This is a genomic window from Butyrivibrio sp. VCB2006 (assembly GCF_000420945.1).
GTDB lineage: Bacteria > Bacillota > Clostridia > Lachnospirales > Lachnospiraceae > Butyrivibrio.
Genome location: NZ_ATVX01000006.1, coordinates 1 through 115,343, shown reverse-complemented (window position 1 = coordinate 115,343; position 115,343 = coordinate 1). Strand labels below are relative to the sequence as shown.

At 40.7% G+C, this 115,343-nt stretch carries 100 protein-coding genes and 1 tRNA gene (1 of these 101 running past the window's edge); 8 read left to right on the top strand and 93 right to left on the bottom strand.

The genetic code is table 11. The features are described 5' to 3' along the window. The 31 genes from minE to G613_RS19045 all read right to left on the bottom strand — a co-directional run. Positions 1-39, bottom strand: partial view of a cell division topological specificity factor MinE gene (gene minE, locus G613_RS0107740; RefSeq protein WP_029232122.1) — the beginning only. Its footprint begins 240 nt before the window's first position; 39 of the gene's 279 nt are visible here — the first part of the coding sequence; the start codon lies at positions 37-39; its stop codon lies off the left edge, out of view. A 15-nt stretch (positions 40-54) separates the two neighbouring features. Continuing rightward, positions 55-834, bottom strand: coding sequence for a septum site-determining protein MinD (gene minD, locus G613_RS0107735; protein ID WP_029232121.1), 780 nt, complete (start codon positions 832-834; stop codon positions 55-57). Between the two features lie 16 nt (positions 835-850). Further along, a complete protein-coding gene (locus G613_RS0107730) occupies positions 851-1,594 on the bottom strand; it encodes a septum site-determining protein MinC (protein WP_029232120.1) in 744 nt (247 codons plus the stop codon). A 124-nt stretch (positions 1,595-1,718) separates the two neighbouring features. After that, entirely contained in the window at positions 1,719-2,672 is a 954-nt protein-coding gene (gene tsf / locus G613_RS0107725) for a translation elongation factor Ts (RefSeq protein ID WP_029232119.1), read from the bottom strand. Positions 2,673-2,841: 169 nt separating this feature from the next. Beyond that, on the bottom strand, positions 2,842-3,597 hold the full coding sequence (rpsB, locus tag G613_RS0107720; RefSeq protein ID WP_029232118.1) for a 30S ribosomal protein S2: 756 nt from the start codon (positions 3,595-3,597) through the stop codon (positions 2,842-2,844). Positions 3,598-3,891: 294 nt separating this feature from the next. Beyond that, positions 3,892-4,656, bottom strand: coding sequence for a hypothetical protein (locus tag G613_RS0107715; protein ID WP_029232117.1), 765 nt, complete (start codon positions 4,654-4,656; stop codon positions 3,892-3,894). A 24-nt stretch (positions 4,657-4,680) separates the two neighbouring features. Then, positions 4,681-5,733, bottom strand: a complete 1,053-nt coding sequence (locus tag G613_RS0107710) for a DUF6115 domain-containing protein (protein WP_155828049.1) — start codon at positions 5,731-5,733, stop codon at positions 4,681-4,683. A gap of 52 nt (positions 5,734-5,785) precedes the next feature. After that, the gene (locus G613_RS0107705; protein ID WP_029232115.1) at positions 5,786-6,178 is read right to left on the bottom strand and encodes a hypothetical protein; all 393 of its coding nucleotides are present in this window, start codon (positions 6,176-6,178) and stop codon (positions 5,786-5,788) included. A 91-nt stretch (positions 6,179-6,269) separates the two neighbouring features. Next, positions 6,270-7,847 (bottom strand): DUF342 domain-containing protein, encoded by a 1,578-nt coding sequence (locus tag G613_RS0107700; protein ID WP_029232114.1) that lies wholly within the window; start codon positions 7,845-7,847, stop codon positions 6,270-6,272. A gap of 20 nt (positions 7,848-7,867) precedes the next feature. Further along, complete coding sequence (locus tag G613_RS0107695; RefSeq protein WP_029232113.1) at positions 7,868-8,641, bottom strand: FliA/WhiG family RNA polymerase sigma factor; 774 nt, start codon at positions 8,639-8,641, stop codon at positions 7,868-7,870. Between the two features lie 26 nt (positions 8,642-8,667). Next, a complete protein-coding gene (locus G613_RS0107690; RefSeq protein WP_029232112.1) occupies positions 8,668-9,057 on the bottom strand; it encodes a hypothetical protein in 390 nt (129 codons plus the stop codon). Next, entirely contained in the window at positions 9,054-9,539 is a 486-nt protein-coding gene (locus G613_RS0107685; protein WP_029232111.1) for a chemotaxis protein CheD, read from the bottom strand. The genes G613_RS0107690 and G613_RS0107685 overlap by 4 nt, the downstream gene beginning before the upstream one ends. A 15-nt stretch (positions 9,540-9,554) precedes the next feature. Next, complete coding sequence (locus G613_RS0107680) at positions 9,555-10,187, bottom strand: chemotaxis protein CheC (protein WP_029232110.1); 633 nt, start codon at positions 10,185-10,187, stop codon at positions 9,555-9,557. Positions 10,188-10,201: 14 nt separating this feature from the next. Beyond that, the gene (locus tag G613_RS0107675; protein ID WP_029232109.1) at positions 10,202-10,690 is read right to left on the bottom strand and encodes a chemotaxis protein CheW; all 489 of its coding nucleotides are present in this window, start codon (positions 10,688-10,690) and stop codon (positions 10,202-10,204) included. A 44-nt stretch (positions 10,691-10,734) separates the two neighbouring features. Next, entirely contained in the window at positions 10,735-12,858 is a 2,124-nt protein-coding gene (locus G613_RS0107670; protein ID WP_029232108.1) for a chemotaxis protein CheA, read from the bottom strand. Between the two features lie 140 nt (positions 12,859-12,998). Beyond that, positions 12,999-14,069, bottom strand: a complete 1,071-nt coding sequence (locus G613_RS0107665; protein ID WP_029232107.1) for a protein-glutamate methylesterase/protein-glutamine glutaminase — start codon at positions 14,067-14,069, stop codon at positions 12,999-13,001. After that, positions 14,070-14,792, bottom strand: a complete 723-nt coding sequence (locus G613_RS0107660; protein ID WP_029232106.1) for a flagellar brake protein — start codon at positions 14,790-14,792, stop codon at positions 14,070-14,072. A 38-nt stretch (positions 14,793-14,830) separates the two neighbouring features. Next, positions 14,831-15,760, bottom strand: coding sequence for a MinD/ParA family protein (locus G613_RS0107655; protein WP_029232105.1), 930 nt, complete (start codon positions 15,758-15,760; stop codon positions 14,831-14,833). An 11-nt stretch (positions 15,761-15,771) separates the two neighbouring features. Beyond that, entirely contained in the window at positions 15,772-17,037 is a 1,266-nt protein-coding gene (gene flhF / locus G613_RS0107650) for a flagellar biosynthesis protein FlhF (protein WP_029232104.1), read from the bottom strand. Position 17,038: 1 nt separating this feature from the next. Beyond that, on the bottom strand, positions 17,039-19,096 hold the full coding sequence (flhA, locus tag G613_RS0107645) for a flagellar biosynthesis protein FlhA (RefSeq protein ID WP_029674671.1): 2,058 nt from the start codon (positions 19,094-19,096) through the stop codon (positions 17,039-17,041). 62 nt (positions 19,097-19,158) lie between these two features. Next, positions 19,159-20,310: a flagellar biosynthesis protein FlhB gene (flhB, locus tag G613_RS0107640; RefSeq protein ID WP_029232102.1), complete on the bottom strand. Its 1,152-nt coding sequence runs from the start codon at positions 20,308-20,310 to the stop codon at positions 19,159-19,161. Continuing rightward, positions 20,285-21,070, bottom strand: coding sequence for a flagellar biosynthetic protein FliR (locus G613_RS0107635; protein WP_029232101.1), 786 nt, complete (start codon positions 21,068-21,070; stop codon positions 20,285-20,287). Before G613_RS0107635 ends, flhB begins: the two co-directional genes overlap by 26 nt. Before the next feature lie 17 nt (positions 21,071-21,087). After that, positions 21,088-21,360, bottom strand: a complete 273-nt coding sequence (gene fliQ / locus G613_RS0107630) for a flagellar biosynthesis protein FliQ (protein WP_029232100.1) — start codon at positions 21,358-21,360, stop codon at positions 21,088-21,090. Between the two features lie 21 nt (positions 21,361-21,381). Beyond that, on the bottom strand, positions 21,382-22,296 hold the full coding sequence (fliP, locus tag G613_RS0107625; protein ID WP_029232099.1) for a flagellar type III secretion system pore protein FliP: 915 nt from the start codon (positions 22,294-22,296) through the stop codon (positions 21,382-21,384). Further along, positions 22,286-22,633: a flagellar biosynthetic protein FliO gene (locus G613_RS0107620; protein WP_029232098.1), complete on the bottom strand. Its 348-nt coding sequence runs from the start codon at positions 22,631-22,633 to the stop codon at positions 22,286-22,288. The genes fliP and G613_RS0107620 overlap by 11 nt, the downstream gene beginning before the upstream one ends. 15 nt (positions 22,634-22,648) lie before the next feature. Beyond that, positions 22,649-23,884 (bottom strand): flagellar motor switch phosphatase FliY, encoded by a 1,236-nt coding sequence (gene fliY / locus G613_RS0107615; RefSeq protein ID WP_029232097.1) that lies wholly within the window; start codon positions 23,882-23,884, stop codon positions 22,649-22,651. A gap of 4 nt (positions 23,885-23,888) precedes the next feature. Beyond that, positions 23,889-24,872: a flagellar motor switch protein FliM gene (fliM, locus tag G613_RS0107610; RefSeq protein WP_029232096.1), complete on the bottom strand. Its 984-nt coding sequence runs from the start codon at positions 24,870-24,872 to the stop codon at positions 23,889-23,891. An 89-nt stretch (positions 24,873-24,961) separates the two neighbouring features. Next, positions 24,962-25,501 (bottom strand): flagellar basal body-associated FliL family protein, encoded by a 540-nt coding sequence (locus G613_RS0107605; protein WP_029232095.1) that lies wholly within the window; start codon positions 25,499-25,501, stop codon positions 24,962-24,964. Positions 25,502-25,523: 22 nt separating this feature from the next. Continuing rightward, entirely contained in the window at positions 25,524-26,357 is an 834-nt protein-coding gene (locus G613_RS0107600) for an OmpA/MotB family protein (RefSeq protein ID WP_029232094.1), read from the bottom strand. Further along, a complete protein-coding gene (locus G613_RS0107595) occupies positions 26,357-27,160 on the bottom strand; it encodes a motility protein A (RefSeq protein ID WP_029232093.1) in 804 nt (267 codons plus the stop codon). Before G613_RS0107595 ends, G613_RS0107600 begins: the two co-directional genes overlap by 1 nt. Before the next feature lie 111 nt (positions 27,161-27,271). Next, positions 27,272-27,430, bottom strand: coding sequence for a flagellar FlbD family protein (locus G613_RS19045; RefSeq protein WP_196805045.1), 159 nt, complete (start codon positions 27,428-27,430; stop codon positions 27,272-27,274). A gap of 662 nt (positions 27,431-28,092) precedes the next feature. On the opposite strand from G613_RS19045, the gene G613_RS0107585 reads away from it, so the two are divergent. Further along, positions 28,093-28,944: an alpha/beta hydrolase gene (locus G613_RS0107585; protein WP_029232092.1), complete on the top strand. Its 852-nt coding sequence runs from the start codon at positions 28,093-28,095 to the stop codon at positions 28,942-28,944. A 92-nt stretch (positions 28,945-29,036) separates the two neighbouring features. On the opposite strand, the gene G613_RS19845 is transcribed toward G613_RS0107585, so the two are convergent. From G613_RS19845 to G613_RS18575, 36 genes are all read right to left on the bottom strand, one after another. Then, the gene (locus G613_RS19845; RefSeq protein ID WP_029232091.1) at positions 29,037-32,276 is read right to left on the bottom strand and encodes a flagellar hook-basal body complex protein; all 3,240 of its coding nucleotides are present in this window, start codon (positions 32,274-32,276) and stop codon (positions 29,037-29,039) included. Between the two features lie 217 nt (positions 32,277-32,493). Beyond that, positions 32,494-32,919 (bottom strand): TIGR02530 family flagellar biosynthesis protein, encoded by a 426-nt coding sequence (locus G613_RS0107575; RefSeq protein ID WP_029232090.1) that lies wholly within the window; start codon positions 32,917-32,919, stop codon positions 32,494-32,496. Between the two features lie 79 nt (positions 32,920-32,998). Then, positions 32,999-33,703, bottom strand: coding sequence for a flagellar hook assembly protein FlgD (locus G613_RS0107570; protein ID WP_029232089.1), 705 nt, complete (start codon positions 33,701-33,703; stop codon positions 32,999-33,001). 74 nt (positions 33,704-33,777) lie between these two features. Beyond that, a complete protein-coding gene (locus G613_RS0107565) occupies positions 33,778-35,310 on the bottom strand; it encodes a flagellar hook-length control protein FliK (RefSeq protein ID WP_029232088.1) in 1,533 nt (510 codons plus the stop codon). A 161-nt stretch (positions 35,311-35,471) separates the two neighbouring features. After that, positions 35,472-36,410: a hypothetical protein gene (locus G613_RS0107560; protein ID WP_029232087.1), complete on the bottom strand. Its 939-nt coding sequence runs from the start codon at positions 36,408-36,410 to the stop codon at positions 35,472-35,474. 21 nt (positions 36,411-36,431) lie between these two features. Then, positions 36,432-36,887 (bottom strand): flagellar export protein FliJ, encoded by a 456-nt coding sequence (locus G613_RS0107555; RefSeq protein WP_029232086.1) that lies wholly within the window; start codon positions 36,885-36,887, stop codon positions 36,432-36,434. A 17-nt stretch (positions 36,888-36,904) separates the two neighbouring features. Then, the gene (gene fliI / locus G613_RS0107550) at positions 36,905-38,263 is read right to left on the bottom strand and encodes a flagellar protein export ATPase FliI (RefSeq protein ID WP_029674663.1); all 1,359 of its coding nucleotides are present in this window, start codon (positions 38,261-38,263) and stop codon (positions 36,905-36,907) included. A 9-nt stretch (positions 38,264-38,272) separates the two neighbouring features. Beyond that, complete coding sequence (locus tag G613_RS0107545; RefSeq protein ID WP_029232084.1) at positions 38,273-39,148, bottom strand: FliH/SctL family protein; 876 nt, start codon at positions 39,146-39,148, stop codon at positions 38,273-38,275. Next, complete coding sequence (gene fliG / locus G613_RS0107540; protein WP_029232083.1) at positions 39,141-40,175, bottom strand: flagellar motor switch protein FliG; 1,035 nt, start codon at positions 40,173-40,175, stop codon at positions 39,141-39,143. Before fliG ends, G613_RS0107545 begins: the two co-directional genes overlap by 8 nt. Before the next feature lie 57 nt (positions 40,176-40,232). Continuing rightward, complete coding sequence (locus tag G613_RS0107535) at positions 40,233-41,852, bottom strand: flagellar M-ring protein FliF C-terminal domain-containing protein (RefSeq protein WP_029232082.1); 1,620 nt, start codon at positions 41,850-41,852, stop codon at positions 40,233-40,235. Positions 41,853-41,898: 46 nt separating this feature from the next. Further along, positions 41,899-42,237, bottom strand: a complete 339-nt coding sequence (fliE, locus tag G613_RS0107530) for a flagellar hook-basal body complex protein FliE (RefSeq protein WP_029232081.1) — start codon at positions 42,235-42,237, stop codon at positions 41,899-41,901. 80 nt (positions 42,238-42,317) lie between these two features. Next, a complete protein-coding gene (flgC, locus tag G613_RS0107525) occupies positions 42,318-42,767 on the bottom strand; it encodes a flagellar basal body rod protein FlgC (protein WP_029232080.1) in 450 nt (149 codons plus the stop codon). A 49-nt stretch (positions 42,768-42,816) separates the two neighbouring features. Then, on the bottom strand, positions 42,817-43,212 hold the full coding sequence (gene flgB / locus G613_RS0107520) for a flagellar basal body rod protein FlgB (protein WP_029232079.1): 396 nt from the start codon (positions 43,210-43,212) through the stop codon (positions 42,817-42,819). 206 nt (positions 43,213-43,418) lie between these two features. Next, entirely contained in the window at positions 43,419-44,198 is a 780-nt protein-coding gene (gene codY, locus G613_RS0107515; RefSeq protein ID WP_029232078.1) for a GTP-sensing pleiotropic transcriptional regulator CodY, read from the bottom strand. Between the two features lie 212 nt (positions 44,199-44,410). Continuing rightward, a complete protein-coding gene (gene topA / locus G613_RS0107510) occupies positions 44,411-46,513 on the bottom strand; it encodes a type I DNA topoisomerase (RefSeq protein ID WP_029232077.1) in 2,103 nt (700 codons plus the stop codon). Positions 46,514-46,654: 141 nt separating this feature from the next. Then, positions 46,655-49,411, bottom strand: a complete 2,757-nt coding sequence (locus G613_RS0107505; protein WP_051151047.1) for an FAD-dependent oxidoreductase — start codon at positions 49,409-49,411, stop codon at positions 46,655-46,657. Between the two features lie 137 nt (positions 49,412-49,548). Continuing rightward, entirely contained in the window at positions 49,549-49,893 is a 345-nt protein-coding gene (locus G613_RS0107500) for a hydrogenase maturation nickel metallochaperone HypA (protein WP_029232075.1), read from the bottom strand. A gap of 116 nt (positions 49,894-50,009) precedes the next feature. After that, entirely contained in the window at positions 50,010-50,678 is a 669-nt protein-coding gene (gene hypB, locus G613_RS0107495; RefSeq protein ID WP_029232074.1) for a hydrogenase nickel incorporation protein HypB, read from the bottom strand. Positions 50,679-50,721: 43 nt separating this feature from the next. Then, positions 50,722-51,843, bottom strand: a complete 1,122-nt coding sequence (locus G613_RS0107490; RefSeq protein WP_029232073.1) for a DUF5692 family protein — start codon at positions 51,841-51,843, stop codon at positions 50,722-50,724. 262 nt (positions 51,844-52,105) lie between these two features. Continuing rightward, complete coding sequence (gene hemZ, locus G613_RS0107485; RefSeq protein WP_029232072.1) at positions 52,106-53,647, bottom strand: coproporphyrinogen dehydrogenase HemZ; 1,542 nt, start codon at positions 53,645-53,647, stop codon at positions 52,106-52,108. Between the two features lie 38 nt (positions 53,648-53,685). Continuing rightward, entirely contained in the window at positions 53,686-54,348 is a 663-nt protein-coding gene (locus tag G613_RS0107480; RefSeq protein ID WP_029232071.1) for an MBL fold metallo-hydrolase, read from the bottom strand. Between the two features lie 58 nt (positions 54,349-54,406). Next, complete coding sequence (locus G613_RS0107475) at positions 54,407-56,689, bottom strand: RelA/SpoT family protein (protein ID WP_029232070.1); 2,283 nt, start codon at positions 56,687-56,689, stop codon at positions 54,407-54,409. Between the two features lie 5 nt (positions 56,690-56,694). Continuing rightward, positions 56,695-57,219 (bottom strand): adenine phosphoribosyltransferase, encoded by a 525-nt coding sequence (locus G613_RS0107470; protein WP_029232069.1) that lies wholly within the window; start codon positions 57,217-57,219, stop codon positions 56,695-56,697. A 144-nt stretch (positions 57,220-57,363) separates the two neighbouring features. Then, a tRNA-Thr gene (locus G613_RS0107465) sits at positions 57,364-57,436 on the bottom strand. An 81-nt stretch (positions 57,437-57,517) separates the two neighbouring features. After that, positions 57,518-60,019 carry a 1,4-alpha-glucan branching protein GlgB gene (gene glgB, locus G613_RS0107460; protein ID WP_029232068.1) on the bottom strand — a complete coding sequence of 834 codons (2,502 nt, stop codon included), beginning with the start codon at positions 60,017-60,019 and terminating at the stop codon, positions 57,518-57,520. Positions 60,020-60,102: 83 nt separating this feature from the next. Continuing rightward, entirely contained in the window at positions 60,103-61,347 is a 1,245-nt protein-coding gene (locus G613_RS0107455; protein ID WP_029232067.1) for a DUF1015 domain-containing protein, read from the bottom strand. Between the two features lie 83 nt (positions 61,348-61,430). Continuing rightward, positions 61,431-62,600, bottom strand: a complete 1,170-nt coding sequence (locus G613_RS0107450) for a phosphoglycerate dehydrogenase (RefSeq protein WP_029232066.1) — start codon at positions 62,598-62,600, stop codon at positions 61,431-61,433. Between the two features lie 26 nt (positions 62,601-62,626). After that, positions 62,627-63,706: a 3-phosphoserine/phosphohydroxythreonine transaminase gene (serC, locus tag G613_RS0107445; protein ID WP_029232065.1), complete on the bottom strand. Its 1,080-nt coding sequence runs from the start codon at positions 63,704-63,706 to the stop codon at positions 62,627-62,629. A 266-nt stretch (positions 63,707-63,972) separates the two neighbouring features. After that, entirely contained in the window at positions 63,973-65,571 is a 1,599-nt protein-coding gene (locus G613_RS0107440) for a L,D-transpeptidase (RefSeq protein WP_029232064.1), read from the bottom strand. Between the two features lie 43 nt (positions 65,572-65,614). Beyond that, the gene (gene ilvB / locus G613_RS0107435) at positions 65,615-67,297 is read right to left on the bottom strand and encodes a biosynthetic-type acetolactate synthase large subunit (protein ID WP_029232063.1); all 1,683 of its coding nucleotides are present in this window, start codon (positions 67,295-67,297) and stop codon (positions 65,615-65,617) included. Between the two features lie 24 nt (positions 67,298-67,321). Continuing rightward, the gene (gene ilvD, locus G613_RS0107430; protein WP_029232062.1) at positions 67,322-68,995 is read right to left on the bottom strand and encodes a dihydroxy-acid dehydratase; all 1,674 of its coding nucleotides are present in this window, start codon (positions 68,993-68,995) and stop codon (positions 67,322-67,324) included. A gap of 14 nt (positions 68,996-69,009) precedes the next feature. Continuing rightward, positions 69,010-70,704: a glycosyltransferase family 39 protein gene (locus G613_RS0107425; RefSeq protein WP_029232061.1), complete on the bottom strand. Its 1,695-nt coding sequence runs from the start codon at positions 70,702-70,704 to the stop codon at positions 69,010-69,012. After that, on the bottom strand, positions 70,679-71,782 hold the full coding sequence (leuB, locus tag G613_RS0107420; RefSeq protein ID WP_029232060.1) for a 3-isopropylmalate dehydrogenase: 1,104 nt from the start codon (positions 71,780-71,782) through the stop codon (positions 70,679-70,681). Before leuB ends, G613_RS0107425 begins: the two co-directional genes overlap by 26 nt. 116 nt (positions 71,783-71,898) lie before the next feature. Then, positions 71,899-72,252: a preprotein translocase subunit YajC gene (gene yajC, locus G613_RS0107415; protein WP_029232059.1), complete on the bottom strand. Its 354-nt coding sequence runs from the start codon at positions 72,250-72,252 to the stop codon at positions 71,899-71,901. Positions 72,253-72,322: 70 nt separating this feature from the next. Beyond that, positions 72,323-73,504 carry a tRNA guanosine(34) transglycosylase Tgt gene (gene tgt, locus G613_RS0107410; RefSeq protein ID WP_029232058.1) on the bottom strand — a complete coding sequence of 394 codons (1,182 nt, stop codon included), beginning with the start codon at positions 73,502-73,504 and terminating at the stop codon, positions 72,323-72,325. Positions 73,505-73,556: 52 nt separating this feature from the next. Then, positions 73,557-74,678, bottom strand: a complete 1,122-nt coding sequence (locus tag G613_RS18575) for a M15 family metallopeptidase (protein WP_029232057.1) — start codon at positions 74,676-74,678, stop codon at positions 73,557-73,559. Between the two features lie 231 nt (positions 74,679-74,909). Here G613_RS18575 and aroC point away from each other — a divergent pair, with 231 nt between their 5' ends. Continuing rightward, positions 74,910-76,010: a chorismate synthase gene (gene aroC / locus G613_RS0107400; RefSeq protein WP_029232056.1), complete on the top strand. Its 1,101-nt coding sequence runs from the start codon at positions 74,910-74,912 to the stop codon at positions 76,008-76,010. Positions 76,011-76,061: 51 nt separating this feature from the next. Here the strand turns inward: aroC and G613_RS0107395 are convergent, their stop codons facing one another. Then, positions 76,062-77,126, bottom strand: coding sequence for a lactonase family protein (locus G613_RS0107395; protein ID WP_029232055.1), 1,065 nt, complete (start codon positions 77,124-77,126; stop codon positions 76,062-76,064). Between the two features lie 164 nt (positions 77,127-77,290). Here G613_RS0107395 and G613_RS0107390 point away from each other — a divergent pair, with 164 nt between their 5' ends. Genes G613_RS0107390 through G613_RS20205 form a run of 4 tightly spaced genes read left to right on the top strand, consistent with a single transcriptional unit; the run spans position 77,291 to position 81,025 of the window. Beyond that, on the top strand, positions 77,291-78,364 hold the full coding sequence (locus tag G613_RS0107390) for an ABC transporter ATP-binding protein (protein ID WP_029232054.1): 1,074 nt from the start codon (positions 77,291-77,293) through the stop codon (positions 78,362-78,364). 22 nt (positions 78,365-78,386) lie between these two features. Continuing rightward, a complete protein-coding gene (locus G613_RS0107385) occupies positions 78,387-79,175 on the top strand; it encodes an ABC transporter permease (RefSeq protein WP_029674656.1) in 789 nt (262 codons plus the stop codon). Between the two features lies 1 nt (position 79,176). Further along, positions 79,177-79,953 carry an ABC transporter permease gene (locus G613_RS20210; RefSeq protein ID WP_029674655.1) on the top strand — a complete coding sequence of 259 codons (777 nt, stop codon included), beginning with the start codon at positions 79,177-79,179 and terminating at the stop codon, positions 79,951-79,953. Between the two features lies 1 nt (position 79,954). After that, positions 79,955-81,025, top strand: a complete 1,071-nt coding sequence (locus tag G613_RS20205; protein WP_029674654.1) for an ABC transporter substrate-binding protein — start codon at positions 79,955-79,957, stop codon at positions 81,023-81,025. A 723-nt stretch (positions 81,026-81,748) separates the two neighbouring features. On the opposite strand, the gene G613_RS18570 is transcribed toward G613_RS20205, so the two are convergent. The 25 genes from G613_RS18570 to G613_RS0107250 form a co-directional block, all read right to left on the bottom strand. After that, positions 81,749-83,218: a glycoside hydrolase family 25 protein gene (locus tag G613_RS18570; RefSeq protein ID WP_029232052.1), complete on the bottom strand. Its 1,470-nt coding sequence runs from the start codon at positions 83,216-83,218 to the stop codon at positions 81,749-81,751. A gap of 3 nt (positions 83,219-83,221) precedes the next feature. Next, a complete protein-coding gene (locus G613_RS18565) occupies positions 83,222-84,328 on the bottom strand; it encodes a class II aldolase/adducin family protein (RefSeq protein WP_029232051.1) in 1,107 nt (368 codons plus the stop codon). A 97-nt stretch (positions 84,329-84,425) separates the two neighbouring features. Next, on the bottom strand, positions 84,426-85,670 hold the full coding sequence (locus tag G613_RS0107360; protein ID WP_029232050.1) for a glutamate-5-semialdehyde dehydrogenase: 1,245 nt from the start codon (positions 85,668-85,670) through the stop codon (positions 84,426-84,428). An 87-nt stretch (positions 85,671-85,757) separates the two neighbouring features. Next, positions 85,758-86,648 carry a ParB/RepB/Spo0J family partition protein gene (locus G613_RS0107355; RefSeq protein WP_029232049.1) on the bottom strand — a complete coding sequence of 297 codons (891 nt, stop codon included), beginning with the start codon at positions 86,646-86,648 and terminating at the stop codon, positions 85,758-85,760. A gap of 32 nt (positions 86,649-86,680) precedes the next feature. Beyond that, positions 86,681-88,258: a response regulator transcription factor gene (locus G613_RS0107350; RefSeq protein ID WP_155828047.1), complete on the bottom strand. Its 1,578-nt coding sequence runs from the start codon at positions 88,256-88,258 to the stop codon at positions 86,681-86,683. A gap of 15 nt (positions 88,259-88,273) precedes the next feature. Continuing rightward, complete coding sequence (locus G613_RS0107345) at positions 88,274-90,145, bottom strand: sensor histidine kinase (RefSeq protein WP_081647816.1); 1,872 nt, start codon at positions 90,143-90,145, stop codon at positions 88,274-88,276. 31 nt (positions 90,146-90,176) lie between these two features. Further along, complete coding sequence (locus G613_RS0107340; RefSeq protein ID WP_029232046.1) at positions 90,177-90,836, bottom strand: YczE/YyaS/YitT family protein; 660 nt, start codon at positions 90,834-90,836, stop codon at positions 90,177-90,179. Between the two features lie 93 nt (positions 90,837-90,929). Continuing rightward, the gene (locus tag G613_RS0107335; protein ID WP_029232045.1) at positions 90,930-91,775 is read right to left on the bottom strand and encodes a carbohydrate ABC transporter permease; all 846 of its coding nucleotides are present in this window, start codon (positions 91,773-91,775) and stop codon (positions 90,930-90,932) included. After that, a complete protein-coding gene (locus G613_RS0107330) occupies positions 91,768-92,679 on the bottom strand; it encodes a carbohydrate ABC transporter permease (RefSeq protein ID WP_029232044.1) in 912 nt (303 codons plus the stop codon). The genes G613_RS0107335 and G613_RS0107330 overlap by 8 nt, the downstream gene beginning before the upstream one ends. Positions 92,680-92,826: 147 nt before the next feature. After that, positions 92,827-94,188 (bottom strand): ABC transporter substrate-binding protein, encoded by a 1,362-nt coding sequence (locus tag G613_RS0107325; RefSeq protein ID WP_029232043.1) that lies wholly within the window; start codon positions 94,186-94,188, stop codon positions 92,827-92,829. Between the two features lie 162 nt (positions 94,189-94,350). Beyond that, positions 94,351-95,637 (bottom strand): nucleoside/nucleotide kinase family protein, encoded by a 1,287-nt coding sequence (locus G613_RS19660; protein ID WP_029232042.1) that lies wholly within the window; start codon positions 95,635-95,637, stop codon positions 94,351-94,353. 16 nt (positions 95,638-95,653) lie between these two features. Then, entirely contained in the window at positions 95,654-97,354 is a 1,701-nt protein-coding gene (locus tag G613_RS0107315) for an NAD(P)/FAD-dependent oxidoreductase (protein ID WP_029232041.1), read from the bottom strand. Between the two features lie 57 nt (positions 97,355-97,411). After that, on the bottom strand, positions 97,412-98,713 hold the full coding sequence (locus G613_RS0107310) for an aminoacetone oxidase family FAD-binding enzyme (RefSeq protein ID WP_029232040.1): 1,302 nt from the start codon (positions 98,711-98,713) through the stop codon (positions 97,412-97,414). 2 nt (positions 98,714-98,715) lie between these two features. Further along, a complete protein-coding gene (locus tag G613_RS0107305; protein ID WP_029232039.1) occupies positions 98,716-100,356 on the bottom strand; it encodes a polysaccharide biosynthesis C-terminal domain-containing protein in 1,641 nt (546 codons plus the stop codon). 20 nt (positions 100,357-100,376) lie between these two features. Further along, on the bottom strand, positions 100,377-100,880 hold the full coding sequence (gene ybeY / locus G613_RS0107300) for an rRNA maturation RNase YbeY (RefSeq protein ID WP_029232038.1): 504 nt from the start codon (positions 100,878-100,880) through the stop codon (positions 100,377-100,379). Further along, complete coding sequence (locus G613_RS0107295; protein WP_029232037.1) at positions 100,864-102,075, bottom strand: hypothetical protein; 1,212 nt, start codon at positions 102,073-102,075, stop codon at positions 100,864-100,866. Before G613_RS0107295 ends, ybeY begins: the two co-directional genes overlap by 17 nt. 4 nt (positions 102,076-102,079) lie before the next feature. After that, the gene (locus tag G613_RS0107290; protein WP_029232036.1) at positions 102,080-103,108 is read right to left on the bottom strand and encodes a PhoH family protein; all 1,029 of its coding nucleotides are present in this window, start codon (positions 103,106-103,108) and stop codon (positions 102,080-102,082) included. A 14-nt stretch (positions 103,109-103,122) separates the two neighbouring features. Further along, complete coding sequence (rlmH, locus tag G613_RS0107285; protein ID WP_029232035.1) at positions 103,123-103,605, bottom strand: 23S rRNA (pseudouridine(1915)-N(3))-methyltransferase RlmH; 483 nt, start codon at positions 103,603-103,605, stop codon at positions 103,123-103,125. Next, positions 103,602-104,612 carry a hypothetical protein gene (locus G613_RS0107280; protein ID WP_029232034.1) on the bottom strand — a complete coding sequence of 337 codons (1,011 nt, stop codon included), beginning with the start codon at positions 104,610-104,612 and terminating at the stop codon, positions 103,602-103,604. The genes rlmH and G613_RS0107280 overlap by 4 nt, the downstream gene beginning before the upstream one ends. A 196-nt stretch (positions 104,613-104,808) precedes the next feature. Continuing rightward, complete coding sequence (gene gltA / locus G613_RS0107275) at positions 104,809-106,194, bottom strand: NADPH-dependent glutamate synthase (protein WP_029232033.1); 1,386 nt, start codon at positions 106,192-106,194, stop codon at positions 104,809-104,811. A gap of 43 nt (positions 106,195-106,237) precedes the next feature. After that, positions 106,238-107,113 carry a sulfide/dihydroorotate dehydrogenase-like FAD/NAD-binding protein gene (locus G613_RS0107270; protein WP_029232032.1) on the bottom strand — a complete coding sequence of 292 codons (876 nt, stop codon included), beginning with the start codon at positions 107,111-107,113 and terminating at the stop codon, positions 106,238-106,240. 118 nt (positions 107,114-107,231) lie between these two features. After that, positions 107,232-108,683 (bottom strand): chitobiase/beta-hexosaminidase C-terminal domain-containing protein, encoded by a 1,452-nt coding sequence (locus G613_RS0107265; protein ID WP_155828046.1) that lies wholly within the window; start codon positions 108,681-108,683, stop codon positions 107,232-107,234. A gap of 35 nt (positions 108,684-108,718) precedes the next feature. Next, a complete protein-coding gene (folD, locus tag G613_RS0107260) occupies positions 108,719-109,594 on the bottom strand; it encodes a bifunctional methylenetetrahydrofolate dehydrogenase/methenyltetrahydrofolate cyclohydrolase FolD (protein WP_029232030.1) in 876 nt (291 codons plus the stop codon). A gap of 62 nt (positions 109,595-109,656) precedes the next feature. Further along, the gene (locus tag G613_RS0107255; RefSeq protein WP_029232029.1) at positions 109,657-111,333 is read right to left on the bottom strand and encodes a formate--tetrahydrofolate ligase; all 1,677 of its coding nucleotides are present in this window, start codon (positions 111,331-111,333) and stop codon (positions 109,657-109,659) included. Positions 111,334-111,429: 96 nt separating this feature from the next. Then, the gene (locus G613_RS0107250) at positions 111,430-114,324 is read right to left on the bottom strand and encodes an FtsK/SpoIIIE family DNA translocase (RefSeq protein WP_029232028.1); all 2,895 of its coding nucleotides are present in this window, start codon (positions 114,322-114,324) and stop codon (positions 111,430-111,432) included. Positions 114,325-114,440: 116 nt separating this feature from the next. On the opposite strand from G613_RS0107250, the gene G613_RS0107245 reads away from it, so the two are divergent. Together G613_RS0107245 and G613_RS0107240 are read left to right on the top strand one after the other, a co-directional pair. Then, a complete protein-coding gene (locus G613_RS0107245) occupies positions 114,441-115,010 on the top strand; it encodes a hypothetical protein (RefSeq protein ID WP_029232027.1) in 570 nt (189 codons plus the stop codon). Positions 115,011-115,098: 88 nt separating this feature from the next. After that, positions 115,099-115,343, top strand: a 245-nt coding sequence (locus G613_RS0107240) for a helix-turn-helix domain-containing protein (RefSeq protein ID WP_029232026.1), incomplete at its 3' end; no start/stop codon positions are given.

Genomic DNA, 115,343 nt, shown 5'->3' with positions numbered 1-115,343 from the left:
ACTTGAAGATTTCTTTTTAAAAAAATCTGATAGTTTCATAGTTCCTCCCCCTTATTACTTTTTCTTAAACCAAGAAAAGATACCTTTCTTGGCTTCAAGGTCTAAGAAAGGAACCTGTTCACCGGTTACTCTTCTGCAGATATTCATATATGCCTGGCCTGCAAGAGAATTATCGCCTACAAGAGGCTCACCGTTATTGGTTGCTATAACGATATTCTCATCATCAGGAACCTGTCCGATAAGTTCAACAGCAAGAATATCGATAACATCGTCTGCAGACATCATATCTCCGCGTTTAACCATATCAGGACGAAGTCTGTTTACAATAAGATGTGTCTTGCCAATCTCATTAGCCTCAAGAAGACCAATGATTCTATCTGCATCACGAACAGCTGAAACCTCAGGAGTTGTAACAACAAGTGCTCTGTCAGCTCCTGCTATAGCATTCTTGAAGCCCTGTTCGATACCTGCAGGACAATCAAGAATAATATAGTCATATTCCTGCTTGAGTTCTTCTGTAAGTTTCTTCATCTGCTCAGGAGTTACACTTGTCTTGTCCTTGGTCTGAGCAGCAGGTAAAAGAAATAATGATTCATATTTCTTGTCACGAATAAGCGCCTGCTTAAGTTTGCAGTTGCCTTCAATTACATCTACAAGGTTATAGACGATTCTATTCTCAAGTCCCATTACTACATCAAGGTTACGAAGACCTATATCTGTATCAATAAGAACTACTTTTTTATTGAGCTTGGCAAGTCCTGTACCAAGATTGGCAGTAGTGGTTGTCTTACCAACACCACCCTTACCGGATGTTACTACTATAACTTCTCCCATACTATCCTCCAAATTATTATTTTCCAAATTGTCTTAAGAATGATGGTCCATACATAGTCTTTACAATATGACCGTTTTCTATGTATGCCACCTCCGGCTCATTTTCACTTGCCATAATTTTCTTTTTCTTGAGCTTAAGCTTAGGGCCTTTTTCTGCATCAGGTGAAATAGCAATTGCATCTGCAATTCTGACCTGAAGTGGGTTAAGCTTAAGAGCCATTACTATAGCATTTTGGTCACCACCTGCTCCCGCAAACGCATTTCCTCTTAGTTCTCCCAAGATAAAAATACTTCCATAGGAAGTAACGCTTGCACCAGGCTTAACATCACCAAGTATTACTACATTTTGTTCACAGGAAACATCTTGTCCGGAACGAAGATTTCCAACCAGAATCTGCGCATTATTATCACATACATCTGCCGGAACGTTCTGTGTGATAATCTCAGACTGTTCAGGAATAGGCTTTTCTTCATGCCTTACTGGCTCTTTAAAAAGTCTCTCTGTCTCTGACTCCTCGTCGATTGCACAAGTTATACTCAATTTAGTATTAGCTTCGATAATACTAATAACTTCCTTTTCCTCAGACTCCGAGAGCTTTCTCCCCCTGATGATAAGCCCCATATTATTCTTGCCAAGGAATGAAGCTGCTTCAAGAAAGTTTTCTTTTATTCCATCTCGAAGCTGAGTAAACGGCACGCTAGGATCAAGTACAAGGATTATTCCTGATTTTGTACCTTTGATAGTTACTGACTGATTCAAAATTACTCACTCCCAACATTGCATAAAAATCATACCCTACTAGTATACAACAAAATCAAAATAAATAAAGGATAAAAAAAGAGCTCCGGAATAAATTCCGAAGCTCAAAAATATCTGTAAACGATTAGTTAAGACCAGCTGCCTGCTTAGCAACTTCCTCAGCAAAGTTCTCGTTCTTCTTCTCGATACCTTCGCCAGTCTCGAAACGTACAAATCTCTTGATCTTGAGGTTAGCTGAATTTGCCTTACCAACCTGTGCAAGATACTGGCTAACTGACTGCTTGCCATCCTCAGCCTTTACATAAACCTGCTCGTTAAGGCAGATTTCCTTGAACTCCTTGTTAAGACGTCCAACAAGCATCTTCTCGATGATCTCCTGAGGCTTTCTCTTGCCTTCTGGAAGCTCCTCGTTCTCCTTCATAGCCTGAGCAAGAAGAATCTCCTTCTCATGGTTTCTGTATTCCTCTGAGATATCCTCAGAAGAAACGAACTTAGGATTAAGAGCTGCAACCTGCATAGCTACGTTCTTGATAGCATCCTTAATCTCGTCGTTAACAACATCTGTCTCAGCCTCAACGATAACTGAAATTCTTCCGCCACCGTGTGTGTAAGGAACAACAATACCGTTAGAAGCAACAACCTTCTCAAACCTTCTGATAGAAAGTTTCTCTGAGATAACTGCTGTGATAGCTACAAGTGCATCATTAACAGTCTGTGACTCATCAAGGTTCCACTTCTCAGCCATGAATGACTCAAGATCCTTAGCATCTGAATTAACAGCCTGCTGTGCAACTGCCTCAACGAAAGCCTTGAACTGGTCGTTCTGAGCAACGAAGTCAGTCTCTGAGTTAACCTCTACAACTGCTGCTGTCTTGTCATCCTTAAGAGCAACTCTTGTAAGACCCTCAGCTGCAATTCTGCTAGCCTTCTTCTCAGCCTTCATAATACCATTTTTTCTAAGATACTCAACGGCTGCATCCATATCTCCGTTAGTTTCTGTAAGAGCCTTCTTGCACTCCATCATACCTGCGCCAGTTGACTCACGTAACTCTTTAACCTGTGCTGCTGTGATAGCCATTTATTTATCCTCCGTATTTATATAATTATATAAAATTATGAGACAAGACTCGGAATTGTAAACAATTCCTCGTTTTGGCTATTCGCCAAATGAAATCAATAATAAATACAATTGTATATGCAAACATAAAATTGTATTTATTATTGTTTCGCTTGTCTCATTAAAAAAATTACTCGTTAACTTCCTCAGCCTCAGCTGCCTCTGCCTCATCTGCTACATAGTTAGCTGCAGCATCTGACTCAGCGCCCTGGTTAGCTTCGATAACAGCATCTGCCATCTTGCCAACGATAAGCTTTACAGCTCTGATAGCATCATCGTTACCAGGAATGATGAAATCAAGCTCTTCAGGATCACAGTTTGTATCGCCGATACCAATAAGTGTGATTCCAAGAGACTCAGCTTCCTGAATGCAGATTCTTTCCTTCTTAGGATCTACTACGAAGATAGCGTCAGGGATTCTCTTCATATCTCTGATTCCGCCAAGGTTAGCCTGAAGCTTTGTGAGCTCCTTCTTGAGCTGAGCAACTTCCTTCTTAGGAAGAACATCGAATGTTCCGTCTTCCTGCATCTTCTCGATAGCTTTCATTCTAGCAATTCTGCTCTGGATTGTCTTGAAGTTTGTGAGCATACCACCAAGCCATCTCTCGTTTACATAGTACATACCGCAACGCTCTGCCTCAGTCTTAACTGCGTCCTGAGCCTGCTTCTTAGTTCCAACGAAAAGGATTGTTCCACCCTGCTGTGCGATCTCGAATACTGCCTTGTAAGCCTCGTCAACCTTTACAACTGACTTCTGAAGATCGATGATGTGGATTCCGTTTCTCTCTGTGAAGATGTAAGGAGCCATTTTAGGGTTCCATCTTCTTGTCTGGTGTCCGAAATGTACACCTGCCTCAAGTAACTGCTTCATTGATACAACGCTCATTTTATTACCTCCATTTGGTTAAATCTTCCGTATATCCCTGGCCCGATATTGCAAAGAAAAAGCGTCATCCTCTCTGCCGGACTCTCATACTGATCAGCCTCGCTGACACCGGAATGAGAATTAGATATACGTGCATATTTGTGTTACTGCCAGTGGCAGCCTGTCATTCAGGGCATAAATATCCCATAAATCAACAGCTCTCTAATATTAGCACAGCATTATTCATATTTCAACACTTTTTATATAAAAATAAGCAAAAAAGAGACAACCATGATAAAAATCATGTATCGTCTCTTATCCCTGGCAAATAATTCTTGCTATATCTTCATATGTAGAGCCTGCAGGAAAGGTCTTAACGCCTGATCTGATTATCCTGTCCATCTTTCTCTCTACAAGATAATTATTAAAGGTGGCAGCGTTATCAATAATACCTTCGTTATAAAGAACTCTCGCTACTCCTTCGGAACCAAGCCCGCCCGGTATAGTAATTGTTTTGGTTACGCTGGTCTTGCCGCCAAGAGCTGCAATTTCCTCCACAACAGCCGTCTCATCATCTTGTATCTCCTGATGACTATCTTCAGAACTTGCTTTATTATTAGAATCTGTTTTTGTTTCTGTTTTATTATCTGTACCAGTTCCTACATCTGATCCTGAGGAAGTTGCGACTTGTGTATCTTCGGAAATTGTATATTCCGAAGACTGCTCTGAAGATTCTCCAGTTTCTGTTTCCTCACCTTGGCCTTCCTGCGCATCGACACCCATTTCCGAAATGTATTCACCTGCCGAAGCGAATTCCTGGTTGATTTCTTCAGATACTTCTTCTCCTGTTTGATCCAGTGCCGGATCGGATGTATATGTATCACTGTTTAATCCCACCTCACTATCTACAGTTCCGGAATCAAGAACGCCTTTTCCATCAATCATCCCCAAGGATTTGGCTCTCTCAATAACTTCAGCGTCACTGATGGTGGCTTTTCTGCCCCCAAGAGCAAAGCCCATAACTATCGCAGTAAGGATAATTCCTATTCCCATTCCACGAAGATAATACTTAAGTTTCATACCTATTATTTATCCTTAAATTTATTATTTTACCTTTCTATGCTTGTTGGAAAGATCAATAACAAGCTTAACCTCTCCAATTCCAAGTCCAAGCTCTCTTGCAATTACCATGTTGGACTTACCGGCCTTATGCATTTCAATAATGCGCCTATTCTGAGATATAGGGTCGTTTGCTGTAAGTTCCTGCATATTCCTGTCAGGATTTGCAGCCCTGGCCTCAGCAATTGGAACAACTTTGGCTGATGTAGATTCAGATTTGTTACCGATAACATGAAGTCCGCTTGCCTGGTCCTTGGTAATTACCTGTGCAGCAATATCCTTAAGCTCCATAAGGTCTTTCTCGGAAACATATCCGGTTTCAGGCTGAGCAGGTTCTTCAGGCTTAACATGAACAGCAACACTATTAATCTTTTTCTCCAAAAGAGATTCACGGGTAGTCATTTCATTTCTGACTGCCTGACCAAGATCCTCTTCCTTCTCAGTCTCATCAGCTTTAGAAAGCTTCTCTGAATAAGGAATTCTGATGCCGCTTAATCTGTCCTCATCTTCGTCAAGAAGAATAGCTCTGACATTCTCTTTTTTGGTAGTGATGCTATTCAGGTTAGAGGTAGCAACCTGAGCTTCTCTTGCTGTAGCCTCTGCATCTCTTACTGTAGCTTCTGCATCACGAACAGCCTGCTTGGCTTCATCAGTCTTCTTGGTAACCTCAGAAACTACGCTGGTAAGATTTTTATGCTTGTCATTGAGCATGTCATACATGAACATAACTTCATCATGATTTTTGTGAATATCATTGATGACAGTGTCCGAATATTCATTTATTGCAGAGAGTTTTTCGTTAGAGATGCGCTCCATGGCGCGTTCTGTACGATCTAAAGAATTGTCCACGGTGTCATCCACCATGTTCTCGATGGTTTCCTTCTGATCCTCAACCTCACGTCGAACAAGCTCACGGATTTCCCTCTCCATGAGCAATTTGTCCTCCTCATCCATATCCTTACCGGCTGGTAGAAGGTACCCTAATATGATAGCTGCAAAGCCTGCAACTATTAGAATAACCTCAGTAATGCTTATCATATCTCCGCCCAATATCCCCTAAAAAACTACCATTAATTATACACTATTTCGGTCATATCTTCAAATCAAAACCCGAAGAAATGCTAAAATCAACCGGCTTTCCATTTCTGTCCAGTACGTGACCTGCAATTTTTTCCATTTTCTCAGCCGATAACTGCTTTTCTAAAATTGCGCTTTTTCCCTGACCGCCATGGTTCCCACGCCTATTGCGGCCGCCATCACCCATATACTCATTGCTCCCCTTTTCCTGAGCGTCAGAATTCAGTTCCCCCGAACCTACATCTTCCTTCTGAGTTACCTGGCTTCGCTGATTATCTACTTCCTGATTAAACTGAGCCTGGAAATTGCGTTGATCCATTAAAGGCCTTGCATCTTCTGCGGCCTTAATTGTACCGATCTCGCTGCTGGCAGCCATCACGCCAAAATCAATTCTGTTTATTGACATGGTAGACCCCTCCTTCCGGGCTTAATTATATCACGTAGCTCCTGAAATTTCTTCTCTATATTCTATTTATCGGCAAAATATTAGTAAAAAATTAGATTGGGGCCAATCTTACATCTCCTTCTTTTACAACAAATTTGCTATATTGAACGGGTTTTTTTACAATCATAGAAAGTTCACCGATATTTACGGTAGTTCCCGGGTATGCTGTACCCTCAACTATTACTTCTGCCTCCTTTTGCTCTGCAAGCTTTTCCATGAGAGCCGCATATTCCTCTGAATTATCCTGAATCTGTTGTGTAAGTGCCTTATTCATAGCAATCAGCTTTTGAACATTTGCTACCTGATCAGGCGAAAACTTTGCTCCGGCTTTGAGCATCTTAGAAAAGCCTTCAATAGTAGGCTTTATGCTTTCTAAATTTTTCTGGGCAGTCCCCATATTTTTTTGCAGCTCTTTTAGCCTAAGCTTAACCTGAGGATCAGCGCCTACCTCAATAATGGTATTTGCTCCCATTTCCGAGCCCAGGATCTTAGCTTGTATTTTGTCCGCAGCTATTACTTTTCCGCCGGCAATGAAACCTCTTTTACCGGTAACATTAATCTCAGTTCCTGATGTCACATTAGAATGAAGGATACATTCGCTGGTTATACCACCTGAAGCACTTAAAGTGGCATTTTCTATGAATTTAGCAATAATATTGCCACCGGCCTTTATAGTTCCGCCGGCTTTTGCTCCACATTCAAGAATAACATCCGCTCCGGCTTCAAGAGTAGCGCCTTCAACAATGCCTTTTACAACAATGTTACTTCCGGCCTTTACGCTAAAACCTGTTGCAATAACACCTTTTACAACAACGCTTCCTTCATAATCGATATTTCCGGTGGAAACATCAACATTCTCCACGGTCAGCACATCTGATACTGTAATCTTTCCCTCCTTAATGGTTACATGTCCTGACTTTTCCGCAGTTAATGTCATCTTATCTTCAGAAATAATAGTATTTTTGCCATATTTGATATAAGTGGACTTAACGGCCGCAGCTTTTATATTCTCGCCAAGAGTATTTATTCCCGGTTCGCCCGGAACTTCCGGATGAAGTGTCGCCAGTAGATCACCGGCATTAACATTATTTATGAGATTTAAGTTGTGATAATCTACACTTCCGTCTTCCCTAAGAGCCGGCTTTGGTCGAAGATTTGCATTGAAATGAAGCTCTACTTTGGCATTTTGTCCCTGTTTTACAGGCTTGCCCTGAGCTACCACAATTTCAGTACAGTATTGTCTATGCTGAAAGAACTCATGAATGGCCTCGTTCTGAATGCCGTACACTATTTTTCTGTAGGCAAGGGAATCCAGGACCTCTTTTTCCGTCATCAGCTCAGCACCTTCGGTTGGAGGGTAAAAAACAGCTGTGACAGTCATACGGTCTTTTGAGGATTCAAATTTACAGTATTCGCGCTCAGGCAAAATCTGAGCTTCTGTAAAAATAACCACCTCTTCGTCCTGATTGGTCACAGCTTCACTAATTTTCACAACATCATATTCTATTTTTTTGTCGTCAAGATAATCCCTGACTGTGTTTACCTCAAGCGGCAAACCTTCTCCAGTAGGCTTAAAGATTTTAATACCAGTACCGTGATCAGTTATAACCAGCTGAAAATAACCATTCATCTCATTATCCTCGATGTAAATTATCTTGAATATGTGAGTATTCCCAAATAATCACCCAGCTTATCTCTCATTTTCTGAAGAGCTTTGGTATGAAGCTGAGATACTCGTGATTCTGAAACCTCCAATACTTCGCTTATTTCCTTAAGTGTAAGTTCTTCATAGTAGTAAAGGAGAATAACCTTCTTTTCTTTGTCTGTCAGAGATTCCAAAGACTCTGCCAGCATCTTTTTAAGTTCTTCTTTTTCTATTGCTTCCTCAGGCTTAATAAAACCTGAGCTTCTGTTATTTGCATCTTCGGGGATATCAGATCCCTGATCCATAAATTCATTGAGAGAAACAACGCCGGTAACCTTCATCTGGTTCTGCCAGTTTGCGTATTCATCTTCTGAAATCTGCATTTTGGCTGCTATTTCAGCATCAGTTGCCACGTGGCCGCCATCTCTTTCAATCTCTCTGATCGCAGCTTCAATCTTTTTCTGTCTCTGCCTGATAGTTCTGGGTATCCAGTCCATTTTTCTGATCTGGTCAAGAATGGCACCACGAATACGAAGGCTTGCATAAGTTTCAAACTTAACATCCTTCATAAGGTCAAACTTATCAATTGCGTCGATCAGACCAAAAATACCATAGCCTACAAGATCATCGTACTCAACATTAAAGCCAAGGTACATACTAAGTCTGCCTGCAACAAGCTTAACCAGCGGAGCATACTCTAAGATCAGCTTTTCACGAACATCAGCTGACTTCGTATTATGATATTCTTCCCATAATTTACTTCTTGCTGCTTCATCCATGATCTAGTCCCCAAACATTTAGTATTTTAGAATAAAGGGGGATTTTCTTCCTCTTCAGGAACAACATTAAGGCCATCCCCAACCTCTGCACCTTCTGCTTCCATAGCTGCCCTGGCTTCTTCCTCAAGGCGTTTTGCCTCTTCAATTTCTGCCACGGCTTTTTCGTAGTTTATATCTACGAATTTGGTGATCATTTTTTCAACAATAAGACCGATTATAAGAAAAACCACTACAGAAGCACAAACAATAACAAACCAATCCCCCACTGGATAGCGCTGAAAGTACGTGAAAATCGCTATGATTGCAGTACTGCTTAGCACTATCAGTGGTGTGATCAGTTTAGTATTACATTTTTTTAATTCATCCACTGCAGTTGACTTTTTTTCTTCAACTACATTTTCGGTATCGGTACTCATATAATCTTCTCTGGCTTTCCAACCGCTCTGATTACAAAATTACCATTCTCGGGATAAAAAATAACTGTTCTTCCATAGGAATCGCCTGTATCCTGGGCCAAAACAGGAATGTTCATTTCTTTCAGCTTCTTGAGAGAAGCCTGAACATTTCTGTCTCCAACTCGCATAGTATTGTTATTTGTCTGAAAAGCAAACATCTGGGCTCCGCCTGCTATCTTGGCAACCAGCCTCGACCTGCTGGCTCCTTTTGCCACAATCTGTTTTATCAGCTCTTCTATGCCGGTATCTGCGAATTTAGGGATATTCGTATTATTTTTTATCTCAGTTGAGTCAGGCAACATTACATGTGCAAGTCCTCCGATCTTAGTGACCGGATCGCGAACGGCGATTCCAACACAGGACCCAAGTCCAAGTGTGGTGATGCCGTCGGGGCTAACACATATATTCAGATCAGCCATACCAACCTTTATAATTTGACTCATATGTCGCCCCTTCGCTTATACACCTATATCACTAATTCCCAGTGAAGAAAGAATCTTAGCATAACCATCAACATCAGGTAGCAGGATAAAGTACCCATTTAGCTTAAGTTCATCGAAAAACTGAGTCTCAATAAGAAGAATATTGTCTCCCATCATTCCGAACTGAATAGCAGGAACGCTTAAGATAGCGCCGGCCATATCAATAGCAACGAAAGGAATTGAAGGAACAAGCTTTAAATTGGTCATCATTGAAAGAGAATTAAGATAAGATCCAGTGATGATATTTCCAACTTCTTTCAGGGCTGAAAGCTCAACCTCATCAAAATCAGCATCTTCCGGCTTTGCCCCTGTTCCCATAAGCTTATCTACAAGATGTCTGGCTGCAGTTTTATTAAGCAGAAACATGATTGCACCATCGATATCTCCCTCTACTGCAAGATATATACCAGCCATTATCTGCTCAGCTCCGCCCATCATGTCCCCGACATCTTTGAAATCCAGAAGTCGAACCTGAGGAACAGCCATGTCTACCTTGGTTCCGATCATCTGAGCAAGAGCAGTCGTAGCATTCCCTGCACCAATGTTGCCCAGCTCTTTAAGTACGTCAAAGTACTGACTGGACAAATTGTCCAAACTCATATCACCCATTTTTTATCCTCCGATTAGCTAGCATTTGAAGCTTTTTCTTCCTTTTCAGAAACAACTGCTTCAAGATCAAGTATGGAAACAAGACCGCCATCGTAGTGTCCTACACCACTTACGAAAGAAGCATTTGTTTTTTGCTTCTTATCGTCATAACGCATCTTCTCGATATTGTTGGAATCCAGTGTCAATACTTGATTAACCTGGTCAACAATAATTCCCACAAGATCTCCGCCTTCGGTTTTAAGGATAATAATTCTGGATTTATTTGTGATCTCATCCTCAGTGAGTCCCATCTTCATTCTGACACTCATAACCGGAACGATCTCACCACGGATATTGATAACCCCTTTAAGATAATCATCTACCTTGGGAACACGTGTGATCTGCTGCATTCTAACGATATTGTCGATGAATTTGATATTAATTCCATATTCTTCGTCATCGATCTTGATAACAATATACTGAATAAGTTCGCCTACATCAGTAGTATCTCTAAGTTCATTCATTTCGCTCTTCTTCCTTTCTAAAAGTTAACGGACTATAGTAACTATCAGAAAATTGAGTTAGTATCAAGGATAAGTGCTATCTCACCATCGCCAAGAATTGTAGCACCGCTGATAAGTTTGCACTTGTTTGTATACTTGCCCAAAGGCTTAATAACGATTTCCTGCTGTCCCATAAGTTCATCAATTACAAGACCTGCAAGCTGATCACCCTTTCTGGCAATAACAACAACCATATCCTCATCGGGCTCTCTGGTTGATGTTGTATCAAGAACTTCGTTAAGTCTTACGAGAGGAAGTACGCTTCCACGAAGATTGATAACTTCCTTGTTCTCAACGAACTTTATGTCCTTAGGTGATACATCCTCGATACTCTGAATAGAATCAAGAGGAATAGCGTATTTTTCCTGACCGATGATTACCATCAAAGCCTGAATAATAGCAAGTGTAAGAGGAAGTCTGATTACCCATGTAGATCCTTCACCGAGCTTGGTCTTAACAGTAACTTCACCGGAAAGAGATTCTACTTTTGACTTAACTACGTCAAGACCAACACCTCTACCTGAAATTTCCGATACAACCTTGGCTGTAGAGAATCCCGGATGGAATAAGAGCTCTACACACTGCTTTTCTGTCAAAAGAGCTGCCTGCTCAGGAGTAACAACTCCCTTTTCGATAGCTTTATTCTTGACCGCTTCTGCATCGATACCATTACCATCATCGCCTACCTCGATAACAACGCTGTTACCATCCTGAAAAGCATGAAGGAAAATCTGTCCAACTTCCGGCTTGCCGCGCTGTGCACGAAGATCAGCATTCTCAATACCATGATCGGCACTGTTTCTGATAAGGTGCATCAAAGGATCGCCGATTTCATCAACAACGGTACGGTCCATTTCGGTATCTTCACCAGTCATCGTAAGTTCCATTTTCTTATTAAGAGTCTTATTAAGATCACGGATCATACGAGGGAATTTCTGAAGTACGCTCTCGATAGGAACCATTCGAACTTTCATAACTGACTCATGAAGGTTAGTGGTTACACTCTCAAGATATTCAATCTGCTCATTAACGTTGCCGTTACTTACGCCAGAAGTGTTTGCTGCAGAAATAAGCGAGTTCTTGGCAATGATAAGCTCAGATACAAGGTTCATGAGAACATCCAGCTTTTCAATATCAACACGAACTGTTCTGTTTACAACTGGCTTACCAACAGCTTTCTTGCCGCCTGCTGCTCCGGCATCTTTAGCTGCTGCAGGTGCAGGAGTATTAGCTGCAGGAGCTGCCGCAGGTGCTGCTGTGGGAGCAGGTGCTGCTTCAGCTGCCGGAGCTGCATCTTTATCTTCAGCAGGCTTAGCGCCACTTGGATCGAATTCTCCGATGTCGCAGCCTTCAACTTCAGAAACTGCTTTTACAATTTCTTCAATCTTTTCTTTTGATTCTTCAGTAATCAAAATAAGACTGAAGGAAAATTCAAATTTTTCGTCTTCAATATCCTGAGTATTAGGCTCGGAAACAGCGATCTCACCAATTTCCTCGAGACCTTTGAATACAAGGAAGCCTCTGGCAGCCTTAAGGATACAAGATTCCTGAATGTGTACAGTTACACCGTAAATCTTCTTTCCCTGAGCTTTCGCTTCCTCTAATGTAGATTTAACAGACGAATCAAGGCGAATTGCCCTATAATCCGAAGAGCCGTCGGCGCCCGGAGCCGGTCCGTCGCTTGCTGCCTCTGCTGCTGGAGCTGCTTCAGCTGCCGGAGCAACTGCAGCATCACCGCCGCCACCGCCGCCATTTCTAATATCCGCAAGGGATTTAATTATGTTCTGATGTTCTTCAGTACCTTCATCCTGATTCTCTGTAATATTATCAACATAGCCCTGAATAGCATCAAGACACTGAAGAAGTACATCGATATCAGCTGATTTGATCTTAATCTTACCTGCACGAACATCCGAGAATACATCTTCCATATCATGAGTAAGATTCTGCATTCTGGTATAGCCCATAGTTCCAGCCATACCTTTCATTGAATGGGCAGATCTGAAAATCTCATTAATACAATCTTCATTCTCAGGGTCCTGTTCAAGAACCATGATGTTGTCATTAAGAGACTGAAGATGCTCTTTTGCTTCATCAAGAAAGACACTTAGATACTGGGAAACATCCATAACCTATTTACCTCCATAAGAAAAGTGATAGATTCAAGAAATATACGTTATATCGCGCACTCTTGAATTTATTATCGGCTTTTTGAATGGAGGATTCAATTATAAGAAAATAAAGAAAAGATAAAAAAAGTTTTGTATCCTCAATTCACACCGACATGCATTATTATTTCCTGAGCAACGTTCTCAAGCTTTACAACCTGATTTACAAGCCCAGCTGTTGCTACTGCCTTAGGCATCCCGTATACAGTGCAGGTGCTTTCTTCCTGACCGATAACAAAAACTTTTTTCTTAGACTTTAGATTCTTGATTCCCTCTGTACCATCTGCTCCCATTCCTGTGAGTACAACACAACAAATCTCGTCGTAGTCGGACTCCATGAGAGACTCGTACATGAAGTTTGCACAGGGTCTGACACCTTCTCGTGTCGGACCATCCATATAGTGAATCGTGCTCTTCCCCCCACTTTTCACTATGTGCATATGCTTACCGCCTCGTGAAATATAGACGGTTCCGGGAGCAAGTACATCTCCCTCCGCAGCCTCTTTTACCTTTACCTCACTCAGAGAATCAAGTCTCTCAGCAAGGGAAGCAGTGAAGCCTTCAGGCATATGCTGTACCAGTACAACTGGTGTTCTCAGATTCTTAGGAAGCTTAGGAATAACCGACTGAAGCGCTCTTGGTCCACCGGTAGAACTTGCAATCGCTACAATCTTATTTCCTGTAATCTTGCTGCCAGATTTGCTGACCAGCTCAACTACTTTCTTAGTTTCCTTAACATCTTCAATTGAAAAGGCTTTTAGAGGAACAGGTGCTCTGGATTCAGCAACAGCTGCAAGAGTGTTGATGAAATGCTTGGCAAAATCTTCGCCTCTGCACTCAGAAGCCCTGTCTGGTTTATGAACGAAATCAAGTGCGCCCAGATCCAAGCAATCCATTGTGACCTTGGCACCTTCTTTGGTGTCGGTGCTGGCCATCATGACCTTTGCTTTGATCTTTTGCTTTTGAAGCTCCTTAAGCATCGTAATTCCGTCCATTCTAGGCATATTAATGTCAAGAACAACGGCATCATACGTATTCTTTTTAAGGAGTTCCAATCCTTCAATTCCGTCCTTAGCCTTATCAACCACCTGGAATCTTGAGTCTGAGTTAATGATATCACTGAGAACGGTTCTCATAAGTGCAGAGTCATCAATTAATAAAATTTTTCTCATTTACGTTTGCTTCTTTCTTATTTTTCGTTCTTCTTCAAAAATAAAGTGAATAATATCTTCTCTTGATGTCTCGTCTATATATATGTACTGAATTCTATGTTCAAATAGTCCCGGTCTGCTTTCAAGTTCACTGACTTTGAGGACTGTACATACCATTTCATACTCTTTATCGTTGGCGTTGCCCGGAAGTCTGTAGGAACAATAAATTGTACTTCCTTCCTCATATCTGAAGTTTGATACAAATCTAAGTCCGCCGCCGCTTATATCTACAACAACGCTTTTTTGCAATGAGGTCCCCGGATCAACCAGGTATTTCCTGTTCATTTCAAATGCTTCAAGCTCTTCAGCCGAGCATGGCCTTGATTTAAGTTCCAGAGCGCAACTAAATCTGTAATATTCACGTCTCTGTAATTTGGTAAGCTCGCTGGTCAGATCAAGCACCAGAATGTACATGTTATCGCTTCGATATCTGTCTACAATTCTGGAAAAGCATTGAAACAGCCCCTTGGGGCTATAAAAGCACAGGCTATACTCTCCATCAACAGGAAGCAGTACAAGACGACCCTTTTCATAAGGCATCAGCACCTCTATCCTGTCATCGGAAGTAATATCCATGACTTTACTCATATAAATATGTTTTGTTCTGGCATCCTCATCCATCCATATCTTGCCCGTTGCCTTGAGCTCGACACGGTTGCCGGGAGCAATATAATCAGCAAGCATTTATCGTATTTCTCCATTCCTTTATTGTTTGGAAAAGATCACGCCGGTAAATTTGGTGAACTGTTTAAAGTCTGAGTCGGTGTAGTGCTAAGCTTTCTTCCTGTAATAATATGTGAAAAGAATGCCGCCATACCTCTTTGTTTGATTTCTGCAGTATTGCCGGGATTCATAAGCTTATCCGCAATTGCTTCAAAAGCCTTCACAGACTTAGCGTTAGGATACTGTATTGAAACAGGTGACTGTTGCATAACACTCCTAGCCAGCATCTGATCCTGGGGAATAGCTCCCATATAAGTGAGGGGTAATTTCAAATATCTGGCAACTACTGCATTAAGCTTATTAAAAAGCTGTTGCCCCTCCTCATCAGACGATACTCTGTTGGATACAACCTTAACCTTGGTATCCTCTCTTGAAAACCTCGGCGACTGATTAAGAGCTTTTAAAAGAGAATACGAATCCGTTATGGATGTTGGCTCAGGGGTAGTCACAAGTATAACTTCACCGCTTGCAACCAAAAATTCCATAACTGCATCAGAAATTCCGGCACCTGTATCAATAATTATTACATCTGCAATAGCATCAAGCTCCGCAAGGTTAACAATGATATATACAAGGTAATCCCTGCTAAGATTATACATTCCGGAAATACCTGAACCACCTGAAATGAATCCTACTCCCTCAGGTCCCCAGGTTATGATATCTTTAATATTTTTTCCCTGATAAATAAGATCACACAAATTGTGCTTGGGAACAGTTCCAAACATAATCTCAATATTGGCAAGACCAAAGTCCGCATCGAGAATTATAACTCTTTTCCCCATCTTGCGGAACTGAATTGCAAGATTTATAGCAACATTGGATTTGCCTACGCCGCCCTTACCACTTGTCACAGTGATTATTCTGGCTAGTGGCCTTTGGGGCTTATTCGTATTCTTAATAATATTACGTAGCTGTTGCGCCTGATCCATAAAGTCCCCCGTTAACTTTTTCCACCCAAAAGATTCTTAACGATACGCTGCGCATCGAATATGGCGATATCATCAGGGACATTTTGCCCGTTGGTAATGTAGGCAACCGGTGCTCCGGTATGCATTCTGACATTATACAGGTTACCCTTTGCCCCGGTTTCGTCCATCTTTGTAAAGATAAGCTTGTAGGCAACAAGCTCTGAGTAAGAATCAGCAATCTCTATAAGATCTCTATACTTGGTAGTAGCTGAAAGAACAAGATAGTTTTCGCAGTCCATAAGATCCTCAAGAGTTCTGATATATGCCTCTATATCATTCTTGAGTTCGTCGTTGTGCTGAGAATGGCCTGCTGTATCAACCATAATGTAGTCATAATCTTTGAAATCCTCAGCTACCTGTTTCATCTCCTCTACAGAATAGATAACCCTAAATGGTATCTCGAGAATTGAAGCATAAGTACGTAACTGTTCTGCAGCTGCAATTCTATAGGTATCTACTGTTACAAGTGCTACTTTTTTCTTTTGTGTGACAGAAAGCTCTGATGCAAGCTTGGCAATTGTTGTGGTCTTACCGACACCGGTAGGTCCTATGAAGATTTCAGCCCTTGGCCCCTGCCCATGTTCTATTGGTTCGATAGGCTCGGATTTACCAAACTTAAGAACCATTTTCTGATATACATTTGCAAGTGCAAAATCAAACGGCATTCCGGGCTTACTGATCTTTTCAACCTCATCTGTAAGCTGGTTTACGTATATCTCATCTACTTCATTTTCTATAAGAGTATTATACAACAATTTAATAAAGGACATTGCTTCATCGGAAATATCTGATTTAGCCGGGTCGCTCTTTAAAGCCTCTTTTGAAGTGTCAGAAGCCTTGTCCTTAATATCATCCTTCTCGCTAAACTTGATATTTTTCTCAAGAAGCGAACTAAGATTATCAAGTTTTTCTTCGATGGCACTACCCTCATCGATGATATCGGGAGACTTATTTACCTTTATAACAGGTTTAACAGTATCTACCTGGCTTCCCTCAACCAAAGGATTTCTTCCGACAGGCCTTGAATTTCTGTCAGGAGTAAGTGTCCTTGTGACAGGTCTTTCCGTCTCTTCCTCAAGGGCTACCGTCACCTCGATTTTTTGTGCCTGGAAAAGAGCTAAAAAGCCGTTCTTTTTAAGAGGCCTTACATTCATCACTACAATATTCTGCCCCAATTCCTTTTTAGCTTCCTGTGTTGCCTCACTCTCAGTTTTTCCAACATACTTTTTGATAATCATATTAAGCCGTTACCATCCCCACAGATTGTAATTCTATATTAGGTTCCACTTCGTTGTAAGAAATCACAATCAAATCTTTGTAGTAATCCTCAGTCATCTTCTTAAAGTACATTCGTACAATAGGCGATGCCATGATGATTGCAAGCCTTCCAGCGTCTTCAAGTTTCCTTACCTGTTCCCCAACAGCATTAAGGATTGCTTTGGTTCTTGCAGGATCAAGAGTAAGATAAGCGCCTGTTTCTGTCTGCTTGACGCTACTCATAATTTCCTGCTCTATCTTAGGATCCAGTGTAACAACGCTGGTAGTCTCCCCTGGCATAAAGTACTTACTGGATATTGCACGCTTCAGACTCTGTCTGACGTACTCCGTGAGAATATCGGGATCACGAGTAGATGGCGCAAAATCAGCAAGGGTTTCAAATATAGTAACAAGGTCTCGGATAGACACACCCTCTTTTAACAGGTTCTGAAGAACCTTCTCTATTTCGCCGAGGCTCATAAGCTTAGGCACAAGCTCGTCCACCAGGGCCGGGTGATTTTCCTTAAGGTTATCAACAAGATTCTGAACATCCTGTCTGGTCATAAGCTCAGAAATATGTTCTCTGATAATCTCGGTAAGATGTGTAGCAATGATTGACGGTGGATCAACAACCGTATAACCCAGGCTCTCAGCTCTTTCACGCTGGCTTTCCGTAATCCAGATAGCCGGCAGGTGGAAGGAAGGCTCAAATGTTGGAATACCAGTAATTTCATCCTCAACATGCCCCGGATTCATAGCCATATAGTGGTCAAACAGGATTTCGCCATCACTTACCTGTATACCTTTAATTTTAATGATATATTGATTAGGATTCAACTGAATATTATCTCTCAGTCGAATGATTGGAACCACAGTACCAAGCTCCAAAGCAACCTGGCGTCTTATCATAACAACTCGGTCAAGCAGGTCTCCACCTTGATTAACATCGGCAAGAGGAATGATTCCGTAACCAAATTCAAGCTCAATAGGATCCACCTGCAAAAGAGATGTGACATTCTCCGGTTGCCTGATTTCTTCAGCCTGTTGCTCTTCCGGTGCTGCCACCTCAGCCTCTGTAGAAACCTCTTCTATAGTCTGGGAAGTGATTCTTCCCATAAGGATAAAGGCTGCTCCGAATGTGACATATAGCACGGTTGGAAGTGGAGATAAAATACCAAGACCTGCCACTACGCCTCCAACAAGGTAAAGTGTCTTGGGCATTCCAAAGAGCTGCTTGATAAGAAGGTGTCCAAAATCCGCTTCTTTTGAACCCTTAGTAACAAGGATACCTGTTGACATTGAGATCATAAGGGATGGGATTGAACTTACAAGGCCATCACCCATAGTCAGGATTGAATAGGTGTTAATTGCAGTATTAACATCCATGCCCTTTCTAAGTACCCCCATGGCAATTCCGCCAATAAGGTTTGTTGCTGTAATAATTAGGCCTGCTGTCGCATCTCCCTTAACATACTTGGTAGCACCATCCATGGCTCCGAAAAAGCTGGCTTCTTCCTGAATCTTATCACGCCTTGCCTTAGCTTCGGCATCCGTGATAGCTCCCGTATTAAGGTCCGCGTCGATAGCCATCTGTTTACCTGGCATAGCATCGAGTGTGAATCTGGCACTTACTTCTGCGACTCGCTCAGAACCTTTGTTGATGACCATCAGCTGAACGATAATAAGGATTACATATACAATTGCTCCTACAATCAGATCGCCTCCGCCTACAAAAGTACCAAATACTGTAATAACTTCTCCGGCGCTTCCTTCTGTCAGGATAAGTCTCGTGGACGATACATTAAGGGCAATTCTGAAAATAGTTGTAAACAACAGGATTGTTGGGAAAAATGACATTTCCAAAACATCTGTTGCAAACATAGCAGTAAACATGATCACAAAAGAAAGGGACATATCAAAAGCAAGCAAAATATCAAGTATCCAGTCCTTGAGAGGAATGATCAGCATTACAATTGCTGCAACAATATAAAGAGCAAGACCATAGTCATATACGCGGTTAATGATCTTCTTTTTATCCATAATCAGTCCTCCTTCCCTAGGATTTTCAATACTTTACGCAGTATGTAAATATCTAAGCCATACTACGCCTTGCCCTTAAGGTGATATACATAAGCAAGAACTTCCGCAACCGCCTTATAGAGCTCGGGAGGAACCATCTCTCCAATTTCCACGTTGGCATATAGCATTCTGGCAAGTGGCTTATTTTCTACAATCTCGACATTATGCTCCTTGGCTACTTCCTTGATCTTCTGAGCCACATAGTCAGCGCCTTTGGCTACTACTATAGGAGCATCCGCCTCATCTGCGTCATATCTTATGGCAACCGCATAATGAGTAGGGTTCGTAATTACTACATCAGCCTTAGGAAGCTCCTGCATCATACGTCTTCTTGATGCCTGCATCATTCGACGCTTCTGAGCAGATTTAACTTCAGGATTTCCTTCAGTATTCTTATACTCATCCTTAACTTCCTGTTTGGTCATCATCATATCTTTGTGGAACTTGCGCCTCTGGTAAATTAGATCTGCAAAGGCAATGACCATATAGGCAGCAGCAATTCTGATTCCCAGATCAATGATAAAACTTCCCATAAGGCCAATGGCTTGTTTAAGCGGAATATCATACAGCAGGAAAATAGATTCCTGTCTGTCACTGAAATACGAAATAATCACAATAGCCATTACAGCCAGTTTGAGAAGTGACTTGATAAGTTCAAAAATCTTTCTTGTTGAAAAGATCTTTTTCATACCGCTTATGGGATTAAGCTTGGAAAGCTTAGGCTGAAGCGGCTTGCTGGTAGGTTTAAATCCCACCTGCACAAGGTCACAAATAAAAGCAATTAAAAATCCAATAATAAGAAATGGCGCACATATAAGAAGAACCGTAAGGAGCGCATTATTTACAAGAGCTCGGATTGATTGAATCGGCAGGTGTCCGTCATACATCCTGGCCACATACGGAATGTTGTTATATACCCTTCCGAATACAGCCTCGAAGTTTTCAGCCATGAAACCATAACCAAACCTCAGAATCAGGAAAAAAGCTAGCAGAGAAAAAGCTGTTGCCACCTCCTGACTCTTGGCAACCTGACCTTCTTTTCTGGCATCGTCAAGCTTTTTGCCGGTAGGTTCCTCAGACTTCTCAGCACCGTTGGCATCTTCAGCAAAGAACTGAAGGTTATATGGAATTATAAGTTTAATATCAGCATCAGCTGCTCTGTAAACTGTATACAAAATCTTCCATAAGCTCCTTCATATTGATAAAAACGAAATTAGATGCGTCATTAAGCATTGTTACGGTAATAAACATAATTAAAAGTCCGACAATGATCTTTATCTGAATACCTACAGCGAACATATTCATCTGAGGTGAAACCTTGGCCAGTACACCAAGTATTACGTTGGTAATAAATGTAATGATAAAGATCGGAAGGCATATTCTGAATCCAATTACGATATAATCTCTTAAAAATCCGATTATTGAGGCAAGAAGCCTGTCAGAATTTATTACTGCCCCATTTATCGGGATCAGATAAAAAGTATCTGCCAAAGCCTTTAAAATGTACTGATACATTCCTGTAAGTATCAGCATCATGGTCAACACCTGTGAATATAAGCTTCCGGTAATTGTTACCTGTTCATTGGTATTAGGATCAAATATGTTGACCATAGAAAGACCAATCTGCATATCAACTACGGTTCCTGCAAAAGATGCAATCAGCTGACAAATCTGAACTGCATAACCTATAAGAAGGCCAGCCAATACTTCTTTTAACACTATTACCGTATAACCTATTATGGTGTTATATGAAGGTGCCTCAAAAGGAACTGCACCATATAACATAATTGAAAGAAGTAGTCCGAATCCGATTTTCACAAGGTTGGGCGATTGTCTTCCTCCAAAAAAGGGTGCAACATAGATAAAACTCATTACCCTTACCACTATAAGGAGAAAAACCTCCAAATCCCCATAACTAAAGTTGTAATCAAGCATGAAAGCCCCCTTAAATCCTAGCGAACATACTTGGAAAAATCAGACCACAATGTGGTGATAAAGCCTGATAACTCTGTAGCCATCCAGTTTCCCATGAGCATGATCATCATAAACACTGCCAGAACCTTAGGTACAAATGTAAGGGTCTGCTCCTGAATTGATGTAACGGTCTGGAAAATAGAAATAACAAGTCCGATAATCATGGAGGTCAAAAGTACAGGGATTGAAATTTTAATAACCATAAAAAGCGCGGAACTTACAATCTGATTGATTTCACCAATTGTAATCATGTACTCATCCTCCTCTCATGCTTAGTAAAAAGACTTAACCAGGTTACCGATAATAAGGCTCCATCCATCTGCCAGTACAAACAAAAGAATCTTAAATGGCAGGGAAATGGTAGTCGGCGGCAGCATCATCATACCCATACTCATAAGGACTGATGCCACAACCATGTCTATAACAATAAACGGAATGTATATCATAAATCCGATGATAAACGCTGTTCTAAGTTCGCTGACAATAAAGCTTGGGATAAGTACTACATTAGGAATACTATCAAGTTCCCCATCCCACTCTATTCCGTCAATATCCATAAAAAGAATTACGTCTTTTTTCTGGGTCTGACCATACATAAACTGCCTGAAAGGCTGCATGGCTTCATCAAAAAACTCTTTCTGGTCCATCTCTCCGTTTTCAAACGGAATTACAGCATCGTTATACACAGTAGTTAACGTTGGCTGCATTATAAAAAGAGTCATAAACAAAGCTATCCCAATCATTACCAGGTTTGGTGGCGATGTTTGGGTACCAATGGCTGTTCTCGTGAAATGAAGTGCAACGATGATTCTTGTGAAAGAAGTCATCATCACTAAAAGTGTTGGTGCTAGGGAAATAAGCGTTAAAGTGATAAGAATCCTGAGGGCACCATTAAGAGAACCATTACCATTGTCGTAGGTTATCGTTACAGTATTTGCAATGTTGAGTTCCTTAAGGTCCTCCGGATCCTCGCTAGAACCAGGCTCGTTAATATTGGTCCTCTCTCCTTGAGTACCGGTCAAATGACTTTCTGTATCGGTGGTAGGATCAGTGGGCGTGGTATCAGATATTACGTTTTGTGTTGCGTAGGAAGTAACAGGAGAAGCTATTAAAATTATGAAAGCAAGGCCAAAAGATAAAGCTAATACAGCAAATATCCTGGCGATTCTAAACCCCTTATTTTCCATTACCCTTTTTCTCACCCTTTATTTTGTCAAAAATCTCTTTAAAGCCAAGGTTTTCTCCTGACTGCGTCTCAGGAACCAGTTCATCCGGATTTACCTCCCCCAGATTAGTAACCTGATCTCCTGAAACAGCAATCGAAATATATTTCTCTCCAATACGAATAATCTGAATGTATTTATTTGTAGCTATCTTGCAGGTATCAATTATTTCTATGTTCTTACTTGAAGCAGACCCCTTCTGGTAATTTGCCATCCATTTTGTAACGTACAAAGTAATGCCAAGCACCAGAACAAAGATTATTAAAACCGAAATAAACTGTAAGTAAGAATCAAGTCCCATAATTTCCCCAAAGCGTTACTGAACAATCTCAGTTACACGAACGCCAAAACTTTCTTCGATAACTACAACTTCTCCTTTGGCTACAAACTTACCGTTTACAAGAACGTCAACAGGTTCACCTGCAACCTTATCAAGCTCTATGATCGTACCCGGTGCAAAGTCAAGAATATCAGCGATAGGCTTAGCTGTGCGTCCAAGTTCAACCGTAACTTCAAGTGGAACATCCTTGATGATACCGATGTTTTCTCCGCCTGCCATGATGGTCGTACCACCTGCAAAATTCTGGAACTGAGCAGGCTGGATATTCATATTCATCATCTGTGGCATCATCTGCATCTGAGGCATAGACATACCCATCTGAGGCATTCCCATACCCATCTGAGGCATTCCGCCCATCATGCTCGGATCCATCTGCGGCATTGCTCCGGCAGCAGCATCCGGTGCAGGAGCAGGAGCCGGTGCAGGTGCGGGTGCAGGCTCGGGAGCCGGTGCAGCGTCGCCGCCACTATCACCTGTGATAACCGTATCCTTCAAGGTCTTAGCAAAATCTATAGGATACAACTGCATAAGTGTTGAATCCACAAGATCACCGACCTGCATCTTAAAGGAAATCCTTACAAAGGTTCCTGTCAGGAAGTCGGCAATATCAGAAGGATCGTCATTGATCATATCAAGAAGTGTTGCCTGTGGCGGGCTGATATCTACCTTCTGATTGATCATTGTAGAAAGAGATGTGGCAGCAGCACCCATCATCTGGTTCATAGCTTCTGAAATAGCAGAAAGCTGAAGCTCACCAATCTCTCCCTCTGTATTAGTACCATCACCGCCCATCATAAGGTCAGTGATTACCATTACATCATGCTCTTTAAGAATAAGGATGTTGGTTCCGTCAAGACCTACCGTGTACTTAATCTGAATAAATACACAGGGCCTCTCGTAGTTGTTAATAACAGTCTCCCAGGTTGCAAGTTCTACCTGAGGTGTAGTGATATTAACCTTCTGGTTAACAAGGGAATACAGCGTTGTTGCTGATGATCCCATACTGATATTGGCAACCTCACCAATAGCGTCCTTTTCTGAATCTGTCAAAAGAGATTCATCAATAACGCCTCCTCCAACAGGTGTTGCAGCAGCTGCATCATCAGTAGCCGGTGCATCTGCAGGAGCATCTCCGCCGGCGTCGCCACCACCAGAACTATCCATTCCGGCTAGCAAAGCATTAATTTCATCTTGTGATAACATTCCATCCATGCTGCTACTCTTCCTCCTCTCTTACAACCGATGTTATTCTCACGGCATATTTATCTTTGGCAGTACCGGGTAATGCAGTAAATTTATAAATATTCCCAACATAGACCTGCATATCTGTATTAACTCTGTTATCAAGCCTAATTATGTCTCCGGCCTGCAAATGAACAAAATCACTTACCGAAACATTACACTTACCAAGAATTGCTTTAACGGGAACATCAACTCTTTTAACCATGCTCTCAAGTGTGTCTTCATAGTCCTCATCAGCGTTCTTCTGCATAGTAGAGAACCAGAATTTGGTATTCAGCTTATCCATGACAGACTCAAGTGTGAAGTATGGAAGACAGACATTCATAAGTCCTTCCGTCTCACCAATCTTGATATTAAGTGTTACGATAGCGATCATATCTGTAGGAGAAATAACCTGCGCAAACTGCGGATTCGTCTCAATTCTCTCCATAACCGGATTGATGGCTACAACGTTCTGCCAGGGCTCAACCATAAGCTGCATGCATATGGTTACAAGCTTTTCTATAAGTGGCATCTCAATGTCAGTGAAGGGTCTTGGTTTATCTAAGGTTCCTCCTTCACCTCCCAGCATTCTGTCAATAAAGGAAAAACCTATATTTGCCTGTAGTTCCAGAATGATAGTTCCCTGCAGAGGCAGGAAATTGATAACACCGAGAATTACAGGATTGGACAACGCATTACTAAACTCCGAATAAGTTACAGTCTCAGAGTTAGCTACCGAAACCTGGACGTTTTTACGCAGGTACAAAGGAAGCGTTGTAGACAAAAGTCTTCCGTAATGTTCGTAGATCATTTCAAGAGTACGCAAATGCTCTTTTGAGAACTTGGCGGGACGCTTAAAGTCATAGTCTTTGACTTTTTTTTCGTCCGCGGCTTGCATTTGATCTACGTCCAGCTCACCTGTACTGAGTGCTGCCAGCAGACTATCTATTTCATTTTGTGACAGGACTTCACTCAATCTTTTCTCCTCTCTCCCAAAGCTGTTTTACATTCGAGATAAAAAGAAACAGCTAAAAGAACATAAATTATTTCTTATCCGGCTCTTAATTACTGATACAGAACAGAGCTGAATGTTACGTCATAGATAAAGTTTGAATTATAAAGCTCCTGTACTTCCTCAAGAATCTTTTCTCTTGCAGGAGTGTCGTCAGCCTGAAGTTCTTCCAAAGTGTAAGAAGAAAGTGTATTTGTGATCTTACCCTTGATAAGATCCTTCATTCCTGAAAGGGCTTCCTCAGTTCCAAGAGTTGCATAATCTGCGCTTGCTGTATTCATGGAGAATACTACTTCAACCAGCATATAATGAGACTTGCCATCAGAGCCTGGCTTTAAGTTAATGGTAAGCTGATCATCACCGGTAAATCCAAAGGTCGCAATATTGGAAACGCCAACATTTCCTGAAGCAGAACCGGAGAAGCCACCGGTATTTCCGCCATTTGCCTCAAGTTCTAGAGCTGCAGCAATATCAGAAATCAGCTTGGCTGTCTGTGAATTTGTGGTCATAACACTCAGCATCATGAAACTTGTCATGCCGATATTAACCACAAGAAGTGCAAGAATGATGATTGATAGCAAGTTCTTTTTCATTTTCTTTTGTCCCCTTCACAATTTAATAATTTGCACTAAGCGGATTGTAAATCTTGATCTCAACTCTTCTGTTTCTGGCTCTTCCCTCATCAGTAGAGTTATCAGCTATTGGATCATATTCGCCTCTTCCTGTATGAATAAGCTTGGCTGGATCAAGATTAGTGTTTTCTACAAGGTAATTGAATACTGAAAGTGCTCTTCCGGAACTAAGTTCATCGTTGTTACTGTATTTTCCACCGGAGGACATAGGAACATTGTCGGTATGTCCTTCAATATCTACTGTTCCGCCTGCGTAGGTCTCAAGAATCTGTCCTACCTTATCAATAACCGGAATCGCATCCTCTTTAATATCAACTTTACCTGAGTCAAAAAGAATTGAACCCTGGATTGTTAACTGTACAAACTGGCTGGTGTAGTTAAGGGAAACAACATCTTCTATATCTCCCTCATCCAGTTCTGCCTGAATCTGCTCTGCAAGTTTTTGAGATGCTTCAAGCTGTTCAGCCTCCGCGGCTTCCATCAGCTCTTTTTCATTCATCTCGCCTACAGCATCTCTTTCCTCATCAGCATCGTCTCCTGCCTGAGCAAGACCCATTGAGGTGACATAAGAAGAAAGTTCAGTCAGCTGCGAAACACCATCGCCAATGAGAGCTCCTTTTCCTATAGCCATCTCACCACCTGAGAAAATACTGAATGCCGAGCTAAAAGAAGCAGCAACTTCCTCAAATTTAGCGGCATCCATACTAGCCATAGAGAACAACAATACGAAGAAACAAAGAAGCAGATTCATCAGGTCTCCGAATGTACCCTGCCACGCCGGCAAGCCAGGTTTTATTTCTTCTGGTTTCTTTGCCATTATTCGCCGCCTCCATCGCCGGAACCATTTTCAGCTTCATATGCTGCTCTATCAGCAGGTGACAAGAAGGATTTAAGCTTTTCTTCTGTTACACGAGGGTTTTCTCCGGCCTGAATAGAAAGAAGACCCTCTATGACAATACTCTTAGCCATGTATTCAGCATTATCTCTGGCTTTAAGTTTGTTTTCTGCGGGATAACAGAACCAGTTCGCAAGAACTGATCCATAGAAAGTTGTGATCAAGGCAACCGCCATGGACGGTCCGATAGATGAAGGATCTGACATGTTCTGAAGCATCAGAACCAGACCAAGAAGGGTTCCGATCATTCCCCAGGAAGGACCCATACCGGCTAGATCGCCAAAGAAAGAATAGTTAGATTTATGTCTCTCGGACATGGCATCAATTTCTGCCTCCAGGATGCTCTTAACAAGTTCTGGCTCAGTACCATCTACGATAAGGCCAACGCCCTTTTTCATGAAAGCATCTTCAAGGTTACCAGCTGCTTCTTCCAGCGCAAGAAGACCTTCCTTACGAGCTGTGTTGGAAAGATCGATGATCTGTTTGATAGTACCTTTTGTATCATCAGTAGGCATCTTATAAATTAAAGTATAAGACTTAAGACCGTTTATAAAGCTCGGCATACTTCTGGAAGCCAAAACCGCCATAAGCGCTCCACCGAATGTGATCATCGCAGAAGGAGCATCCAGGAAGTACTGAACACCGGAAATACCGGCTGAGAATACGATACTGAGGATCATGAATACGAAACATAATCCGACACCAAGCAATGACGCAATATCCACAACATATACCCCTTTCGTACTTTATAGTGACACAAAATACCATAAGAAAATCGCAGTACCTAGTGCATATAAACTATCCCCCGATATATATGCACCAAACTTCCAGCAAGGTTACCCTTCCTGGAGCATATTATAAATTTCTTCAAGGCTCTCCTTCACAAGGAGTTTCTTACCACCGCCTAAAAAGATAACAGTATCCGGATTAGCTTCCACAGTCTGGATATTCTGTACATTCACAAGAATCTTCCTTGTGTCTAGTTTGGTTAACATCAAAACAGTCTTCTGCATAGGCTCGATAATTTCACTTTTTACAATTATTTCACTAGCGCTTGAAATTTTGTTTCCACTTGAATTAATTTTACCACATTACGTTCATGTTATCTGTAAGTTTTGTTCACATTTTAGTCATATTTGGAGTATAATTTCAATTCCGTTAATGCTATTTGAAATTATGTTACAAAAATACTACTTTTTGCATTTGTTTTGTGATATTTGTTCGTATAACTACAACATATTGTGGTATTTAATTTCATTTTACCACTTTTAAATGCACTGTACACTACTTTTTTATAAAACGTTATATCGTAGATGTTGATTATATCTATTCTTTTACGTATATTATGCTATGTTATGCTGATTTTATAAGGGTTTTGTTACTATTATTTCGTATTTTTCGCGATGATATTGATTCTTTTGAGGTATATTGATAATAAGGATTAAAAATGATCACAACTGAGAACATGTACTGAACATATTGGTCATACTCTGCTTTGTATTTTCATAAATCTCAACAGGTTCTTTCCGTTCCCATCCCACAGAGGCAGCAAAGAATCACCAGTTCATCGCAACATTTTTGAAGAAAAACACCTGCTAAATATTTATAATTTCCTATATAACAAACAAAGCATCTACTTCAAAGGAGACAAAAATAAATGGATTATGTATTTGAAATGCCTAAAGACATGTTAAAAGAATGTGAAAATAAAGGCACTGTAGAACTCTTTGAATATAACTCAGAAACATACGATAACGAACACAGGAAGCTTAATAAAAAAGCCTTCGTATATCTTCCATATGGCTACAACACTTCAGAGAAATATAACGTGCTTTATCTTCTACATGGAGGCGGCTTCATGCAGGAATGGTGGCTTGATATGTTCCCTGATACAGTAACAATCCTTGATAATATGATGGCCCAGGGCATCAGCAAGCCATGTATTATCGTAACTCCTACCTTCTATCATGACGAAGAAAACAAGAACACTCACGACGAAGCCATCTGCGAGAACTTCAGATTTGAGCTGAGAAAAGATCTCATTCCGGCCATAGAAAGCCATTACAGCACCTACGCATCCGGCGATGTTTCAGAAGAAAGCCTCATCAAAACAAGAAATCACAGAGCCTTTGCTGGTCTCTCATTAGGTTCCATGACAACCTACAGAGCGGCTTTCTACAACAACTTTGATCTCTTCTCCTACTATGGACCATTCTCCGGCTGTTGCGGACCATTTGGTAACCACGACCTGGAAGTTGAGAGAATCTGCAAAACTCTTGAAGAAGGTCACAAAAATGGCCACGAACTTGACTTCATGTTCTGTGCTAACGGCGACAAGGACATTGCCTTTGAGGAGCATAAAGATATCATGGGACGTGCAGTAAACAAGTCTCCTTTCCTCAAGCCTGGTGAAAACTATGACTTCTTCATAATCCCAGGTGGCGTTCACGACATGAAAGCTTGGCAGCTTCACCTCTATCACGCACTTCAGGTATTCTTTACAAAATAACAAGGTAATAAATACAGCCCTGTATCCGACGGAAGATACAGGGCTGTTACTTTGCCTAAGATTTGTTAAAAGAACTATCGAAATGCTATCTATTATCTCTTAAGGTTTGTAAGTTCCTCAAGAAGTGTATCTGATACTGTGATGATACGGCTGTTTGCCTGGAATCCACGCTGAGTTGTGATCATCTCTGTAAACTGTGATGAAAGGTCTACGTTGGACATCTCCAGAACACCGGTATTCATATAGCCACCATCTGTTGTGATATCCTGAATTGTAGCTTCACCTGAGTTAAGAGTTGAAGCATAAAGGTTATCGCCCTCTTTTGAAAGACCTGATGCGTTAGCAAATTCTGCTGAAGCAATCTGTCCAAGGAGTTTGGTCTGGCCGTTTGAATATGTTGCGTAGATCTGACCATCAGTACTTACTGATACACCATTCATCTCACCAACTGCACGTCCTGTGTTAAGACTCTTCTTGTCACCCTTAACTGCCTTGATTGTTGATGATCCGTTTGTGTTGTAGTTTGTAAGAGTTGAGAAATCGAAGTCGATATCTCCAAATTTATGCTGATCGCTGCTTTCCTGGTAACCAAAGGCCTCAAGTCCGGGTATTGTCTGATCAAAGTTCATTGTTACCATTCCGGTCTTAACGCCATCTGCTGATTCAAGAGCACCATTGTTAGCCTTGAATGCCAGCTGAATACTGTGATCACCAATTGTAAGCTTAATTGAACCGTCGTTACCAATCTTGTATGTTCCGTCTGTTCCGAATGCATCAGCCTCTTCATCAGTGATACCATAAATCTTATAAAGAAGGTCTGCGTAATTTCCTGTAGCCGTTCTAAGAAGTGTGGAAATATCTCCATCAGCCGGAACATCCTTGTAAACACTTGTTGATGTAATATCGATTGAACCATTACCCTTATCAACAATTGTGTATTCACTTCCTGCAGGCTGCTTAATGATTTCTTCTTCTGTGTGAGAAATTGATACTTCACCGGTAGACTGATCAAAGGATATTGTATAAGTCTGTCCTGCAGTCATATTTCCCATAAAGCTCTGAACACCGGTATTTGAGCTAAATACATCGAGAAGCAAATTCTCATAAGGTGCCGTTGTATCTTTAAATGAACCGCTCAGATTACTTCCAAGTGAATAAGCTTTCTTGTATGCATTTGTATCTGTACCTTCATCGTAAGCCTTGTAAATATACTTAGCTGAAGATGGGCTATTCTTGGTGTAATCCGAATTAAGTGTTCCCTGATAAGCAGTCTGAATTGTATAAGTTCCGATTTCCTTAGAAGAACCAAGGTCATTAACTGGATATGTGATAACAAGTCCTGTAGTTCCTGTAAGTTCCTGGAAATTAAAGGTTATAGGGTTTTCAGCTCCAGTAGAGATAAATCTTGAATCATAATAATCACTTGTACTATCGCTAAGAGCTGCAATTCTTGAGGAAACAAGACTTGTCATTTTGGTAATTGCTTCCTGTGCTCCTTCCTTCATGATCTGGGAATACCAGTCTTCTGCTGCAGAAGTATCAGTATTATCAGCCGGATCAGGAAGACCATCAATATAAGTATTTAATGTGGCCAAATCTGTCAGCGTCATCTTTGTTGCATCAATCTTAGTCGCATCAGTAGTTTGAGCCGCATTATAATGAGTAATGAAAACACTCAAGTTTGAAATTCCTTCGCCAGGAACATAGTTTGCAGCTGTTAAAGTAGACTTATCTATCTGGATAGTACCCTTATCTGTAGAAGTAGTCTCTTCAACCTTTGCTCCATAAAGAGTAAGTGTCTTGCTGCCTGCGTTGTACTTATATGTCAGGTTATTTACATTTCCACCCCATGAAGAAATATCCTGAAGCAATGAGGTAGACTTAGTCTTATTTACAAAATACTGATTCTCATTAGCTGTTACCAAAGAAGAGTTTACGTAGCTGGCCTCACTGGTCTGAACGCCAAGAGTAATCTTTCTTTGAAGTATCATCTTCTCAGGTTCTGCTGATGAGTCATAGGTAAATGTGTAATTATTTTTATCTGTATCAAAGTCAAAGTTGTTTATTCCAAATACAGTTTTAAGATAATCTGCATTAAGCTTAGATACATCTCCGGTTCCGGAAGGAACAAGATAAGCTTCCTTTGTGCTATCATTTACAAAGTAGTAGCTGTTTGAAGTGTTAGTCATAAACTTGTACTTTGCAGTTGCATATGATCCATCAATATTGTTCTCTTCATCAGGAATGTCGTTTACAGAGTAATTAATTGTAATGCTGCCATAATCTGCTGATCCAGTTGTTGTATTTATAAGGTATGTAGCAGCTGAACCATAAGTCTTTTCTTCCTCTTCTGATACTCCGTATACTGCATTGAGAAGTCCTTTGTACTTCTTGGAACTTGTGCTCATAAGATCGCCAAGAGAATTGAGGCCGTCTGCACTATTTGGAACATCACCATATTTAACATCTCCGCCGGGAGCATTGATATCGAATATCTTGCCAGTTGCATCTACCTTGAACTCGTAGCCATCTTTTGCAGGAAATGCTGTTGTATTAGCATCAGAATCAATATTTCCAAAAGTAATATGCTCCAGCATGTCCTGTCCGATTGAATTTCCTGAAGAATCAATAATATCTGTCAGTGTAAGTGCGAAAAGATGATCTGTAGCTGTATCCTTAAGTGTGAACTTACCTGTATATAAATATCCCTTATTATCATAGAACTCGAGGGTAATGGTCTTACCATCATCTGAAAGAATATTTGTGTCGTTGTCATCGATATTGCCGCTGTAAAGAGCTGCTGTTGTAGAAGCTGGTGAATATGTGTTATTGTCAGCGCTCATGATCTGAAGAGATGAAAGGCCGGCATTCTTGTTTATTGTGATTTCACCAGTATCCTTATCTTCCTGTGCTACCCAGCCCTGTACAAAGTATCCGTTTGACTGCATAGCAAGGTTTCCGGCGCCATCTACATAGAATGAACCATCTCTTGTGTAGAGATTTTCTTTACCATTGTTAACGATAAAGAAAGATTCACCTGTGATCATGATATCGAATGGGTTATTTGTTGTCTGAGTTGCGCCCTGAGAAGTAATAGCTGTATTGATGGCGCCTGACTTAGCACCAAGACCGATCTGACGAGCATTTACACCACCCTTAGTCTGTGTGGCGCCTGATGCTGTCTGAGTTGTCTGGTACATAAGGTCTGAAAAAGTAATAGACTGTGATTTAAAAGATGTGGTGTTAACGTTGGCAATATTGTTACCGATAACGTCCATCTTGGTCTGGTGGGTCTTAAGACCTGCAACACCAGAATAAAGTGATCTCATCATAAGGCAAAGTCCTCCAAAATTTTAAAGCAAGTGACAGTTAATCAGAGCTCTTTTACATAAAGATCTCCCGGATTCTTTTCACTTTGATTTTGGACGGATGCGTGAGAATTGCGGATAATCCCTTCAATCAGTCGGGGATTAAAAGATCTCCTGATACCGGGAAAAGAAAATTATAATCGATAATCTTCTTTCCGTTCGTCCCGATACTTCGGTCCAATCATGCAATCACTGCTCCGTCAATATTCGTAAATACATTATTTTTTGTTTCGGTCTGATCCATTGCAGTAACAACTGTGTTGTTAGGAACATTCACGATAAATGCCAGCTGATCAATTAAGATGAGAGAATCTTTAATACCTTTTTCAGACGCTTCTTTTGCACCTTGATTTAATCTAAGCATCTGGTCTTGTGTCAGCTCTATGCTTCTATCATTAAGCCTGTTTGCAGCATGCTTGGAGAACTTCAAATTCTCCCTTGCTACACTACTATTATCGGCTTGTTCCTGGATTTTATTTAGTACCTGAGCAAAAGAACCGCCGCCTGTAGGCAGAGGTTTATTTGTTCCGGTTTTCGGTACCTTGTTATTTAAGTACTGATCCTGGACCTGACCTATTGAAGAAAATCTAAGTTCATCAATTGTCATAGTTTTTACTCCAAGAAATATAAATCATTTATAGTTGCCTTGATTCAAACGATCATTTTTGAATCATATTCTTTTATGTTCATTCAGTTGTTGATTTGGTTGCTTCATTATCATCAATCTTGAATGATCTGTGCTCGTCTCCTCTGATATCATCGATTCTGTGTACATACTGCTGAAGAGCTGTAATGTAGTCAGGATCCATCATGTTGCGAGCTTTCTTGTCCATCTTGGTCATATAGAACTCATACATTGTATCGATGGTAAGACCGTGATCTGCCTCGTTTACAAAGTCTACGCTGCTGGGAAGTTTGTCGATTGCTTCCTGGAAGTCTTTAACAACTGCCTTAGCATCTGTGTAATCTGTATCAAATACTTCAGATACATTATCAACACTGTAGTTATTGCCTTCAATGTTGAGGTATGCCTTGTTTCCGCTATAGGTAACAAAGTCTACAACACCGATAGTCTCTGTAGTCTTGCCGTTATCAGGATTGTACTGAGTTACTCTTACTGTCTTTCCAACCATCTCTGATGCCCTTGAAAGAGCCATTGAATTAGCCATGTTATTGAGCTGTTCAACCTGTGTGAAGGTTGCGTACTGGTTGATGTATTCAGTATTTGAAGTAGGCTCCATAGGATCCTGATATTTCATCTGTGCAACAAGAATTTTAAGGAAAGAATCCTTGTCATAACCTGTGCTGGCGGACTTGGTAGCGTCTTCCTTAACTGTATTGGTAACTTCTCCGTTTTTAATTACCGCACTAACCTGGTTTATATCTGCCATAATTCTTACCTTTCTTTGCTGCTATGAAGTTGCCCCCATAGCAGCAACCAAAATCTAAATGTAAGTATTTTTGTTTAAGCACTAAAGTCAACTGAGTTTCCGTTCGCTGCCATCATCTGAGCTGCTATTCTGTCTGCATCGTTCATGGCTTCTGCTTCACCATCTTCATCAATCTCTGCTAGATTGATTCTACGTAGCGTCCTGCCCTTTTTAGCCTGCTGCTGATTAAATGCGTTGTTATTGTCATCGCCTTGCTGCAGGTTCTGTTCAAAAGCGTGGCTGGCAATTGTGACTTCAATTGATGTAACCTTGATGCCCTGTTCATTAAACTTTTGCTGAAGAGTCATCATCTGGGTCTCTACTGCCTCTTTTACAATCTCGTTCTGAGCTGTAAACTTGGCAACTATGCCTTCCTTACTACTTGTAAGAAGAATATTTACATTACCCAGACTTGCGGGATGGAGCTGCATCTCAATGCTATGCTCCTCGGCAGCAGATGTAATAGTGATTCTGTCTGCAATCTGTCTGATGATATTCTCCATCTGGGCTCTGTCTGTATACTCAGCAGGACCAGTAGGAACAACATCTATATTCTCTGTTAAGTTGTTTAGTAGCTGGTTAAAGAGATTAGGATTCTGAGCCTGCCCTGAGAGATTATTATTGCTACTCTCATTATTATCCTTGGATGTCTGCCCTGACATCTCTACAGGTTTAAACTCAGTCTCTACTTCGGCTTCGTTTTCCGGAGTAATCTCGGTTTTGATTATAGGAGTGGATTCCTTAGACTGTGATGCAGTCAATTCTTTTGTCAGTTCCGGTTGTTTTTGATCAACTATGATCTCTGGAGTCTTTTCCTGTGCCTTTTCTATGTGCGCTCCAAAGTCTTCCTTTATCTCATTTACAACTTCTTCGAACTGCTCCGGGGATAAGTCAAACTCATTCATAAGTTCGCTCTTCATACTGTCTGCATCCTCAAAGAGGTCCTGCATAAATGTACTTAGATCTGAATCAGTTATCAGATCAAGCGCCTTATCCTGTCCACCTAAATCTGTTACCAGCTGCTGTAAGTTCTGAGGATTTAAAAGATCTGCAAATGTCAGTCCCAGTAGTTCCATTGCGCTAAGTATGTCTTCCTCAGAGATATCCAGTGCCTTTGCCATTTCGGAAATAAGCTCCTTGCCGCATTCCTCAATAGCGCTCTGCAGCTCCTTATTTGCTTCCTTGCCCTCTGTTTCTTTTACCTCGGTAGTATTTACTTCATTAACCTGCTGATCAGTATTCTCTTCCTGAAGGTTTGCTGTATTTTCATCGTTAACCTTTGTATTATCAATGTCCTTAACCTTATCAGTATTCTGAAGATTTTGATCGTTTCCCTGGCTATTATCAGTCTGATACGCCTGCTTTGGATTTATTTCCTGCCCGGCATTTTTCTTGACGTCCACCACCTTTGTCTGGAGCATGGAATCCGATACTTTATTAAGTATTCCGTCAAAGCTTGCCTGGGCCTTACCGGCGCCTTTTGTTGTAAATTCTACTTTAGAAACAGTTGCTGCAGTACTTGTTATAATGGACATCTGTATGCCCATTGTATTGGTAGTACTGCTCATTAAGTACCTCCTTCATATTTAGTTCAAGGTGCATAGATTCTCACCTAATATATCGGCTTAAGCCTCTTTAACTTAAGTCTAAGATGTCAAAAAAATAAGCCGCAGCACACAAAATCTTCATGTACTGCGACTATTTAATCCATTATTAAATTTTTATAAAATTATTTCTTTTCTCCTGTAACCTGTGTTGACTCTTTTTCGAGAGCAGATGGTTCAAGAAGCTGAGTAAGCTTAGCTGCATTAGCCTTTTCCATCTGAGCAAGGATATCTCCTCTGTTCTCGATTGTCATCTGAGCCAAAATTCTTGCAACAAGCTGAATCTGGTTTTCATCCACCATCTCATCAAAAATCTGGGCAGCCTGCTTGGCCTTCATTCCTGAATAAGTGGTAGCAAAAGCCTTGATAGCCTCATCATCAAGTTCTCCCTGAACCACTTCCTGATAAAGTCTTGCAGCAGTCTCAGGATCGATCATTGAATAATAAGAAGCATAGGCAGCAGCATCCGGAGCATAATCTCCATAAACAACGCTGGCATAAAAACTGGCTCTTTCCTCATAAAACTCTTTTTGCTGGCGCTCGAATGGTTCAAGTCTTGAAACCTCAGCCTCCAGTTTATCAATCGTAGAAGCATAGCTGCTGTTTTGTTCCATTTCAGACTGCAAAGCAATCTCCAGTCTCTTGATATAAGCGTTAGCTTCTTCAAGGCTATTTATGGATGAAGAAATAGAACTCTCGGCAGAACTTACATCTGTTACCTGCTGCTCTTTTTGACTGGCAGCTCCATCCGGAAGGATCAGATTGAGTCCCGGAACATCTCCGATTATTGGAGCAAGGATATCCGAGCCAAATCCACCCACATCCAGTTTTATCAAAAGAGCCATAATAGCAAGCCATATGAGAATTATCAGGAAAGTAATTACGATAGTAGCAAACCCTCCGGCATTATCACCATTGATTTCGGCGGTTCTGTCGGCAAATTCCTGAGCCTTCTCTTTAGCTTCTTTTCTCTGGGCTTTTAACTGCTTCGCATATTCTTTTTTATCCGCTTTAAGCTTGGCTTTGGCGGCTTTTGGATCTTCAATGTTTGAAATATCAGCCATTAAGCATATCCCCTCATTAGGTTATTGTTCGCGTTGCCTTTGTGTATATGTAAAACTTGTACGCTGATCGTTTTCCTTTGCTTCTTCCTGTTTTTCTTCCTCTATCCATTCTGCATAGGCGCGTTCTCTAAGTGTTTCCTGCATTTTGCGCTCCTGTACAGCTTTGGTTAGTCTCACTCTGATTTTCTCAACAATCTCTTCATGCTGGGCAACAACCTTAGCCTGCGAAGCAATCATAACGTCCATTTGGGCTGTAGCATACTGGTTATCGAGAATATCTTGAAGCTTAAGGGTTTCTGCGTTTCTAAGTTCCTCTGCTTCCAGCAGATATTCCTCTTTACGCCTGACATATTCATCAAATATATCTATCTGCTTGTTAAGTTCAGACTGAGCAGAAGCAAACTCCATTTTGATCTGCCCTTCGGTTTTCTGTTTAATATTAAGGACGCTCTGCATCCTATAAACAAATCTTGCCATATAGATTTCCGTTTTCTTTAATCATTGAACATATCAATTAAAGTCTGTCTAATCTCTTCAAAAGAGAACTTTTCATCTGTTTCCTGCATCAGAAAAGCATTAACTGCTTCAATCTTAGATACGGCATAGTCAATATTTTTATTGGCACCGGCTCTGTAAGCACCGATGTTTATAAGATCCTCAGCATCATTATAGGTAGCAAGAACATTTTTAAGTTTTCCTGCAGCCTTTTTGTGCTCCGGATCAGCTATGGCAGACATACATCTGGAAATGCTTGCAAGGACATCTATTGCAGGATAATGATTCTTTTGCGCAAGTTTTCTGTTAAGAACAATATGTCCGTCCAGGATACCACGGGCTGTATCGGTGATAGGTTCGTTCATATCATCACCATCAACAAGAACCGTATAAAGACCTGTAATAGAACCTTTCCTTGATCTTCCGGCTCTCTCAAGAAGCTTAGGCATTTCTGCATAAACGCTCGGCGGATATCCTCTTGATACAGGAGGCTCACCGCTGGCAAGTCCGATTTCCCTCTGAGCCATGGAAAATCTCGTAAGGGAGTCCATCATTAAAAGTACATCTTTTCCCTTATCACGGAAATACTCCGCAATAGATGTGGCCGTTTTGGCAGCTTTAAGTCTTTCTAGAGCAGGTTTATCAGAGGTAGCACAGACTACAATTGACCTCTTCATGCCTTCTTCGCCAAGGTCTCGTTCGATGAACTCTCGAACTTCCCTGCCTCGCTCTCCGATAAGAGCAATAACATTTATATCAGCCTGAGTATTTCTGGCAAACATACCAAGAAGTGTACTCTTACCAACACCTGAGCCGGCAAAGATACCAATTCTCTGCCCCTTACCAACTGTAAGAAGACCATCAACAGCCTTAACTCCAAGAGAAAGAACATCTGAAATCGGATCTCTTGTCATGGGATCCGGTGGCTGATTCTCAACAGAATAGGCGATACCATCCTCCAGCATAACTCCCTTACCAAAGCTTGTACCGTCAATTCTTCCAAGGCCATCAAGAGTCTGTCCCAGCAAACCTTCTCCAACGTTTACTCTAAGAGGAGAATCAGTGTTTTCTACAATACTTCCATTACCGATTCCACTGGTGTTCTCGTAAGGCATCAGCTGAACATGATTATCCTTAAAGCCCACAACCTCTGCCATGGCAGGTCTTCCCTTGGATTCAGACAATGTCTCATTATCTTTTTTCTTGGGATAAATAAGGCATATGTCGCCAAGCTTAGCATCAGGTCCGGCAGACTCGATGGTAAGCCCGATAACATTAACCACTTTACCACTCATACGATAAAATGGAGCATTCTGCATCTTTTTGTATTTGGAAAAATCTACCTGGGATGTCAGCATTGGCGCTCCTTATCTTCTAGCTCTGTCAAAAGATAATAGCTTAAGCTTACGGGATAATTCTGAAAGCTCTACACCGAGACTACAGTCAAATACACCGCTGTCAGACTCGATCATGCATTCATTCTCTTTTAAAAGAGGATCTTCTATAATCTCCATTGTAGTGTTTGGAGATGTAATACAAGCCTCCAGAGAAGCTCTTTCTTCTATAACATCATCATAATCATCTGAGGAAACATGAACAATAAGGTCATTCCCCGGCTCGATTCTCGAAAGTGTAGACTTGAGCAGATGAAGAATAATCCCTTTATCCTCTCTAAGTTCCACTCCAAAGACATGCTCATATATCTGAGTGAGGACATCAACCATTTCAGGTTCAAGGCCGTCAACAATCTGCTGATACTCAGCTTCCAGATCACCTCTTTGCTGCTCTATATCAGCTTTAAGAGCCTCTGCAGCAGCAACACCCTCCTGATAACCTGCTTCATATCCCTGACGGTGGCCTTCTTCCTGGGCCTGAGACACCAGGACATTAGCCTGTTCCTGGGCATTCTGGATTATCATATCAGCCTGTTCCTGGGCCTGCTGAAGCTTAAAATCAATCTCAGCCTGCATTGCTTCCATATCAAATTGAGGATCAGGAAATGTTTCCGTCATACCTTGATCCTCAGTTAGCTGGGATAGCTGCTCCATATCTATTCCGGGAACAAAATCTCCATCTTCTCCCTCAGGAAAAGAACCCCCTTCGTCAGTCATCATTGCACGCTGACGACGAAGTTCCTGTTCCTGAAAGGCTTCAATTTTTCTGTTTGCAAGATCATTACTATCAATGACGAATTTCTCAGAATCGTCAAAGCTAACAAAACCCGCTTTAAATAAATTAGACAACTAGCTCATCACCTCCACCTCTGGAGATTACAATTTCACCAGCATCTTCAAGCTTTCTGATTACGTTAACAATCTTCTGCTGCGCCTCTTCAACGTCCTTCATACGAACAGGTCCCATGAAGTCCATATCTTCCTTGATCATAGCAGCAAGACGCTTAGACAGGTTGTTAAAGATTGCAGTCTGTACGTTCTCAGTAGCACCCTTAAGTGCAAGGCCAAGGTCACTATTCTCAACCTCACGCAGCACTCTCTGTATAGATCTGTCGTCCAGAAGAAGAACATCTTCGAATACGAACATCTTCTTTCTGATCTCGTCGGCAAGCTCCGGCTCTTCGATTTCCAAAGTCTCCATGATGTGCTTTTCTGTAGCACGATCGACTGTATTGAGGATCTCTACTACCGCGTCTACACCACCAACGATTGTATAATCCTGGTTTACAAGAGATGACAGCTTGGATTCCAACACTTTTTCTACCTCTTTAATCGTGTCAGGACTTGTTCTGTCCATGGCAGCGATACGCTTTGCAACATCAGCCTGTCTGTCAGGCGGAATAGCCGATAAGATAAGGGCACTTTGTGAAGGAGACATATAGGACAAAATAAGAGCGATAGTCTGAGGATGCTCATCCTGAATGAAGGTAAGGATCTGGGAAGGCTCTGTCTTACGAATAAACTCGAAAGGCTTAACCTGCAAGGACGCAGTAAGCTTACTGATAACATCAAGAGCCTTATCTTCACCAAGAGCTTTCTCAAGAAGCTCTTTAGCGTAGTTGATACCACCCTCAGCTATATACTGCTGTGCAAGGCAGACGCCATAGAACTCCTCTAAAACTGCCTCTTTTATCTGAGATGTAACACTTCTTGTGTTCGCAATCTCAAGAGTCAGTTCCTCGATTTCCTCTTCCTTTAGATGTTTGAATATGGCGGAGGATTTCTCCGGTCCTAATGCAATAAGTAGGATCGCCGCTTTTTGAGTGCCAGTAAAATCGGCAATTAAGGAATTGCCACCAGTTACTTCAGCATCCATATTTTATACTCCCCATGAAAATTATTTATAAAATATAATCCGCGATACACGGATTGCTCACATTCCATAATCCTCGTTAAGCCAGTTACGAAGAAGTGTAGCTGCAGCTTCAGGATTCTCATCAACGAATTTCTCAATAAGACGTTTCGTCTCTGATCCGGTATCCATTTCGATGTCTTCAAGTGCCTCTTCAGGTGTTGACTCAAGCAGCTGCTCCACTGAAAGAGCTTCCGGCTCCGGTTCTTCTTCTGTCTTCTTGCTTGTCCACATACTCCTTATTACTATGAATGCAAGAAGTCCAAGAATAATAAGTATCGTTACAATCTGTAAGATATCAGTTACAGTAACGTTAGCTCCGCTCTTATCAATAAATACATACTGAGTATAGGCTGCCATAGCCACATTATCAGCGGAAATGCCTGTTGCCTTGGCAACAACATTTACCATTTCCTCAGGGACATCAACAGCCACCGGTTCTGTATTGGCTATCTTGTAATCCTTCCAGTCAAGATCACCATTTGCTGACTTGTCGTAGTTTTCTTCCTGCATTACTACATAGTTAATTGCAGTAACAGAAATAGATGACTCATCATATTTAACAGCTCCGGGAATATTGGTACTGGTAGTAATCTCTTCGTTTGGAAGATAATCCCTTGTTTCCTCGGAAATCGTAGAACTTGAATTGGTATTATCCTGAGTTACGTAAGTTGTCTCATCATCTTCGTTGGTATCAGTTCCTGGAATTCCGCTTACACCATTAACATTTTCCGCATTGTATATGGACTCATGTGAAAGAACACCCTGTGTCTGATCCTCTGCAGGTGTATAGGTGTGATTAGTCTTTTCTTCCTTGGAAAAATCAAGAACAAGATTGCTTGCTACCTGAATATCATCATAAAGCTTTGTTCCAAGTAGAACCTTTTTAACTTCATTCTTAACAATCTGCTCAGCCTTAGTTTTAAGATTAAGCTGATTACTTGCTATTCCGGCATCGGTAGTTTCTTCGCTTCCTGAGAAAAGAAGATTTCCGCTATAATCAAGGATTACAATGTCGTTGGTAGATTTTTTACCAAGGGCAGCTGCAACAGCCTTGGCTACAAAGGTTGCATTTTCTTCGCCAAAGCTGTTAGGATCAACAACATTCAAAAGAATCCACGCTGAAGCCTCGTCCTTGTTGCCAATAAGTGTTCCGTCATTATCAGGAATATGAAGGGTAACGCTGGCGCTCTCTATGGCGTCAAACTTTACCAGCATGTCATGCTCCAGCTGACTTTCCAGGTATTTGACATATTTTTTCTGCTTGTCTGATTCCGTGGTGGAGAAGCTACCATCCGTGACATTATTAATGCTGTATGCATAGGACTGAATATCATTAGCACCCAAAAGAAGGCTGGCATTTGCCTGATCCTTTTTTAGGACTTTAAAATTCAGACCATCATCCGACATTTTATAACCTATTGCATTGGAATCGAGAAGATCCTTAATTTCAGAAGCTTCTTTGGTAGAAGTGGCTTGAGCCAATAGAACATATTGAGGCTGGTTAAGTACAGTAACCAGAATAATAATTGTGAGCAGCACAACAGAACCAGCGCCGACTATCAAAGTCTTCTGCTTGGCTGTGAACTGGTTCCACCAATCGAGAACTTTTTGCCACGCGGCTCTTAATCTTTCAGCCATTATTCTCCCTCCCCTCGTTTAAAATAAAAACTAAAAAACTAAAAACTTAGATCTGCATTTGAGTAATTTCTCTATATGCAGAAAGTGCGCGGTCTCTAACCGCTATTGTGTACTGCAGAGTTGTCTGAGCTTTTTGAAGCGCGATAGACAGATCATGAGTATTATTGGTCTGGCCAAGTGCCCACTTAATCTCCTCATTCTCTGCATCTGACAAATAAGCATTTGTGGTGTTAATGTTCTCCATTGCCCTGTCAAATATGTTGGCAAAAGAGTTATTGTCGTCCTGCGGACCAAGTACGTTATATACCTTACTGTTAAGATGTTCCGCATTTCTGATAACATCAGAAGAAACATTTCTAAGTTGAGAAATATCAAGAGATGCCATTTATTATCCCCTCCTAAACAGACCTCCGTATCCTGAATCAACATTTAGCAACCACTTGTGATGTAATTATCTGTTACCAATTATCCTTGTCCCAGTTCGAGACCTCTTGTAGCGATGTTCTTGCTGGCATTAAAAGCCGTTGCATTTGCTTCATAAGATCTACTGGCGTCAATAAGGTTAGTCATTTCAGTAACCGTATTAACATTTGGATAAGTTACATAACCATTCTCATCTGCATCCGGATGAGAAGGATCATATACTACATTGTATTGTGTCCAGGTATCATCCTGAACCTGAACAACCTTAACTCCTCGGCCTGAATAATGATCAAGCCTTTCATTAAGGATTCTAGAAAAAGGTGTCTGAGTACCTTTTTCTGCAAATCTTACTACTTTTCGAGTATAAGGATGTTCTCCGTCTTTAGTTCTCGTGGTATTGGCATTAGCAATGTTTTCAGAAATAATATCCATTCTGAATCTCTGAGCCGTCATACCGGATGAGTTAATGTTAAAGGAATCAAATATATTCATATAGCCTCCTTCCAACAAAAGCACACACTTACTACGGTTTTAGCTATAATCATGATGACTTGCATACGCTCTGAAGGTTTTTAAACTCTGCATTAAGGCCTGCCATTAAACCTTGATACTTGATCTGGTTGGCAGCAAGTGTAACGTTTTCAGTATCGATATCAACGTTATTCTTATCAAGCCTATAGGAGAAGTTTGAGTAATCATTGATGACTCTTGGTCTAAGCTCATGCTCCTTAAGGCCTGCCACTTTGGCATCCATGGAAACATATCTGGAATTACCGAGAGCTCTCTCCAATTCATCCTCAAAATTCAGATCCTGTCTCTTATACCCTGGAGTATCTACATTGGCAATATTATTAGCAATAACCTCGTTTCTGAGCCAGGAAGCATCTGCGGCTTTATCAAGAACGTTGATATAATCAAAAGCATTACTATTGATCATGGCATCCTCCAAAATACACGCAATATAGACACAATAATGTTATTATATTAATAATATGATTTTTTCTACCAAAATACAAGAAAAATATACTTTATATTGTGTCTATCACTTAATTCAAATACAAGATGTATAGAATTAAAAAGAAGGGACTTACCAAATGATAAATCCCTTCATCTCATCCATCCTGTATCAAATTTATCGGATAATTACAACTCAGCCTTAAGCTTTTTTATCTCGTTAAAGACTACGTCATTAGTTACCTTGATGTAAGTTCCCTTCATACCGGATGATCTTGATTCTATTACGCCTGCACTCTCAAATTTTCTAAGTGCATTTACAATTACGCTTCTGGTAATTCCGACTCTGTCAGCAATCTTACTTGCTACCAATACGCCTTCCATACCATCAAGTTCATCGAAGATATGAATGATAGCCTGCATCTCCGAGAAGGAAAGAGTTCCAATTGCTGATTTAACAACAGCAAGCTTTCTACTCTCTTCTGCATTCTCCTCGTTAACTGCTCTCAGCATTTCAAGTCCTACTACTGTAGTACCATACTCACAAAGAATAATGTCATCGATATCGTAAGGAGCGTCAGTTTTGTAGATAAATAATGTACCTAGTCTTTCTCCCGCAATCTCGATAGGAGTTATGATTGCCTGGAATTTGGAACTGTCGATTCCCTCAAATCCAAGTGTTTCAAGATTTACATTTTCTTTTGTAGAAAGAATTGTCAGGAGTCTTTCATTGAGCATGGGGTCAATAAAAGAGCCAACATTGTCAACCAGAAGATCACTCAAGGAAGCAACGTTTACGCTTTCGCCAATTCCAAGAACTTTCCCCTTCTTACTAATAACAAACATGTTAGAAGCTAAGATGTCACACAATACTCTGCAAATGTCATTGAAAACAACCTTGCCGGAATTACTGTTATGTAACAGTTTTCCTATTTTACGGGTTTTATCTAGTAGCTGTACACTACTCATCAGAGTTCTCCTTTTTAGATTATTTCCCCACAAGCAATACTATTAACGAAAATGCGTCAATAACATTACTACGCTATTTGTATCATAGCATAAAAAAATAGGCGCTTCAAACCTTAAAGCGCCTACAATTATTAAAATAAGCTTAATTTTTCAGAAAACTCATGTTTATTTTTATTTCATTTAGATTTTTCCGAGTCTTGGCTCAAAATTTCTTATTCATCCTTGGGCTTATCCATTACGTAGCCGCACTCCTGATCACTGCAAGCAAGCTTATTGCTCTTCGCAACCATGAATTTGCCACACTTAGGACATTTCTCTTTAACAGGTCTTGCCCATGACATGAAGTCGCACTCAGGTGCATCAATACAGCCGTAGTAAATTCTACCCTTTCTTGTTCTCTTAAGGACAAGATCCTTACCACACTTAGGACACTCTACACCAATCTTCTCAAAGTAAGGCATTGTGTTCTTACACTCAGGGAAGCCTGGGCAAGCAAGGAACTTGCCATGAGGACCATATTTGATAACCATGTTTCTTCCGCAATTAGGGCAGATCTCATCGGTAACTTCATCCTGAACCTGGATTTTCTCCATTTCTTTTTCTGCAGCAACAACTGCTTCATTAAGATCAGGATAGAAATTCTCAACTACAGTCTTCCACTTAACATCACCATCGGCAATACCGTCAAGAAGTGCCTCCATGTTAGACGTGAAGTTAACATCAACAATCTGAGGGAAAGCATCATTCATCATCTTATTAACGGCCTGACCAAGCTCTGTGATGAAGATTGCTTTATTCTCCTTGGTAATATAGTGTCTTGCAAGGATTGTAGAAATAGTAGGAGCATATGTACTAGGTCTGCCTATGCCAAGTGCCTCAAGATCATGAACAAGGGAAGCTTCAGTATAATGTGGAGCAGGCTGTGTAAAGTGCTGCGCACTATCAAAGCTGTCGAACTTAAGCTTTGTATTAGTATCAAGGTTCTTCATGAGAACATTCTTCTCAATCTGATCCTCTTCATCTGTGTATACATTAAGAAAACCATCAAATACAGTCTTGCTTGCTGCAACTGTAAATCTATGTTCACCGGCATCAATCTTAACGGAAGTTGTCTCGTACTTGGCAGGAGCCATTCGACTTGCCATGAATCTTCTCCAGATAAGCTGATACAGTCTGAACTGATCTCTTGAAAGATATTCCTTAACAACTACAGGCGTATTCTCGATGTAAGTAGGTCTGATTGCTTCGTGAGCATCCTGGATCTTGGCATCAGCTTTCTTGGCAGTAGCACCTTCTGACAAATACTTCTCACCAAAATTATTCTTGATGTAATCATTAGCTGATGCTACAGCTTCATCGGAAACACGGGTTGAATCAGTACGAAGGTAAGTAATAAGACCAACTGTACCCTGTTTACCAAGCTCAATTCCTTCATAGAGCTGCTGAGCAACACGCATTGTCTTCTGAGTTGAGAAGTTAAGAGCCTTTGAAGCTTCCTGCTGAAGAGTTGATGTGGTAAAAGGAAGCGGAGCTTTTTTGGTTCTCTCACCCTTCTTAACATCACTTACAACATACTTCGTACCCTTTAAAGATGCACAAATCTTATCAAGTTCATCCTTGGATTTGATTTCTTTTTTGTCATTGCCTGTTCCATAGTAGTGAGCAACAAGAGGTTTCTTCTCGCCTTCAGCTGAAAGATTTACATCCAGTGTCCAGTACTCACTTGGAATAAATGACTCTATTTCTTCTTCTCTGTCTGCAATGATTCTAAGAGCTACAGACTGTACTCTTCCGGCGCTAAGGCCTCTTTTGATCTTGGACCAGAGAAGTGGTGAAATACTATATCCAACCATTCTGTCAAGAACACGGCGAGCCTGCTGAGCATCTACAAGGTTCATATCAATGTCTCTTGGATGCTTCATAGCCTCTTTAACTGCATTCTTGGTGATTTCGTTAAAGGTTACACGCTGAATCTTGGCATCAGCCTGATCAAGTTTAAGAGCCGCGATAAGGTGCCATGAAATAGCTTCACCCTCGCGGTCAGGGTCAGTTGCAAGGTACACGTGATCGGCCTTCTTAACCTTCTTGCGAAGATCGGCAAGCACATCTCCTTTGCCTCTGATTGTTATATATTTAGGTTCAAAGTCATGATCCACATCTACACCCATCTGTGACTTGGGAAGATCTCTTACGTGACCGTTACTGGCAGCTACGTCATAGCCAGTTCCTAAAAACTTCTTGATTGCCTTAACCTTAGTAGGTGACTCAACAATCAGGAGTGAATTTTTCTTGTTATTAGTTGTTTTAGTTGCCATTGTGCCTAAAAATGCCCCTTCATAATCAATGATATTAAATTTCAAAATTACACTTTCTTATTAATATACATTTTTAAAGATTAAGTCAAGTACACATTTATGCACTTGACTTAATCTTAATTATAATTTTATAAATTATTATTATTTCTCATCCTTAGGAAGCCATGCTGTTTCCTTAGGTGTTTTCTTTACAAATGGTCTTGCAAGAGCCTGCTTAGCGCCATTTGGAAGGATATATTTAAGCTTATCTTCTGCTTTTCTCATTGTAGAAGCATCTGGATTATCCCTTGTAAGCTTAATAGCATCAAATTCACAACGTGTTGTGCAAAGTCCGCAACCTACGCACTTATTAGGATCAACAATTGAAGCTCCGCATGAAAGGCAACGTGATGTTTCCTTCTTAACCTGCTCTTCTGTAAATACCAGCTTGGTATCACGGAATGTAAGCTGTCCATTGGTCTCCTTAACACCAGCAACCTGACGTCCAACATGATCGTAATCATTAACTGAAATATCATCCTTATTAAGCTCGATGAAGAAGTTAGGATCACGTCCGATTGTAAGTGATGAATGAGGCTGTACAAATCTATGAATAGATTCTGCACCTTCTCTACCACATGCAATAGCATCGATAGCAAATCTAGGACCGTAGAACATATCTCCACCAACGAAGATATCAGGTACTGTAGTCTGGAATGTAACCTTATCAGCTACAGGAGCAGGTCCTCTGAACTCTACGTTTTCGCCCTTAAGAAGGTCGCCCCATACAGTTGCCTGTCCAACTGAAAGAATAACGTTAGAACAAGCAATTTCAATGGTCTCATTCTCATCGTACTTAGGATCAAATCTGCCTTCTGCATTCTTAACCTGAGTACACTTCTTGAATACGATACCCTTAACCTTACCGTTTTCAGTGAGGATTTCCTTAGGTCCCCATCCGCCCTTAAACTCAATTCCTTCAGACTCAGCAATCTCGATTTCCTCAGGAAGAGCTGGCATAATGTCACGAGTTTCAAGAGAAACCTGTGTGATCTTAGGTGAACCGCATCTAAGAGCTGTACGGCTAACGTCAATAGCAACGTTACCACCACCGATAACTACTGTATCGCCGGAAAGCTTATAGTTCTCATCATCAATAACATCATGAAGAATGTCAACGCCCTTAAGTACGCCCTGAGCGTCCTCTCCGGGAACATTTACGCCACGTCCGCCCTGGCAGCCGATAGCAATATAAAATGCCTTGTAGCCTTCTTCTCGAAGCTGCTTAAGAGTAATATCCTTACCAACCTCAACGCCGAGACGGATATCAACTCCAAGTTCTCTAAGGACGTCCACCTCAGCCTCAACTACATCTTTTTCCATTACGAAAGAAGGAATACCGTAGGTAACCATTCCGCCCGGCTTCTTATTCTTCTCGAAAAGAGTTGGCTTGTAGCCCTTAAGTGCAAGATAGTAAGCACAGGAAATACCTGCAGGGCCTGCACCAATGATAGCTACCTTCTCATCAAAACCGCCACCAATCTTAGGAATAACCTTCTCAGGAATGTAACGAGTCTCAGACTGAAGGTCTCTCATAGCTACAAATTTCTTAACTTCATCGATAGCAAGAGCTTTGTCAATTGTGCCTCTTGTACAAGCATCCTCACAACGTCTGTTACATACATGTCCGCAGACAGCTGGAAGTGGATTGTACTTCTTGATAAGTGCAAGAGCCTCTGTATATCTGCCCTGTGCAGCCATCTTAAGGTATCCCTGAACAGGAATATGAGCAGGACAAGCTGTCTTACAAGGAGCTGTACCTGTCTTGTGAGTATTAATACGGTTAATATCACGGTAGTCCTCAGTCCACATCTCAGGAGACCACTTCTTCTCAGTTGGAAGTGGCATCTTAGGATAAAGAACTTCACTTCCATCCTTCTTGCAAAGCTTCTGTCCAAGAGTTGCAGCACCGGCAGGACAAACCTCTACGCAACGTCCGCAGGCAACACAGTTATCCTTGTCAACGTGAGCAACATATGCTGAACGTGACATATTAGGTGTATTAAAGAGCTGTGAAGTACGAAGCGCATAACAAACATTAACGTTACAGTTACAGATAGCGAAAATCTTCTTATCGCCGTCGATATTTGTGATCTGATGAACAAATCCGTTATCCTCAGCCTGCTTAAAGATTTCAAGAGCTTCTTCCTTAGTGATATAACGGCCATCCTTCTGAGTTTCAACAACATAATCAGCCATATCACCGACAGCGATACACCATCCCTCAGGATCATCAGCACAGCCCTGTTCGAAGGTCTTACGTGATCTTCTACATGAACATGGAGAAGCTGCATACTTACCTTCATAATAATCAAGCCAGTATGAAATCTTCTCAAGGTTAATTGCTTCGCCATGCATATCAATAGCCTTTTCAACAGGGATAACATGCATACCTACACCTGCTCCGCCCATAGGAACCATATGTGTAAGTCCCTCGAGAGGAATACGGCTCATTCTCTCAAAGAAAGCGCCTGCTTCTGGATGTGCTTCCAAAACCTTATGGTTCATGTTACCGAACTCAGCAGAACCTGGGACATACATAGGAAGAACATACTGTTTCTCATGCTTGTCATTCTCATAGTTCCACTCGATAACACCGTTGTATGACATTTCATCGAGGTGCTTCTGGAGCTGTTCCTTGGTATATTCAGGACAAAGAGCTGCAATCTGCTCAAAAGTCTTAGGTTTACGCTTCTCAAGCTTAAGAGCAATCTCACACTGCTCGTCTGTGATCAGGTTGTAAAGGCCCCAGTACTCGGGACTTTCTTTTGTGATCTTCTCAATACCAAGCTTAATGTTCTTTCTATCCGTAACGGCCTTGGAAAATCTAGCAAGAGGCTCACGGAAAGGTGCATTCATATCCACAGAATCAGGGATTATGCCAGCTCTGGGATCCTGCTTGTTACGATTTGGATCCAGGGAATAAGGGGTATTCAAATCGTTCATATCAAAATTGTTCATATCCATCTCTCTACCACTTCTTTCTTAAAAAAACGTTAAGTTGCCGATATCTCTTTTATTAAAAACTCATTACCCTTTAACAGGTATGTATGTTCACTACCACAATTAGGGCAAATCTTGCCATGTTTTACAGTTTCATATTCGCTTTTGCAATTCTCACAGTAAGTTACTGCCGGAAGAGTCTCAATAATAAGCTCTGCGCCATTCATAAGCTCATTTTTGGCTGCCGCCCATTTCCATGCATCTGTCAAAAGAGATGGAACAACGCCGGAAACTTCTCCAAGCTGGAGGGTTACAGAATGGATCTTAGTAAGTTCATTCTCTTTTCCAACTTCCGTAAGATCATCTATTATGTGAAAAACAACTCCAAGTTCATGCATACGTTAATTACCTATAAATCTTCCCCAATAAACTTAAAAAATGCCAGACGATACTCCTAGGGTATATGTATTCCTCCCCCCATATCGCCTGGCATTTCTCAAAGTCTCATTGCCAATTACTTGATTGCTTCTTCAATTTGTTCAGAAAGCCAATCAGTCCAAGCCTCAATTCCCTCGCCAGTCTTGGCGCAAATAGGAATAATCTTGGCATTTGGATTGCGCATAAGGATATATTCCTTACACTTTTCAAGATCAAAATCAAAGTATGGAGCAACATCTATCTTGTTGATCAGTACCACATCACAAATAGAAAACATAAGTGGGTACTTAAGGGGCTTATCATGTCCCTCAGGAACAGAAAGAATCATCGCATTCTTGGTGCTTCCTGTATCAAATTCAGCAGGGCAAACAAGATTACCAACGTTCTCAAGAATTGCAAAATCAACATCGGAAACATCAAGCTCTTTAATTCCCTGACGTGTCATATCTGCATCAAGATGGCACATACCACCAGTGTGAAGCTGAATAGACTTAACTCCGGTTGCTGCAATAGTCTTGGCATCAACGTCTGAATCAATATCAGCTTCCATAACGCCAATCCTGTATTTGTCCTTAAGACGTTCAATAGTACGAGTAAGTGTTGTTGTCTTACCTGATCCCGGTGAAGACATAAGATTCAGAAGAAAAGTCTTGGACTCTTTAAGCTCAGATCTGAGCTTATCTGCATCCTTGTCATTACTCTCAAAAATACTTCTTTTTACTTCGATGACTCTAACATTATCCATTAAATAAATATCTCCTTCGTGTTAAGCGTAAACATTACTTATATTACGCCTCAGCACGCTCCATAGCAAGCTGGAAATCCTTAGTATCCGTAAATACTTCGTTAGCGTATGGATTCTTGCCCATCTTAACTGATCTCTTGATGATCTCAGCAATGCAGATCACGTTAACTGCAATTGAAAGAATAGCTACAACACCCTGAGCTGTAGGGTTAGCTGTGATGCCCATGCTCTCGATGATCTGGCCAGCCTCAGCTGTCTTACCATTACCTGTCAGGTAAAGAGCAATTGCTTTCTCATAAAGATCCATAGTCTTGATACCATTCTCTGTAGCTCCGCCGTAAACTGAAGGAAGAGCTGCCTGGAATCTGCTTGAAAGCTGGAATGCAGGAACAACCTGAGCCCACATACACCAGATAGCAAGTGTGTTAGCACGGTTCTGAATCCAAGCACCCTTGTTCCAGAATGCGTTAGCAAATGTAGGAGCAAGAAGAAGTGCAACACCACAGTACCATGAATGTGTAGGAAGGTTAAGGTATGTATACTCAAAGTTCCAAACATCATAAGCAACGATGAACCATACTGTCATATCAGGCCAAAGCATATCTGCATGGTTCTTATCCTTGGATGTATAAAGGTGTACAACACCTGTCATACAGAAGATATTGATCATTCCGGCAAGAGCGTTAACAACGTTCCACCATCCACCATAGATAAATACACCTTCGTTTGAAGCCCACCAAGCACCTGAAAGGTCGCCTGTGATTGAAGCAGCTGCAAGAGCTGACTCCATATCAGATACGTTAGCGATCATGATGTTAGCAGCAACGATGAACCATGGGAACCAAGCAAACCATTTCTCTTTGCCAATACCCCATTTGTACTTGATCATCATGAAGCCTACGCAGCCGATATCAGCAGCATAAAGCTTGAAATAATGGAACCATCCATCCATGAATGCCACAGTAGGGTTCTCAGAACCACCGAACATTCCAAGATGTGCCAAAATGAAATAAACAGTAAGAATACATGGAATAATAACAAATACGATCATTCCACCTGCTTTGGTCCTACGACCGATCTCATTCATAAGAATAAGACCACAGAATACCAACACCCAGCCGATTAACTGCATTGCAGCAGTATTGCCATAAAGTTGGAACAGCATATAAACCTCCTTGTGATATTGCGTATTATAGTTTTTGAGCAATATCGTCATAATTTTGACAATAGTATAGCATAATGCACAAGACATTACAATAATACCCCACTTTAACTAGGCAAAGTGGGGTACTGATTATTTTATATTGAGTTTCCAATTATTTAATCTTTTTTATATAATTTAAAACAATTATCAAACAATTATCAATTTCATGTACATATTCATGAATATTTAATCTTGATTTTTGTTCAAATATTACATAAATAGGCTATTTGAAGAGTTGTTTTTTTCTGTCTATCATTTCAGTAATATTTTCCATATAGAGCTTAATATCTTTCACATTGTCGCATCTTTCTATTCTTCCATTGCCGTAAACCCGCTTGGTTACGGTACCTGCGCCAAGTGCCACGATAGACTGAACTTCTTCATTTATTAAAATATTATATATTCCTGCTTTGCCGCTTCTGGCATAGCCTGTATTTTCAAAGTTTCCGCTAATATTTTTTTGTCTGTAAAGATAATAAGGCGCAAGTCCAAGACATTTAGCACCATCCGCCGCGATGTGCATCATCTCTTCTGTATTGTTAATAGATTCAAGAATCGGAACCTTAAGCTCTCCCCTAAGTTCTTTTTCATGGAGAACCTCTGCAAGCTTAGAGCCTCTCTTAATTGCAAGGGAATGAACAGTAAGATCGTCCGGATCAAGCTTTTTAATTTCTTCTATAGTATAAGCTACATCCTCAGCCGTTTCTCCGGGAAGTCCCAAAATAATATCCATATTGATATTATCAAAACCCTCTTCCCTGGCCATGTTAAAGGAATCAATAAGCTGAGCCACAGTATGTCTTCTACCAATGAGCTTAAGGGTCTCATCTCTCATAGTCTGAGGGTTAACGGATATTCTGTTAACGCCCATCTTCTTCATGGTCTTAAGTTTATCTCTTGTGATAGAATCAGGTCTTCCGGATTCAACCGTAAACTCTTTTACCTTGGAAGTATCAAGCTTATCCTGCACATAGCCAATAAGTCTTTCTAACTGGTGCGGCTCAAGTGTTGTTGGTGTTCCGCCTCCGATATAAATAGTATCCAGAGTTTTATCCTTGAAGTTTTCTGCTACATAATCTATTTCTTTTTCAAGATAAGAAATATAGTCATCAACCAACTTGCTATAAGCACCTATAGGATAGGAAGTAAAGGAGCAATACAGGCAGGTTGTGGGACAGAAAGGAATACCTATGTAGAGACTGTAACCATTCTCATAGTCGATGTCTTTAAGGATTTCCTTCTCTCTTCTGGCAATGGAAGTGCTAAGAGCAATCTTTTCATCGCTTACAAAATAAGTATTCTTCATGTAAGCATAGATTTCCTCATCACTCTTACCGTCATCAATAAGATTCATTGCTATTCTTGTAGGTCTTATTCCTGTGAGATTTCCCCAAGGAAGGTCGCGCCCGGTCTCTTTTTTAAGAGCAAGATAAATAGCCTTTTTAACCGCATTTTTACTGGTGTCTGCCTGTAGAGAATCCTCATCGACGCCCATGGCTCCGCTTGTAGATGCATTGTCATTCTTACTTAAGTTTTTCATGTCGACAAACTTAACAGCTTCAGTAATACTGTTAACCGATACAGAAACTTCACCTTTTGTATAGTCATCACTGTTTTCATCAGTTCTTATAAATACAGATGCAAAAAAGTCCTCGTCACTTGCATGGGCAATAATAACCTTTACATCCTCATTGCCATAAAAAGCCTTGAACAGTGAATGTATATCATACTGGTATTTATCTACATTTAGCTTGATTTTTATCATACTTAATTCCAATCTCTAATATACATATATCCTAAAGCTTACCACCCCAGCACAAAAGGATTGTATTCTTTTTCGTGCTCAATTGTAGTGGTCTCGCCATGTCCCGGATAGACAAGAGTATCATCCGGAAGAGTAAACAGCTTATCATTAATAGAGCGCAAAAGCTCACTGGTTGAACTTGTTGGGAAATCTGTTCTTCCAACAGACTCTTCAAATAATGTATCTCCTGCGATAACGAACTTACCTTCTTCGCAGTAATAACAGCATCCGCCTGAAGTATGCCCCGGAGTAAATAACACCTTAAAAGAAAGTCCGGCGCCCTCTACCACATCGCCATCCTTGTAGGTAACATCAGGAGTCACTCTAAGATTCATCCCATAAGCATTGGATAAATTAAGATGGGGGTCACTACACATTGCGATTTCCTTTTCGTAGCATCCAAGCTTTGCTCCTGTGAGCTCTGTAAGCTCCTTGGCGCCGCCAATGTGATCAAAGTGACCATGAGTTAAAAGAATAAGATCAACCACAAATCCCTTGGCTGTCAGCGTCTCATAAATTCTACCGCCCTGATCCGCAGGATCAAATAAAACACCATGTTTTTTGCCTTCCAAGTCACTACTGCCTTCATCAAATACGAAATAGCAGTTAGTTCCTACCATTCCCAAAGTCATACATGCAACCTGAATATTACGCTCTCCCATACAGCCTCCGTTTCATTCATAAAACACAATAAACTAAAAGAAAACTACAGTCAGTTTATCATCCTGTAGTTCTCTCAATATCTATTACGCTATCAATCTGTCTTATCTTATCAACGATCTCACGAAGCTGATCTCTTGATGAAACCTGGAAAGACGTCTCCATAGTAGCAAGTCCCTGCTTACTGGTTCTTGTGTTCATGGAAATAATATCAATGTCCTTCTCGGAAAGAGTTCTGGAAATATCCGCAAGAAGTCCGCTTCTGTTATTGGCAAATATCTTAATAGTAGCTGCGTATTTACTGCCGGGGCCTGATGTATCTGACTGCCACTTAGCTTCTATAAGCCTTGTTCTGTCTTCTTCCTGCATCTTAATAACATTGACGCAATCACGTCTGTGAATAGAAACTCCTCTTCCTCTAGTAACGAATCCGCAAATGTCATCACCGGGAACTGGATTACAGCACTTAGAAAATCTAACCGCCACATCATGAACGCCCTTAACAATAATGGCATTATCTGAGCTGGAAACCTGAGGAGTAATATTTGTCTCAGCAACAGCCGCCAAAACTTCCTCATCAGTAATGTTGCGCTTATGCTCCTTATCACCGAGCTCCAGCATCTTATTGATGATCTGGCCTTCGCGAAGTCCGCCATGGCCTACAGCAGCCAATATAGCATCCCAGTCATGGAAGCCATATTTTCTGGTAATGATATCCTGAAATTCAGGTTTGGAAATAGCAAAAAGATCTATGCCCTTACTCTTACAGTACTCAATAAGCTGCTCTCTTCCCCTTGCTATATTTTCTTCTTTTAATTCATGTCTGAACCACTGATTGATCTTATTCTTAGTGGATGTGGCTCTTGCAATTGAAAGCCAGTCTCGGCTTGGTCCTCTTGAATTCTGGCTGGTTACAATCTCAATTCTGTCGCCATTCTGAATCTTGTAATCAATAGGAACAAGCTTACCATTTACCTTGGCACCAATCATCTTGTTACCAACAGCACTGTGAACGCTATAGGCAAAATCAATAGGTGTTGATCCGGCAGGAAGGTTCTTAACTTCTCCTGTTGGTGTGAAACAATAAACATCATCAGAAAACAGGTTAAGATCGCTCTTAAGAAGATTCATGAATTCCTGGTTATCTGACATATCCTGTTGCCACTCAAGAATCTGGCGAAGCCAAATGAGCTTCTCTTCCTCACCATTCTCAGCCTTCTTGCCATCAGAAGCCTCTTTGTATTTCCAATGGGCAGCAATACCGTATTCAGCAGCCTTATGCATGTCATAAGTTCTGATCTGAATCTCAAAGGGCTGTCCGGTCTGACCAATTAAAGTAGTATGAAGAGACTGATACATATTGGGTTTGGGCATAGCTATATAATCTTTAAACCTACCCGGAATAGGCTTGTACATCTCATGGATAACACCAAGAGCCGCATAACAATCCTTGACTGTAGCCACAATAATACGGATAGCAAAAAGATCATAAATCTGATCAAGAGTCTTATTCTGGTTACGCATTTTCTTGTAAATGCTAAAGAAATGCTTAACTCTTCCGTTTACTTCGCCTTCTATTCCGGCAGCCTTAATAGCCTCTCGAACATTCTCGCAAATATCCTCTACGTATTTTTCTCTTTCACTTTTTCTGATGGAAACCTTGTCTACAAGATCGTAGTAAACATCCGGCTTAAGATATTTTAAAGAAAGGTCATCCAACTCAACCTTAATCCTGCTGATACCGAGTCTTCCGGCTATAGGTGAGTAAATATCCAAAGTCTCCTGGGCAATCCTCTGTTGTTTCTCCGGAGGCATATGACCAAGAGTTCTCATATTATGAAGTCTGTCGGCCAGTTTGATCAGAATAACTCTGATATCCTTGGCCATAGCAAGGAACATCTTACGCAGGTTCTGGGCCTGCATATCAATCTGTTCCTGAGTTTTGTTGGTATTATCAGTAGAAAGCTGCAGAGCTGTCAATTTGGTTACGCCGTCTACTAAAAGAGCAACGTCAGCTCCAAAGCTCTCTTCTATTTCTTCCTTGGTGCAGATAGTATCTTCAACGACATCATGAAGAAGCCCTGCTGCAATGGTCTCTTTGTCCATTTCCAAATCAGCAAGGATTATAGCAACGCAAAGGGGATGAATGATATAAGGTTCACCGGATTTGCGCAGCTGTCCATGATGAGCTTCGGCAGCCTGATTATAGGCTTTTTCAATGAGGGAAATATCATCCGACGGATGATATTTCCTAACTCTCTTGATAAGTCCTTCATACAGTGAATCAGGTGTCTGGAACTCCTCTATGGCTTCAATTTTTCCATCGTCGAAATTCTGTGACATCTAAATTACTTTCCCTCGTAACTAATAGCTGCATCAAGTCTATAGTTCTTAAGTCTTTCTCTACCGTTTAGGCCCTTGAGTTCCATAAGGACTGCAATACCTGCAACTTCTCCGCCAAGCTTCTCAACGAGCTTGATCATAGCCTCAATTGTTCCGCCTGTAGCCATAAGGTCATCAACAAGAAGAACCTTCTGTCCTGGCTTAATAGCATCCTTATGAAGCTCTAAAACAGCCTTTCCATACTCAAGGTCATACTCAACCTCGATTGTCTCGCATGGAAGCTTTCCCTTTTTACGTACAGGAACAAGAGCTTTTCCCCTGCTGTAAGCAATAGGAGCACTAAAGATGAATCCTCTTGACTCCGCTCCGAGAACTACATCAAAGTCAAGATCCTTAACCATATCCTGCATTGTATCAATCGCAAGGTGGAATCCATCAGGATCCTGAAGTACAGAGGTAATGTCTCTGAACATGATTCCTTTCTCAGGGAAATCAGGTATTGTTCTTACGTAATCTTTTAATTCTTTCATTTCTTATCCTCTCTATATTATTGCCTCTCTCCATACTATATGAAGTCAAAGGCAACTATGTTCGTGAAAAATTAATTCATATTACATTATATCACAAACTTCATCACCATAAAAAGAAGATGCATTCTCTATAGCAATGAAAAAAGCTGGAAAAGGGACTCGAACCCTCGACCTACTGATTACGAATCAGTTGCGCTACCGACTGCGCTATTCCAGCTTGTGCAAAAAACACAAGCATTATTATAGCCCTTCTACCGCATGTTGTACAGTAGAAGGGCTGAAAAATTATTTCTTATATTTATTTCTTGGTTGTTTTACCGCCTGTCTTCTTTGCCGCAGTTTTACCGGATGTAGTTTTCTTTTTGGTAGCTGCAGGCTTTTTGGTGGATTTAGTATCCTTCTTACCGGCAGAAAGGCCCTTTACAGCTTCATCTGTTACAATACTAAAGATTCTTTCCTCCTCAATCTTTTCGTATTTCTCTTCGATAGCCTTCTCCTGCTCAGCAAGCTCTTTTTCATACTTGAGTTTAAGTTCCTCAAGAAGTCTCTGCTCTTCAAGAGTCTGTTTCTGTTTAAGAGCCTCTAATGCTTCCTGGCGTTCTTTCTCTTTCTTGATTTCCTCTTCTTCCTTGATAGCACGGATTTTCTTTTCCTGCTCGGTATAAGGAGTAAAGCTAAAGATAGAAAGTGAAACCGGAGCAATCTTTATGGAAATACTGTAGTCTCTTCCATCAACCTGGTTTCTCTTGGATTCGATTCGACCTTCATTAAGAATGCCTGTTCCGCCGTAGCTTAAGTCATCACTGTTAAAGATCTCAGTATATCTACCATCTACAGGAACTCCGATCTCATATTCTCTCTCAACACCTGCCATATTGGCAACCACCAAAAGAGTTTCTCTGTCATTGGAGCTCTTTCTGATGAAAGATACCATGCACTGATCAGAAGCCATATTGTTGATCCATTCAAAACCACTGTCTGAGCCATCAAGCTCATGAAGAGCGTCATGATCAAAATACATTTCGTTTAGCTTTTTGAGGATATTCTCAACAAAAACAGCCTGGTCAACGGTAAGAGCGTCCGGAGACATGTAAAGGTGCTTGCGTCCCGGATGAACCATCATAAATGAAAGAGCCATACGAAGGTTTGCCATCTTCTGGGATGAATCTCCCGGCATCAGATAGTACAAGCCCTCAAGACCTTTCTCCACATCTTCATGTGTAAAGGCAAGAACAAATCTCTCAGTATAACTATAGATAAGGCTAAATGTCAGCTCATCATGATGTCCCGCTCTAAAGAGAGGGTCGTTCTGCATATATGAAAGAAAATCTCTTGTCCAACCATTATTCCACTTAAAGTCAAAGCCAAGGCCGCCTTCCTCAACGCTTTCCGTAAGCTGTGGCCAGCAGGCTGTTTCCTTAGTAATAGTAATAACCCCCGGGTTATTCTTGTGAACTATTGTATTGAACTGTTTAAGGAACTCGAGAGCCTCAAGGTTCTCATTGCCGCCGTAAATATTTGGAAGCCACTCTCCCGGCTTTCTGTCATAATCCAAATACAGAATCTTGGAAATGTCAGAGGTCCTAAGACCATCCACATGGAAGTTCTCAATCCAATATAATGCATTGGAAATAAGGAAATTTGTAACTTCCTTCCTGCCGTAGTCAAATATCATATCTCCGAACTTAGGATGTACACCTATTCTGGGATCCTCGTATTCATACAAAGCTCTTCCATCAAAATCGCTAAGTCCGCAGGAAGACTTAGGGAAAAATGTTGGAACCCAGTCAAGGATAACTCTAACACCGGCATTATGCATGGTATTTACAAAGGACATAAACTCATTTGCATTTCCGCTTGAATTATCAAGGGCAAAGAAATCCATAACGTGATAAAAATGCCCGGGAAGATGCTTCATAACAGGCATAAGCTCAATAGTGTTAAAGCCGTGATTCTTGACATACTCAAGAACATCACTGGTTACATCCTTCATGCTGCTCTTTTCGCCATGTCTTCCGGCAAAAGACTCAAGTGAAATCTCACAGATAGATAACGGATCCTCATCAAGATCGAATTTACTGCGATTTGCAAGCCATTTTTCGTCAGTCCATCTTATCTGCTTAAGGCTCTTTATTACAGAAATGATTCCATTCTCGCCTTTAGATTCGAAAGCAAAAGGATCCGGCCTCTTAAATACAAGACCGCTTCTTGTCTTAATCTCGAACTGGTAACCATCGTTTTCCTTGGCTCCCGGAACAAATATCTCAAAAATTCCGATAGGATCCAATCTATGCATCTGGCAGGTTCTGCCATCCCAGTTATTAAAATCACCTATAACGCTTACCCTTGCCGCAGCCGGAGCCCAAACCGCAAATTCGCAGCCGAAAACGCCGTTTCTGACCATAGGATGTGCGCCAAGTTTCTCATAAATATGATAGTGGATGCCACTTCCGAATTTAATGAAATCCTCTCTGTCCATAAGTGGACCAAAAGCGTAAGGATCATCAATAGTAAACTCTTTCCCCCCAGCATCCTTAATCACAAACTGATACTTAAGTTTATCTACAAAAGGAATAATCGCAGCAAAGAAACCGGCTTCATCAGCCAATTCCATCTCATATTCCTTTTTGGTGTTCAAGACCTTAACTTTAATAGTATCAGCATCAGGATAAAAAGCCTGAATAAGATAACTGTTTCCAACCTTATGTGCTCCAAGAATTCTATGAGGATTATCACCGTCTGAATAGATAATTTCCTCTATCTCGGGCCAATTCATCATTTTATACAGTTTACTGGTCACTGCATTCCCCTCCAGAATGAATATTTTTCAAAGCCAAACTAATTTTATCATTTTTTATGCCTTATTTCAGTACATTTTCTATATTAATTCGAAATTGTATGGATAAATAGGCCGCTTAAAAGCTTAGGTTCAAACCAGGTTGACTTAGGAGGCATGAGAAGTCCGGCATCTGCAACTGCAAACAGTTCCGCAATTGATGTTGGGAAAAGAGAAAACGCAAGGCGGCAATCAGTTTTGCATCTCTTTTCTAGTTCATCAAGACCTCTTATTCCTCCAACGAAATCTATCCTCTTATCAGTTCTGGGATCTCCGATACCAAGGATAGGTCCAAGAACATTTTGCTGAAGTACTGAAACATCAAGCCCTTCTACAGGATCATCTGATTTAATACTGTCTTTGGCATTTAGTCTATACCATTTATCCCCAAGAAACAGACCATATTCACCTTTAGCAGATGGTTTTACCTGAGTATCAGATTCCTTAACATCAAACATCCCAGAAAGTTTATCAAGGAACTCTGTCTCGGATAAGCCGTTCAGATCCTTAACAACTCTGTTGTAGTCCATGATCATAAGCTCATCATCCGGGAAAAGAACTGACAAAAAGTAATCAGAGTCAAGTTTCCCCTTTATTTTTCCTTCTAGCTCTTTTCTTTTCCTAAGGCCTACCTTAACCGCTGAAGCGCATCTGTGATGGCCATCAGCAATATATATGGAATCAATTGTTGTAAACACTCTGCAGATAGTCTCAGTCTCTTCAAGATCAGAGATAACAAAAACTCTGTTCCTTACACCATCCTCGGAGACAAAGTCGTAGACTGGCTCATCAACCTCTTTTACCTTATTAACAAGATCGGAAATAAGCCTATTCTTACGATAGCACAGGAAAATTGGTCCTGTCTGAGCATTCAGAGTGTACACATGATTAATTCTGTCCTGCTCTTTGTCTTCTCTGGTGTTCTCGTGTTTTTTAATTACATTATTCAAATAATCATCAATTGATGCACAGGCCACGATTCCTGTCTGAGTTCTGCCATTCATGGTCTGCTCGTATATATAGTAGCAAGGCGTTTCATCCTGGATAAAAGTACCTTCGGAAATCTTGTCCCAAAGCATCTGCCTTCCCTTGTCGTAGACTTCCTGAGCATACATATCCTGTGATGGATCAAACTGGGTTTCAGGTCTGTCTATAGCAAGAAATGAATCAGGCTCCTTCTTAACTTTTTCATAAGCTTCCTGTCTGCTGAATACATCATAAGGAAGAGAGGCGATTGTCTTTTCCAATCCCTTGGCCGGTCTATAGGACTTAAAAGGTTTAATGTCTGCCATTTTTCATACCCTCCGATTTTCATTAAAGATAAAGCGGGCGGGAACTAAATTCCCACCCGCTTATTATAGCATAACCATAGGGGTTATACGTCTTTTCTAACAATTCTTACTCTGATTACATCATCGATTTTTTCGATTTTGCTTACTATAGCATCCTCAATTTCATCCTCAAGGTCAATGAGTGTGTAAGCATAGTCGCCTCTTGACTTATTGCTCATATCCTTGATGTTATAGCCCGCATTTCCAAGGAAAGATGCGAACTGGCTGATCATATTTGCTACGTTCTTGTGAATGATAGCAAGTCGTGGACCGTTGCAAACACCCATATCGCAGTTTGGAAGATTCACGGAATTATTGATATTTCCGTTCTCAAGGTAATCCTTAAGTTCAAGAACTGCCTTAACAGCGCAGTTATCTTCAGATTCTTCAGTGCTTGCTCCAAGGTGAGGAATTACGATACATCCATCATGACCTGCAATTGTAGGATTTGGGAAATCCGTTACGTACTTGCGGATCTTGCCTGAGTTGATTCCTGCAAGAATATCCACTTCGTTGCAGAGAATATCTCTTGCAAGGTTCAAAATAATAACGCCCTTCTTCATCTTGGCAATGGCATCAGCATTTATCATACCCTTAGTAGAATCAAGGGCTGGAACATGAATTGTGATAATATCACACTTAGAGTAGATATCATCAACATTTGTAACATGCTTAACATCAGAAGAAAGTCTCCATGCAGCATCGATTGAAAGATATGGATCATAGCCATATACTTCCATACCAAGCTGACGTGCAGCATTTGCAACTCTTACACCAATGGCTCCAAGTCCGATAATGCCAAGCTTTTTGCCAAAGATTTCAGTACCTGCAAATTTCTTTTTGCTCTTTTCTGTAAGCTTTGCAATATCAGGGTCACCTGCATTAGCCTTAACCCACTCGGTTCCACCGATAATGTCACGGCTTGCAATGAGCATTGCAGCAAGAACCATCTCTTTTACGCCGTTAGCATTGGCTCCTGGAGTGTTGAATACAACAATTCCCTGCTTGGCACATTTATCAAGAGGAATGTTGTTAACACCTGCACCGGCTCTTGCGATAGCAAGAAGCTTATCGGAAAATTCCATTTCAAGCATATTGGCACTTCTAACAAGAACGCCTTCTGCCTCATCGATATTATCTACTGCCTCATACTGATCTGTAAAATTATTAAGACCAATCTTGGCAATCGGATTCATACACTTATATTTGTACATTGGATGTCACCCTCCTATCCCCTATCTTAATTGTTCTTCTCAAATTCATTCATGAAATCAACAAGCTTCTGTACGCCTTCCTTAGGCATAGCGTTGTAGATACTTGCTCTCATTCCTCCTACAGTTCTGTGACCCTTAAGGCTCACAAATCCGGCCTTGGTAGCTTCAGCAATAAACTTAGCATTAAGCTCTTCAGAATCAGTAACAAACGGAACATTCATAAGAGAACGGTCCTCAGGTCTTACAGTACCCTTGAACATCTTGCTCTGATCAAGATAATCGTAAAGAATCTTGGCCTTTTCTTCATTTCTCTTCTGCATTTCAACAAGTCCGCCCTGCTCTTTGAGCCACTTGAATACCAGGCCGCACATATAAATGCTCCAGCAGTTAGGAGTGTTGTACAAAGATCCGTTATCAGCCTGTGTCTTCCACTTAAGCATTGTTGGTGTGTAAGAAGGTACATCATCAGTAATAAGATCTTCTCTGATAATGCTGATAACAAGACCTGCAGGTCCTACATTTTTCTGAACGCCACCGTAGATTACACCGTACTTGGTGACATCAACAGGCTCTGAAAGGAAGCAGGATGAAACGTCAGATACAAGGATATGTCCCTTTGTGTTAGGAAGTGTCTTGAACTTAGTTCCATAGATTGTGTTGTTCTCACAAATGTATACATAGTCTGCATCTTCAGGAATATCCAGATCAGAACAATCAGGAATATATGAGAAGGTCTTGTCTGCACTTGATGCAACCTCAATTGCTTCGCCGTACTTCTGTGCCTCCTGATAAGCTTTCTTGGCCCACTGACCTGTAATGATGTATGCAGCCTTTTTATTCTTCATAAGATTAAGAGGAATAGCAGCAAACTGCTGGCTTGCTCCGCCCTGTAAAAAGAGAACCTTATAGTTATCAGGAATATTCATAAGATCTCTGATATCCTGCTCAGCTGTCTGAATAACGCTATCGAAAGTTTTGGATCTGTGGCTCATCTCATTAATTGACATTCCACATCCATTGTAATCAAGCATCTCAGCAGCAGCCTGTTTTAATACTTCCTCAGGTAATACTGCAGGTCCTGCTGAAAAGTTATAAACTCGTGACATTTTTACTACTCCTCCTACTATTCATTACTTTATGGAAACTATTTTCCTTTTATCGGTTTTTAGGTAAAATACTCTGCTCATTTAAACCGATAAATTTTTGCTTAAACATACTTTAAAGCGGTGAAGTAAAAATGTCAATAACGTTATTAAATAATTAATGTTATTAAAAAATTTTTTTCATACTTTTTATCTCGTTTTTTACGTTTAAAGCAAAGAGATAAAAAAAGAGATTCAGGTGCGAAATGCACCCAAATCTCTAGTATTTACTAATAATGAAGTATAACAGGAGTCCCGACTTCGGCTACTTCCCAAAGTACTGAAATTTTCTCTTCAGGACAATTTATACAGCCATGAGATCCATCAGTTTTATATATTTCATCACCAAATTCGCTTCTCCAATTGGCATCATGAATACCAACACCTTTATTAACTCCAAGCCAATAATTGACATAAGAAACATAGTCAACACCTCTCAAATATGTGTGATAACGTTTATTGTAAATATCAAAAACACCTGCGGGAGTCGATCTTCCTCTGTTAATATTCCCTGTAACTACAGGCATATCCATATTCAGAGTCCCATCAACGTAGTAATAGAGGTGCTGCTGATTCATATCCACTTCAATGTAGGTATCTCCCAGAACCTCGCTGGCATTGTACTCTTTGGTACCCTTTACCAGAATATCCAGAGGATTTGTATCTTCAACATCCTCAGAATCTGATTCTGAAGCAGATTCCGAATTAGAAGCAAAATCTGTGCTATCATCAATAAATTTGGTTTTTATGCAATTAAATAAAACCTTCTTATCGATAATAGAGCCGTCGCCCTTATCTCCTCCGCCTATAAGAATCTGATTAGATTCGCCGTCTCTATACCTATCCATACACCATCTGGTGGTATACGTATCTGCGATGGATTTTGCATAGTCGTATATTTTGCTCTCGGAAATGATCAGATCGCCATTTTCATCCTCAAGAAGACCGTTATTATTATAAAAGCTATCTTCTTCGGAGATTTCTTTTTCCACTCCTCCGATAATGAAAAGGCCGCTTCCCGGAGACTGTTTGTCTTTTTCCTCAGCCAGAGCATCTTCAAGACTTCCGTCAGCAAGAATGAACTTGCTGATATCACCTGGACTTACCGTAATTTTCCCACTAAAAATCTCAAAAGAAATTTCTTTTGACTGAAGTTTATTTATCTTATCAAATTCAGCAACAAGATCCTGGTGAGAATTCTCAAATTCCCCGGTCAAATCAGTGTAATTAGGCCTTGAATAATCTGTTCCATTATTATCTGCAAGATTGATTTCAGTCTCAGACAAATAGATGTAATCTGACACATTGAATACGATATTTTCCATGATCGGCTTATATCCGTAATTGGAATCAATCTCGTATCCATTCTCACCTTTTACTATTTGAGCATAAAGGTTGTCGGAAGTTGTAAGAACCTCCCAGTTTTGAAGCCTATAAGCTAGTTCGTTTTCATCAAAGCTTATTGATGGACTGATCTCGCTTGCAAGATTTTTCGTACGATACAGAGTTTGCCACCATTTAAATCCGCCTCTACTCTCCATGATGGCCTCCAGAGATGGTTCAAATGTATACTCCATCTTGATATCCTCAGCAGAAATAAATAATTCCTCCCCGGAGATATCAATGACCTTTATACCGTCATAGGGGTGTTTTTCAATGAGCTCCTGATTAACCTCTTTTGTAGTCTTTCCGGTAAGATAGATGTCATCAATCCACAAAAATGCCGGAAAAACGCCCTCATACCAGATACTTAGGAACACATAGACAGATTCCGTCACAACCAAAATACATGCACAGATAAGTGCAGCAATCAGGCCTTTCTTTTTCATTTTCCTCCTCATAACAATACCTTTTTCATATTATATAAGGCAATTACTTTTCTTTCTGCAAAAGATCCTTCTCATCAAAAGCATCACTGATAGAAGCTCCGGCAGGGACCATTGGAAATACCTTATCATCCTCTTCTATTATACAATCAATCAGAACAGGTTTGTCAGATTTTAGTGCTTTTTTTAACGCGCCGGCGACTTCACTCTTTTTGGTGACGCGAATAGCTTCACAACCAAGGCCTTCAGCCACCTTACAATAATCAACTTTGTCCTTGAATACCGTCTGAGAATAGTGTTTCTCATAGAAAAGAGTCTGCCACTGTCTTACCATGCCCAGAACACTGTTATTTATAACAATCTCAATAATAGGCAGGTTATATCTGGAAGCTGTAGCCAGTTCGTTCATATTCATTCTAAAGCATCCGTCTCCGGCAATATTTACTACTGTCTTGTCCGGATTACCAACCTTAGCACCAATACATGCTCCAAGGCCATAGCCCATTGTTCCAAGGCCTCCGCTGGTAAGGAACGTTCTGGGATTTCTGTATTTGTAATACTGAGCAGCCCACATCTGGTGCTGTCCAACATCTGTGGTAATTATAGCATCGCCTTTGGTAAGCTTATCAAGTTCCTCCATGATATATGGGCAGGTAAGCTTTCCTGAATCATAGGAAAGTGGGAACTTTTTCTTGTAATCATCAATCTTGGCAAGCCATTCGCTATGATCCATCTTTTCAAGCTTGCTGTTGAGAGCTTTAAGAACAAGCTTAAGATCTCCAACTATAGCATAATTTACACGAATATTCTTGTTGATTTCTGCAGCATCCACGTCAATCTGAAGTATCTTGGCTTTAGAAGCAAAAGTCTTGGCATTTCCAGTTACTCTGTCAGAGAATCTTGCACCAAGAGTAATAAGAAGATCGCATTCGCTGACGCCAAAGTTAGAAGTCTTGGTGCCGTGCATACCAATCATACCGGTATAAAGCTTATGTGTTCCGTCAAAAGCGCCTTTTCCCATAAGGGTATCACAAACAGGTGCCTGAATAAGCTCTGCAAACTCTTTCAATTCCTTGGAAGCACCGGAAATAACAGCTCCACCACCAACATAGATAAATGGCCTCTTGGAAGCTTTGATCATTTTGACTGCAGTATTTATATCATCTGTCCTGAATGTCTTTTCAGGCTCTTCCTCTGCTATAACTACAGGTCTGAAATCGCAGGTCTTAGCTGTGACATCCTTGGTAATATCAACCAATACAGGGCCAGGCCTTCCTGTCCGTGCAATTTTAAATGCCTTGCGGATGGTATCAGCAAGTTCTTTTACATCCTTAACAATATAGCCATGCTTGGTAATAGGCATAGTAATGCCTGCAATATCAACCTCCTGGAAGGAGTCCTTACCAAGAAGTGGCAAATTTACGTTACATGTAATAGCCACCATAGGTACAGAATCCATATAGGCTGTGGCAATACCGGTTACAAGATTAGTAGAACCCGGTCCACTGGTAGCAAAGCAAACGCCAACCTTTCCTGTTGATCTTGCATAGCCATCTGCTGCATGGGCAGCACCCTGCTCATGGCTTGTCAGGATATGTAAGAAATCTTCACTCTGTTTATAAAGTTCATCATAGATATTAAGGATAGTTCCACCCGGATATCCAAAAATTGTATCAACGCCCTGCTCTTTCAAGCATTCCAAAACAATCTGTGCACCAGTAAGCTGCATTTTTTCATTCTCCTCTATTCAAAATCAGTGCTTGATCTCAAGGATAGCACCACGATTACCGCTTGTAACCATTTCTCTGTATCTAGCCAGATATCCTGTTGTTACCTTAGGTTCTCTTGGCTGCCATTTTTCTTTTCTCTTAGCCAGCTCTTCATCAGAAACCTTGACATTAAGAGAATTATTAGGAATATCTATACTGATAATATCGCCTTCTTCGATAAGTGCAATCGGCCCACCAACAGCAGCCTCAGGAGATACATGTCCGATTGAAGCGCCTCTGCTAGCTCCGGAGAATCTTCCGTCTGTAATAAGAGCAACAGTTGATCCAAGTCCCATTCCGGCAATTGCTGATGTAGGATTGAGCATCTCTCTCATTCCAGGGCCGCCCTTAGGGCCTTCATATCTGATGACAACAACATCTCCTGCCACAATCTTACCGCCAAGGATTGCAGAAATAGCATCTTCCTCACAATCAAATACTCTTGCAGGTCCCTCATGAGTCATCATCTCAGGAGCTACCGCTGACTTTTTAACAATACCAGTATCAGGAGCAATATTGCCCTTAAGAACAGCAATTCCACCGGTCTGCATATAAGGATTTTCAATAGGTCTGATTACTTCAGGATTAAAGTTGCAAACACCCTCAAGGTTCTCTTTAATTGTCTTACCTGTAACAGTAATAAGATCAGTATTAAGAAGGTCTTTCTTAACAAGCTCGCTCATAACTGCAAGTACGCCGCCTGCTTCGTTCAAATCCTCCATGTATGTTGGGCCTGCAGGTGCAAGGTGGCAAAGATTAGGAGTCTTAGCAGAAACTTCGTTGGCAATTTCCATGTTAAGATCAACTCCTGCTTCATGGGCAATTGCAGGTAAATGAAGCATTGTATTTGTAGAACAACCAAGAGCCATGTCCATGGCAAGAGCGTTCATGAAAGCTTCCTTTGTCATGATATCTCTTGGGCGAATATTCTTTTCTACAAGATTCATTACAGCATAACCAGCCTTCTTGGCAAGTCTGATACGTGCTGAATATACAGCAGGAATAGTTCCGTTTCCTGGAAGTCCCATTCCGATTGACTCTGTAAGACAATTCATTGAGTTTGCTGTGTACATACCTGAACAGGAACCGCAGGTAGGACAAGCTTTTTCTTCATACTCGCAAAGTTTCTCATTAGTCATCTTGCCTGCAGAAACAGATCCTACAGCCTCGAACATAGCAGAAAGAGATGTCTTGTGACCGTCTACTCTTCCGGCCATCATAGGGCCACCTGATACAAATACTGTAGGAATATTAACTCTTGCAGCAGCCATAAGAAGGCCAGGAACGTTCTTGTCACAGTTAGGTATGCAAACCATTCCGTCAAAAGCATGAGCCTTGGCAAGACATTCTGTACTGTCAGCAATAAGGTCTCTTGTAACCAGAGAATATTTCATTCCGATATGACCCATGGCTATTCCATCGCAAACAGCAATAGCAGGAACTACTACCGGCATGCCGCCAGCCTCTGCAACAGCAAGCTTAACAGCTTCTGTAATCTTATCAAGGTTCATATGTCCCGGAACTATCTCATTATAAGAGCTTACAATACCAATAAGAGGTTTTCTTCTTTCTTCCTCGGTAAATCCAAGAGCATTAAACAAACTTCTGTGTGGAGCCTGCTGAAGGCCTTCCATAACTCTAGCACTGTTCTTAGCCATTTTTCATATCTCCTTTACTTTGTATATAGAATTATTGAATCATTTTCATATTGAATATGCATGCTATCCAGGTATTCCCAGTCAATAGTCTCCTGAGTCTGATAAAACCTGGATAAATACTCTCCCTTATAACCTGGATCAAGCATATTTCTGTCAAGAATTACCACATCACACCCTGTAACATTTGTTTTATTACAATCAATTCCAAAAGCAAAATTTAAAAGATAGTCCTGATCTGAGTCAAGAACACAGGGGTTCTTTTTATGTGCAATATCCGCAATATACATTGAATTAAGGATATCATTTTCTCTATTATTCATCTGAAGCGTAAAAGATCTGTCGCAAAGCCTTACTACAAAAAGAATCATGATAGCTGCAACAGGAATATATACGCCTATTCCATCATACCATTTACCCGTACCCTTAACATATTCATTTTCCTTATGGGCATCCGACTGCTTTCCTTCATTTACAACATATTTATTGTAAGTTCTGACACCTACATTAATGATCTTTTCAAAGGTTGAACAGATGCAGATTGTCATAAGAAAAGATCCGTATCCAAAGCCTCGAAGTGATGGCAGATTGTGAGTACTAATAAGGATCAACACAATGTAGAGAATGTTTATGATAACCATAAGGTTAATAACTGTTCTGCTATATTCAAAATGCCTTATGCATTCTGTTATCATGATAGCCAGGCCGCTTGCGATGAAAGCAAACAGAATAAACCACATACCGGGAATCATGTAATTAAGCAGATCCACAATCCAAGATAAAAATCTATCCCCGAAAAGATCAACATTCTGAGCATTTATTCTGCGCTGATCAAACATATACTGAAGGCCTGTGCCAAGGGCCGCCACAGGGTTTCTTATTAGAACCGTAAAATCAGTATCTCCGAAAAACTGAGAACCTTCAGTCTTAACAAGCTCTCTTGCTCCAACCATGAGCCATATAATCGTATATAGCATCAAAGTCAGAAAAATACTTATTCCTGTGGATGCAATAAAGCTATTAAGCTTTCTAAGATAAATATTCTCAGAATCGCTAGCATATACCTGTCTGCTCCTGAATCCATTTATAAAAAGATAAACCAATGCCGTAAGGCATACGGGAACAGCCCAGTAAATACTACTTGGAGTAGTATATACGCCATATACAACGCAGATTATGTAGGTAATAACATGAAGCTTATTTGCTTCCCCGGATTTACAGATTTGTGTAACACAGTAAAGCGCAAGCAAAAAGCAAAATGTCGCAAGAGTATAACCTCTTCCCTGAACTGCGAAGTCATTAACAACCTGCATTGAAGCATATAAAACCATGGCACCAAAAGGCATGGCATGGGTGAAGTATTTCTGACAGATTCTATTTACCAATATGAGATTACTTATGGCACAAATATATGAAACACCCCTAAGCCCAATATAGTTATTGCCAAAGAAGTTCATAAATGCTGATAGAACCGAATATCCTATATGGTTATTGGGTGAGGGCCAATTAATTGCCGAATACAACGGACCATTATTTATAAAAAGAAAAAAGCTCTCAAGTTCTTCATGCTGCGGCGTTATTACAAACATTCTCCACATGTAATAGGCAGCCATACCGATAATAAATAAGGTTGAAGCCATTGCCTCAGGCTCATGAGGTAAGATTTCATATACTTTCTTTTCAGTTTTAGCAACTAGTAATTCTTCCTGCAATTAAATCTCCCATCTGGCTACAGGATGTTTTTGTAAACTTATCTTCCTGTCCCTTAGGCATTATATCCACGCTTCTATAGCCATCGCGAAGTATTTCTTTTACCGCATTTTCTATTGCATCAGCTTCCTTATCAAGATTAAAAGAGAACCTCAGCATCATTGCAGCTGAAAGTATTGTAGCAATAGGGTTTGCAATGTTCTGCCCTGCAATATCCGGAGCACTTCCATGGCTTGGCTCATATAGGCCAAAGCTTGTATCATTTAAAGAAGCACTGGCAAGCATTCCTATAGAACCGGTAATCATGCTGGCCTCATCAGAAAGAATATCGCCAAACATATTCTCCGTAAGAACCACATCAAACTGAGATGGTTCCTTGACGAGCTGCATAGCACAGTTATCAACAAGCATATGTTCTAATTTAACGTCAGGGTAATCCAAGGCAACTTCCTCTACAACCTTTCTCCAAAGTCTTGAGGAATCAAGAACATTAGCCTTATCAACGCTGATAACGCTCTTTCTGCGCTTTCTTGCTACATCAAAAGCCTTAATGGCAATTCTTCTGATCTCACTTTCCTTATAAACAAGTGTATCTGTAGCCACCAGTTCCCCGTCAACAGAAACAGTCTGTCTGTCTCCGAAATAGAGGCCCCCGGTAAGCTCTCTCATAATAAGCATATCAAAGCCCTTATCTGCAGCTTCTTCCTTTAAAGGGCACGCATCCTTGAGTTCAGGATAAAGAAGTGCCGGACGAAGATTTGCAAAAAGGTTAAGTTCCTTGCGGAGCCTTAGAAGTCCTGCTTCAGGACGTTTATTAGGAGGAAGTTTGTACCAGGGAGATGTGGTGGTGTTTCCGCCAATAGATCCCATAAGAACTGCATCTGCAGCCTTGGCATCAGAAATAGCCTGATCAGTAAGAGGTTCACCACAAGCGTCAATAGAGCATCCACCCATGAGAATATCTTTATAAACAATTTCGTGTCCATAAACCTGGCATACTTTATCGAGAACCTTTTTTGCTTCTGCTACGATTTCAGGTCCGATTCCATCGCCGGGAATGCAGGTAACATTCATTTTCATAACTCTCTCCTCCAATATTTTCTCACGTCATTATTTTAACGTGTAACAGTGACTATTTTTCAAAAAAACCTGATTGGAGCAAACCAACCAGGTCTTTAATACCGCCTAAATTCCAATTATTTCTTCTTGGAATCTGATGCATCAGTACTTTTTACAACAGCATCCTCAGGCTTTTCAACCTCTACGATAGCTTCCTTGTACATAGGGATACGGCAGTGTCTGTCGTTACCGAACTCAACGATAACCATGTCGTCTGAAATATCAAGAACAACACCTACAAAACCGCCTGTAGTTCTAACGCTATCACCTACAGCAAGTGAAGCAAGAGTCTGTGCCTTCTGTTTCTGCTCTTTCCTCTGAGGACGGATCATAATGAAATATAAGAATCCGAATAATACAACGTAAATAGCAATGATAAATAATGTGTTAACTGAAGAAGCTGCAGCTTCTGAAGTCAAAAGTAATCCCATAACATCCTCCAAACAAAAAATATAATATACCAAACCATATTACTAAAAACATGGTGGAAATTCAAGTCTATTATCCTTTTCTCCAGTTCTTGTCAATATTGGCGTATTCTTTGTTGTTAATACTGTCAAACTCCTGCATTCCTGCAAGTTTGTTTTTCTTATACTCCTGGAATCTTCCGGCGTCTATAGCATCTCTGATTTCTTCCATCATATGGTTGTAGAAATACAGATTATGAAGCACGCAAAGACGAAGTCCCAGCATTTCTCCGGATTTAAGAAGATGTCTGATGTAAGCCTTGGAATAGCGTCTGCAGGCCGGACACTGGCATCCTTCCTCAATAGGAGTATCATCGAGCTCATATCTTGCATTCATAAGATTGATATGCCCTCTGTTTGTGTAAAGATGACCGTGACGGCCATTTCTACTAGGATATACGCAGTCAAAGAAATCAACGCCTCTTTCTACAGCTTCCAGGATATTGGCAGGTGTTCCAACTCCCATAAGATATGTAGGCTTCTCAAGAGGAAGATAAGGGACTACTGTCTCAAGAACGTGATACATCTCCTCGTGAGATTCACCAACAGCAAGGCCTCCGACAGCATAGCCGTCAAGGTCCATATCGCTGATTCTCTTGGCATGCTCTATTCTGATATCATCAAAAATAGCTCCCTGATTGATTCCAAACAGCATCTGATGAGGATTAACAGTATATTCAAGGCCGTTAAGTCTGTCCATTTCTCTTTTGCAGCGCTCAAGCCATCTGGTGGTCCTATCAACAGACATCTGGACATATTCATGCTCAGCCTTGGCAGATGGACACTCATCAAAAGCCATGGCAATCGTTGAACCCAGATGAGACTGGATTCTCATACTCTCTTCGGGCCCCATGAACAGCTTATGTCCATCAATATGAGAATGGAAATAAACTCCTTCTTCCTTGATTCGCCTTGTTTTTGCAAGAGAAAAGACCTGGAATCCGCCGGAGTCTGTCAGAATAGGCTTATTACAGGACATAAACTTATGAAGTCCGCCCATTCGATAGACCACGTCATCCCCGGGTCTTAAATGCAAATGATATGTATTGGAAAGGACAACCTGAGTGCCAATGCCCTCAAGGTCCTCGGTAGATACTCCGCCTTTAATAGCTGCAACAGTTGCAACGTTCATAAATACAGGCGTCTGTACTACGCCATGAACGGTGGTAAATTCAGCTCTTTTGGCACTACCATCTCTTTTTAAAATCTTGTACATAAAACAAATAACCTCTGGATCTAATTAAAATCTGCCCTGATTCCGGCGCAAATCACTCAACAAAATTACTCCAGAACTCCTCAAGGCACATATCATTTTGCGCCATAACCTCCGCCGCGTCAACACCAACATATCTAAAGTGCCATGGCTCAAACTCTATACTGGTTATTTCTTCTTTTCCGGCAGGATATCTTAAAATAAATCCATATTTATAGCTATTTGCTGCAAGCCATTTGCCGGCTGCAGTGTTGGCAAAGCCTTCATCAAGGCTTGAATAGCCTTCGGTAATGATATCAATAGCAAGGCCCACCTGATGCTCTGATGAACCAGGCACCGTAACAGCCTGAGAAGCCAGGTTATAAGCATCCATGTAGGACATTCCGGCATCCATGTACTTATTAACCTTATTGGTGAACAGCATAGTCTGTCTGTCCATATCTCTGTAAGGTGAGCATACAATAAGAGCAACACCGTCTTTTCTTGCAGCCTTCATCATATCAAGAAGTGGCTGAATTATTCTCTCATCGCACTTCATGCTTCCACTGATAGTTCCAAGATGGAACTCATAGTCCTCAGGAATCGGATGCTGCTTGTTAACGAGCATTATCTTCCAATCATTTTTGCTAAAAGAAATTTCGGATGAATCTGAAGTTCCAAGCGCAACCTGCTCATCCTCAATTATAATTTCAGAATTATCCTCAATGCCTGCATTAAGCATATCATCAAGAGAAACCTGATTTTCCTGATTAAGGTGATCTGCTTCAGACACATCAGGATTAACTACTTCCTGAGTTTCCTCAAGAACAAAGCTGTCAAGTTCAACCTGCTTGGCAAGCTCTGCGTCAGACTCTGCAAGCTCCTCAGTAGAAATAACTACGTCGGCATCTTCTACATTGACGTCATGGCTGATATCTGAGTCAAAGCTGATATTAAGTGACATTGCCGGATAAGAAAAACTGCTGCTGGAAATAAAGAAAAGAATAATACATGCAAGACAAGTAAATCTTTTGACATTTCTGTAGAAATAAAAAACAAAGTTGTAACTAAAAATAGCCAAAAAAGCATAAGCCAAGCCGAGGAATGACAGGTATTTGTGCTTCCTGTTAAACATTCCCACTTTGGATATGGTTCGCTCTTTGTATGTAATCTTTTTCTGTAGATTGCTGGCATTCATATCAGAAATCCCCTCTTATTTCGGATATTGTGCGCTAAAATAGAATTACAGAATAGATTATATAACGTTTTCACAAAAAATTCACCAATTATTTAAGAAGAATTCAATATTATCGCATATTCGTACATATATATCGATTATAAAGTGCGTAAAATTCTCATCTTTTTAACCAAGGCTTATATGTGCTAATATATGAGGTAAATACAACAATCTACGGAAAAGAGGCTCACTATGTCAGGATCCATCTTAGGTAAGAATATTCAAATCTCCACATGGGGCGAATCACACGGCAAAGCACTTGGTGTCGTTGTTGACGGTTTTCCTGCAGGCATGGAATTAAGTGAAAGTGACATTCAGAAGTTCCTTGATAGAAGAAAGCCCGGAACCTCTGCGGCAACCACTCCCCGCAAGGAGGATGACCTGGTAGATATACTCTCCGGCGTCTTTGAGGGCCGCACAACCGGAACTCCAATCTCCATGATGGTAAAAAATACATCACAGAAATCTTCAGATTACAGTGAAATTGCCAGTTACTACAGACCGGGACACGCTGATTATGGCTTTGATTCAAAATATGGATTCAGAGATTACAGAGGTGGTGGTAGATCTTCAGGCCGCGAGACAATAGGCAGAGTTGCTGCAGGCGCACTGTGTTCCAAACTCCTATCTCAGATGGGAATCGAAGTTTGCGCCTACACAAGAGCCATTGGCGATGTTTCTATAGACTATTCAAAATTCGACAAAACTTCTATTCTCACAAACCCAACAGCAATGCCCGACAGTGATGCTGATAAAAAGGCTATGGCCCTGATAGAATCAGCAAGAAACAATCAGGATTCTCTTGGTGGCATTATAGAATGTCGTATTACAGGTGTTCCTGCCGGAATCGGCGAACCTGTATTTGATAAACTTGATGCTCTCCTTGCCCGTGCTGTCATGAGCATTGGAGCTGTAAAGGCTGTAGAAATAGGTGATGGAACTTTAGTAAGTACCTATAACGGATCAGAAAACAATGATGCTTTTGTAATGGATGACGGACAAATTTCCAAAGAGTCCAATCACAGTGGAGGAATCCTTGGCGGAATCTCTGATGGAAGCGACATTGTAATAAGAGCCTATGTTAAGCCAACCCCAAGTATTTCAAAAACTCAGCACACTGTAAATAAGTCCGGCGAAAACATAGATATCAACATCCACGGCCGTCACGATCCTGTAGTTGTTCCAAGAGCCGTTGTCGTAGTTGAAGCCATGTGTGCTCACACAGTCCTTGATCTTATGATATCCAACATGTCTTCTAAAGCTTCAAGCATCATAGAATTCTATAAAGAGTAAAAAATAACCCGGGAAGTACAAAGCTTCCCGGGGTTTATTTATTTCTAATGCTTATGCTTCCAATTTGTGGAAAATAATGCAGTTAGGACGAGATATCGGCATCTCAGGTCCATTCATTACAAGAGTGCCTTTTTCCATATCAACTGTGAAGAATGTCATTGTATCCGACTCATGGTTAAGTGATACAAGATGCTTGTTATCTGGGAAAAGAGCTGCATCCTTAGGATACTCTCCTGCAATTGGAAGGCAAATCTTCTGTGTCAAAAGACCTGTCTCCTTATCTACCTTGAATACAATAACATTGTTCTCTCCTGCTGTTGAGCTTACAAGGTAGTTATAATCTTCTGAGAAGGTAAGGGCTGAGCTTGCAACACCGATTGAATCAGACTCCTCGGAATTGGATACTGACTGAATCTTGTTAAACTCAGGATCTCCGTCATTATCAACATACTCATATACATCAATGGCACACTTCTGCTCGAGACATACATACAAGAACTTACCATCCTTGGAGAACTGCATATGTCTCGGTGAAGATTCCTGATCACAATGGATCACGTCAACTTCCTTGATCTTGCCATTGTCCATATTAAGTGAATAAACATTAACTCTGTCCATTCCAAGATCAGCTGCAAGAAGATACTTGTTATCCTTGGAAACCTTGATGCACTGAACGTGTGGAACGTGGTTACGACCGGCTGCAGTCCCAAGGCCCTTATGGAATCTCTCATCAGTGATCTCACCGATGCTTCCATCCTTGTTAAGCTTAAGGATTGTAACCTTTCCGTCATGATATCCGGCTGTTATAAGATAGTTATCCTTCTGGTCCTCATTGAGATAACAACCTCTCATACCGTTAATAGATGCTTCATTCAAAAACTTAAGGCTTCCGTCAGGAAGAATATGATAAGACTCTACCCCTGCATCAGTAATTGAATAAAGCGTTTTATTATCATGGGATATTCCGATGTAAGATGAATTAGTGATCTCAACCTTCTGTTTCTCTGTTAATCTTCCGTTCTTGAGATCAACGTCATAAATTCTGATACCGTATTTAGTGCCAAGTCCTGAAGTATAACTAGACACATACGCAACATACTTGTCTTTTCCAGCCATAATAGCCTTCCTCCTAGATGTAACCTATATATTTCACATTTTATCACACCAATATAAAACTTTAAATATATTTGTTCAATACTAAAAAGTATTTGACTCTGTTTCATTCTTTATTACAATAAAGTAGATTGAATAAATATAAATATAAGTAGGAGAATTGTAAAATGGGCAGAGACCTTATTACTCTTGAGCATATTTCTAAATCGTATGACGGTCAGTTAATTCTGGATGATCTTAGTTTATCCATATACGAAAATTCTTTTGTTACCCTTTTAGGGCCAAGTGGATGTGGTAAAACTACTACTCTTCGCATAATTGGTGGATTTGAGAAGCCGGATCATGGTCGTGTCATCTTTGATGGCCAGGACATTACTAATCTTGCGCCCAATAAGAGACAGCTCAATACAGTTTTCCAGAAATACGCACTCTTCACACATATGACCATAGCTGAAAATATCGCTTTTGGTCTTAAAATCAAGAATAAATCTGACAGCTATATCAAGGATAAGATCAAATATGCATTAAAGCTTGTTAACCTTGAAGGCTTTGAAAATCGTATGCCTGATTCACTTTCAGGCGGTCAGCAGCAGCGAATTGCCATTGCAAGAGCTATTGTTAACGAGCCTAAGGTTCTTCTTTTGGATGAGCCCCTTGGAGCTCTTGATCTTAAAATGCGTCAGGACATGCAGTACGAGCTTAAAAGACTTAAAGAAGAACTGGGTATCACCTTTATTTATGTAACCCATGATCAGGAAGAAGCTCTTACCATGTCTGATCATATTGTTGTTATGAACCAGGGCTACATTCAGCAGGAAGGTTCTCCCGAGACCATTTACAACGAGCCTGAAAACGCCTTCGTTGCAGACTTCATCGGTGACAGTAATATCATCAGATCTACTATGATAAGGGATGAGCTGGTTGAAATCCTGGGTGCCAAGTTTGCCTGCGTAGATAAAGGATTTGGAGAAAATAAACCTGTGGACGTTGTAATAAGACCTGAAGATGTAGAGCTTGTAGCTCCTGATAAGGGAACAATTACAGGTGTAGTTACAGACCTTACCTTCAAGGGTGTTCACTATGAAATGGATGTAGAAGCTAATGGCTACGAATGGCTTGTTCATTCCACCAAGCTTTCTGAGGTTGGCACCACTGTTGGAATCAACGTAGATCCTTTTAATATACAGATCATGAATGTTCCTGCTTCTGAGGACGAGGAGGCTATCAGTGAAACTGTTTAAAACTAGACGAAACGCTGCGTTAATGGCATCTCCTTATATTGCCTGGGCAGTAATATTCATAGTGGTTCCGCTCTGCATGGTTTTTTACTATGGTTTCACCGGAGCCGATGGTTCTTTTACCCTGGATAATATCGCTACCATTGCTAAGCCCGGTTATCTTAAGGCTCTCAAAAGATCTGTGATCCTGGCTATCATTAGTACTTTGGTATGTTTTATATTGTCCTATCCGCTGGGAATGATATTAGCTTCAATGAAGCTTAAGAAGAATGCCTACATTGTCACATTATTTATTCTGCCAATGTGGATGAATTTCCTTCTTCGTACCCTAACCTGGATGACACTGCTTGAAGGTAAAGGTGTTATAAACACAATCCTTGAATTCATGCATCTTCCAACTCTTAATATCATTAATACAAACAGCGCTATTGTGCTTGGTATGGTCTACAACTTCCTGCCTTTCATGATATTGCCTATTTATAATGCCCTTAACAGAATTGATGAAAACGTAATAAACGCTGCAAGAGATCTTGGTGCAGGCACTGTTCAGACTTTCCTTAGAATTACTCTTCCGCTTTCCATGCCCGGAATCCTGAGCGGTATTACAATGGTATTCATTCCTGCCCTTACTACCTTTGCAATTTCTACAATGCTTGGCGGTTCCAAGATTCTTCTTATCGGTAATATCATCGAACAGGAATTTACACAGCTCTATGACTGGCACTTAGGAAGTGGACTTTCAATAGTCCTTATGATTTTCATTATCCTTAATATGATCATAGAGAATCTGTCAGATAATGGAGGTAATAACTAAAATGAGAAAAGTTTTAGAAAGAATATATCTTGCCATTATCCTGATTTTCATGTATGCCCCAATCCTGACCCTTATTGTGCTCTCCTTTAATTCCAGTAAGTCCCGAGCAAAATGGGGAGGCTTTACGTTTAAGTGGTACCTAAACCTCTTATCTGATGAGGCTGTAGCAAGTGCCCTGTTTAATACCCTTTCAATTGCAATCCTTGCTACTATTTTTTCAACAATTATCGGAACCTTTACCTGTATAGCAATGATTGGTTTATCCAGTAAAATCCGCTCTGTAATAATGGGAATCACTAATATTCCAATGATCAATGCTGATATTGTAACCGGTATTTCACTTATGCTGCTGTTTAGATTTATACACATCACCACAGGATTTGCCACAATATTACTTGCTCATATAACCTTCAACATTCCCTTTGTTATGCTAAGCGTTATGCCAAGAGTCAAGAATATCAATTTCTATGTGTATGAAGCGGCCCTGGATCTTGGGGCATCAAGACCCTATGCATTTTTCAAGACAATACTTCCGGACATTGTCCCGGGAATTATATCCGGAGCACTTATGGCATTTACAATGTCTCTTGATGACTTTATCATCACATACTTCACCAAGGGATCTGGTTTTGAGACTTTATCAACACTCATATACAACGAAGTAAAAAGAGGTATTCAGCCTGAGATTTATGCTCTGTCTGCTCTGATATTTGTTGTGGTTTTAGCTCTTTTGATGATTGTTTACAGGGCACCGCAAGCCAAGACCAAGGAGAAATAAAATGAAGATGCGCATTATTTCCTGCATTCTCACAGCTGCCATGATCATTCCATGTCTGGTAGGCTGTGACAGCAGTGATTTATCCAAATATCCAAACGGAAAGCTCTATGTATATAACTGGGGCGAATATATAGACGAAGATGTAATCGGCGAATTTGAAGATGAATATGGAATTGACGTTATCTATGATATGTTCGAGACCAACGAGATAATGTTCGCCAAGCTTGCTCAGGACAACTCAGCCTATGACGTGGTATGTCCTTCAGACTACATGATTCAGAAGCTCATTGAAAATGACATGTTAAAAGAGCTGAATTTTGACAATATCCCAAACGCCGCCAACATAGGTGAGCAGTACTTTGCACAGTCTCAGGATTTCGACCCTGAAAACAAGTACTCCGTCCCCTACTGCTGGGGAACCGTAGGTATTCTCTACAACAAAACCATGGTTGACGATGTTGTGGACAGTTGGGATATCCTTTGGAATCCCAAATACAATGGCCAGATCCTGATGCAGGATTCTGTAAGGGATGCCATGATGGTAGCTCTTCTACGTAACGGCTACTCTCTCAACTCAACAAATCCAAGCGAAATTTCCGTAGCCACTGACGACCTCATAGCCCAGAAACCTTTAGTCCAAGCCTACGTAGTAGATCAGGTACGTGACAAGATGATAGGCGGCGAAGCTGCTCTTGGCGTAATCTATTCCGGAGAAGCCATTTACACAGCCAGAGAAAACCCGGACCTTGTCTACGTAGTACCCAAGGAGGGCACCAACGTATGGATAGACTCCTGGGTAATCACCAAAGAGTCCAAGAACTCAGAGAACGCAGAAAAATGGATCGATTTCATGTGCCGCGGCGACATCGCCCTCAAGAACTTCGAGTACATCACCTACTCCACACCTAACGACGTTGCCAAAGAAAACATCGAGGACGAAGACATCAAGAACTCCAAAGTAGCCTTCCCGGACCTCGACACCTTCCCAACCGAGTCCTACAAATACCTTGGCTACGACGCCGACCGTCTCTACAACGACGCCTGGATGGAAGTAAAATCCGCCGACTACTAATACCCCGCGGGCGGCCTTCCACTTCCACCACCATCAAGAGCACGCACCCCGGCTGGGACTTCGCTCACGCAAGAGATTTTTTTCACCGTTCCTGCTTGGGAGTTCATGGCCTCAAAAAGTTCAATCAAGAATTCTATGGCTCAAAACTCGCATTCTTGGCCCGGTTCCGAGCATGTGTTTTTGCCCGACGAGTCTGAGATGGCAAATGACAATTTCTGATGTTCGAAACAGCACACTTTCCCGCGCCCTCGAAGGGCTTGTCTGAAGCAGAGCAGGTGAATATAGTAAATATAGAAAATGCCATAGCTCGCAAAGCGAGCATATAAAAAGAGAAGAAATCTATCTTTCAAGCAAGCTTGAAGAAGTAGATTTCTTCTCTTTTTTCAGGTGCTACGCACCGTTATGGCATTTTCCTAATAATTCAATTGTCTGCTCTGCAAGTTTTGACCGTAGAGGGCGCTTTAAAAGAAAGTGTGCTCGAACATCTTAGAAATGTTTCATTTGCCAGTGACAAGCTGGCGAAAATACAGCGCAGATAAAGGGCCAATGGATGCTCAGACATGTTGAGCCATAACCAGAATTCTTGAAAGAGCTTTTTGAGACTCATGAACTTATCCAGGCACTCTCAAGGCGAAAAAATATCTCATTGCGAATCGCTATTCCCAGCCGGGGCCGGGGTGCCGCGTGTATTGAAAATGAAGCGGAAGGCCGCGGGCGGCGGGATTAGCGGAGGACGTTCATGTCTACGTAGCCGCCAATGCCGTTTACTTGACCCTTGGAGGTGTACTGCCACATGTCGTAGCGAGTGGCGCTGTAGGTTGGAATGTCTACGTATTGAGCGAGCCAGATTTTGTAATCAGTAAAAGAGGCAGTGTTTAGGCGCCCCTCTTCGAACCATTTTTTGTTTGAGTAGATGCCTGCTGTGTAGCCGGCGTTTCTAATTGTGGTTAGAAATGCGTGGCAGACCGCAGTTCTTTCTTCGGAGGATATCTGATCTCCACGGCCATGACTGGCTTCAACATCGAGATAAACCGGCATTTGCAAAGAATAGCCACTAAGAAGTTCAAGAACCATGGAGGCCTCTTCTACCGCTTCTGCTTCGTTGACGGCCTGGGTAAAGAAGTATACGCCCGTGTTGATGCCGTTACTCTGGGCTCCGGCCATATTGGTGTAATAAAGTGGGTCAATTACCAGGGCTCCGGAGCTTGATCCTCTGTAACCGCATCTTATAATTGCAAAGTTTATACCATCATTTTTAACTGCACTCCAGTTAATGTTTCCGTTATGTTTAGAAACATCAATGCCCTTTGTGCCGCTGTGAGCTGCAATATACTGTGGATCTGATGCGATAGCTGGAGCCTCCGAAGGTGTATGTGCCGTAATAGTTCCACCCTCTGCTCCTTTGTATCCAGCCTTAGAGGCCTCACTGGCTGCAGTTTCAGCTTCAATCTGAGCAAGAAGATCCTCTGCATCCTCCGAAATATCATCTTCATGAAGTTCAGGAGTTGCAGCTGTAGCACTACTGTCCTGACTACCTGTCACATCTGATGCACCGGAAATATCCGTTGTCTGGTCTGCGTCCTGTACCTTAGTATCCTCAGCAGCTACATTGATCTGAGACTCTTCTTTGATCTCATCCTTAATATCAACCTTGGTATATTTGATAGAATCCGATACCGTGATAGTCTGAGATTTATCCGCATGATAATTCTTGTTGTCAGCTGATATATCTGATAAAAAAACTGTATAATCCCCAGCTTCCACATATGGAATATAGATAATACCATCCATATCAGAATCAGAATAATCTACAGTCTTATTTTTTCCTTTTACTGTAACTGTAAAATTCACATTAGAGATAAGCTTATCAGTAGCACTATTGGAAAGCTTGATCTTTAGATCATCCTGGATAGATCTAAGAGAAATAGAAACAGTGATATCTTCTGCTTCTACCTGTAAACTTGAATTACCACTGCTTGCATCAATACCGTTTTCTTCCCTTAGTTCATTACCATCAATGAGGCCCAAATCCAAGGCTTCGAGATTTGAAACAGATTGGAAAATGGAGCTTTGCTCTGCTTCAGCCTGATCCTCAAAATCATCGCTCATGCCGCTAACTAAAAGCCCTACAGGAATAATCACCAGTAGGGCAAGAATTACAGTTATTAAAGCTATCTGTGTCTTTTTTAACATCAATCAATTACCTTTTTTATCCGCAAGTTTGGAATAGGACTTTCTATAATGCCTATTCATCTTGTAACTCTCCCAGAGTGAAAGATAATGTCCTTCTCCGTTTCGCATAACAGAAATATACGCGATACATCCCTTATCAAGAACTATAGCTACAGCCATAGCATCATCGTAAGTAGAACCTACACAATACGCCCCATCGTTAAGTGAAAAGATCGCATTAACATTCTTTTTGATATTGTGATAGCTCTGTCCGTCTTTACCATGCTCATTGCTGGGAACTTTAACACTATAGCCTATAAGTTGAGCAAAATCATCCAGAAGTGGTCTCATATGACTGGCTCTTCTGGATACTGTCATAACCGCTTCTGATTTGTTATGAACAATGAACTTAACATCAGGACGCTTTTTGTAGATTTTCTCATGAATCTCTTTTACCCTGATTGGTGTATCCGGACTGTCATAAACAATCTCACCATTTTCCAAATGGCTGTTAAAACCAACTTCTACACCATGATTCATATCTGTCTTGCAAACATCCACAAGAAAATTATGACAGGCAACCTCCATTCTCTCAGCCTCAAAAACGGCCTCCTTGGAGTTTACACCCATACAGATAGTGCCATGGTTAGCCATGATAATTCCATTTATGTCAGGGTATTTTTTAACAGTCATCTCCACATTAGAAGCAAGCTTTTCAGTTCCCGGAAGTGCATAGGGAGCCACTGGGATAACCATATCCGTATCATCGAAGTAGGTCAGGATTTTCTTGATTCCAAGAGTTCCTGCGCAGGATGCATAAACCTGATGTGTATGAACAATAAAGTCAACATCTCTGCGAGCCTTGTAGCAAGCAGCATGAACAGCTTTCTCACTTGAGGGCAGAACATCCCCTTCGTAAGAAAGGTCGCTTATCTTAACCTTAACGATCATATCAGGAGTAAGATCGTCGTATTTAATTCCACTTGGTGTGATAATAAAAGAATTCTCATCAACCCTCTGGCTGATATTTCCCCATGTGCGAACCAGAAGTCCCACCTCAGCAAGCTCTCTGGAGACTTCAATTATATGCTTCTTGGCTTCAAGAAGTTCTTCATTTGTAGTAATAGCCATTTCCCCAAATTTCCCCAATACTATAATATGTGGCGCAATTTTATTTGATAATCACGCCACATCCTATATTACTATCTTTGGATAAATTTATCCACCTTTATGCTCTTATTTGTCCATCTCCCACAATTCTGTACTTGTAGGATGTCAGTTCTCTAAGTCCCATAGGGCCTCTTGCATGGAGTTTTTGAGTACTGATTCCTATCTCTGCGCCAAAACCAAATTCAAAGCCATCTGTAAACCTTGTGGAGGCATTAACATAAACGCAGGCAGCATCAACTCCGCTTAGAAACTTTTCAGCGGTTTCCTGATTCTCAGTAATAATTGCTTCCGAATGGCCGGTATTATACTTGTTTATATGATCTATAGCCTCTTCTACACTTCCCACTGTCTTAACAGAAATGATATAGTCCAGATACTCTTTTCCAAAGTCCTCTTCTGTTGCAGAAACTGCTCCGTCAATCAAGTCAAAAGAAAGTTCATCTGCCCTGACTTCTACGTCGTACTCTCTCATAGCTTCGCCAAAGCGCGGAAGGAATTTTTTCTTAATATCCTTATGCACTACAAGGGATTCTGCAGCGTTACACACGCCAATTCTCTGAGTCTTGGCATTGATTATAATCTTTATCGCTTTCTTTATATCAGCGTCTTTATCAACATAAATATGACAATTTCCGGTTCCCGTCTCAATTACCGGAATTGTAGAATTCTCAACTACAGCACGAATAAGACCTGCACTTCCTCTAGGAATCAGGACATCAACATAGTCCTTCATCTGCATGAAGGCTTTTGTAACGGATCTGTCTGTATCTTCTATAAGCTGGACAACATCAGGGTTAATTCCCTGCTCAGAAAGGGCATCTCTTATAACCTTGGTAATTGCTATATTGGAATTAATAGCATCGCTACCGCCCTTTAGAATAACTGCATTACCTGATTTAAAAGTAAGACTAAATGCATCAGCAGTAACATTTGGCCTTGATTCATAGATTATACCGATTACGCCAAATGGCACTCTCACCTTTGATATTTTTAGACCGTTTGGTCTTTCAAAACTCTCTATCTCAGTACCGATAGGATCTTCTAACTCCGTAACCTGGCGAAGACCTTCAGCCATAGCACTAATACGCTTTTCATCAAGCTTAAGCCTATCAAGCATTCCCTGATGCATACCCCCGGCTACGCCGTTATCATAATCCTTTTTATTTGCATCAAGAATAAAGTCCTTTTTATCTGTAAGTGCCTTGGCAACAGCTAAAAGCGCATCATCCTTGGCTTTCGTACTAAGCCTTTGTACTTCGTACTTAACTTCTTTCGCTCTTTTACAAATCTCAAGTAATTCCATACTTTTCTCCAATCCCATAAAGCCGCCCACAACAACTACGATTATTAAATTATAAACAAGCAAAAGACGATATTCAATTGACCTTTTTTAAGTATCAGTATCCTGTTTTCTCATTTTCTCGAATAAATCAATTACGTCTTTAGACCATAATTCGTCATTCGAACGAATTTCATATTCTTCAAAATCAGCCCCTTTTCCCTTTGTGACTACAACCATATCATTATCAATATGAATAGTTGTTTTATATTTACCGGTAATTAATTCCTTCAGAGAAGTTACCTTCTGCTCATCATAAATACCTTTTTTACCGCTTCCGGAAATAATGCCATCCACCTGAACCGAATATTTCTTGAACATAAGTGCAATATTATCTATTGAATAATACTGGGATGAATATACCCAAATGTCATAGCCGTTGGACTTAAGATATCTGAAAAGAGCCGGTATTCCAAGCCTGATTCTCTTAGAGGATTTTTTAGTTAAAAGACCTTTAGTTTTTTCAATATATTCATCTTCAGGAGTACGGAAAACAACCTCATCCAGATCAAGAGTAACTCTTTTATCATGATCGGACTTATTGAGGATACGCTTAATATCTTCCTCCATCATCATGTTTACAAGCTTAATAGGTACCTTTTTCATGCCAATTTTAAGAGCTGCAGCCCATCTGTGATGGCCATTAACAAGCATAAAACCTTTGGGATGTGCCTTCATAACAACAAGCGGCTCCATTCTAGGTTTAAAGCCTCTGCTTATTTCATCCCTAAACTGCTTTTCATACTCACCAATAATACGATAGCTGGGCCCAACTTCAGGAAAGCAGAATTCATCATCCTGATTGGGATGTATATTCCTGCAGTTTGCATCTATATGAATAATCTTCTCAAACAGACTTGAATTAACCGGGATATACACATTCTTTTCATCTTCGATCAGTTTTTTCAGAAATGTCTGAAATTCAGTATTATTCATCGACATGACAATTCCTCCTATTGAGTGTTGCGCAACACTCACGATTCCTTACTCATGCTCCTTGGTGAAATGCCATAAAACTTTTTGAACACATTGGAAAAATAACTCACATCATTAAAGCCGACTTTTTCGGCTATAGATGATAGCTTCTCATCTGTTGTGGTCAAAAGCTGTTTAGCCATCTGCATACGATATTGAGTAATATACTCTGTCAGCGTCATATCCATTTCGCTCTTAAACATTTTGCGAAGGTATGTCTGATTAACGCACAGCTTTTCTGAAATATCAGAGATAGAAAGATTGCTGTCGTAATAGTTCATCTCAATATAGTCCTTGGCTGCACTTGCTATGTCGTGTGTCTTTGACTGCTTTTTTCCCTTTTCAAACTCAATTCTCTTCCTATACAAGAAGACAACGTTGTTTTTCATCTCCTCAGAAGAAGATGCCATTGCCATAAACTTTTCCGGTGAGAAACCATCTCCGTAAATCTTATCAATAGAAAAGCCCTTACTGATAATATTCGTCATCAGAATACTGATTGCACTGGTAAAAAGATTCATATCAGTAATTGATATTTTGTTTTCATCACTATTTTTTTTGTCCCTTAGCTTATCCCAAAGAGTATTTAGAACCTCTTCCGCATCGTCTGCCGAAAGGACCTCAAGGTCTTTATTTAGCCTTATAATGGCATCCAGTGATGAATAGGATATGTTTTCGGTATTATTTCTAAGATCCCAAAGCTGGCCATATCCCTTTTCAGTTAGAAATCCCAAGGCTTTCTCATAAGCCTTTTTTACATCAATAATAGATTCGGCAAAAGAAAGAGCTATAGCGCTTCCAATCTCCAATTGATTTTTAACTATCTGGATAATATCAGCAAATTCATACCCCTTGTAATTATTTATGTCGTCAGAAGAATCAAAACTCATTAGAGCTACAATATTGTTCTCAAAATCGTGGAAAATCTCAAATTTACCGGCGATATCCAATTTATCAGCCAGCATTTTTGCAATAAGATTTTCCCAGTTCATAAGCTGTTCTCTGGAATCACCTTCTTTTTCAGAAAAAGCCTTAGAATCAAACCTTATAAGCGCAAGAAGATATCCGCCGCTTTGACCTGTCCTTTCAAATAAGGATTCTTCCAGTTTTTTTGCAGCTTCTTCATCATGAGCCCCTGCATAGATCAGACCTCTAAGTTCATCATAATGTTCATCTTTTTTTGTGGCAGTGCTCTCAACAGCTTTTCCGATATTATCCTGCAGCTTTAAAAGAGAAAGAATAAGTTCCTCCTTCTCAAAAGGCTTAACAATATAGTCGCAGACACCTAATTTAACAGCCTTTCTGGCATATTCAAATTCATTATTGCCTGTTATGAGAATAACTGATATTTCAGGGTAGTCTTTGGTTATCTTTTCCGCCAGCTCAAGCCCATTTAGATAAGGCATGGTAATATCAGTAAGAACCACATCCGGATAGAATTCATCAAGCTTTTCCAAAGCTTCTTTTCCGTCATGTGCCTCGCAGCATATTTCAAATCCATATGAATTCCAGTCGATACACCCACGTAAGTACTCAAGGAAGATAGGCATATCATCAACAATCATTATTCGTATCAATACTATTCTCCGTTTTTATTCAGAATATGGAACTGTAACAATTACTGTTGTACCGACGCCTTCTATACTTTCAATTCCCGCGCCGTACTCTTTTCCAAAGTAAAGCTTAATTCTCTTGGCTACGCTATAAAGTCCAAAGTGGCTTCCGCCCTTTGTAGAGTCGTGATCTGTAATCTCTGCCTCTTTGGCCTTTTTTCTCTCATCATTGTCAAAGGGCTCCTCTTTACTTAGAAGCTCATTGAGTTTACTTAGTTCAGCCTGAGGCATGCCAATGCCGTCATCTATTACCTTAAGTTCAACATAAGATTTCTCATCATTTCCGGAATTGAATCTTCCTTTAACCGTAATCTTACCCCAGCTGGATTTGTTTTTTATTCCATGATAGATGGCATTTTCAACAAGAGGCTGAAGTGTCATCTTGGGTATCTGAGACTTAAACACTGCTTCATCCACGTCAATCTCATAGCTGAATTTATCACCATAGCGCATGGTTTGCAGGTCAAGATAGTCCCTGATTATCTGGATTTCTCTTTCTATGGATACAATTTCTTCACTTCCGGAAAGAGAATTCTTGTAGTAATTAGCAAGCTTATGAGTAACTCTGGCAGCTTCCTTACTCCTGTTCATCTCAATAAGCATTATGATAATATCCAGAGTATTATAAAGAAAATGTGGTTTTACCTGCTCCTGGATAAGAGCAAGCTCATATTCTCTCTTCTTTTTAGCCTCGTCATCTACCTGCTGCAAAAGCTCTTTGTTTCTCTGAGTCATATAGTTAAAGATTCTGCCCAGCCTACCAATCTCATCCTTGGTCTTAAACCTGAATCTTATGCTCATATCACCTTCAGCAATCTGCTCCGCACCGTCATGCAAAACCTTCAGCGGCTTGGTTACAAAGTTTGCAGAAAACCAAACAGAAATAAAAAGAAGTACTGCGGTAAAAGATCCTGTTGTCAAAAGAATAAATCTAAAATCCTTACCTGTAACATTAAACTTATTAAGGTTAGTAATTCCGACAACAGTCAGATCAAATTTATCAATTCTATCCCTGGCAAAAAGATAAGATTCATTCTGATACTCAATCAGCTTTTCATCAGTATTTAAAAGACTCTTTGCAAATTCCTCATCAGCATAGATTGGATCCTTAACTTCAGACTCCGTTATAACATTTGAAGAAGAGTCATAAAGGAAATAATAGCTTATTTCGCTTTGAGAGGACTCAATGAGATAGTTCTTATTCATATTTATAAAAAGATATCCCAAATGAGTTCCTGTAACTATGTTAATTACATGCTTTCCCATAGTAATAACTTCTTTTCCCTCTCTATTGAAGGGATTGTCCATGGGATCCATGATCACAGTTTTACCGTTTGCCTCTGAAAGCTCATAAACATAATTTGAATATTTAATTTCAGTACTTTCATCGTTAAATGCTGGGTTTGTAGAATAAAATCTACCATTGCGATCTATAAAAACAATTGAAGAAATGCCGTTATACACAAGAAGCGACTGAGACAACTGGCTCGTAACCTTACTGTCTCTTGTAACCTGCTTCATTGACTTGTCATTGTAGTAATTTCCAAATTCGATGGTTAGATTATTAGAACAAAGTTCACCATTTTGCAGAACTGATGAAAGCCTGTCAGACATTATCCTGATGTTCTCTTCTATCTGCTTGTCCGCTCTTTGCATAATGGCTCTGTTATAGAAAAAAAGCATCAAAACAGTCAGTACCACCATTGGAATCAGTGCTACCAGAATTGTTATTGATGCAATCTTGTACTTGATGGACATGTTCCTTGCACGCTCACGTCCGCGGCTCCTGCCCCGGGGAGTGTACTCTTCCATGTCCCTAAGTGTCATGTCTCGTAAATCTTTATTTGTCATAGTTGTTTATACGAATAAAATAGCTAAAAAATCAATTTGCCTTCTCGCCTTTGTGAAGGAAAGGTCTTGTAATATGAATATTGAAATACTCTATAAGAGGTCCCATGAAAAAAGCTGTGATAATAGTACCTACGCCTACAATTGTAGGAATCTCCGGAATTGAATGCCCTGCTATCAGGAAAAGAGCTGTACCTATAGCAATACAAACAAGATCTGTAATGATCCTTACATACTGAAACTTTCCTTTTTTCCATGTATTAACAATAATAAGAGCTACCGCATCATAAGTTGAAACACCAAGATCTGCAGTCATATAAAAGGCTGAACCAAAACACAGAATAACTACGCCAACTACAAGGCACAGAGCTCTCACCACCATGGATGGTTCAACAATTATTGTCTGAAGAAATTCATAGGTAAACTGAGTAATGTATCCAAGCAGAAACAGATTGATAAATGTTGCAATGCCGATGTAGTGTCTGTCAAATATAAGCGCGAATAAAAGCATAACTGCATTAGTAATCATATATAGGGTTCCAAACTTTATCGGCACCAGAGCATCAAGACCGGCCATAAAGGACTGAAATGGGTCAACTCCAAGAGCCGCAATCTTAAAAATACCAACGCTTATAGCACAGGTTATTACTCCAAATAGGGACATGCCTATCCTTTTCTTCATTGATGATGTCATTTTTCATAATCTCCATACATTTTATTTCTAACCTAGTATATCATATAGCGCAAAAACCCCTAAGGTAGGTTTTTCTACCTTAGGGGAAAAATATCAGCCCTTAACAGCACCGCCAATCGTCATGGCGCTTTCTACCTGCTCAGAGAAAATAGAATATACAATGATTGCCGGGAATGAAGCAATTACCATTGTTGCTCCCATTCCGCCCCAGTCTGTGGTGAACTCGCCCTGGAAGAACAAAACTCCAAGTGGCAGGGTCTTGAGCTCTGGGATACTTCCTACAACAACGTTGGCAAGGATAAACTCGTTCCAAGCGTTCAGGAAGATATAAATGATAAGTGTTACTGTAGCAGGTCTTACAAGTGGCTCAATAATCATAAAGAAAGTCTGATAAATGTTTGCGCCATCCATGCAGGCAGCCTCTTCCAGCTCCATAGGAATTCCCTTAAAGAATCCGTAATAAACCATACATGCAAAAGCAAGGTTGATTGCGATATAAGGGAAAATCAGTGACCATCTTGTTCCCATAAGATTAAACTTCTGAACAACCTTAACAACAGGAATCATGATAGCCTGTACAGGAATAAACATTCCAAGTCCAAGGAAAAGTCTTGTAAAGGTCTTGAGCTTCCAAACCATTCTGCTGGTAGCATATGAGAAAAGAAGCGCTGCAAAGATTGTTATTGCAACAGTTCCGATTGAAACGATCAAACTGTTCATAAAGTACAGCGGAACGTCATACTTGGTCCATGCTGTAATATAGTTCTCATAGTGAAGTGGCCAAGGGAAACCAAATGGGTTTGTTACAAAGATTTCCTGATTGGTCTTGAATGAATAAAATAACATCCAGATAAGTGGATACAATGAAAACGCTGCATAAATCCAGCAAAATGCCACAAATATGTAATGCAGTGCTTTATTATTACTGTCCTTACGCATTACGCTTCCTCCTTGCTTTTTCTTCTTCCTTCTTCTGGTCTCTGTCTCTAAAGATAAAGTTGATAACCAGCATTACAAGCATACATTCAATTACCATGACTGATGCAGCAGAAAGACCATAACCATAGTTGGATTTCTTAAAGGCTGCGTTGTACATCATGTAAGTAAGTGTATATGTTGACTTGTTAGGACCACCGCCTGTCAAAATGTTCATCTCAGTGAAGGCTTTGATACCACCTGTAAGCGAAATGATAAGACAGAACTTATATGTCTCAGCAAGAAGAGGAATTGTGATCTTCATATGTGCTCTAACATTTGAGCAGCCATCAATTCTGGCAGCCTCATAGTAATCGGAAGGAATTGACTTGATACCGGCAACGATAAGTGCAAACTGATATCCCATCCACTGCCATGCATTTACAAATGCTATAACATAAATTGCTTTATATCTGTCGCCAAGCCAGTTCTGTTTGAAATCTCCATTCCAGAGCTGTACAACCTTGTTAAGAAGACCATCTCCTGCAAGAATTGCACTCCACAGCTGACATACAACAGTTACAGAAAGAATAACCGGAATGAAGTAAGCGACTCTAAGGAACTTTCTTCCCTTCATCTTCTTATCGGAAATAGTAATTGCAAAGACAGTTGCAAAGAGCATCTGATAAACAGTAATTACTACAGCGAATATGATCTGGTTTCTGTTTGATGTAAAAAATACTCTATCTGTGAACAGGTCAATATAGTTCTTAAGGCCTGTAAAATTCGGAATTGTAAGACCATTCCAGTCAGTAAAACTGTAAGCAAAAACCTGGATGATCGGAATAAAATCAAATGTTATAAAAATTGCAAGGGCCGGCAGAATAAAAAGTAGTATAGCCAGCTTGTTTCCCATGTATTTTTTCATGGTTTTCTCCCTATTTCTTCAGAAAAATAATGTGTTCCCAATACATAATATCTTTTCAAAATTTTGGTGCGGAGCCAGCAGATATAACCCCTTATTCTGCTATAACCCCGCACCATTTTAATTACAAGCCTTCTCTAAAAAGCTTAATTACTCCATTGTATCTTCGATATCCTGGATGAACTCTTCAGCTGTGAACTGTCCTGAAACAAGACCCTGTGACTCAGACTGAATAGCATCGTTAAATGTTGAATTTGTAAGTCCCCATGTGAACTTTGTTGTTGCTGTTACTGAAGGAAGTGTGTCAGAAAGCTTCTGCATCATAGCTGGGAGCTCTGAATCTGACTGAGCGCCAGTGTTAAGAGCAACAAGTGGATTGTGTCTGTACATAACCTTTGCTTCGCAGTACTTCTCTGTGATGAACTCAGCAACTTCTGCAGCGAGCTCAGCATTCTCTGAATCTGGGTTTACAGCAAATCCTGAAGAAGAACCACCGCCTGAGAATACAGCCTTGCCAGCTTCGTATGAAGCAGCATCCTCTGCTGGGTAGAACATCCAGTCAACATCCTCGCCGAGTGCCTTTGTAGCATCCTCGATGTACCACTGACCGTTGATGAACATAGCAGCTTCACCTGAAAGGAACTTCTCAGAAGCCTGATCGTAGTTAGTTGTTGTAGCATCATCCTGGTAGAGGCCTGCAGCAACAAGCTCTTCCATCTTCTTAGCAGCGTTTACATAAGCTTCATCTGTGATTGAAGCAGAGCCCTCATCAAGAGCCTTGATACCGCCAGCTGTGTATCTTGTAGCGATTACGTCATAAGCAGCAGCTGTGTTCCAACCTTCCTGACCGAAAAGTGCAAGAGGTGTGATGCCCTTTGACTTAAATACTTCGATGCAGTTAAGAAGATCGTCATATGTCTCAGGAACCTCAAGGTTGTTCTCTGCAAAGAGAGCCTTATTGTAGTACCAAAGAACATATTCCTGACCTGAGAATGGGAATGCATAAATATTGCCATCCTCTGCATATGCAAGATCCTTGTTAGCGTCATAGAGCTTATCAAGGAAGCCTGTAGACTGAGCTACATCGTTGAGTACCATGATCTGGTTTGACTCACGGAATGTGTTGATAATATCTGTTGAAGCCTGATAGATATCAGGAAGCTGTCCTGTAGCCGCAAGAGTCTTAAGTGTCTGTCCATCATCCTGCGCCTGTACAATGAGGTTAAGCTCAACATTTGGATAAGCCTCTGCAAGTTTCTCTACAGCGTAGTCATAAGGAACCTTTGTATCATCATCTGCATACTGTGTGTAGATTGAAAGTGTTACCTTATCCCCTGAAGCCTCAGCTGTTGTATCAGCTGCCTTCTCTTCTGTCTTAGTTTCAGTAGTTTCTGTCTGTGTCTCAGGTGCAACTGTATCTGTGTTAGCTGCTGGAGCCTGTGAACCACAACCGATAATTGTTGTAGCTGCTACAGTGAGACAAACGAGAGTACTAAGAATTTTCTTTTTCATAATAAAATACCCTTCCCTTCTCTAAATGAGTTAGATTACGGTGAGTGCGACTTTGGAAACTCACCTACCAATTACAGTACTCATTATAGAAAAGTGAAAGGTATAAAAAAATGGAATATTCAAAATTGTTTTTGTAAATTTTGAACTCAAAAATTACAAATTTTAAGAAGTAATAATACGATCAGGTTTTATATCATGCTTCTCCTTATATATCCGTCCGTCATATATCTGGACATCAAAGGCAAGAGCCACAGTATCTAAGTCCTTATTGTCCGCAAGAAAAGTATCATAAAAGCCGCCGTTATAGCCAATTCTGTTCCTATCCTTATCAAAAGCAACACCGGGCATAACAACTAAAGCATCACTCATAGAATCAGTATATATTTTTGAGCCTTCATTTATCTCCGGTTCTCTTATTCCGAAATAGCCTTTTTTAAGATCCTCAAGTGATTCAATTTGGACAAAACTCATTTGTCTGTTAGCCTTATCTGTTACTTTGGGGCAAAACACATTTTTACCTTTGGACCAGGCATCCAGTATGATTTCATCGGTGATCACTTCACTTCCCATGGAAGCATAAATCAATATACTATGGGCCTTCTCATATTCAGGAAGTGCAAGAAGCTTATTTTTAATTATTTCACTCTTTTCTCTTATTTCATCAGGGCCTAGCTTATTTCTCTTTTCAAGAATAAGCTTTCTGATATTTGATTTATCCAGATAATATTCACCTTCATCATCCAGGACAAAGGTTAAATCCGAGATATCTGAATCATTAAGGCACAGGTTTACATTGGCCATATCGCTTGAATCTACAAATTCAGTTGCCTTATCCAAGGTATTTCCACTGGCAGCTTTTCTGGCAATTAGCCTTTCTCTTAGCATATCAGGATCAGCTTTTATAAAAATGGTAAGATCTGAGTATTTCTTTAGATCTCTCCATCCCTCCTGATCAAGTAGAAGATAATTTCCTTCGAGAAAAACTATACTTCCGTCTACAACGACAGCATCTTCAACAGGATTATGTAAAAGCCTGTCATAGACAGGCCAACCAACTTTTTCAGATATAGTTAATTCTTTTATCTTTTCTTCAAATGCTGTTAGATCAAAGGTCTCAGGAGCCCCCTTAATCTCAGCCATAAAAATCTCTCGGCCACATCTCAAAGTCTTGTGGGTATCAAGATACTCCTGACGCCTATGAAAGCCGTCCATTCCAATAGCCTGAGCATTTGTAAAATCAGGGTTTTCTTCGGACAGTTTTTGAAGAAAGCTGCAAAGCGTACTCTTACCTGCACCGGGAGGTGCAGCAACATACACAATAACACGTCTTCCCTTTTCTTTTTGGAGCTTTGTCACTCTTTCAAGCAAGGGAAAAAAAAGTTCTTTTACTGTATTATCACTATAATAAGCATTCACATCGATGCCATTCATGTTAACAAAGTAATTCATATAAAAACCCGTTATATTAATAAGTGTAAGCAGCTATATACTCAGCAATTTTGATTCCATCCATGGCAGCAGACATAATACCACCGGCATATCCTGCACCCTCGCCGCAGGGATAAAGACCTTTAACATTAACAGACTGACAATTATCTCCTCTGTTAATTCTAACCGGTGAAGAGGTTCTGGATTCAACACCTGAAACAAGTGCACCGTCATTGTTATATCCGTGGATAGTTCTGCCGAACTTCTCCATTCCTTCTACAAAAGCAGAGTTCAGATCGTCTGTGAGTATTGTGTGAACATCAGCAAAAACATACTCGCCGCACATGCATGGAGTGTTAATTTTCTCTTCGTTATTTTCATTATCATGTGCTTCATTGCCGGTTCCGGCTTTAGCAACTGCTTTCTTGAAATCGCCGTAATATTCAACCGGAATTTTACCTTTGCCAAGTTCAAAGGCTTTTTTCTCAAGTTTTCTTTGGAACTCAACTCCGGAAAGGATATCATCTGAACCAAAATCTTTGGGATCAACAGTGATGATAATAGCGGAATTAGCGTTATTTCCATCACGTTTACTGTAGCTCATACCATTTACAGCCAGCATACCTTCTTCAGAAGAAGCATTAACAACGTATCCACCGGGACACATGCAGAAAGAATAAACTCCTCTTCCGGAATCAGTGGTTGATGTCAGTTTATATGGTGCAGGTGGAAGCCCTTTTGGATTTTCCATTCCATACTGTGACAGATTAATAAGGCTTTGGGGATGCTCAACTCTAAATCCCACAGCAAAAGGCTTAGGTGCCATATCAATCTTTCTATCCTTAAGCATATAGAAGGTGTCTCTGGCGCTGTGTCCTATTGCAAGTACCACTGTGCTGCAGTTAATTGTATGCTTGGAGTCATCGATATATTCAACGCCTTTAACAGTGCTATCCTCATCAAGAAGTATATCCGTAACCTGGCAGTTGAACTTTACCTCACCGCCACAGGTAATAATCTTTTCTCTCATGTTCTTAACAACATTTCTGAGAATATCAGTGCCGATATGAGGCTTAGCCTCGTAAATAATGTCTTCATTGGCACCATTTTCTACAAAGATCTTAAGAGCCTGTCTTCCTCTTCCATCCTTATCCTTGACCATGGTATTAAGCTTACCATCGGAAAATGTGCCTGCTCCGCCTTCTCCAAACTGAACATTTGTAGAAGTATTAAGCTCTCCGGTTTTCCAGAAATGCTCAACGATTTCAGTTCTTTTATCTACATCGGCGCCTCGCTCAAGTATGACAGGTTTAAAGCCATTCAAAGCAAGCATGTACCCGCAAAAAAGACCTGCAGGGCCAGCACCCACTATTACAATATCTTTGTCTTGATTCGATTTTCCAAAAACTTTATCATCTTCAATAAGATTTTTTCTCATCTTTACCATCTCATTGAAGTTATAGCCACAGTTATCCGTTACGCTGACATTCTTATCTCTGCACTTACTAACAACCTTCTTCTCATCAAGCCCCTTAAGCTTAATATCCACCATATAAATATGGAAAATTTCAGGTTTTTTTCTGGCATCAATAGAATGTCTAATTATCTCAAGCTCAGCTATGTTACCGGGATCAATTCTAAGAATTTTACTGCACTTCTTAGAAAGGATTCCTTTTAATTCTTCATAGCTATGAAATTTATCATCATGTGGAAATTTAATCTGATTAATTCTTATCATTCTTATCTCTCATCATATAGTGCCTTAAACACGGCACGTCTAATTAGCATTACAGCATCATAAGGATGCAACCGTTCCCGCAATACTTCCGCTTGTAAATGCCCATTGAAGGTTATAACCGCCGCATCTGCCATCTACATCCAAAAGCTCACCGATTACAAGAATTCCGTTATGATTCTTTACCGTCATGTCATCCTTAATATCACCAAGGCTGACTCCACCGGATGTAACCTGGGCCTGCTGATATCCGTAGCTCTCAGAAAGCTTCATTCGATAATCCCTGTAGGTAGCAAAAATGCTCTTTACCATGCTCTCTGAGATATTCTTCATTTTCATTGAAGAGCCCATCTTCATGCGCCTAATGATCATGTCATTGATATTACTGTTATAGAAACCATTAAGGAATTCTTTTAAGCTTCTGTCATCCCGTAGTCTTAGCATCTCATTTTCAAGAGCTATAAAGTCGTCCTCATCATAATCTGGGAAAAAATTAATGGAAGCATAAATCGGTTTGCCCTCAGAAAGGAGCTTAACAACCTTACTACTTGCCTGCATAACAGGAATTCCGGATATTCCGTCCTTGGTAAACTGAAGTTCGCCGTATTCTACAGCTATAGCCTCTCCGCCAAGTAAAAAAGAAATCTCTGCAGTACAACGAACACCATTTTCAGGCATGATCTCAGATTCATCGCACTTAAAGCCAACAAGGGCTGGATAAGTATCCTTGATTGTCATTCCAAGCTGCTTGCATATATAGTAGCCATCTCCTGTAGACATGGTACTCTTTGCGCCGCTAAGAGAACCTGTTGCCAGGATAACCTTATCAGCCTCGTAACTATTTAAATTTGTTACAACAGTATAATTTTCGCGCTTATTGTCTACCTTTGCTCCTCTTGTGAGAACTGCTTCTATGTGCCTGGGTTTAATGCTGCCTTCATAAGGTGCCAGATCATTAACCTTTACAGACTTAACCTGCTCACCGTAAATAATCTTTACCCCAAGCCTTTTCAGTTCATTTTCAAAGGCAGTTACAACAGTACCGGCCTGACCTGAAACGGGGTAAAGATATCCATCATCACTTTTAATAACAATTCCAAGGGATTTAAAGAAATTGATGACGTCTAAAACGCCATAAACAGACAACCACTGCTTCATTCTTTTCTCAGCAGAAAGGTTATACATCTTTTCATTCATATTAAGATTGGATAAATTGCATCGTCCATTTCCTGTCATGGAGAGCTTTTTACCCAATTGTGAATTCTTCTCGATAATAGTGACGTCTCCGCCATTTCTTGCCGCATAGATCGCAGCGCACATGCCGGCAGCGCCGCCGCCGGCAACAATAATCTTCTTAGCCAAAACTATTCCTCATAAAAACTGTCGTGCTGAATCCTGGCGGAAAAAGAAACAAATAATCTACCAAGAGGTATGGAGTCAAGCTCATGTGTCCTGACGCCCCTAAGCACAACCATTAAAACCATATAAACAACTGTAAAAATAATTAACCCAATAACTACTGTTAAAATCTCGCCTATAAGATTAACAAAAATCTTATCAATTGCAAGTAAAATAAGTCCTGAAATTCCTGATGCAAAGAATGGAATTCCCACGTTGAAAAGCAAATTCCCTCTAAGCTTTAACATCTTAAGAAGCATAAACATACATAAGATATCATAAACTAGCAAAGCTGCAATTTCAGCAATAACGGTAGTTCTAAGGTTATTGCCCATAAGAATTGATAATAATACTAAAAGTCCTATATGCACAGCCCAGGCAATGGACAGATTAATCGTAAGAAGCGTATTCTTACCCATGTGGTTAAGATGCCATGAAATCATAACTCCAAGAGAAAGAAGTAATATCATGACAGAAGCTAGTCTAAAAAGTCCGCTTATCTCAGCACTGCTTTTACCGAATATTGCAATCTGAATACTGTCTGCCGCTGCAAAAACTGCAATAAACACAGGTATAAGAAGCATATAAGTATAGTGAAGAAGTCTTCTAAGCCTATCCCTGGCCCCTTCAAGCTCATCTCTTTCTATTCTTGCCATAACCCTATTCCAGGACTTAATGAAAGGAATACAGCAAAGGAACGATATCAGAATGACAAATGAAACTATCCGTCCGCCCAAGGCACCATAGCTTTCCATCATGCCATCTGCATTACCCGCTTTTATCTGAAGTAGATTAAAAGTAACATTATCTACCACCAGCATTAAGAGAGCTGACGCATACAGATAAATAATTGGTCTGATGCTTGTGTAAACATCATTTTTATTATCAAGATATCTGGGTGCTCCGTTTTTTACAATCCCCGCTATTTCTTTTTTTCTAAGGGTATAGCTGATAACTATTTGGAAAAATCCTACGAGGGACCCAATAAGTAGTCCTATCATCATTCCGGAGGCTCCGTAAATTGCGCTATACTCATCTCCGTGGAATAGGTCATTAACCTTTTTTCCATAGGTATACATGATCCAGGAAATAATACCTCCTGAAATAAAGGACGTAACTGAAATGAGCAGGTCAGATATTACTATTGGCTTTGTATATCCAAGTCCCTGCAAATAACCTCTAAGTACTCCCTGTGGGCACAACAGTAGCAGACTTGCTGCCACAATAATAAGCTGAAAATATACCTTGCCTGAACCTAAAACATTTCTTGCAATGCTAAAGCTTCCAAGTCCCAGTATTAAAGCCAGAACAATTCCTGCCAGAGAAAACATACGCATGGATCTTTTCATGTTGGTCTCGGCATTAAGGAACTGAGAGCGTCTGGCTCTTAGTCTGACCATTACATAAACTGATTTCTGCGCAGCAAGTACAAACGAAATATACAACAAAAAGAAAAGTGTATTTGGTATTGAGCAAAAACCTGCTCCCATGTCCCCAAATATTCTCACTGATATAATGTTAAAAAACATCATAATACAGATGGACCAAAAGACAGCGGATGTCAAAATATCCGGTCTGATCCTCTTCTCCTCAGTGTAGCTCTTCATACAACGCTCCCTTAAACAAACTAATCTCTTGTAATTCCCAGTGATGTCAAAATGTCATTCTGTTTGCCTTCCATAACCGCAGCCTCGTCTGCCTCCATGTGATCGTAACCACAAAGATGAAGCATGCTGTGGGCTACCAGAAAAGCGAATTCTCTTTTCTCCGAATGACCATATTCCAGAGCCTGTGACCTGACTCTGTTCTCATTTATAACAATATCCCCAAAACTGATATTTCCAGTATCCGGATTAAGAAGATCTATTTTCTGCTCCCCATCAATAACAGAAAAATCTCCGGGTTCTTCATAGCTTACATTGGGAAAAGACAATACATCAGTAGGATTATCAATCTGTCTGAATTCATTGTTGATTTCCCTAATCCCCTCATCATCAGTAATAATAAGGTTTATTTCAACCTCATAAGGGCATTTTTCTTCATCTAAAACTGCCTGGGCGACAGTTTTTCCAAGCTGTTCAATATCAAAGTCAAAGCTGGCGTTTACTTCATTCTCAACGCAAAAAGTCATAATAAAGCTTCTCCTTCTTAAGTATTTTCTTCATTTGATCATATTCTCTAAAGGTAACATCACAGTTTTTAAGTTCACCGTCAGCTTCCTTTTTCTCAAATACCTTATCAATAAGCTGCTCATAATCTATTTTGGCATCTTTATTCTTCTTGATAAGATACATTATAGAACTAATAACGGTCTCTGTAATGCTTATGGTCAGAGCTTCTTTAGACTTGGATTTGGTAGAGGAAGGATCAATATATTCATGTAAAAGAGCTATTGCTTCATCAGGGAAATGATTCTCCTCATAGATATGCTTAACGCTCTCCCAGTCCCCGGCGCCTTCAAGCTTACCAATTCTGTGGTAATATGAGCAGTTTTTTATTGCTCTTGCATTAAAGCCAAGTCCATTTGCAATTCTTTCAGCCAGATATGCTGTGTGAATAGCTTTATAGTACTCATCCTTATCATAGTCCTTGAGCTTAACAAGAAGCGGATATTCAGTGTCATTGATATCCATATACATATCATTTGACTTACGGATAATATAAACTCCGAACATGTTAAGGAATATCAAAAGTATGATCAGATTAAGCATCAAATTAAGTATTGGCAGAATAAGAATGTTGATTGATAACGTTCTATTCTGAAACAACACATTAAAGGCAATAAGTAAAACCGCCTGCATCATAAGAGAAATGGCTACAGGAAAACCAATAGCGGTATTCTCCTTAAGGTCTCTAAGAAGTGCCAGGGCCACTGCTCCTGCAAGGACGTACATGAACAGCTCTCCGAAATTTCCGTTTTCTTCAAGCATAACAGATACAGTAACAAGGCCTGTTCCGGATACAAGGCCAATCTCAGCATTTGAAAAAAGTCCGAGAATTACAAACATGGACATGTATGGCCAGAACTGATTAGGAACAAGGCCAAAAAGACAAGCCAAGACCACAAATATAGCATATACAGCAATAAATCTGTCTTTATGCTTGTAATTGTCGTAAGAAAAGCCCCCTTCTCCTCTTGTGATAGCATCAATCAGCATAAAAATAACAGTGCCTGTAATAATGAGAGATACTATTGTATTTCTAAGGATTGCTTCATAGCTTTTGCCAGTCAGAAAAGAAAAGGCAAAAACACATAATCCGGTAAGTAAAAACAATCCCCCATAATAGAGTTTTATCTTAAAATCTACTTTGTTTTCACTTTCCATGGGTTTAACGTCTCTCCAATTTCTGAATAGATTTCTTTTTCTGCTTGTTTACAGCTTTTTTCTCATAGTCTTCATAAGCCTTTACAATCTTTTGAACAAGCGGATGTCTTACTACATCACTGCTTGTCAGTCTGCAAAAAGCAATATCATCGATTCCCTTAAGAACGCTTTCAGCCACATCCAGACCTGATTTTACGTCAGGTGAGAGATCCTTTTGGGTTGCATCACCGGTGATAATAACCTTTGAGCCAAATCCGATTCTGGTAAGGAACATCTTCATCTGTGCAGGTGTCGTATTCTGTGCCTCGTCAAGAATGATAAATGCATTATCCAGGGTTCTTCCTCTCATATAAGCAAGAGGCGCCACCTCAATAAGACCTTTTTCCATATTCTTGATAAAATTCTCTGTTCCCATTATCTGATATAAGGCATCATAGAGAGGACGAAGATAAGGATCAACCTTGCTCTGAAGATCTCCCGGTAAAAATCCAAGCTTTTCTCCCGCCTCGATAGCAGGTCTTGTCAAAATAATCCTGCTGACTTCTTCTCTCTGAAAAGCAGTGATTGCCATAGCCATTGCAAGATAGGTCTTACCTGTTCCTGCCGGACCAAGTCCGAAGACAATCATTTTATTTCTTATGGCATCAATATACTTCTTCTGACCAAGAGTCTTGGGCTTAATTGGCTTACCTGAAATAGTATGACAAATAACATCCCTGTCTATATCCACAAGGACGTTATCATTAAGACTTTCTTTATCCCTGGCGCTGTCTTCCTTAAGAGAAATGGCATAATCAACGCTCTGCTCTTCTATACTGGTACCGCGTCTTGAAAGCTGTACAAGCTCCCTGATAATACCCGAGGCCTTGTTTGCACCTTCCTTGTCGCCAATTATGTGAAGCTCTCCATTTCTGTCAATTATCTCTACATGAAGGCTCTTTTCTATCTTACGAATATAGCTGTCATTGCCCCCAAAAATGTTTCTCTCGTCCTCAGCTGTAAGAGCTAATGACAATTCAGTAATCTCACTCATTCAATAATCCCCAACTATTTATGATAAGGTTCACCGCGGTTTATACGGTAACCTCTGTAAATCTGCTCCAGCAGAATAACACGCATCATCTGATGCGGAAATGTCATATCAGAAAAACTGATCTGGCTGTTTACCTGTTTAAATACTGACTCATGAAGTCCCAAAGAGCCTCCGATTATAAACTGTATGTGACTTACTCCTGACACCCCTTTATCCGCAATAAATTCAGCAAAGCCTTCAGATGAATATCTTTTCCCGCCAATGGCAAGTGCACACACATATGCACCGGGATCAATATTTTGAAGTATTCTGTCTCCCTCTTTTTTCTTGATCTGCTCTTCTATGGCAGGAGGCGCATTATCAGGAGTTTTCTCATCGGGTACTTCAATAATATTTATCTTACAATATCTGGATAGTCTTTTGGAATACTCTGAAATAGCGTCATTCCAATATTTTTCTTTGATCTTACCTACACAAATAATGCTGATAGTACTCATCTTTTAACTGTTCCACCTGTTATAATACCGGTTACGCCGTTATCAATAATCTTCTTTTCATTCATGTACAGCAGATTTGATGGATTTTCTCTTTCTGAAAGTACAGGAATTCTTCCCTTGGCATCAAGGGTTGTGTTAAGTACCTGAATCCAATTGCCGCTATCACAGGTGCCAAGCCATTCCTTGGTGTCATAGTTCTTATCAACGGTAATTATATACATTTCGCCTGTATAATAGCCGTTAGAAAAACAACCGATGGCATTCTGAAGATATATATCCTCGTAGTTCATGTAGTCAGGATTATAGTCATAGTGTTCCTGTCCCTGACCATTTGGCTTATCGTCTACCCATTCACCTGTGTACAAATGCTCTGTTACTACATACTGGCTGTAGGATGGATAAAAGCATACCCACTTACCGGATCCTGAACGTAGTCCATCCTTCCAATGTCCATAGTAATACTGGTCATCACCATAAACTGCAATGCCGTTTCCATCAGGAAGACCATCCGCATTAACTTCACCATAATAATAAAAATCATTACTTCCGGATAAAGAAAGGGACATTGCCTCAAATCTGTCTAAGTGCGCCAGATCTCTGACTGCTTCATCATTACCCTGTTCCCAATAGGTCAGCATTTCCTTAAGCTGAGCATTGGTGTCATAGGTTATTTTCTTATAAACATCCTTAAGAACAGCTCCTTTGGTCTCATAAAAGCTGTTTCCTGATACTGTTCCCTTCTTGGAATTAACGTACTCAGAATATGGTATAGATGATGTACTCTCAGTTGCAGCATCTTCAGATGAAGCATCCAAAGACGCATGGTCTCCCGCTTTGTCAGCTTCTACCAGACTGGAAGCATATTCTGTAATGTTGTCATTAAGAGCCTTTTCATCACTTTTAGAATCCTTGACCCCCGACAAAGCCAGAAACAATACAAGTATCAGTAGTATAAGTCCTGCAATTCCTGCAGTTATCGCGATTTTTATCTTTTCTTCTTTTTCCATATCCACTCTCCAAACAAATCTTATTGTATCATATTTGCTACTCTATTTCTCATACTACACAAGAATTCTTAAGATTTACCATCGAAATTTCTTAAGATTTTATGTATGTCGAAATATAGATTATTAATAGTTGTTTTTGCATATAAAAAGAGATGTCTGATTGGACATCTCTTTTGCACATATTCAAATATGATAATTATTTCTGAGAAAGATATTCGTCGATACCTTTTGCAGCAGCTTTACCAGCACCCATTGCAAGGATTACAGTAGCAGCACCTGTTACGGCATCTCCACCTGCAAATACACCTGCCTTAGATGTCTGTCCGTTCTCTTCCTGAGCAACGATGCACTTTCTGCGATTAACTTCAAGGCCATCTGTTGTAGAAGAAATAAGTGGATTAGGTGATGTACCAAGAGACATGATTACTGCATCACATTCAATATCAAACTCAGAACCTGGAACCTCTACAGGGCTTCTTCTTCCTGACTCATCAGGCTCGCCAAGCTCCATTCTGATACATGTAATTCCTGTTACCCATCCGTTCTCATCAGCGTGGATCTCAACAGGATTTGTAAGAAGATCAAAAATGATTCCTTCTTCCTTAGCATGTCCAACTTCCTCTTTACGTGCAGGAAGCTCTTCCTCACCACGACGATATACTACGTGAACCTCTGCACCAAGACGAAGAGCTGTTCTTGCAGCGTCCATAGCAACGTTACCGCCACCAACTACAACGCACTTCTTGGGTCTCATGATAGGTGTTCTTGAGTTCTCATCAAATGCCTTCATAAGATTGCTTCTTGTAAGGAACTCATTAGCTGAGAATACACCCATTGCCTGCTCGCCGGGAATATTCATGAATCTTGGAAGTCCGGCACCTGAGCCAATGAATACTGCCTCAAATCCCTCTTTTTCCATAAGTTCATCTATAGTTACTGACTTACCGATTACTACGTCTGTCTCAAGCTTAACGCCAAGAGATTTAACGTTCTCAATTTCCTTCTTAACTACAGCATCCTTAGGGAGACGGAACTCAGGAATACCATATACAAGAACTCCACCTGCCTCATGAAGAGCCTCAAAAATTGTTACATCATAACCCATCTTGGCAAGATCTCCTGCGCAAGTAAGACCTGAAGGACCTGATCCGATGATAGCAACCTTCTTGCCCTTCTTCTCCTTGGCACCTTCCGGCTTGATTCCAAGCTCTCTAGCTGTATCAGCAACGTATCTCTCAAGCTTACCGATTGAAACGGCATCGCCCTTTATTCCTCTTACGCACTGTCCTTCACACTGGCTCTCCTGAGGGCAAACACGACCGCATACTGCAGGAAGTGCACTTGACTTACTGATAGTCTGGTAAGCACCCTCGACATCACCCTCTTTAACCTGCTGAATAAATGCAGGAATATCGATTGAAACAGGACACCCCTGAACACACTTAGGGTTCTTACAGTTAAGGCAACGCTGTGCCTCGCTTTCAGCTTCTTCTTTATTATATCCAAGGCATACTTCCTGGAAATTAGTAGCACGAACCTTGGCATCCTGCTCACGAACAGGAACTCTTACAAATCCATCCATCTGTATATTCTCCTATATAATCAACTGTTTTAGTTAAATGAAATTACTCGCAGTTACCACATCCGCCGTGGTGTGTGTCACCTTCCTGAGCCTTGAGCATGAGTCTGCCTTCCTCAGTCTTGTAAAGCTTCATTCTGTTCATAGCCTGGTCGAAATCAACCTTGTGTCCGTCAAACTCAGGTCCGTCAACACATGCAAACTTAACTTCACCGCCAACTGTGAGACGACAAGCACCACACATTCCTGTTCCGTCAACCATAATTGGATTCATGCTGACAATTGTAGGAATACCAAGTTCCTGTGTAAGCTTACATACAAATTTCATCATGATCATAGGTCCGATAGCTACGCAGTGATCATACTTATTTCCTTCATCCCAAAGGTCCTGAAGTGCCTTGGTAACCATACCGCTTCTTCCATAAGAACCATCATCTGTTGTGATATGAAGGTTACAAACTGCCTTAAATCTATCCTCGAGAATAACCAGGTCTTTGGTCTTGGCGCCAATGATAACATCGCAATCTACGCCATGCTCTTTAAGCCATTTAGCCTGTGGATATACAGGAGCTGTGCCAACACCACCTGCAATGAATACGATTTTCTTTTTCTTAAGCTCATCTATACTCTCTTCGCAAAGATCTGAAGGTTTGCCAAGAGGTCCAACAACATCTGCAAGATGGTCGCCGGCCTTAAGCTTACCAAGTTTCATGGTCTCAGCGCCAATAGCCTGAGCTACTATCTCAACTGTGCCCTTTTCTCTGTCATAATCACAAATGGTAAGAGGAATTCTCTCACCTTCCTCATCTACACGGATAATAAGAAACTGCCCAGGTAAACATGCCTGTGCAACACGTGGAGCTTCTACTATCATCTGAAAAATATTAGTAGTAAGCTCATTAGCCTCTAAAATCTTGAACATACAAATCCTCCTACCTACATTATCTGCAAAGGCAATCAAAAGATTGCCCTCAATGTTTCAATAATAAAATATAGTTCCTAAAATTTCAATCTTTATTTCTTTAAACTGCTAAAGTATTTTATCTATTGGATATTTTTATAAGTGTATATTTCCCACTGGAATCATAGCCTAGTCTGTTTACGGAACCGTCGTGAGTATTTACAGCATATAAAAGTCCGGTTGGTGTGGATACGCCATCATTTGAAACGTGATTTTCAACAACTACGTAATATTCTCCTGCACCCTCAATCTCAATTTCTGAGTTGTAGATATACTCGTTATGTCCCTCTATTCCTCTTACCTTACCTGTATTGTCCAGAAGAATATCAAGTCTTACAAGAGTAGAAACAAGGCTGTTTACAGCCTGCTCTTTGGAAATAAGCCTTGTGAAAACCAGATGGTAATCCCTCTCTACTATTTCACTCATCACACCTTCACTGTCAATTGCAACGAACTTATAATGTGATGTTCCAACAGGCATGGTGATAGGTGAAATGTACTGCTTGGACTCTACAGTGGGGTCTGATCCATCCGTAGTATAAAAAATAGTACATCCGGCATCAGCCACTGCTACAATCATGGTGTTTTGATTGTAATCACCACTTGGCTCCATTATTTCAGGAGGTGATGGAATGCCCTTATTAACTATATATTTTTCCTCGGCAACCGCACTGGAGATACCATATTTATTAAAAGTAGCCGCTTTAATAAGGTATTCGCCCTCTTCATCAAGGACAATTTCATTCTCATAAAGAATACTTGACTGACTGGGGTCTCCATCATTCACAGTGTAATACGTAGAATCTCCATCCTCCTTGGATTGCGGAAGGAGTGCCACCACAACAATGTCATCAAACTCCCCTCCTGCAACACCCATCTGAGGAGCTTTGGGAATATACTTACCCCGAAGTTCCGCTGCAGCAGCGTTGTCTGTAGCAGATAAAAGCTCTGCTATCTTGTCATAGGACTGTTCCTGCTCATAAATGGATATCATACTCTCATAAGCAGCAATAACCTTGTCTTCTGAAAAACGACCTGTATCAGTAATTTTCAAAAGAGACTCAACCGCTTTATCTGAATCCCCCATCTCAAGATAGTAATCAGATAATCTGTATATAATATCTGTATTCTCGGGAAGCTGAACGTTACCTTCAATCAGGTACTCTATAGCCTTATTCATGCTTCCGGAGCTCTTGGCTTTTTCAGCTTTTCTGATGTAATAATAAGATGACTTATCACTAAAGAGTGTAAATAACATGAACGCCAAAAGAAGAACCAAAACTACTCCGACGCACACCAAAATCACAGGGCGTCTTTTTTCCAGCTTTTCAAAAAACTCCCTGCGCTTTCTGGTTCTTTCTTCCTTGAGACGTTCTTCTTTATTGAGTTCATCCGCAACAGAAGAAAGTGTTTCGTTTATTTCATTTTCTACTTCAGGCTCAAATTCCGGAACAAAGTTAATTTCTGTACCGCAATTGTCGCAGTACATATGTCCTTCCGGAATTTCAAGACCACAGTTTGGACATTTCACTAGAATTACTTTCTCCCAAAATAAAACTTATCTTATCACTTAATGTTGCTGTTATTCATTCTCATAACAGCACTTTCATAACAGTTATTCATGAGCATGGCAATTGTCATAGGTCCTACACCGCCTGGAACCGGCGTAATTGCACTGGCTATTTCCGCAACCTCGTCATAAACCACATCGCCGCAAAGCTTACCTTCGGCATTTCTGTTAATTCCAACATCAATGACAACGGCACCTTCTTTGACAAAATCCTTAGTAATAAATCCGGCTTTACCAATAGCTGAAATCAGAATATCTGCCCTCTTACATACATTGGCAAGATCCTTGGTTTTTGAATGAGTGACGGTTACAGTTGCATTTTCTCTCAGCATCAAAAGAGCCATAGGCTTACCAACAATATTGGATCTACCTACAATGACGCATTCTTTGCCTGCTATATCTATTTGGCCGTCGCACCCTCTCTTAAGAAGCTGGATAACACCGGCAGGAGTACAAGATACAAATCCTTGTTCTCCTATGCAAAGTGCACCAACGTTCATTGGATGAAAGCCATCCACATCTTTACTTGGGTCAATAGCATCAATCACAGCTTTCTCATTAATGTGTTTTGGAAGAGGCATCTGTACAAGAATACCGTCTACATTTTCTCTGCCATTGAGTTCCTCAATGAGCTTCAAAAGTTCTTCCTGTGAAGTTTCCTCAGGAAGCTCATAGGATAATGAATTATAACCGATGTACTCACAGGCCTTCTTTTTATTACGAACATAAACCTGAGAAGCAGGATCTTCGCCTACAAGAACTACTGCAAGCGTAACTTCTATACCTTTTTCTTTAAGCGCAGCTGTCTTTTCTTTAAGTTCATCCTTGATTTGCTGTGAAATAGCTTTTCCATCTATTATTGTTGCACTCATAAAACCTCTCCTAATTCATATATATTAAGTGATATCTGTTGAACTTCTGGCTGCTATATCACTCAGAAAAGGCCTGAAATCTTGCCCTCTAAATCTACATCAATATCATAAGCAGCCGGATGCTTAGGAAGTCCGGGCATTGTTACGATTGAGCCGGTAAGCGCAACCACAAATCCTGCTCCTGCAGAAACATAAGCTTCACGAACAGTGATATTGTAATTTGTTGGTCTTCCCAGCATGTTAGGATCATCAGATAATGAATACTGAGTTTTTGCCATACATACAGGGAGCTTGCCAAATCCCATCTCTTCAATTTTTGCAAGCTGTTTAGCTGCAGCAGGAGCAAAAGTAACTCCATCCGCACCATATATCTTGGTTGCAACAGCCTCTATCTTCTCCTTGAGAGAAAGATCATCCCCATAAATAGGAGCATAATTACTTGGTTTATTCTCAAGGGTATCGATTACTTCCTTGGCCAGAGCTTCTCCGCCTTCTCCGCCCTTAGCCCATACTTCTGAAAGAGCGAACTTGCAGTCTCTGTCCTCGCAGAATTTCTTGACGAAATCCATCTCTGCCTGTGTATCTGTAAGGAAAGAGTTAAGTGTTACTACAACAGGAACTCCGTACTGCTGAATGTTTTCAATGTGCTTTTCAAGGTTTACGATACCTTTCTTAAGAGCCTCAAGATTTTCCTCGCCGAGATTTTTCTTGTCTACACCACCATTATATTTAAGTGCTCTGATAGTAGCTACAAGAACTACAGCATCAGGCTTAAGTCCAGCCATTCTGCACTTGATATCAAGGAACTTCTCAGCTCCAAGATCTGCACCGAATCCAGCCTCAGTAACAGTGATATCCGAAATTCCAAGAGCTGTCTTGGTGGCTCTTACTGAGTTACATCCATGGGCAATATTTGCAAATGGGCCGCCATGAATGATTACAGGTGTATGCTCAAGGGTCTGTACAAGGTTAGGCTTGATAGCATCCTTTAAAAGAGCTGCCATAGCGCCTACTGCCTGAAGCTGTCCTGCTGTTACAGGCTCTCCGTCTCTTGTATATGCTACGATAATTCTGGAAAGTCTCTTTTTAAGATCATCCATATCATCTGCAAGACATAAAATAGCCATGATTTCAGATGCAACAGTGATTACGAAATGGTCTTCTCTCGGTACACCGTCAGCTTTGGCACCAAGGCCAACAACGATATTTCTGAGAGCTCTGTCATTCATATCTACAGCTCTTTTCCAAATTATCTGTCTTGTATCGATACCAAGCTCATTGCCCTGCTGAATATGATTATCGATAATAGCAGCCAGAAGGTTATTGGCTGAAGTAATTGCATGGAAATCACCTGTGAAATGAAGGTTAATATCCTCCATAGGAACTACCTGAGCGTAACCGCCGCCGGCAGCACCACCTTTAATTCCAAAACAAGGTCCAAGAGATGGCTCACGAAGTGCGATCACTGTCTTGTGACCAAGTCTGTTAAGAGCATCACCAAGACCAACGCTGGTAGTTGTCTTACCTTCTCCTGCGGGGGTTGGGTTAATAGCTGTTACAAGAACAAGCTTGCCTCTTTTGCCCGATTGAGCTTTTTTAACATATTCTTCAGACAATTTTGCCTTGTACTTGCCATAGTATTCAAGGTCATCCTCTGTGATTCCAAGCTTCCCAGCAACGTCTCTGATGTGAAGCATGGTTGCTTCCTGTGCAATTTCAATATCACTCTTTACAGCCATTCAAAACTCCTTCCGCGACTTGCGCAACAAAACTACTTTCTCTTCCCTTTTAGTTACTATATCTATAATTCATAACGAATTATATTCAAAAAGATATCATCCGGCCTGAGAATTTAAGTATTCCTCAAACTGAGTCTTGGTCATAAGTACCTTTCTTGGCTTAGTACCTTCTTCATCGCCGACAACTCCTGCCTCGCAAAGCTGATCCATAATTCTGGCGGCTCTGTTAAAGCCAATCTTAAAGGCACGCTGAAGCATTCCGATAGAAGCTTTTTCTTTTTCTATTATTATATTTCCTGCCTGAACAAAGTATTCATCCCTGCCGGAATCGGAATCTCCACCAAAACCGCCACCGGATGATCCACTACTTTGCATGCTGTTTATCTGATTTTCTATATCCTCGCCATAAGAAGATTCTATGTTCTGTCCTCTGAGGAAATCAGTAACCGCCTGAACTTCCTTGTCAGATACAAAGGCACCCTGAACTCTGGCTGGCTTCGTATAGCCCTGAGGATAGAATAACATATCACCTTTACCAAGAAGCTTCTCGGCACCGTTTATATCAAGAATGGTTCTTGAATCCACACCGCTTGATACAGCAAATGCCACGCGGCTTGGCATGTTTGCTTTGATAAGACCAGTGATAACATCAACCGAAGGTCTCTGAGTTGCAATGATAAGGTGGATACCTGCAGCTCTTGCCAGCTGTGTAAGTCTGCAGATAGCATCCTCAACTTCGTTGGCAGATACCATCATAAGGTCAGCAAGCTCATCTACGATAACAACTATCTGAGGAAGAACCGGCATATCAGGATCATCCTTATCCTTGGCAAGCTTGTTGTAACCCTTAAGGTCTCTCACTCCGTTGTCAGCAAATTTCTTGTATCTGTTGGTCATTTCTGCCACTGCCCAGTTAAGTGCAGCTGCAGCCTTCTTGGGATCTGTAACAACAGGAATCATCAGATGAGGTATTCCGTTATATACACTAAGCTCAACAATCTTAGGGTCAATCATGATCATCTGAACTTCTTCAGGCTTAGCCTTATAAATAAGGCTCATGATGATGGTGTTGATACATACTGACTTACCTGAGCCTGTAGCTCCGGCAATCAAAAGATGTGGCATTTTGGCAATATCTGCAACAACCGTTTTACCAGCTATATCCTTACCAACTGCGAAAGCAAGCTTGGACTCGAACTCTTTGTACTCAGTGGATTCAAAAAGATCTCTAAGAGCAACTGCCTGGTTTTCCTTATTGGGGACCTCGATACCTACAGCAGCCTTACCTGGGATCGGAGCTTCAATTCGAATGTCCTTGGCCGCAAGATTCATCTTGATATCATCAGCAAGGTTAACTATCTTATTAACTCTGACACCTGCTTCAGGCTGCAACTCAAATCTGGTAACAGCAGGGCCCTGGCTTATATCAGTTACCGTAACATTTACGCCAAAAGTTCCAAGAATCTCCTGAAGTTTAAGCGCAGTCTCCTTGAGCGTTCTGGCTGAATCAGAGTTCTTATTTCTGCTTCCCTTCTCCAAGAGACTGATTGGAGGGAACTTGTAAGCCTTAGGAATAGCCTTCTTGTGAGCCTCAATCTCTTTTTCCATTCCGGGACTTGTAGTGTGTGGTCCAGGCCCAACAGAAGATACACTGGATGGCGCGCTGTTATTAATTCGGGAATCGGCAGAGGCGCTTCTGCTGACATGATCCTGAGCATGGATCACATAGTCACCGTTCATTCCGTTTCCAAGGTCCTCAGCATGAATAGGTACATCCGGCAGGATGTCATCTTCAAATTCATAGGAGCCTGCTCTTGCCACAAGCTTAGAGGTGGACTGCTCCGGATTCTGCGGTATTAATATAGGCTGATTTGAAGCAATGTTTTCTCTGGCTGCAGAGCTGCTGCGGCTTGTAATAGGAATTATATTATCAGAGGAAACCTCATGAATATCATTTTCCTCATCTTCTTCATCCTCGTCGTAATCATCATATCCCATGCCATGGATAACCGGGCCTGTTCGAAGAACATGCTGACCATCCGGCTCCACATCTGTTTCGATGCCTTTATTAAGTATTATTTCATGGATATCATCACTGATTTCATCCTCAGGAATAAATACGTTCTTATTGGATGAGGGATCAAAATCAGAATGAACAACAGGTTCCTGTGTTTCTTCTTCATCTTTGGAAAGAGCTGTATCCAGCATAACACCGCTGACTTTCTTTTCCATTCGAAGAATCTTTTCGTCCTCTTTCTGTTCGATAGCCAGTCTCTTTTCCTCTTCAATTCTGGCTCTGCGCTCTTCCATCTTCTCACGGCGCTTCTCAGCATAGTCCCTATAGTTCTCGGTTTCCTGTCTGGTCTTCTCTATAAGTCTTCTGCCGCCTTTCTTGATACCACCAACAAATGAATGCTGAGTAAAGATAACAAGACTTGCAATGCCCAAAACCAGCAAAAGCAGTATTGTACCAACAAGTGAAAGATACTTGTAGCACAAATAAGCAAGGGAGCCTGCGAAAAATCCGCCTCCATTGCGAGCTGAGCTTGCAGCAGTATAAATGCCTGCAACATCATAAGCTTCTGCTCCCTGAGCTCTTCCTGTAATAAGCTCCGCAAGCATACCAATTATTAAAAACAAAACTATTCCAGAAACAATCTTCCGAACGGAAGCATTAGAACCAAAATTAGCTATGCCAATAAGCACAGAAACAGCAGCCACAATTGGCGCAATATACGCAGTAAAGCCAAACAGTCCGAATAACACACTGCTGACCGCATTGCCAAAGCTGCCACATATTCCAAAATTGCACAGGAAAAGAAAAATTGCCAGCGCAACAGCTGCAATTACTATAATCTCGCTCTTAAGAGAATAGTCTATCTCCTCTTCCTTGATAGGTTTCCTTCTGGGACTCTTAGCTCCTGAATTGCTACGAGAATTCCCCTTTGAAGTTTTCCTATTGGTATTTCCCCTCTTGTTACCAGTTGCCATTTTTTACCCACCAAAACTTTTATAAAGATTGCAAAACTCTAATAAGTATACCATTTTTAGAGTCTTTGTGCTATACTAACTACGGATTTTAGGTTTCGTATAAAAAGGAGAAAAGAATGGAATTCAAACAGGAATTAGAAACTGGCAGCTTTAAGGTTGTTGGCAATACAGAATCTTCTCTCAAGATAAAGGAAGTTGCAGAGAAGTGCAGACTTGTTAAGTCAGATAATGGTGTTAAGGTTGAGCTTGCTTATACAGGCCCTAACGCCAGCAAATACATGCAGTATGTTGAGAAGCACAAGGAAGAGCTTACAAAGTATCTCATGAACCCGGATGAAGCAGATCTCTTCGAGTGGATGGAGTTATCTCACCAGACACCTACTTCACTTAAAAAGCATGAGAAGGAAAAACTCATCCTCTATGTTGGTTTTGATCCTGAGACACGTCAGATGCTCACAGGTATTGCAGATGAAAATGTAACCTTAAAGCTTGGTGTACCTCTTATGGAAATTAACATTGATGAGCTCACAAGAGAAGAATTCAAGCTCAAGATTTACGACATGCTTCTTCTTGCAGATGAAATTGCTGTTCTTATGGGCAATGCTGATCTTCGTAAGATGGCAAATATTCAGATTGTTAAGACTTATCTTTCAGAGATTTACGATAAGTTCCATGAGAATCCATAACTTATGATTAATAAAAGGACCTGCATTGATATGATTCCCCTAAAGTAGACAATGGAAATAACCAAAGTCTCCTTTAGGGGGATTTTTTATGGCCAAAAAGAAACATTCTGTCGAGTGGATGCTCGAAAGAGTAAATGAATATCTTAATGGTGAAGGCTCATATGATTCTATTGCCAAAGCGAATGGGATAGGGTATGCCACCCTTGTGAGATGGGTTGCTGCATATCGTTTTCGCGGAATTGAAGCTTTTTCTGAAAGCGGCGGTAATAACAGCTACAGTAGTACATTTAAAGTATCTTGCGTAGAAGCAGTGTTAAGTGGAATCTTGTCTGT

Excerpts from the sequence above, each read along its gene's own strand:
- G613_RS0107695 (WP_029232113.1), bottom strand. The coding sequence starts at position 8,641 with ATGGATGAAGCAGCAAGAAGTAAATTATGGGAAGAATATCATAATACG.
- fliI (WP_029674663.1), bottom strand. The coding sequence starts at position 38,263 with ATGCTGACATCCCAGGTAGATTTTTCCAAATACAAAAAGATGCAGAAT.
- serC (WP_029232065.1), bottom strand. The coding sequence starts at position 63,706 with ATGTCACGAGTTTATAACTTTTCAGCAGGACCTGCAGTATTACCTGAG.
- G613_RS0107340 (WP_029232046.1), bottom strand. The coding sequence starts at position 90,836 with ATGACATCATCAATGAAGAAAAGGATAGGCATGTCCCTATTTGGAGTA.
- G613_RS0107605 (WP_029232095.1), bottom strand. The coding sequence starts at position 25,501 with ATGAAAAAGAACTTGCTATCAATCATCATTCTTGCACTTCTTGTGGTT.
- G613_RS0107600 (WP_029232094.1), bottom strand. The coding sequence starts at position 26,357 with ATGGCAAAGAAACCAGAAGAAATAAAACCTGGCTTGCCGGCGTGGCAG.
- G613_RS0107470 (WP_029232069.1), bottom strand. The coding sequence starts at position 57,219 with ATGAAAGAATTAAAAGATTACGTAAGAACAATACCTGATTTCCCTGAG.
- codY (WP_029232078.1), bottom strand. The coding sequence starts at position 44,198 with ATGAGTAGTGTACAGCTACTAGATAAAACCCGTAAAATAGGAAAACTG.
- G613_RS0107305 (WP_029232039.1), bottom strand. The coding sequence starts at position 100,356 with ATGAAGAGCTACACTGAGGAGAAGAGGATCAGACCGGATATTTTGACA.
- flhF (WP_029232104.1), bottom strand. The coding sequence starts at position 17,037 with ATGATTATCAAAAAGTATGTTGGAAAAACTGAGAGTGAGGCAACACAG.
- G613_RS0107330 (WP_029232044.1), bottom strand. The coding sequence starts at position 92,679 with ATGAAAAAATACATGGGAAACAAGCTGGCTATACTACTTTTTATTCTG.
- G613_RS18565 (WP_029232051.1), bottom strand. The coding sequence starts at position 84,328 with ATGGCTATTACTACAAATGAAGAACTTCTTGAAGCCAAGAAGCATATA.
- G613_RS0107440 (WP_029232064.1), bottom strand. The coding sequence starts at position 65,571 with ATGAAAAAGAAAGGCCTGATTGCTGCACTTATCTGTGCATGTATTTTG.
- G613_RS0107335 (WP_029232045.1), bottom strand. The coding sequence starts at position 91,775 with ATGCGTAAGGACAGTAATAATAAAGCACTGCATTACATATTTGTGGCA.
- topA (WP_029232077.1), bottom strand. The coding sequence starts at position 46,513 with ATGGCAACTAAAACAACTAATAACAAGAAAAATTCACTCCTGATTGTT.
- fliG (WP_029232083.1), bottom strand. The coding sequence starts at position 40,175 with ATGGATGCTGAAGTAACTGGTGGCAATTCCTTAATTGCCGATTTTACT.
- G613_RS0107715 (WP_029232117.1), bottom strand. The coding sequence starts at position 4,656 with ATGAAACTTAAGTATTATCTTCGTGGAATGGGAATAGGAATTATCCTT.
- G613_RS0107455 (WP_029232067.1), bottom strand. The coding sequence starts at position 61,347 with ATGGCAGACATTAAACCTTTTAAGTCCTATAGACCGGCCAAGGGATTG.
- ilvB (WP_029232063.1), bottom strand. The coding sequence starts at position 67,297 with ATGCAGCTTACTGGTGCACAGATTGTTTTGGAATGCTTGAAAGAGCAG.
- tgt (WP_029232058.1), bottom strand. The coding sequence starts at position 73,504 with ATGTACAAGATTTTAAAAAGAGATGGTAGTGCCAAAAGAGCTGAATTT.
- G613_RS0107660 (WP_029232106.1), bottom strand. The coding sequence starts at position 14,792 with ATGCTTGCTGATTATATTGCTCCCGGCAACCGTGTCGAGCTCAAGGCA.
- fliQ (WP_029232100.1), bottom strand. The coding sequence starts at position 21,360 with ATGATTACAATTGGTGAAATCAATCAGATTGTAAGTTCCGCGCTTTTT.
- G613_RS0107270 (WP_029232032.1), bottom strand. The coding sequence starts at position 107,113 with ATGTTCAAGATTTTAGAGGCTAATGAGCTTACTACTAATATTTTTCAG.
- G613_RS0107390 (WP_029232054.1), top strand. The coding sequence starts at position 77,291 with ATGGGCAGAGACCTTATTACTCTTGAGCATATTTCTAAATCGTATGAC.
- folD (WP_029232030.1), bottom strand. The coding sequence starts at position 109,594 with ATGAGTGCAACAATAATAGATGGAAAAGCTATTTCACAGCAAATCAAG.
- hypB (WP_029232074.1), bottom strand. The coding sequence starts at position 50,678 with ATGGATAATGTTAGAGTCATCGAAGTAAAAAGAAGTATTTTTGAGAGT.
- gltA (WP_029232033.1), bottom strand. The coding sequence starts at position 106,194 with ATGGATGGATTTGTAAGAGTTCCTGTTCGTGAGCAGGATGCCAAGGTT.
- flhA (WP_029674671.1), bottom strand. The coding sequence starts at position 19,096 with ATGGATAAAAAGAAGATCATTAACCGCGTATATGACTATGGTCTTGCT.
- G613_RS18575 (WP_029232057.1), bottom strand. The coding sequence starts at position 74,678 with ATGAATGCCAGCAATCTACAGAAAAAGATTACATACAAAGAGCGAACC.
- leuB (WP_029232060.1), bottom strand. The coding sequence starts at position 71,782 with ATGAAAATGAATGTTACCTGCATTCCCGGCGATGGAATCGGACCTGAA.
- hemZ (WP_029232072.1), bottom strand. The coding sequence starts at position 53,647 with ATGATAAAAATCAAGCTAAATGTAGATAAATACCAGTATGATATACAT.
- G613_RS0107500 (WP_029232075.1), bottom strand. The coding sequence starts at position 49,893 with ATGCATGAACTTGGAGTTGTTTTTCACATAATAGATGATCTTACGGAA.
- G613_RS0107570 (WP_029232089.1), bottom strand. The coding sequence starts at position 33,703 with ATGGCAGATATAAACCAGGTTAGTGCGGTAATTAAAAACGGAGAAGTT.
- G613_RS0107620 (WP_029232098.1), bottom strand. The coding sequence starts at position 22,633 with ATGGGACTTGATTCTTACTTACAGTTTATTTCGGTTTTAATAATCTTT.
- G613_RS0107675 (WP_029232109.1), bottom strand. The coding sequence starts at position 10,690 with ATGAATGAACTTAGAGATACTACTGATGTAGGCGAACTTATTCAGTAT.
- aroC (WP_029232056.1), top strand. The coding sequence starts at position 74,910 with ATGTCAGGATCCATCTTAGGTAAGAATATTCAAATCTCCACATGGGGC.
- G613_RS18570 (WP_029232052.1), bottom strand. The coding sequence starts at position 83,218 with ATGTTAAAAAAGACACAGATAGCTTTAATAACTGTAATTCTTGCCCTA.
- G613_RS20210 (WP_029674655.1), top strand. The coding sequence starts at position 79,177 with ATGAGAAAAGTTTTAGAAAGAATATATCTTGCCATTATCCTGATTTTC.
- G613_RS0107255 (WP_029232029.1), bottom strand. The coding sequence starts at position 111,333 with ATGGCTGTAAAGAGTGATATTGAAATTGCACAGGAAGCAACCATGCTT.
- yajC (WP_029232059.1), bottom strand. The coding sequence starts at position 72,252 with ATGGGATTACTTTTGACTTCAGAAGCTGCAGCTTCTTCAGTTAACACA.
- G613_RS0107685 (WP_029232111.1), bottom strand. The coding sequence starts at position 9,539 with ATGAGTCAAATTATAAAGGTTGGTATGGCTGATCTGAATATATGTGTT.
- fliP (WP_029232099.1), bottom strand. The coding sequence starts at position 22,296 with ATGGAAAATAAGGGGTTTAGAATCGCCAGGATATTTGCTGTATTAGCT.
- G613_RS0107325 (WP_029232043.1), bottom strand. The coding sequence starts at position 94,188 with ATGAAAAAGAAAATTCTTAGTACTCTCGTTTGTCTCACTGTAGCAGCT.
- fliY (WP_029232097.1), bottom strand. The coding sequence starts at position 23,884 with ATGGATGGAATGTTATCACAAGATGAAATTAATGCTTTGCTAGCCGGA.
- ybeY (WP_029232038.1), bottom strand. The coding sequence starts at position 100,880 with ATGACTTTTTGCGTTGAGAATGAAGTAAACGCCAGCTTTGACTTTGAT.
- G613_RS0107490 (WP_029232073.1), bottom strand. The coding sequence starts at position 51,843 with ATGCTGTTCCAACTTTATGGCAATACTGCTGCAATGCAGTTAATCGGC.
- G613_RS0107655 (WP_029232105.1), bottom strand. The coding sequence starts at position 15,760 with ATGGATCAGGCGCAACAGCTACGTAATATTATTAAGAATACGAATAAG.
- G613_RS0107480 (WP_029232071.1), bottom strand. The coding sequence starts at position 54,348 with ATGGGAGAGCGTAATATTCAGGTTGCATGTATGACTTTGGGAATGGTA.
- G613_RS0107290 (WP_029232036.1), bottom strand. The coding sequence starts at position 103,108 with ATGAGTGAGATTACTGAATTGTCATTAGCTCTTACAGCTGAGGACGAG.
- rlmH (WP_029232035.1), bottom strand. The coding sequence starts at position 103,605 with ATGAGTACTATCAGCATTATTTGTGTAGGTAAGATCAAAGAAAAATAT.
- G613_RS19845 (WP_029232091.1), bottom strand. The coding sequence starts at position 32,276 with ATGATGAGATCACTTTATTCTGGTGTTGCAGGTCTTAAGACCCACCAG.
- G613_RS0107555 (WP_029232086.1), bottom strand. The coding sequence starts at position 36,887 with ATGGCAAGATTTGTTTATAGGATGCAGAGCGTCCTTAATATTAAACAG.
- G613_RS0107385 (WP_029674656.1), top strand. The coding sequence starts at position 78,387 with ATGGCATCTCCTTATATTGCCTGGGCAGTAATATTCATAGTGGTTCCG.
- G613_RS0107295 (WP_029232037.1), bottom strand. The coding sequence starts at position 102,075 with ATGGAAAGTGAAAACAAAGTAGATTTTAAGATAAAACTCTATTATGGG.
- G613_RS0107665 (WP_029232107.1), bottom strand. The coding sequence starts at position 14,069 with ATGAGAAAAATTTTATTAATTGATGACTCTGCACTTATGAGAACCGTT.
- G613_RS0107505 (WP_051151047.1), bottom strand. The coding sequence starts at position 49,411 with ATGAATGCACCTTTCCGTGAGCCTCTTGCTAGATTTTCCAAGGCCGTT.
- G613_RS0107575 (WP_029232090.1), bottom strand. The coding sequence starts at position 32,919 with ATGACAATTGATGAACTTAGATTTTCTTCAATAGGTCAGGTCCAGGAT.
- rpsB (WP_029232118.1), bottom strand. The coding sequence starts at position 3,597 with ATGAGCGTTGTATCAATGAAGCAGTTACTTGAGGCAGGTGTACATTTC.
- G613_RS0107360 (WP_029232050.1), bottom strand. The coding sequence starts at position 85,670 with ATGGAATTACTTGAGATTTGTAAAAGAGCGAAAGAAGTTAAGTACGAA.
- G613_RS0107700 (WP_029232114.1), bottom strand. The coding sequence starts at position 7,847 with ATGAATGGTTATTTTCAGCTGGTTATAACTGATCACGGTACTGGTATT.
- G613_RS0107565 (WP_029232088.1), bottom strand. The coding sequence starts at position 35,310 with ATGAGCAGTACTACCAATACAATGGGCATACAGATGTCCATTATAACA.
- G613_RS0107280 (WP_029232034.1), bottom strand. The coding sequence starts at position 104,612 with ATGGAAAAAGAAGAAAAGATAAAAATCGCGATAACTGCAGGAATTGCA.
- ilvD (WP_029232062.1), bottom strand. The coding sequence starts at position 68,995 with ATGGCTAAGAACAGTGCTAGAGTTATGGAAGGCCTTCAGCAGGCTCCA.
- G613_RS0107535 (WP_029232082.1), bottom strand. The coding sequence starts at position 41,852 with ATGGCTGAAAGATTAAGAGCCGCGTGGCAAAAAGTTCTCGATTGGTGG.
- G613_RS0107250 (WP_029232028.1), bottom strand. The coding sequence starts at position 114,324 with ATGGCAACTGGTAACAAGAGGGGAAATACCAATAGGAAAACTTCAAAG.
- G613_RS19660 (WP_029232042.1), bottom strand. The coding sequence starts at position 95,637 with ATGAATTACTTTGTTAACATGAATGGCATCGATGTGAATGCTTATTAT.
- G613_RS0107635 (WP_029232101.1), bottom strand. The coding sequence starts at position 21,070 with ATGCTTGATTACAACTTTAGTTATGGGGATTTGGAGGTTTTTCTCCTT.
- flgC (WP_029232080.1), bottom strand. The coding sequence starts at position 42,767 with ATGAATATATTTGATTCCTTTAACATTAACTCATCCGGTATGACGGCT.
- G613_RS0107705 (WP_029232115.1), bottom strand. The coding sequence starts at position 6,178 with ATGTCAATAAACAGAATTGATTTTGGCGTGATGGCTGCCAGCAGCGAG.
- G613_RS19045 (WP_196805045.1), bottom strand. The coding sequence starts at position 27,430 with ATGTTAACCAAACTAGACACAAGGAAGATTCTTGTGAATGTACAGAAT.
- G613_RS0107710 (WP_155828049.1), bottom strand. The coding sequence starts at position 5,733 with ATGATAAGCATTACTGAGGTTATTCTAATAGTTGCAGGCTTTGCAGCT.
- G613_RS0107680 (WP_029232110.1), bottom strand. The coding sequence starts at position 10,187 with ATGGGTGATATGAGTTTGGACAATTTGTCCAGTCAGTACTTTGACGTA.
- G613_RS0107315 (WP_029232041.1), bottom strand. The coding sequence starts at position 97,354 with ATGATAAGAATTAATCAGATTAAATTTCCACATGATGATAAATTTCAT.
- G613_RS0107355 (WP_029232049.1), bottom strand. The coding sequence starts at position 86,648 with ATGTCGATGAATAATACTGAATTTCAGACATTTCTGAAAAAACTGATC.
- fliE (WP_029232081.1), bottom strand. The coding sequence starts at position 42,237 with ATGGCATCTCTTGATATTTCTCAACTTAGAAATGTTTCTTCTGATGTT.
- G613_RS0107450 (WP_029232066.1), bottom strand. The coding sequence starts at position 62,600 with ATGTACAAATATAAGTGTATGAATCCGATTGCCAAGATTGGTCTTAAT.
- G613_RS0107670 (WP_029232108.1), bottom strand. The coding sequence starts at position 12,858 with ATGGATGTTTCCCAGTATCTAAGTGTCTTTCTTGATGAAGCAAAAGAG.
- G613_RS0107345 (WP_081647816.1), bottom strand. The coding sequence starts at position 90,145 with ATGACAAATAAAGATTTACGAGACATGACACTTAGGGACATGGAAGAG.
- tsf (WP_029232119.1), bottom strand. The coding sequence starts at position 2,672 with ATGGCTATCACAGCAGCACAGGTTAAAGAGTTACGTGAGTCAACTGGC.
- G613_RS0107395 (WP_029232055.1), bottom strand. The coding sequence starts at position 77,126 with ATGGCTGGAAAAGACAAGTATGTTGCGTATGTGTCTAGTTATACTTCA.
- flgB (WP_029232079.1), bottom strand. The coding sequence starts at position 43,212 with ATGATCAATAGTAATGCTTTTGATTATATCAACGTTCTTGATAAAGCC.
- minD (WP_029232121.1), bottom strand. The coding sequence starts at position 834 with ATGGGAGAAGTTATAGTAGTAACATCCGGTAAGGGTGGTGTTGGTAAG.
- G613_RS0107245 (WP_029232027.1), top strand. The coding sequence starts at position 114,441 with ATGGAATTCAAACAGGAATTAGAAACTGGCAGCTTTAAGGTTGTTGGC.
- G613_RS0107690 (WP_029232112.1), bottom strand. The coding sequence starts at position 9,057 with ATGAGTACCGATACCGAAAATGTAGTTGAAGAAAAAAAGTCAACTGCA.
- G613_RS0107475 (WP_029232070.1), bottom strand. The coding sequence starts at position 56,689 with ATGTCACAGAATTTCGACGATGGAAAAATTGAAGCCATAGAGGAGTTC.
- G613_RS0107585 (WP_029232092.1), top strand. The coding sequence starts at position 28,093 with ATGGATTATGTATTTGAAATGCCTAAAGACATGTTAAAAGAATGTGAA.
- G613_RS0107560 (WP_029232087.1), bottom strand. The coding sequence starts at position 36,410 with ATGGCTGATATTTCAAACATTGAAGATCCAAAAGCCGCCAAAGCCAAG.
- G613_RS20205 (WP_029674654.1), top strand. The coding sequence starts at position 79,955 with ATGAAGATGCGCATTATTTCCTGCATTCTCACAGCTGCCATGATCATT.